The sequence below is a fragment of the Asprobacillus argus genome (genome assembly GCF_032248395.1).
In the GTDB taxonomy this organism is placed as follows: domain Bacteria; phylum Bacteroidota; class Bacteroidia; order Flavobacteriales; family Flavobacteriaceae; genus Polaribacter; species Polaribacter argus.
Genome location: NZ_JAVTTO010000004.1, coordinates 230,685 through 346,027, shown reverse-complemented (window position 1 = coordinate 346,027; position 115,343 = coordinate 230,685). Strand labels below are relative to the sequence as shown.

Below are 115,343 nucleotides of genomic sequence, written 5' to 3'. Positions count from 1 at the left end.
ACTTATCGCAAATATGAAGGAGACAATGTACAATGCCCAAGGTGTTGGTTTAGCAGCTCCTCAAATTGGAAAGGCTATTCGTTTGTTTCTAATAGATGCATCTCCGTTTGCCGAAGATGAAGAGCTAACAAAAGAAGAGCAAGACTCTTTAAAAGATTTCAATAAAGTATTTATCAATGCTCAAATTATTGAAGAGGAAGGTAATGAATGGGCTTTTAACGAAGGATGTTTAAGTATTCCCGAAGTAAGAGAAGATGTTTTTAGACAAGAAAAGGTAACTATTAAATATCAAGATGAAAATTTTGATACGCACACCGAAACATTAACTGGATTAGCAGCACGTGTTTTTCAGCATGAATATGATCATATAGAAGGTATCTTGTTTACCGATAAACTATCCTCATTAAAAAAGAGAATCATTAAAAAGAAATTAGAAAATATATCAAAAGGAAAAATAAACGCAGGATATAGAATGCGTTTTCCAAAACTTAAAAAAAGATAAATGGAATTTAGTAAAATTATAGCCGTAACTGGAAAACCAGGGTTATTTCAAGTAGTATCTCAAACGAAAACTGGATTGGTTGTTGACTCGTTAGTGGATAAAAAAAGGTTTCCTATAACCTCTACACAAAATGTTAGCTTGTTGGAAAACATAGCGATCTATACCTATGAAGAAGAGGTACCTTTATTGAACATTTTTAAAACGATGTACGAAAAAGAGGAAGGCAAAGAGACAATAAGTCACAAAGAAAGCAGCAATACATTAACTTCTTATTTTGCTGAAATTCTACCTGATTATGACGATGAGCGTGTATATACTTCTAACATTAAAAAAGTGATTCAATGGTATAATATTATGGTGAAAGCAGGAATTGATTTTTCTACGATTGAAGTTACTGAAGAAGAAAACACAGAAGAAGTATAAATGAATTCTAGAGCACAGCAGTTACAAGCATTCGATCGTTTGTTAGATATCATGGATGACCTTCGGGAGAAATGTCCGTGGGATAGAAAACAAACGCTAGAATCTTTGCGTCATCTTACTATTGAAGAGACGTATGAATTAGCTGATGCTATCTTAGATAATGATCTTAATGAGATCAAAAAAGAGTTGGGTGATGTACTCCTTCATATTATTTTTTATGCAAAGATAGGTTCAGAAAAGAAAGCTTTTGACATTGCAGATGTGGCCAATGCTATTTCTGATAAATTAGTAGATCGACATCCACATATTTATGGGGATGTTGTTGTCGAAAACGAGAAAGAAGTGCAACAAAATTGGGAAAAACTGAAGCTTAAGGAAGGGAAAAAATCTGTTTTAGAAGGAGTTCCAAAGAGCTTACCTGCTATCGTAAAAGCGAATAGGATTCAAGACAAAGTTGCTGGAGTTGGTTTCGATTGGGAAGAACCACGTCAAGTTTGGGAAAAGGTTCAGGAGGAGTTATCTGAGCTGAACACCGAAATTGAACATGGAGATCAAGAAAAAATAGCTTCCGAGTTTGGAGATGTATTATTTTCTATGGTAAATTATGCTCGTTTCATCAATGTGAATCCAGAAAATGCGCTGGAGAAAACAAATAAGAAGTTTATTAAAAGATTTCAATACTTGGAGGAAGCAGCTAAAAAAGAAGGTAAGGCATTATCTGACATGTCTTTGACAGAAATGGATGTTTTCTGGAACGAATCTAAAAAGCACTTCCGTTAATGAATGTGCTTTTTGTCATAAATGGAAATGAACCTTATGTTTCTCAGCAAGCTCAAATAGAGCTTATTTCGGGATTACAGAAAAAAGGAGTATCCATTTTGGTTATTGGAAATATCTTTGGTGAGGTAGAGGCTAATTTCAAATCCTTACGACTTCCTTTCTTACGAGTATTCCCTGAAAAAAGAATCGATAGAAATTATATTAAAACGTTCAAAAAAATACTTACAGAACATAGTATAGAGCTCGTACATTTTATTGATGGGAAGTCCAGTAGAAGTGGTTTGATCGCCTTGAAAGGTACTACTATAAAAGTAGTGAACTACTTTGGCTCTACAAGCTTACATTGGTATGACCCTAGCTCTTATTTAACATATTTGCATCCAAGAATAGATGCTATTATTGGAAACAGCAATCATGTTTATTCGCATGTAAAAAATCAATTATTTGGTAAAAACAAAGGGAAAGCCGTTCGTATTTTTAAAGGATACAGTTCGAAATGGTTTGATAAAGTAGAACCTTTTGATTATTCAGAATTGAACATCCCAAAAGATGCCATTAAAGTATGTTTCGTAGGAAATCACAGAAAGGTGAAGGGAACACGCTACTTTTTAGAATCTTCCTATCATTTGTCTTCTAAAAAAGAAATTCATCTTATTGTTATCGGAGAGGATACTGATAAATATCCTCTGAATAAGATTACAAAGAAGAGCCCCATTTCGGAAAGGATTCATATTCTTGGCATCAGAAACGACGTTGTTTCATTATTAAAGGGTTGCGATATCTATGTACAAACGTCCCTAAATGAAGGGTTCGGAAGAGCTATAAGTGAAGCTATGTCTGTGGGAAAACCAATTATTATGACAGATGCCGGAGGATGTACAGAACTAGTAGATGAGCAAAGTGGCATTATCACTCCTTTGAAAGACTCAAGGAGTATTGCCAAGGCCATCTCTAAATTAGCTGATGATGATACCTTAAGAATGACTATGGGGGAAAAAGCTAAAGAGCGTATTGACTCCGTATACCATATCGACAATACAGTCAATGACACTTTAAATCTTTACAGTAGATTGCTCAAAAAATAAGAGTTCTCATTTTTCTTTTTACCTTTAGCTGTACAATCACAAATTCAAAACCCAATGAAAAAACGAATTACAGCGCTATTTGTAAGTATGATCGTGGCAACGGTATTCATAACTTCCTGCAATACTAAACACGGAGAAAAACACGAACATTCGCATCATTCAGAAAAAAAATTCGATAACGTCGAACATGCTAATGTAGAAAATGCCATTAAAGATTATGTAGAAGGTATTTATTTAGTAGACTCTACTCGTATTGAACGAAGTGTAGATTCTACCATGAGGAAAATTGGATATTGGTATCACCCTAAAAAGAAGGAATACGTAGATAACTTACCTATGACCTATACACAGTTAGTAAGCTTAGCTGCTCGTTGGAATAAGGATGGTAAACGTGCAGATGAATCATCTCCGAAAAAAATCGAGATCTATGATATTAATAGTAAATCTGCCTCTGCAAAATTGACTGCAGCTTGGGGTATCGATTATTTTCACTTGAGCAAAGTAAATGGTCAATGGAAAATTATGAATGTATTATGGCAGAGTATCCCAGAACCTGAAGAATAATGTGGGAAAAACAGCTTGAATTATATGATGAAATAGCTTCTATGGCCGGTATAGAAAGAAAAGGTAAAACCATGCCTTATACTTCTTCCAATGGTTATATGTTCTCATTATTAAATAAGGATTCTCAATTCGGAATTAGACTTTCGAAAGAAGACACTAAAACCTTTTTAGAAGCCTATCCAAATTGCGGTGAATTCCGATCTCATGGTGCTAAAATGAGAGAGTATGTTTTCATTCCAGCTGATTTGCTAGTTTCGAATAAAAAATTAGTGACTTCTTACCTAAAAAAGGGTCTCACCTATGTAAATACTTTAAAACCTAAATAAAAATCAACTAATGATATGAATACAGAAAAAATTTTAGAATTTATAACGGAAAAAACTTTAGAATATGGCCCAAAGTTAATTGGAGCTATCCTCGTATGGATCATAGGGTCTTGGATTATAAAGGTTATCACCAAAAGTTTTACAAAGCTCTTAACGAAAAGAAATACGGATGTATCGTTGCGACCTTTTTTAAGAAGTCTGGTGAACATGCTTTTAAAAGTAATGCTTGTTATTAGCGTACTGGGAATGCTAGGTATAGAAATGACCTCTTTCATTGCCATCTTAGGTGCCGCAGGTTTGGCTGTTGGTATGGCCTTATCAGGAACGCTACAGAACTTTGCTGGTGGCGTAATGCTCTTAATTTTTAAACCTTTTAAGGTAGGTGATCTAATCGAGGCGCAAGGTCATAAAGGAATTGTACATGAAATACAAATTTTCAACACAATTTTAAAAACACCAGATAACAGAACGATTATCATTCCAAATGGAGGGCTATCGAATGGTTCTATGGTTAACTTCTCTAATGGAGATATGGTGATGATTGAATGGACCTTTGGTATTGCCTATGGTGATAGTTCTGACAAAGCTAAGGAAGTTCTTTCAAGACTTATGAAAGAAGATAATAGATTACTTAATGAGCCTCAACCACCTGTGCTGGTGCTTTCTGAACTAGCAGATAGTTCTGTAAACTTTACGATGAGAGGATGGATAAAAACTAGCGACTATTGGGGATCTTATTTTGACATGAACGAAAATGTGTACAACACGTTTGATAAGGAAGGGTTGAGTATTCCATTTCCACAAATGGATGTACATATGCATAAACAATCATAAAAGATGAAAAAGGACACTTATATTTGGTCGGCAGTTCTACTATTCATTTTTTATCTATTTATTTCAGGCATTCCATTGGTTGTATATAACGCAGCCTCTACAATCATATCAATGGTTGGTGGTGCTTTAGCTGGAATAGCCATTTATTATCTTATTAAATCATTAAAAAAGAATGACGAATTTTCCATGTTTGCCTCACTGGCTCCAGGGTTTGCAGCAATTATAATCGGTATTATTTTCGTTTATAATTTTTTACAAAAAGAAACTCGATTGCTTAAAAATGAAGGGGTTATAACCACAGCAATTATTACAGATGGATCCTCTATGGAAAGTAGAAGAGGTGGTGTATACACTATCCAAGTTGCCTTCAAAAATGAGAAAGGGGTAAAGCTTTCCAAAAAAACAACAATTGGAGAGAATTCCTATAAAAAAATAGGTATTGGTCAAGAAATATCGATTATTTACTATCCAAAGAATCCTGCGATACTTACAGCGATTTTGACAGAAGAGGATATCTCTAATTATATTTATTCGAAAAGCTTGAAAATTGATATCAAAGCGATAGAAAAAGTACACTCCATGAAACATGACGAGATTTCTAGTTATTTAGATCCTACGTCAAGTCTTTGGTCTTATACTGGAGATTCTGATTACGGAAAAGGTTGGGAGAACCCAACAGCGGGGGAAATTATTTATAAAAACGGAGATCAAATAATTTACGTCAAGCGTAATCTTTCTGGAATTTACAAATGGAAATCTGACTTAAGATCAAATGGCTTTAAACAATTAAAAAAAGAAGTAACTCCTACAGATAATGGAGACACTTTTTCGGTAGTTACAAATACATCGTACGAAAAAGAAAATGCACAAGTACTAATTAGAGAAGTGTTAGAAAATGACTTGCAAACCATGATCCTTTCATATACCACAAATTAATTTTTTAACACAATACGGTTTCTTTTGGTAACAAAAATGGCTTACATTAGTCTTAGAGGTAAGTAAACTATTAAAACCATGAAATCTTTAAGACTAATTTTTCTAGCAGTACTGCTGGGTACTTCTGCATTTTTTAGCTATAAAATATACGAACAAGAAAAGCTCAATCAGGCGTTAACAGACGATCTGATTGAGCTTTCTGATATTAAATATGGACTCTTCAATGTAGATGAGTGGAAGAGTGTTTTTGCAGATGTTATCGCTACAAAAATGAACGATTTCAATATCGAAAACACCGATGAAGAAGCCCTTAAAAAAGAGATTTCAGCTTTTTTAGAGAAGGCTATTGACGGTTTTCAAAAGCGTTATACCGAAAGTTCTGGCGGTGGCATTTCTGGATTCTTTAAAAAGAGTATTTCTTCCATGACTGGAATCTTCGATCAGGTTAAAAAAGATATTCCGCTTTTTACCGATCAGATTTACGAGTTTTTAACTGGAGACAATAGCCAGGTCATGCTAAAGCAGTATTTAGAATCTCAATTAGACGCTTATACTAAAGATACTTTTCTAGCGACGGATTATACTGTAATGAATCATATCATAAAAAAGCATGAAGGTACAGATAAGGTAGATACAACAACTATTATTGAGGGTAAGATTACAGAAAATAATGCTAGCAAAGACATCTACAATTATGCAATCTTAGCAATGTTTGTAATTGCAGTTTTAATGCTTTTCTTTTTTAAAGAGAAGAATAATGCTGAATTCATGCTCTTTACTTTTTATGCCCTACTTTTATTAGGGTTAGGCGTTTTCTTGCCTATGATCGCAATTGATGCACGGATTTCTGAGTTGAATTTTCCTTTCTTAGGTGAATCGATCCAGTTTAAAGATCAAGTGCTATTTTATAAAAGCAAAAGTATTATGGAAGTGGTAGAATTAATGATGGCGCAGAATCGTATGGACCTTTTCTTCGTAGGAGGACTTGTTTTCTTATTCAGTATACTATTCCCGCTATCAAAGTTGATAGCCTCAACAATCTATACTTTTAGTGAGCAAATGAAAAAGAACAAGATCATTAATTTTCTGGTATTTAAAACCGGAAAATGGTCCATGGCTGATGTTTTTGTTATTGCCATGTTTATGGCATATTTAGGTTTTGACGGACTCATAACAGAGCAGCTAAATCAGTTGCAAACACTAACCAAATCGACCGCAGTATTAACAACTAACAACTCTGGACTCCTATTTGGTTTCTACGCTTTTACTGGCTTTGTCCTGTTTAGTTTATTCCTCACTCAAAAAATTAAGAAAACCTAAATATTAAGCAGACTTATAACCAGATAGTACATGTCGTCTTGCTTCGTGAGTACATTCTTTGCTTTAGTCTTTCGAATATTCCAATAAATCACCTGGTTGACAATCTAGCGCCTCACAGATAAGCGCCAGTGTACTAAAGCGAATAGCTTTCGCTTTTCCAGTTTTCAGAATAGATAGATTCGCCAATGTTAATCCAACCTTACCTGAAAGCTCGTTTAATGACATCTTTCGTTTTGCCATCATTACATCTAAGTTTACAACAATTCCCATAGCTATATTGTTAATTCGTTTTCCGTTTGCATCTCAATTCCCTTTTTAAAAACTACCCAAATCATAAAAAGTATCCCTCCAAAAAATACAAATTCCTCACCACCACTAATGTATTCAAATAATGTGTTTAGTTCAACGCCCTTATCAGCAATCCATTCGCTATATTTTACGGCTATTGCAGCAAATAAGCCAATAGTAAAAGCTACGAAACTCATCTTTTTAATTAGGCTTGCAATAGTTTCGCTAAAGGGTTGTTCAATATTTGTTCTTGAAAACAATTTAATTACACTAAAGAATAAATAGGCCTTTAGTCCAGATATAATAATAATAAATGCACCCATAAATGTATAATATGTTATATCAAAATTGTACAAATCAGAAAGATTCAATCCTAAATAAAGGTTTCCAGCTCCTTCCGAGTTTCCAAAAAGACTCACACAGAATGAATATAATATGGCACCTGTTTTAGCACATAACGCAATGAATATTATTGCAGCGATAATATTCATTGCAAGTATAATTTTTTTTGTTTTCTTGGTTTTCATCAATATCTATTTAAAGTTACATGACAAAAATACGATAAATATTTATTGAAAAACAATAAATTAATATTTATTTTCAATAATTTTCTATTATAAAATGATATTAGTTGTTCTTTAAAAAAAATTCTTAACATAAAAAAGCCCCTATAAGGAGCTTTTATTCAATTCTTTAAGCAAACATCTACTTTAGGTTTCCTCTAAACCATACTCTCCTGATAACGACCTAACAATTTTCCTATCTGATCTAAATTTTGTTAGAAACAATGCAAAATCCATTAGTAAGTCTTTGTTTGAATGTCTAAACAGTCTTTCTTGAGAACGCTTTGAACGTGAATAATTCGCTAAAAATCGTTTTCTCCAATCTGATTCATATTCTAGCAGACAATCTAAATTATCATTCTCTAATGACTTATCAATGGCTTTACTGGCCATTAATCCAGCTTCAAAAATAAACTTATACCCCTCACCAACAATCGGGTTTACTTGGGAAACACTATCGCCAACACATACCAAATTATGAAGTACAAATTTGTCTAAAACGGGAGTTATCGGAATACTACCTCCTTCTACTTTTTCATTATCCTTAACTACTAATTTTTTAATATGAGGTAGTTTAAGAATTTCGTTTAATCGATGCTTTAGTTCTTTAACAACTTTTTCATCAAAAGTTCCAAATCCAATAATAGCTCTATTGTCTTTAAGCGGAAAGATCCATCCATAACCTCCTTGATACACCTTTCCAATTAAAAGATGTCCTTCTTTGGGATCTCCAGTGTACTTAACATTATACTCTACTCCTGTTCCTAGGTCTACTTTCGGATCTCGTAATCCAACTTTCTTGCTAATTACTCCATTGGTACCAGTTGCGTCTATAAATATTTTACCGAAGTATTCATTACCCTTACTATCTGTAACTGAGGTAAATTGTCCTTGCTCGTCTTTGTTAATGCCTTTTATATTAACGTTAAGTAGTGTGGTTACATAGGCATTGTCAATGGCATCTAAAAGTTCTTCATGTACTTTCTTTTTGTCTAAAATATAGGCATCTACGTTTACCTTTCTCACCATAAGTTTAGATCGAAAAGTAACACGATCTATTTTTTGAGCAACTACATTTTCGGTAAGATCAAAATCCTTCAAATTAATAAAGCTTCCCAGTGTATTAAAAGAAAAATCCAAAAGATTACTTCTCCTGTCTAAAACAAGTATTTTACGTTTAGCTTTCCCAAGTTCTCTAGCCAAGATTAATCCAGCCGTTCCACCGCCAACAATAACAACATCAAAAGTATTCATATACGTAAACAATTAGCCACCAATTTAAGCTATTTATCCGTAAAACTATATTAGCTTTTTGGCATTCTTGGCCTTTGTATTTGTTAGGGCTATATCTATCACTTCATGCATATCTATAACGTAGTGGAATTTCAATCCTTTCAAATAACTCTCTTTGATTTCCAGAATATCTTTCTCGTTATCTGCACACAAAATAATCTCTTTGATGTTTGCTCGTTTTGCAGCTAGGATTTTCTCTTTGATTCCCCCTACTGGTAATACCTTGCCTCTCAATGTAATCTCTCCTGTCATGGCCAACTTGTTTTTTACTTTTTTCTGCGTGAACACAGATACTAACGAAGTTAACATGGTGATACCAGCGCTTGGTCCATCTTTCGGAGTAGCTCCTTCGGGTACATGAATGTGCACATTATATTTTTCTAATATCTCAGGATCAATCCCAAAATCATCAGCATTTGCCTTAATATACTCCATAGCAATGGTTGCCGATTCTTTCATCACTTTTCCTAAGTTTCCAGTAATGGTCAATCCGCCTTTCCCTTTTGATAAAATTGATTCTATAAACAGAATATCTCCACCTACACTCGTCCAGGCCAATCCTGTAACTACTCCAGCTACACCATTGTTTTCATACTTATCTCGTTCCAAACGAGCGGGGCCTAAAATGGTTTCAATATCTTCGGTAGTGACTGCCACATTATACTCTTCTTCTAAAGCAATAGATTTAGCTGCATAACGCACCACTTTTGCAATTTGTTTTTCTAAACCACGAACTCCCGATTCTCTAGTATATCCTTCTACCACCTTTTCAATCTGCGCTTTCCCAAGCTTTAGATGTTCTTTTGTAAGACCGTGTTCCTTTAATTGCTTTGGCAATAAGTGTCTTTTGGCTATTTCAATCTTTTCTTCAATCGTATATCCTGTCACATTGATGATCTCCATACGATCTCTAAGTGCCCATGGAATTTGCCCTAAGTTATTTGCAGTTGCAATAAATAAAACTTTAGAAAGGTCAAAACCTACTTCCAAGTAATTATCATAAAACTCTGTATTTTGTTCAGGATCCAATACTTCTAACATTGCCGAAGATGGGTCTCCTTGATGACTTTGTCCTAATTTATCAATCTCATCTAATACAAAAACAGGGTTCGATGTTCCAGCTTTTTTCAAATTCTGAATCAAGCGACCTGGCATGGCTCCAATATAGGTTTTACGGTGCCCTCTAATTTCTGCTTCATCTCTCAATCCTCCTAAAGACATACGAACATACTTTCGTCCTAAAGATTCTGCAACGGATTTCCCTAAAGAGGTCTTCCCTACTCCTGGAGGTCCATATAAACAGATAATTGGAGATTTCATATCTCCTTTTAGCTTCAACACAGCTAAATGTTCTATAATACGTTCTTTTACCTTTTCCAACCCAAAATGATCTCTATCCAAGATCTTCACAGCTCTTTTTAGATTAAATTTATCCTCAGAATACTCACCCCATGGCAATTCCAACATGAGCTCTAGATAGTTACGTTGTACTCCGTACTCTGCCATTTGCGGATTCATTCTTCTTAAACGTGCCAGTTCTTTATCAAAAACTTCTCCAACTTCTTTCGTCCATTTCTTGGTTTTAGATTTCAAGCGTATCTCTTCCAACTCCTCGTCATTAGAAACACCACCTAACTCTTCTTGAATCGTTTTAAGTTGTTGATTTAAATAGTACTCACGCTGTTGTTGATCAAGATCAGAACGTGTTTTAGATTGGATATCGTTCTTAAGTTGTAATTTCTGAAGTTCCTTGTTTAAGTTTTTTAACACTAGTAAAGCCCGCTCTTTTAAATTGTCTTTTTCTAAAAGTACTTGCTTTTGCATGACGCTTAGATCCATATTTGATGAAATAAAATTCACCAAAAACGAATTACTTTGAATGTTTTTAATTGCAAATGAAGCTTCAGATGGCAACATTGGATTTTCCTTGATCACTTCCAATGCCTGATCTCTTACAGAATCAATTACCGCATTCAACTCTTTTAGATCTCCAACTTCATTATCTTCTAATGCTTCTTTAACATTCGCTTTTAAATAGGGCTGTTCTTGTATGATCGACTCAATCTCAAAACGCTTCTTACCTTGAATAATTACGGTTGTATTACCATCAGGCATCTTAAGCACTCGTAAGATCTGTGCAACCACTCCAGTTTGATATATATCATCTGATCCTGGTACTTCGACCTCCTCATTTCTCTGTGCTACTACACCTATAATCTTATCTCCTTTATTAGCATCTGTAATCAATTCAATCGATTTATCTCTACCTGCGGTAATCGGAATTACAACACCTGGAAATAAAACCGTATTTCTCAAAGGAAGGATTGGAAGTACGGCCGGTACTTCCTCTTTATTTATTAATTCTTCGTCTTCTGGCGTCATTAAAGGAATCAATTCAGAATCCTCATTCAACATATTGTGTAGCGACAAAGTGTCTAAAGTCGTAATCTTTGGTTTACTCATGTTCTTTATATCTGTCATTATGACACTGATTCTCTTTTCAATAAGTACAATCAGCCATCATGTTTTAGCTTTAAAATTTTGATAATCAGCACTTTAAATTAATTAATGCTTGATATTCATATATATAAAGTCAATTCTTATGCCAATACATTACAATTATTAATATTTGATTGCTGCTTTAAAATCTCCTACTTTCGTTAAGCGTAATTTTAATTTGACAATTTGAACTTAGATCAACTTCAATTCTTACAACTAGATCTAAATGGATTAAAGACCTTGGTTAGTTGGGCTCGATTAGAAGGATGGAACCCTGGACCTTTTGATGCCGATGTATTTTACCAAACAGACCCTGATGGATTTTACGGTTACTTCTTAAAAGGCGAACTCATAGGTGGAGGATCTATTGTTTCGTATGATGGTCTTTTTGGATTCATGGGTTTCTTTATCGTAAAACCCGAGTATAGGTCTCAGGGAATTGGCAAATTATTATGGTATCAAAGAAGAAATAAATTGCTTTCGCGTTTACAACCAAACGCGGCCATCGGAATGGATGGCGTTATAGCTATGCAACCATTCTATCAAAAAGGAGGTTTTGAGATTGCCTTTAGAGATGAACGTTATGAAAGAAAAGGAGCTTCATTCAAGAGTAATCCATGTATTTCCAATATCGACAAGTCCGATGTGAGCAAAATTCTGTCATACGATATACAATGTTTTGGAGTTTCTAGGTCTAAGTTTCTTCAGTCATGGCTATTTATGCCTGAATCTCATACTTTTAAATATGTTAAAAGTGGTGAATTAAAAGGTTTTGCAATCATCCGAAAAGCAAGTACAGGATATAAAATATGTCCGTTGTTTGCGGATAATCTCACCATTGCTGAAGCACTATATCAAGCTTGTTTAAATGTTGCTGTAAATGAGCCTGTATATATTGATGTCCCGGTGATTAACAAAGAAGCAATTGACCTTATTCGTAAGTATCAAGCTACCTACGTCTTTGAGTGTGCGAGAATGTATTATGGAGAGTCTCCAAAAATGGAAATCAATAAGGTTTTTGGTATCACAACCTTTGAACTGGGCTAAGCCAATTCATTTACTTTTTTGATTTTAAACAACTTCTACAAAAAAAGTATACTTTTAATACAATAAACTGTCACAAATTAAAATGTCCTTTGTCTCTAGTATAGAATTCATTTATTGGAAGCTAATAATCAACATACCAACCAACTGTTAGAACGCTGTAAAAAATCTGATCATAATGCTCAGATGCAAATTTACAAGGCTTATTATAGAGCAATGTATAATTCTGCATTTAGAATTTTGAAAAATGAATTTGAGGCAGAAGATATCATGCAAGAAGCGTTCTTAACGGCTTTCACTAAACTGGATTCTTATAAAGGTGAAGTAGCTTTTGGAGCCTGGTTAAAGAGAATTGTAATCAATAAAAGTTTAACCCAGTTAAAAAAGAATACGAAATACCAAGAGGTCAAAATGGAAGTGATTCCGAATTATGACATCGTGGAAGAAACGATAGATTACTCATCACTAAAAGCCTCTGAAGTAATTGAGAAAATAAACGGTTTGAAAGATAATTATAGGTTGGTACTGAATTTACATTTAATAGAAGGGTTTGATTATGAAGAAATATGCCAAATATTGAACTATACCAATGAAAATGTGAGAACGACGATCTCGAGAGCCAAGAAAAAACTAAAACAAGTCTTATTGCAAGACACGACTAATACACAAGTATATGGAAGATAAATTACATAACTTTTTTAATGAACATGAGTTTGATGTTCATGAACCTCGCTCAGGTCATTTGGATCGATTTGAGAAAAGACTTCAAGGGGTACAACCCAAGAAGAAACTATCTTGGAAATGGATGAGCGTAGCCGCATCGGTAATTTTACTCATAGGTTTTGGCCTGGGTAATATGACCAACAAAGAAGTTGGGCTACCCTCTATCTCTCCAAAAATGGCCGAAGTTCAAACCTATTTTATAAATACTATTGACAAAGAGATCAGAGAGATTGAACAAAATAGAACATTACAAACTGAAGATCTTATTGAGCAAGCACTCGATGATTTAGAAGAACTAGAAGACAATTATAAGCTTTTTGTGCAAGAATTGGAGAAAAATGGTCAGCAACGAAAAATCATCAATGCCATGATCAACAATTACCAACAGCGTTTGGAAATACTGCAAAAAACATTAGAGCAAATTGAATTAATCAAGAACCCTCAAAACATAAACGATGAAATATATATATAAGCTAACCCTTCTTTTATTATTAGTTCCCTTGGTGAGCTTTGGAAATAATGATAAAAAGAAACACGAAAAAAGCAAAAAGATCAATAAAAAGTATACTGTAAATACGGATGCTAAAGTATCTATAAACAATAGGTACGGTACTATTAAAGTGAATACTTGGGACAAAAACACTGTAGAAATTGACGTTACTATCACGGTTAAAGGAAATGATTTGGACGATGTTGAGGACAAGCTTGCAGAAATAGACGTTGAATTTTCAGCTACCTCAAGTCTAGTTGAAGCCAAAACATTTTTAGGTAATAAAAAGAATTGGAAATGGTGGGGAAAAAATAAAAAGATCAATTACCAAATAGATTACTTAGTGCGTATGCCAGTTTCTAACGATGTAAGTCTTGCCAATGATTACGGAAGTATTTCTTTAGATGAAATAAATGGAAATGCAAACATTAACTGTGACTATGGAAAAATTACTATCGGAGACCTAAGAGGCAGTGTAAGCAAGATTAATTTAGATTATTGTGGTGGTTCTACCATAAACTCCATGAACGATGGTAGTGTGAATGTAGATTATTCTAAAATAACTATTGATTCGGCTAAAAAAGTAAATGTGAACACAGATTATTCAACAGTGAAGTTTGAAAAGTTAACAGATCTCAGTTTCAATGCAGATTATGGAAGCATATATGCCGGAGAAGTTAATAATGTAAGCGGTAATGGAGATTATACAGGCCTAAAGTTTGGCACAGTTAATAATAGTCTAAAAGTAAAAGCGGACTACGGATATATCAAAATATACAAGTTGGCAAATGGATTTGATTTTGTAGATATCGATAGCGAATATGCTGGTATAAAAATAGGGACATCTACATCTAACAACTTTAGCTTTGTTATAGATCTTCAATACGCAAGTTTTAAACAAAGAAACAGCCCAAATGTGGAGTTGTTTAAAAGCATCTCTAAATCTTCTAAGAAATATTACGAAGGCGTTTATGGAAAAGGGAAATCGAACTCTAAAGTTACTATTAAATCAGAATTCGGAAGCGTGACTTTCGACGAAAATTAAACACAACAATCAAATTAAAACATAGAAATCATGAATAAAAAATTATTTTTAACAAGCATCATCTTAACACTCGCTTTATCTGTAAATGCCCAAAGCTGGTGGAAAAACAAGAGAGTTAAAGGAAATGGTAATGTGGTTACAGAGACAAGATCTACTTCAGATTATAACGGTATTAGCGTAGGAGGCTCTTTTGATGTAATCTTAGTAAAAGGTAAAGAGGGTAAAATCACCTTAAAAGGAGAAGAAAACATTTTACCTTATGTAGAAACTGAAATAAAAGGAAATAACTTAAAGATCCAATACAAGAAAAATGTAAACATTAAGACTACCAGAAGATTAACTGTAACTGTTACTTTTGAAGATATTGAGAAGTTATCTTTAGGAGGGTCTGGAAATATATCAAGTAGTGATTTAATTAAAGCGAACGATTTAAAAGTTAGCATCGGAGGATCTGGAAACATTGAAGCTGAAGTAGATGCTGAAAACCTAAAAGCATCTATTGCAGGATCTGGAAACATTAGATTAACTGGAAATGCTGATGAATTAAAATGCTCAATTGCTGGATCAGGAGATATTAAAGCTTATGGATTACAAACGGATACAACTAGAGCATCTATTGCTGGATCTGGAAGTGTACGTGTAAGTGTAAAAACTAGAATTAAAGCTTCGATCGCAGGATCTGGAAGTGTATACTATAAAGGGAAACCTGCCTATGTTGATTCGAACTCAGCAGGTTCTGGAAGCGTAGTGAGTAAGAACTAAGCCCCCAATTCATTGTATAAAAAGCCTTGAGAATTCTCAAGGCTTTTTTTAATATTAATAATTTCTGTATTGTTTTGTTTCTTCGAATACATGTTCTAGTATTTTTTGCTCCTGATCATCAAAATCAATTCCCCGTCGCTTCATAACCACTTCTGCAACTTCAAATACTTTTTTAGGCAGATAATTTGTAAATCCTGATGCACCGCCCCAACTAAACGAAGGAATAAAGTTCCTAGGAAAACCGCTTCCAAATATATTGGCACTTACACCTATAACAGTTCCTGTATTGAACATGGTGTTAATTCCACATTTAGAATGATCTCCCATGATCAATCCACAAAATTGCAACCCCGTTCTTGCAAATCTACCTGTTTCATAGCTCCATAGTTTTACTTCGGCATAATTATTTTTCAAGTTAGAATTGTTAGTATCTGCACCCAAGTTACACCACTCACCAAGTACAGAGTTTCCTAAGAACCCGTCGTGTCCTTTGTTAGAATAGCCAAACAGAACCGAGTTGTTTACCTCTCCTCCTACTTTGCAATACGGTCCTAACGTGGTAGCTCCATATATTTTAGCTCCTAATTTTAACACAGCATGATCGCACATAGCAAAAGGTCCTCTAACAGCACACCCTTCCATAACTTCGGCATCTTTTCCTATGTATATAGGGCCACTCGAAGCATTTAAAGTGGAAAAAAGAACCGTTGCTCCTTCTTCTATAAAAATGTTTTCTTTGTTTACAACTTGCACACCTTCAGGAATAGGTTGTGATTTTCTTCCTTCGGTTAGCAAATCAAAATCTGCTTCAATAGCCTTATCATTCAGTGAAAATATATCCCACGTATGCTTTATTTGAATAATTTCTTCTTCAAATTCAATGTGACTATAAGCATCAAAATCAATCTCTTCTTGCGTATCTTTCGAATAAAAAGCAATAACCTCATCTCCTTTAAAAATAGCTTCATTAGCCGATAAAGCTTTCACCTTTTCAACAAGGGATCTAGTAGGTAAAAAAGAACCATTAATTAAAACGTTCTCTTCCATTTCTACCATAGGAAATTTCTCTTCTAAATATTCTTCTGTGATGGTAGTTGTTGTTAAACCAAGCTGCCTTTCCCATTTCTCTCGAATGGTTAAAATTCCTACTCGCACGTCAGCAACAGGCCTTGTATATGTAAACGGTAATAGGGCATTTCTAACATTACCGTCAAATAAGATATAGTTCATGATAATAATTTTCAGATGAAAATACAGTACACACAAACTTAACTTAAAAAAAGAACATAAAAAAGCGACCTAATGGTCGCTTTATCTATTTACTTAAGTACATTTTACGTTTAGAATACAAATCGTAAAACTCATCGTCTTTTAAACTATCTATGAAAAGAATGCTCTCTCCTGTACTTTTCATTTCAGGTCCTAATGTTTTATCAACATTTGGAAACTTATTAAAGGAGAATACTGGTTGTTTAATGGCATAACCATCTAGTTGGGGATTAAAATCAAAATCTGTTACTTTTTTCTCTCCCAGCATTACTTTAGTAGCGTAATTCACATATGGTTCTTTATAGGCTTTCGCTATGAACGGAACAGTTCTAGACGCTCTTGGATTTGCTTCAATGATGTATACTATATCATCTTTAATGGCAAATTGAATATTAATCAGACCAACAGTGTTCAATGATTTTGCTATCGAATTTGTATGATCGATAATTTGCTGCATCACTAAGTCTCCAAGATTAAACGCTGGTAAGGTAGCATTTGAATCTCCTGAGTGAATTCCACAAGGTTCTATGTGCTCCATAATTCCAATAATATAGACATTTTCACCATCGCAAATCGCATCCGCTTCAGCTTCAATAGCTCCATCTAAATAGTGATCTAGTAATAGCTTGTTATTTGGAATCTTTCGCAGAAGATCAACTACATGTTCAACTAACTCATCCTTGTTAATCACAATTTTCATTCCTTGTCCTCCTAATACATAAGAAGGTCTAACCAAAATTGGAAAATCTAACTCATCTGCTAAGGCCAAAGCTTCATCGGCCGTTTCCGCAACACCAAATTCTGGGTATGGAATATTATTTTCTTTAAGTAAGGTAGAGAAGCTTCCTCTATCTTCTGCTAAATCCAAAGACTTATATGTTGTTCCAATAATCTTTATACCATATCGATCTAGCTTTTCTGCTAGTTTCAGTGCTGTTTGACCTCCTAGTTGAACAATAACTCCTTCTGGTTTTTCATGCTGAATAATGTCGTAGATATGTTCCCAGAAAACAGGCTCAAAGTATAACTTATCTGCTGTATCAAAGTCCGTCGAAACAGTTTCTGGATTACAGTTGATCATAATCGTTTCATAACCACATTCTGCCGCAGCTAAAACACCATGTACACAACAATAATCAAACTCAATTCCCTGCCCAATTCTGTTGGGTCCCGAACCTAAAACAATAATCTTCTTTTTATCAGAGACTACACTTTCATTCTCAACTTTAACCTCTCCTTCTTTGGTCTGTATTTCACTCTCAAAGGTAGAATAGTAATACGGTGTTTTCGCAGTAAACTCTGCCGCACATGTATCTACTAATTTATAGACTCTTTGTATTTTAAACTCCTCTCTTTTCTTATATACCTGACTTTCTAAACATTTAAGCATATGAGCAATCTGTCTATCTCCGTATCCCTTTTGTTTCGCTTCCAACAATAGCTCTCTTTGTATGGTGTCTATGCTATATTTAGAAATTTCTTTCTCTAATTGAAATAACTCCTCATATTGTTTTAGATACCACATGTCAATTTTCGTGATATCATAGATCTGACTTAAGGGAATACCCATAGCAATGGCATCGTAGATCACAAATACTCGGTCCCAGGATGCATAGGTTAATTTCTCTATAATCTGGTTATAGTCTTTATATCCTTTTCCGTCTGCACCTAACCCATTTCTTTTAATTTCCAAAGATTGAGTTGCTTTGTGCAATGCCTCTTGGAAGGAACGACCAATACCCATTACCTCCCCTACAGCTTTCATTTGTAAACCTAAGGTTCTGTCACTTCCTTCGAATTTATCAAAGTTCCAACGAGGTATTTTAACGATTACATAATCCAGGGTTGGTTCGAACAATGCAGAAGTTGATTTTGTAATTTGATTATCTAGCTCATCTAATGTATATCCTATAGCCAACTTGGTTGCAACTTTTGCAATTGGATATCCCGTTGCTTTACTCGCTAAAGCCGATGAACGGGATACACGTGGATTAATCTCAATAGCAATAATATCTTCCTTTTCATCAGGAGATACGGCAAACTGAACATTACACCCTCCTTCAAAATCACCAATACTACGCATCATTTTTATAGACATATCTCGCATTTTCTGATATGTTTTGTCGGATAGTGTCATGGCGGGTGCCACCGTAATAGAATCTCCAGTATGAATTCCCATTGGATCCATATTCTCAATAGAACAAATAATTACAACATTATCGTTCTTATCTCTCAACAATTCCAATTCATATTCTTTCCAGCCCATCATCGCTTTATCGATCATTACCTCATGAATCGGTGAGATTTCCAATCCTCGGCGAAGATGCTCTTCAAAATCATTTTCATTATATACGATGGCTGCACCAGCCCCTCCAAGTGTATAAGAAGCCCTGATACATAATGGAAAACCAAATTCTTGCGCTATTTCTTTTCCTTTTAAAAATGAAGTTGCTGTAGCTTGAGGAGCCATCGGAACACCAATCTTGCCCATCAATTCTCTAAATTGCTCTCTATCTTCTGTAATATTGATGGCATTAATATCTACTCCTATTTGCTTTACACCAAAGTCATTCCAGATTCCTTTTTCATCTGCTTCTATACAAAGGTTTAAAGCAGTTTGTCCTCCCATTGTAGGCAGAACAGCATCTATTTGCGGATGTTCCTCTAGTATTTTTATAATGGATTTAGTAGTAAGAGGAAGAAGATATACATGATCGGCCATAGACGGGTCCGTCATGATGGTTGCCGGATTAGAATTAATAAGAATAGTTTCTATTCCGTCTTCTCTTAATGAACGTAAAGACTGCGATCCTGAGTAGTCAAATTCGCAAGCCTGTCCAATAACGATTGGTCCTGAACCAATAATTAAAATGGATTTTAAGTCTTCTCTTTTAGGCATCTTAAGGTATTCTTTTGTTTGGGTTTGTAAAAATAATTACTGTATGGGTATAAAAAAAGGTGTTACTTAAAAAAGCAACACCTTTATTATTAACAATTGTTAATCATTATTTCTTATGTCTTGATTCTGATGAAACAGATAATTTCTTTCTTCCTTTTGCTCTTCTACGAGCTAACACTTTTCTACCATTAGCAGAAGCCATTCTATCCCTGAAACCATGCTTGTTTCTTCTCTTTCTTTTCGATGGTTGATAAGTTCTTTTCGGCATTACCTATATTTTTAAAAGTCTTCTTATTATTTCTTATCGCTTAATGATTTAACCTCATTTAAAGCGATTGCAAATATACAACTGTTTTTATTTTTGACAAATACAATTTAAAAAAAAATTGAATTATTTTTTATTCCATAGAAACAAACGGTTTTTTTGCCTTTTTTGTTTGTGAGAACACGCAGAGTTCTTACTTTTGCTCAAACCTAAAAGAACCATGAACAACACCAAATACGTTTTCGTTACTGGAGGCGTAACTTCATCGCTAGGAAAGGGAATTATTGCAGCTTCTTTAGCAAAATTGTTACAAACAAGAGGATATTCTGTAACGATTCAGAAACTAGACCCATATATTAACATTGATCCCGGAACTTTAAATCCATATGAACATGGCGAATGTTATGTTACTGATGATGGTGCTGAAACTGATTTAGATCTTGGACATTACGAGCGTTTTTTAAACATCCCTACTTCGCAGGCAAATAATGTAACTACGGGGCGAATTTACCAGTCTGTTATTAATAAGGAGCGTAAAGGTGAATTCTTAGGAAAGACGGTGCAAGTAATTCCGCATATTACAGATGAGATTAAACATCGCATCCAAATTTTGGGGAATACTGGTGATTTTGATATTGTTATTACCGAGATTGGCGGAACTGTTGGTGATATTGAATCTTTACCGTACGTTGAATCCGTACGTCAACTGTTATGGGAATTAGGTGAAGAAAATGCTATTGTTATTCACCTAACGTTAGTTCCATATTTAGCTGCTGCTGGTGAGTTAAAGACAAAACCAACACAACACTCTGTAAAGATGTTAATGCAGAGCGGAGTAAATCCAGATATTTTAGTATGTAGAACCGAACATCAGATCTCTGACAATATTAAAAAGAAGTTAGCCTTGTTTTGTAATGTAAAGAAAGAAGATGTTATACAGTCTATAGATGCGGAGACCATTTATGATGTACCCAACCTCATGTTTGATGAAGGTTTGGATAAGGTTGTTCTGAAAAAATTACAATTATCTTCCGATAAAAAACCTGAACTCGCTTCTTGGAATAGTTTTTTAGCAAAACATAAAAACCCTACTTCTACTATAGAAATAGGATTGATTGGAAAGTATGTAGAGTTACACGATTCTTATAAGTCTATTACCGAAGCACTTATCCATGCAGGAGCGACCAACGAAACAAAAGTGAAAGTGCGTTGGATACATTCAGAAGAATTGTCTCCAGAGAATGCTGGGAACATGTTAGAAGGCTTAAATGGAATTTTAGTGGCTCCTGGTTTTGGTGATCGTGGAATTGAAGGAAAAATCAAAGCCGTTCAATTTGCTCGTGAGAAGGGTATTCCTTTCTTTGGAATTTGTTTAGGAATGCAAATGGCGGTTATCGAATTTTCTAGAACCATTTTAGGTTTAGAACATGCGAATTCTACCGAAATGGATGCTACTACTCAAGACCCAGTTATCAGCTTAATGGAAGCACAAAAGAATGTTACCGATAAGGGAGGTACTATGCGTTTAGGAGCTTGGGACTGTAAAATTTCTAAGCACTCTAAAGTATACGATGCATACCAACAAGAAATGATCAGTGAACGACACAGACATCGTTACGAATTTAATAATGACTATTTAGAACAACTTTCTGCTGCTGGAATGCAAACAACAGGAATCAATCCAAAGACAGGTTTGGTGGAGATCATTGAATTACCTGAGCATCCTTGGTTTGTAGGAGTACAATATCATCCAGAATATAAGAGTACGGTACTAAACCCGCATCCTTTATTTATTGATTTTGTAAAAGCTTCATTAGCTCATTCTAAGAAATAAATTACGTTCTTGAATTAAAATCAGGATAAAGCGGAACACTATTTGAACTACTTATATGCATAAAATTAATATGTGTATTCATATTAAAAAGCAAGCATTTTTACTACATTTGTCGCTCTTTTTCGATGACAGAAAGAGACAAAATGACAAATTGACATTTTAACAAACACATGGAACAAAAAAAATTCGACCTTAATTCCTTTATTGGAATGTTGCTATTGGGAGCTATTCTATTATGGTATTTTAATACTCAAACACCCGAAGTAGAGCCCACAGAAACGAATACAGAAGTTGCCAAAGATTCTGTAAAACCGGCAACAGAAAATATTAGCACACCTACTTTTAAAAACGATTCAGTAAAAAGATCGTCCTTACAGAACCAGCTCGGAGCTTTTGCTCAAAGTGCAATTAATGGAAAAGAGGGGGAAACGACCATTGAAAATGATCTTTTAAAACTAAGAATTAGTAATAAAGGAGGTCAGATCATCGAGGCATTAATCAAAGGATATAAAACCTATGATTCTTTACCACTATATATGATCAAGGATAAGAATGCGTCCTTCAACATTAATTTTGGAACAACCGATAATAGGATCTTAAATACAAAAGACTTATTCTTCGAACCTTCACTTACAAAGAACGGAGAAAACCAGGTGCTTTCTATGAAACTAAAAGTTTCCGATACGCAGTTTTTAGAGTATCGTTACGAAATGAAGCCCGATAACTACATGGTTGGTTTCGCAGTTCGATCTCAAGGTTTAGGTACTATAATCAACTCATCGAACCCAATCAATTTAGATTGGTCTTTAAAGGGGTATAGACATGAAAAGAGTTTGCGTACAGAAAATACGATGTACTCTTACTACTATTATAAGGCAGACAATGAGGTAGATTATTTAAACCAAGACACGAACGATGTTGTGAATGCTGTAAATTGGGTAGCCTATAAACAACATTTCTTTTCTTCTATTTTACTTTCAGACACTCCATTCAAGAATGCAGCAATGGCCTCTGAAAACTTAGTAAAAGATGAAGCAATCGATTCTGTTTTTACTAAAAAATTTACGTTAAAAACGCCACTAGAATTAGCAAATGGTGAACTTAACTATAACATGAACTGGTACTATGGTGTTACTGATTATAAAACCTTAGAAACGTATAAGGGCACTGATCTTAGCGAAATTGCAGATCTAGGTTGGGGTATCTTTGGTACTATAAACCGTTGGATATTTGTTCCAATTTTTGGTTTGTTAGAAGGCCTACTAGGTAATTATGGGTTGATCATTATTTTAATGACGATTGTTGTTAGAATCTTAATGTCGCCATTAGTATATAAATCTTATTTATCAAGCGCAAAAATGAAGGTGATCAGACCTGAGTTAATGGAGATCAATAAGAAATATCCGGGTAAAGAGAATGCAATGAAGCGTCAACAAGAAACCATGGCCGTCCAGCGGAAAGCAGGGGTAAGTATGATGTCTGGTTGTATTCCAGCATTATTGCAGATGCCAGTTTTCTTTGCTTTATTTAAGTTTTTCCCTTCCAATTTAGCATTAAGAGGGCAAAGTTTCTTATGGGCAGATGATTTATCATCATACGATACGGTCTTTAACTTACCTTTTGATATTCCTTTCTATGGAAGTCACGTAAGTTTATTTCCAATCTTGGCTTCTGTGGCAATCTTCTTTTATATGAAGATGAATCAAAGTCAGCAGGCAAATATGCAAGCACCGACCCAAGAAGGTATGCCAGATATGAGTAAATTAATGAAGTATATGATCTACTTCTCTCCTATTATGATGTTGTTCTTCTTTAACAACTATGCAAGTAGTTTAAGTTTGTATTACTTCATCTCTAACTTATTAACGATCACAATCATGTTAGTGATCAAGAATTATGTGATCGATGAGAAGAAGATTATTGCTCAAATAGAAGAAAACAAAAAACGTCCTGAAAAGAAGAAAAGCAAATTTAGACAACGTTTAGATGATGCTATGAAACAAGCACAGGATCAACAAAGTCAGAAAAGAAAGTAACCTGTTCTATATTGATGACTTAGTTCTTTCTTGAAATTAACTATCTATACAAAACCTCACTTTATGTGGGGTTTTGTGTTTTAAGCATGTTATATATTCAGATAATTCAATGGCTTTTTTTCCCGTTCAACAAGTATAATTCCGTTTGACACATTAAAATATAGCTATTAGGTGCAGAAATACTTATTTTAGCGTAACCATTGTTTATTGAAAATTTGAAAGTTTATAATTATAGGTATGACCGTATTAAAACCTCTTATTTATTTTTCTTTGTTTGATCATCCATTAACGGAAGATGAAGTATTTAAATACTCCGAAGTCCAGGATAAAAATCAACTGCGAGAAGATATCGATGCCCTTATTCGAAAAGGAATTATCAAACGAGATGGTAATTTTCTTTTGTTTGAAAAAGATCATCAACACATTCTCAGAAGAGTTATGGGAAATAAGGAAGCAGAAGCGATTATGCCTAGAGCAGAAAAAACTGCTAGGTTTATTTCCAAATTTCCATTTATTAAAGGTGTTGCCATTTCAGGATCCTTATCAAAAGGATATTTTGACTCTGAAAGTGATTTTGATTTTTTCGTTATCACAAAGGCAAAACGAGTTTGGATTACCAGAACATTGATTGCTCTTTATAAACGTCTTTTCTTATTAAATTCTCATAAAGAGTTTTGTGTAAACTATTATGTGAGCACTGAAACGTTAGAAATTGAAGAAAAAAATAGATTTACTGCTACCGAGATTGTCACAGTGATTCCAGTATATGGAACGGATATTTTTTCAGAATTTTATAACCAGAACAAATGGGTTACTGCATTTTTTCCAAATGTGGATTTAAAAAATGGCTTACAAGGCACTGCACCCAAAAAGCAGTATTTTGGAACCAAATGTGTAGAATTTTTACTTGATAACTATTTAGGGCAACTGATCAATTATACGTGTATGAAGGTGATTACGAGAAAATGGTCAAAACGATATAAATCAAAAGTTAACAGTCCTTATAAATCTAAAAAAGAAATCTCAAAGCATCATCCCGAGAATTTCCAGGAAAAAGTAATCAATAAATTAAACACAAAATATAAATCTTGTAAAGAGTTGTATGATATTTATATTCCTGTAGAGCATGTCTGATATCTTATTCTCACATTCATATTATTACAAATTAGATTCAAAACAATGGAGAAATAAAACACCTTACCCTCCATTAGGGACCATTTATGCAGCTTCATACATGCGCTCTAACGGGTATGAGGTTGAGCTATTTGATACGAATCTAAGAGATAGCCCAAATGAAATATCTCTTTCTTTAAAAGAGCAAAAACCTAAGTTTCTAGTCATTTATGATGATGGGTTTAATTATCTAACAAAGATGTGCCTGACTAATATGCGTGAGGCTGCATTTGAAATGATTAAGATCGCTAAAGAACAAGGTTGTTTTGTAATTTGTTCTAGTTCAGATTCAACCGATCATTACGAAAAATACTTACACGCAGGAGCAGATGTGATTCTGCAAGGAGAAGGAGAACTTACATTAAAAGAGGTTATAACTGCTGTAAATGGTGGTGTAGGTTTATCTGAAATATTGGGTATTGTCTATAGACAAGAAGAAGAGGTCATAAAAAACCCGAAAAGACCGGTTATTAGGGACTTAGATATACTACCAATACCAGCATGGGATCTCATAGATATGGATGCTTATAAGAAAGTATGGGCGTCTGGAAACAATGAATTCACGCTAAATATTGCTACAACCAGAGGATGCCCCTATAAATGTAATTGGTGCGCAAAGCCCATTTATGGTAATCGATATAACTCGCATTCTGCAGAATATATTACGAAACAAATTCAATTCTTATCAGAAACCTATGGTGTTAATCGTTTCTGGATGTGCGATGATATTTTTGGGTTGAAACCAAAATGGGTACAAAGTTTTAATTCAGAACTTAAAAAAAGAAAACTATCCATTCGATACTATATTCAAAGTAGAGCCGACTTACTCTTAAAAGAAGATACTATAGATGCTTTGGCTGAAAGTGGTTTAGAAGAAGTTTGGATAGGCGCTGAAAGTGGTTCTCAAAAAATATTGGATGCCATGGACAAAGGAACCACCATCTCTCAAATTTATGAAGCCACTAAATTATTGAAAGAAAAATCCGTTCGAATTGCGTTTTTTATACAATTTGGATATCTCGACGAAACGAAAGAAGACATTTATAAAACTATTGGGATGATTAAAGAACTTGTTCCGGACAATATTGGTGTTTCTGTTTCTTACCCGTTACCAGGTACGAAGTTTTATGATAAAGTAAAGGACGATCTTATAGCAAAAGCCAACTGGACAGATTCCGATGATCTGGCAATGATGTTCCAAGGGACTTTTAATGCTAAATTCTATAAAAAGTTGCATAGGTACGTACATAAAGAATTTAGAAAAAGTCAAGCCATCTATTTTCTAAAAAAGACACTTAAAAGGCCTTCCTTTCTAAATATTCAACGTATACGAACTATGGCACTTTATTTTTATTATGCTCCTACCCTTATTATTGATCGGTGGGTTCTGAAAAAAATGCAGCAATATAATGAGTCATGATTTTGATATAGCAGCTGCCTCCTATGATGATGTTTTCACAAATTCAAAAATTGGAAAAGCTCAAAGAGATCAGGTACACAGGTATTTAGATAAAGTATTGGCATCTGAAAATAGTATGCGGATTTTAGAATTAAATGCGGGTACTGGTGAAGATGCATACCACATGAGTTCTAGTGGTCATCAGGTACTAGCAACAGACATCTCAAAAGAGATGATTGTTATATGTAAAAAGAAGTATCCAAATACCAAAATTGTATTTCAGCAGCTTGATATTTCTAGTATTACCAGGAATACATTCGATCAACCTTTTGACCTTGTTTTTTCAAACTTTGGAGGTTTTAATTGCCTCTCTAAGGAAGCGCTGACTTCTTTTTTTAAAACAGCACCCCATCTTCTTTCCGAAAAAGGGAAGCTTATATGCGTTGTAATGCCAAAATGCACGCTTTGGGAGCGCATCTATTTTACTCTAAAAGGAGATCGTAAAAAAGCAATGAGGAGAAATTCAGGCTCTTGTATTTTAGCGAATGTAGATGGAGTCGTTGTAAAGACCTGGTATTTCAATCCATCCGATATCATTAATAGTAAGATCAACCTGAGTGTATCAAAAGTTAAACCTATTGGATTATGGGTACCTCCTTCCTATTTGGAGCATTCTTTTATAGGAAGAAAGAGTATTTTAAGTATCTTGAGACTGTTAGATTATTTGTGTAACTGGTCGTTTTTGTCCAAATATGCTGATCATTATTATATTGAACTTGAAAAGATTGTAAAGACTAAATGAGTATTGTATTGACACATGGATATTATCTTTTCGAAGATGAAAAGGAGCAAAAGATCATGAAGCCTTACGCTCCGCTGGGTTTGTTATATGTTTCAGCATACCTACACCAACATCATGTTCAAAATCATGTATTTGATAGTACCTTTTACTCTTACCAGGAACAACTTGAATATATAGAACAAAAACAACCCAAAGTTGTTGCGATATATACCAATTTGATGACGAAACTAAATGTTGTAAAACTGGTAGATATCTTAGTAACAGATGAAAAATTTGGGTTTCCTAAAATAGTTTTAGGAGGTCCAGACATTACCTATAATCTAGAAAATTATTTAGAATTAAAAGTTCATTTCTTGATTATTGGGGAAGGAGAAGAGACTATGCTCGAGCTTTATAATGCAATTATCAATAATCTTCCAGTTCACGATATTCCAGGAATTGCTTATTTAGAAAACGGCAATGTTACAAAAACAACAGCCCGAATAAAGATAAAAGATTTATCAGAATTACCTGTACCTAATAGAGCCGCTATTCCTATTGAAAAATACTTAGATGTTTGGAAGCAACATCATGGACAGAGTTCTATGACCGTGAGTACACAAAGAGGTTGCCCATATACCTGCAAATGGTGTAGCACAGCTGTATATGGCCAAAGTTATAGACGTCGGCCAGCAAAATTAGTTGCGGAAGAGTTAAAAATGCTTAAAGAAACCTACAGTCCAGATTCTATTTGGTTTGTAGATGATGTATTTACCGTAAGTCACAAATGGATCAAAAGCTTTCATGAGGAAGTGATTAAGCAAAACGCACGTATTCCTTTTGAATGTATTACTCGAGCTGAGCGATTAAATGATGAGATTTTAGAACTATTAAAAGAAGCAGGATGCTACAGAATTTGGATTGGTGCAGAAAGTGGTTCACAAAAGATCATCGACGCCATGGATAGACGTGTGGATGTGGATGTCGTTAAAACGGCCATTCAAAAAACCAATGCATTAGATATTGAAACCGGAACATTTATCATGTTAGGCTATCCAAAAGAAGATGAAAGTGATATCAAAAAAACGGTTCAATATTTAAAAGATGCGGATCCAACTCATTTTACTATTACTGTTGCCTATCCTATAAAAGGTACCTCATTATATAATGAAGTTGAAGATAAGATTATCGAGAAACCCTCTTGGAAAAATTCTACAGATAGAGACATCGACTTTAGCAGAACATATAAAAGAAATTACTATGACTATGCTGTTCGGTATGTAATTAACGAAGTCAATGGTCATAAGGAAAAGCTAAAAGGAAATCGTCTGAAATCCTTAAAATTAAGAACAAAGTCTATTATTGCTCAAACCGGAATGAGATTGTTACGATAGTTTTATGAAGGACTTAAAAAACATATCTGTAACGGTTGTAATTCCCACGTATAAAAGAACTAAAAACCTACTGCGTCTTTTAGAAAGTATTTCTTCGCAAACATTGATTCCTAATGAGATCATTGTAGTTGCCGCAGGATATGACGAGTATGTACTAAAAGAAAGCTTATCAATATTTGAATTACCGATTAAACTAATATTTAGCCAACCTTCAGTGTGTCATCAACGAAATACAGGAATCTTTTTAGCATCTTCTAAATTTATTCAACTATGCGATGATGATATTGTTCTTCCAAAAAACTATATTGAGAAATTAGCCTCTTATTTATTTGAGCATGAGGATGTAAAAATTGTTTCTGGATTGGAAACCATACAAAGTGCTCAACACAACTGGCTGCCATTCAATCAAGATATTTCATTTTTAGGATTGCTATATAAGTATATTTTTGGGTTATCTGTTTGGTCAGATCTTAGTCAAAAAACTTCGAAAAACATTCTTTTTAAAAAACTCACATCTCATTATTTACGCAAAGGCAATACAATTAGTAAAGCAGGTTGGCCAATTCTTTGTGATTTTTCTGATAGCACAGTACAAGCTTCCATTTATGGTTTAGGGTGTGCCATGTTCCATGGAAAAACACTCAAAGAAACTCCATATAATGAACGACTTGGGCAACATGGGATAGGAGATAATTACGACCTGGCCATAAGAATTAACAAAGAAACAAGTGCTATTCATATTTTAAAAGATGTTTGCTACAAACATTATAAAACGACAAGTAACAGATTGGCTTCTTCAAAACAATATTACAATAGAACTAAAGCACTATTGCATTGTGTGCGAAAGCTTCCTATTTTTGGTTTCTCATCTAAACTTTATTTTCTCTGGTCATTGTTAGGGAATGGATTATATTTTCTTGTTAAACTCAGGTTTCGTCATTTTTACAAAAATTTACGTATTATGGGTTATGCTTTAATATCTATACTATTTACTAAAAAGCGTGCATATTGAAATCATTTCTAACTAAAATAGCTTTATTAATTCCTAAGAATAAGAGAAAGAAATTGCCCTTTGTATTTGGGATCTCTCTTTTGAACTCTATTTTGGATTTTATTTCAATAGCCTTATTAGCTCCATATTTGTTGTTATTATTTGATGCTAATGAGAGTATTAAATTCTTATCGGATACTTTTTCTATTCAAGTAACAACTACACACATTATTTGGAGTCTACTCTTTTTAGTATTTTTCTATGCGTTAAAAAATTTTATACAAACTAGGATCATCTTTAAACAATCAAAGTTTGTTTATAGCATTGCTTCAGATATCTCTGAACAGTTAATGAAAAACTATTTTTCAGGAAGTTATATTGAGCAAGTGCAACAAGACAAAGGAAGTATATTAAGAGATTTTCAACAATTACCAATGCTATTCGGAACATACATTTTACTTTCCTTATACTATATAATATCGGAAGCCTTTATTGTTTTTGTTTTTATTCTATTGGGTTTTTACTTTCAACCTTTAGCAACACTTTTTTCAATATCATTTATCCTACTAACAGCATTTATCATATTAAAGATCAGGAACAAAAAAGTAACTTCTTTGAACAATGAAATTTCTCAAACCTATAAGGAATCGTTAAATCAAATTATGAATGCTTTCAATGGTTTTCTGCAAATTAAAAGTGCAAAATCTGAACAAGCCTTTGAAGATAAATTTAAACGTTCTAATGGCAAGCATAACGAGCAACTCTCATTATTAAGCATCTATAAACAATCAAATATCAGATATTTTGAAACCTTTGCCATTGTGGTGATCGCTATCATTATTCTATATGTTCAGGTTAATGGTATGGAGTTTATCAACATGTTTATCCTTTCGTTTTTAATTAGCTCTATTATTAAATTTATTCCATCTTTTAATAAAATTGTAAATTCAGTTATAGACATAAGATCAAATAGATATACTGTAGATATTTTATCTGGTTATAATCTGTATCCAAATAAAGAAAACTCCTCGAAAACACCTCATTTCTTAAAAAGTATACGTCTTCAGGACGTATCGTTTAGTTACGATAAGAACACACCGGTTATTGATAATCTTTCAATGGAAATCTCAAAAGGAAATTTTGTTGCCATAACAGGTCCTTCTGGCATTGGCAAGACAACATTACTCCATTTGTGTACAGGAGTACTTGCTCCGACAAAAGGAAATGTTCTAATAGATTCACAAATCGTAGAGAATACAGCATTCTTTGATTTTGTTTCGATCGTTCCTCAACAACCTTTTCTATTTAAAGGAACTCTTTTGGAGAACATAGTTATGAAGAAAAGTACAGACATAGATACTTCTTTCATTTTTAAATTGCTAGAGGTTTTTGATTTAAACCAGTGGTTCAAGGGGTTAGAAAAGGGCCTAGATACAGAGCTCATGTTAGATTCCAAAACAATTTCTGGAGGTCAAAAGCAACGCATAGCACTTATTAGAGCGTTGTATCAGAAGCCGAATTTGTTATTGCTAGACGAAGCGACAAATCAGCTAGATACAGCTTTAGAAATAAAAGTACTGGAATATTTAAAGGAGTTAGTAGAGAAAGAATCCTTAACAATTATAGCCGTTTCACATAATAAGGCTTTACTAGATGTAGCTACCATACATCTCGATCTAAAGAACAATTAAAACATGGACGGTAAACTACTATTCATTACTCCTCTTTTTCCTTCGTCAAAGGATGAAGACACCATTGTTCCTTTCATTTTTCAATTTACAGAGCAGTTTTCTCAAAAATATCCTTCTATAGAAATACACATTCTTGCCATAAACTACCCTTTAGAAAAAGGCATATACATGATCAACAATAGTACGATATATGCAATGGGTGGTGGGTTTAACAAAGGTCTATTTTCGTTCGTCAGATTTTTTAAAAGCCTGAGAAAAGCCTTAAGCCTTTATAAAAAGCATAGATACACTGGAGTACTTTCATTTTGGTATGGAACATCAGCGATCATTGGTAATATTTTGAAATCGCGTTTTAAAGTTACACATAAAACTTGGTTGCAAGGTCAAGACGTAAAACGAAACAACTGGTATCTAAAGTGGCTCGCTCCCAAAGGTGAAAACCTTATAACAATTAGTAAAAATCAGCAGCGGTTACTATTTGAAAATCATCGAATACATACCAATCATATTGCGAACGTGTGTGTTGATGAAAACGATTTTCCCGAATTAAATAAAGAGAGTCGTACAATAGATATTATAGGCGTAGGGAATTTAGGTCCTATAAAAAACTATTCAAAATTCATTGACGTTATTTCCCAAGTTCACAAAAAGATCCCTGAGTTAAAAGTTGTTATTTGTGGAGATGGGGAAGAAAAAGAAGAGCTTCAAAAAAAAATAAATACGTTATCACTGCATAACACTATTGAACTATTAGGATACGTCTCAAATCGAAAAGTAAAAGAACTGTTGAATACTACATCTGTATTTCTACATACCTCCATTTTTGAAGGAAACCCTATGGTATTGCAAGAAGCATTATTTAGTGGCTGTAATGTTGTAAGTACATTCAATATTGAAGAAGAATCAAATGCTATACAACATTTTTATTGTGCAAATGAGACAGCAGCGCTAAGTGAAAAGACTATAGAGCTTTTAACAAATCCGCTAGTAACGACCTCCAGAGTTCATCATTTCAAAATGGAGGATACGATAAAAACAATTCATGCGCTTCTTTCAGATAACACCTTAAAAGCTTCGTAAATATCAGTTGCTATTGCTTCAAAAGATAATTTATTTTTAAACTGAACGGCTACTTTTTCCTGCATCGAACTTATGTCCGTTTTTGAAGCTTCAGATAACTTCTGTACCAGTTCATTCTTATTTCCTGGAGAAAACAGAAAAGCACAAGTTCCATTCTTCGTCATAAATTCATGAGATGGGATTCTGCTAATTATAGGAATGCACTTGCAAGCCATAGACTCCAAAAGTGCATAACCACTACCTTCGTAATGTGATCCAATAATAAAAAACTGATGCTTTTGGTATATAGCCTCCATCTTATCTTTATCAACCTGACCAAGCAATGTGACCTTATCTAGTAATAATTTCGAACTTTCAATTCTATTTGACACATTCTCCAACAATTTACCCTCACTATATACCATGGTAAGAGAAGCTTCCGGGCTAGATCTCAAGTGTTCTTCGAAAGCATCCAGAATGGTCAATGGATCTTTATTATTATCTAGTCTTCCCACCCACAAATAACTTTGATCAACTTTAATCCTAGGATCTGCTACGGAAAAATCCGTAGACCCTTCCATGCATTCAAATATTTTATCTTCTCCAAAAATATCATTTGCTACCCAATCCTGAGCATTTTTCTTACCTGTGAATATGTAACCATCAATAAACGAATCTGCCCATCTATATAAATACTTTTTAAAGCCTTTGGGCGAGGCAGCAAATCCGTGTGCTTGTACAATAATTATGGAATCGTCCTTTAATTTTTTTCTCAAGAAAAAGCTATACAGGCCATATCGCAAACCATGAATCAAAATGTAATCTGGTGCTATTCCAGCAACTTGAGCATGAAAACTATTAGGGATTGAAAATTTCTTCAATACCCTACCTTTTCTAGCAATAAATGTTACATCATTGATTTTCGTTGTGCTATCCTCTTTCGCTTGAAATATTGAAGTAACTCTGGCTTTTTTAGACATTGGGAATAAGTACCCAAAATTGGCGTTAAACCGGGCAATAATTTTCTGCACACCCTCGTCAGTAAAAAAATGATAGTTTACATCTAAAAAAGATTTCATGTTTTGCGAGTTAATATATACGATATTTCAAAAAAATATACTTATCTGTGCGCCATCTTCGAAGATCTAATTTTGCCATAAAACAGAATATAACCATAGCACAGTAGTACCAAAATAAACGCCGTTTTAAATCCAAAATGATCGGTCAATTTTCCATATAGCGGTGGAATAATAGCTCCTCCAACAATCATGGTACATAAAATACCTGAAGCTTGCGGTTTTAATTCGTCTAATCCATCAATAGCCAACGTAAAGATAGTTGGGAACATAATCGAATTAAATAATCCCACAGCTAGGATACTCCACATGGCAACAAATCCTGTCGTAGACATGGAGATTATCACCATAAGCAATGCACCAATAGCGAAGGCACTTAATACTTTTGATGGTTTTAGTATTCTAGTCAAATAAGCACCTATAAACCTACCTATCATGGCTCCACTCCAGTAAAAAGTAACAAAAGCTCCAACAATGGCCAGGTTACTAATATCTGCCACAGATTTTCCAAGAATGGTTTCCGAAATACTTCGCATCATCTCACTGTTCTTTATAGCGTCTGCCAATCCCATTTTATCAAAATAGTTCACCAGGTAACTACCAATTGCTACTTCTGCACCCACGTATACGAATATTCCAACAGCCCCCATCATCAACGAACGGTTTTTTAATAGTGTTCCATACCCGCCTTTAGGTGCTTTTTGTAATAGCTTTGGAAGTTTTACAAATAAAAATAATGACGCCAATACCACAATAAACCCTGCGATTCCTAAGAATGGACTTTGCACCGCGGACGCCTCAGAAGTATAATATGCTTCTTTAGCTGGTTCGTTTAATATTTCGATCTCTTCCGTTGACAATACTTTATCACTCAGGATCAACATAGCTCCAACAGCTGGAGCAACAGCAGTTCCTAATGAATTAAACGCTTGAGCTAAATTCAAACGACTAGATGCTCCTTCTTCTGACCCTAAAGCAGCCACATAAGGATTAGCAGCTACTTGCAATATGGTCATACCGCTGGCTAAGACAAATACCGCTAAGAGGAAAACAATATAAACTCTTGACTCTGCTGCGGGATAAAACAATAAACAACCTGCAGCCATAACCATCAAGCCCAAAATGATTCCTCTTTTGTATCCTATTTTGGATAAAATAAGTCCTGCCGGTATCGACAACAAAAAATAGGCTCCAAAAAATGATAATTGAATTAATCCCGATTGAAAATTAGTAAGTTCAAAAACCTCTTTTAATCTTGGAATTAACGGATCTACCAACACGGTAATAAATCCCCAAAGAAAAAACAATGAGGTAATAAAAATAAATGCCGTTTTAAGTGATTTATTTTGTTGGGTCATAATTAGGCTTTGTTATAGAAATCTGATTTGTAGTTTTTATTTTCTTTGTCTTTATATAAGTTATAACTGAACCACTCATGAATGGAGTATGCACCATATTCTCCTTGCTTGTTCACCGCAATATATCCTACCTGGAAATTCTTATAATTCCTATTTGGTTTGTTCACAATTCTTCCAATAGCTTCTTCACAAGCTTGCTGAGGCGTTTTCCCTTGTCTCATTAACTCAACAATTAAAAAACTTCCAACAGTTTTGAGTACCTCTTCACCAAGACCAGTTGCAGTGGCACCACCAATTTCATTATCAATGAATAATCCGGAGCCAATGATTGGGGAGTCTCCTACTCTACCTGCCATTTTATACGCCAGACCACTTGTGGTACATGCTCCAGAAATATTACCATCTTTATCGATTGCTAACATTCCAATGGTATCGTGATTTTCTATATTGATAATGGGTTTGTATTCTGATTTTACCTTCCATTTTTCCCAAGCCTTTTTCGATGCTTCGGTCAGCAGATCTTCTCTTTGAAAACCTTGCGAAACGGCGAACTGCTCAGCACCCTTTCCCGCAAGTAGGACATGTGGTGTTTCCTCCATCACTTTTCTAGCTACAGAGATCACATGCATAATATTTTGAACACAAACTACCGCTCCGTAATTGCCTTTATCATTCATAATACAAGCATCTAAGGTTACGTTTCCATCTCTATCAGGTAATCCTCCTTTACCAACAGATTGTCCTTTTTCATTCGCCTCTTCAATTCTACAGCCTTGTTCTACCGCGTCCAATGCGGTTCCTCCTTTGCTTAATACAGCCGCCGCGGCTTCCACAGCATTAGGAGTATTCCAAGTGGCAATTACTAATGGTCGTACAGCATTCTTTGCGGTGGTTACAACAACACTTGAACCTTCTTCTTTACAAGCTACTAATGAGTTTCCAACGGTTATAGCTACTCCGGTGAGCGATGCATTTTTTAAAAACTTTCTACGTTTCATTCCTACTTTATTTGAATTTCATCGATAAAGATCCAAGATCTTCCATCGTGTTTATATCCTAAATGCCATTCAGGTAATTTTCCTAATTTTTTGGCTACCACTTTAATATATCTCGAATTAATTGTTTGTCGAGTTTTCACTGTTTGAATCATCACCTCATCCGTATTCTGGGGTTTCGGCGATTTCCAGTCCTCAATCTTTTGAAATCTTTTCCCATCTAAAGAATGATAAATTTCAACATTTGTTGGTAAGAATATCCAACTTCGTTGATCTCGTAAGAAGTTAACTTCAACCGAAGACATTTTTTTACTTTTCCCCAGATCTACAATAGCCACAACATCTTCATCCCAGTATCCTTGCCAAGTTCCTGTTCTAAAATCTTCTGTTCCAACTATTCCATCTATCAAAGCATTATCTCCTCCTGCATTGTATTGATTCGCATATTTTGTTTTTAAATCGATCTTAACGTTTGGATCGATCTTGTAAAAAGTTGTCGTGATGACAGCACTCTTTTTATCGTCCTTGCTAGCATAAGTTTTCAATATTGACTTTTCTGAAATCTCAAAAGGCTGTTCATATTTTATATAATCATTTCCAAGGGTGTAATAAATTTCAGACTCCTTAGATACGGATTGCAATGTCACTTTTGTACTACCTTTGAATGCAATATCTCCATTAGCAATGAACGGAGCGGGAACGATCTGATGTTCTTTTATTTCAGTAACTGGGATATGTTTATCCTTTGTTGCCCAACCTGTAGGTTTATCTGTCATTTCAAATGCTAAATTCACCCCATTTATAATATCGTCATGATTCAGATATGAATATGGATATTTCTTCCCATTCAGCTTAACAGACTTGATGTATTTGTTGCTTTCTGACACAGAGTCTGCTAAAATCGTAAATGCATTTCCATTTTCTAGGTTAATCGTTGCTTTTTTGAATAGTGGCGTTCCAATAATGTATTGATTTGAAGCAGGAGTCACCGAGTAAAAACCTAGTGAGCTAAGCACATACCAGGCGCTCATTTGACCACAATCTTCATTTCCAGAAATACCATCGGGTGTGTCCTTATATAACTCGGTTAAAATCTGGTGTACTTTCTCTTGGGTTTTATGTGGTTTGTTCACGAAATTGTACATATAGGCCATATGATGGCTTGGCTCATTTCCATGCGCATACTGACCTATCAATCCAGTAATGTCTGCTTGGTTCCTACCTGAGGTTTCCTTCTTTGCTCCAAACAATTTATCCAATTGTGATTCTAATTGTTCCTTTCCTCCCATCAGTTTCATCAATCCAGAAATATCTTGAGGCGCATAAAAACTATATTGCCACGAATTTGCCTCAGTGTAATTAAAGTTTACTTCATAAGGATCAAAAGGAGCAAACCATGAATTTCTAAATCTACCTCTCATGAACATACTCTCCGGATCATAGCTATTCTTATAATATTGCCCTCTTTCTAAAAAGGTTTTATAATCTTCTTCTTTCCCTAAGGATTTTGCCATTTGCGCGATACTCCAATCGTCATACGCATATTCTAATGTTTTAGATACAGATTCTGATTCTTTTTCTACAGGGATATAACCAAACTCTTTATAAAATTTCAAACCTAATTTATCTTGGTTTGCAGAATGTTTCATTGCTTCAAAAGCCTTGTTAACATCATAATCCTTGATACCTTTTAAATAGGCATCGGCTATTACAGGAACCGCATGATATCCAATCATACAGCCTGTATAATTAGCGGAAAGATCCCAAATCGGCATAATGCCTCCTTCTTTATATTTAGCGATAAAGGTTTTGATAAAATGGTTCGTTCGTTCTTGCTCAATGATCGTGTATAAGGGGTGTGCCGCTCGATAGGTATCCCATAATGAAAACACCGTATAATATTGATAGTCTTTAGCTTGATGTACCTTGAGATCCATTCCTCGATATCTTCCATCTACATCGCTATACACATTAGGTGCAATCATAGTGTGGTATAATGATGTATAAAAGTTTGTTTTATATACTTCGTTATCACTCTCTACAATAATCTTTTCTAACTGTTTTTCCCATACTCCTTGCACCTCCGTTTTAAGTTCTTCAAAAGACTTGTCTCCTATTTCCAGTTGCCAATTGTGTAAAGCACCATCTTCATCCACGGCTGAAATCCCTATTGTTACTTCTAAAATATTTCCAGTAGATGCATCAAACTCAAAAGCTGCTTTTACATTTTCACCCTCTTTGTTATCATCTAAGAAAGTGACTTTAGTATATGGTTTTGAGAAGATCATATCGTAATACAATCGTTGATCTTGCGCCCAGGCTTTGGAGTGCCTATATCCATAGATCTGCGTATTTGATTCTAAAACAATTTTGGCATCGAGTACTTCATCACGATGCACTAAATCCAAAATTACTATTTGCTTTGCTCCTTCCTGAAAAGTATACTTGTGTTTTCCACTTCTTTCTGAAACGGTCAACTCAACTTCTGTCTTGGTATCGTCTAAAAAAACTTTGTAATAGCCTGGTTCAGCAACTTCATTCTCATGAGAAAAATGAGATCTATATCCTTTTTTTCCATCAGCTCCATTGTTGAATACAACTTCGTTCGTTGGCATCAATAAAATATCCCCATAATCCGAGACTCCTGTTCCACTTAGGTGTGTATGCGAAAATCCATACATATGACTATCCGAATAATGATATCCTGAACATCCATCCCAACCATCTAATCTGGTATCAGGACTTAGCTGCATCATTCCGAAAGGTCTTGTCGCGCCTGGATACGTATGTCCATGCCCTCCAGTTCCTATAAATGGATCAACATAGCTAATTAGTGGCTTACTTTTTTCCGCTTTAGAGACAGGTAGTTTACAGCTGCTAAGAAATAGTAGTACTGCAAAAATCAGAAATTGATATGACTTCATTGAAAGGCTTTGCTTACATTTATGGTCCTAAGATACTAAAAATGACACGCAGAACCCTTCTAAAATTGTTTATCCTTTTTTTATTAGCAAGCTGTTCAGAAAAACCGATTCCACAACAATCAAACATTATCCCAGCACCCTTAGAACAGGTCATGGCGAAAGGTCATTTTATATTGGATGGTAGTGTAAATTTAGTTTCTGAAAACAAACTGAGTCTCGTCTCAAATTACTTTGAATCTTATTTGAAAAATACATATAAGCTGATGTTTTCCAATACAAAAGAAGATAAGAGTATTTACTTTCAAATTAACAACAGCATCGAAAACGAGGAAGGGTACACACTTACTGTAACTCCGCTGAAAATTCTGATCGAGTCAAAGACTGAAAAAGGTGCTTTTTATGCCGTGCAAAGCTTGCTTCAACTAATGCCTGCCAAAACAAAAGAGAAGTCTATCACTATTCCATGTACAAAAATTAAAGACGAACCTCGATTTACATATAGGGGTATGCACTTAGATGTGGGGCGTCATATGTATCCAGTGGATTTTATCAAAAAATATATTGATTTAATGGCTATGCTAAAAATGAACACATTCCACTGGCATTTAACAGAGGATCAAGGATGGCGTATAGAGATCAAAAAATATCCAAAACTGCAAGAAGTTGCAGCATATAGAAAAGAAACATTGTTAGGTCATTATAGTGATCAACCACATCAGTTTGATGGGAAACCCTATGGGGGTTATTATACACAAGAAGAGATCAAAGATATTATAGCATACGCGCAACAAAGACAAGTTACCATTATTCCTGAAATAGAGATGCCTGGCCATTCTCAAGCCGCTATTGCCGCATATCCTGAGCTAGGTTGTACCAATAAAAAAGTAGCGGTAGCTACCAAATGGGGTGTTTTTGAAGAAGTATATTGCCCAAAAGAATCAACTTTCAAATTTTTGGAAGATGTTATTGATGAAGTAGTTGCATTGTTTCCTGGAAAATATATACATATTGGAGGGGATGAAGCTCCAAAAACACGTTGGAAGAATTGTAACCATTGTCAGCAACTTATTCAAAAGGAAAATCTTAAAGATGAACATGGTTTACAGAGCTACTTTATTCAGCGTATGGAAAAGTACATCAACTCAAAAGGAAAACAGATTATCGGTTGGGATGAGATCTTAGAAGGGGGCCTAGCTCCTAATGCTACTGTTATGTCCTGGAGAGGAGTTAACGGTGCAGTACAAGCTGCTAAAGAGGGACATGATGTAATTTTGACTCCCACTTCACATTGTTATTTTGATTATTACCAATCCGATGGCGAAAATGAACCATTAGCTATTGGAGGGTTCTTGCCGTTAGAAAAGGTGTATTCCTTTAACCCGATTCCAGAAGAACTGAATGATAGTGAATCAAAACATGTTCTAGGAGCACAGGGAAATGTCTGGACCGAATACATGCCTAACGAAAAAAAGGTTGAATATATGGCCTTTCCAAGAGCGGTTGCACTAAGTGAAGTTGTTTGGTCATCTCCTAAGAATATGGATTATGCAGATTTCACTAGACGTTTAGAAAGTTTTCAAAAAAGATTAGATCTTTTGAATGTAAATTATGCCAATCATCTGTATGAAATATCAGGAACAACCAAGAGTATAGAAGGAAAAATGTACTATGAACTGAATACGACTTCAAAAGACAGTCCTATCTATTACAGCACAGATAGTTTACCGCCAGCAAGGTTATACAATGGACCTATTCCCATAACTGCTTCGATGATAATAAAAGCGGTTGTAAAAGGAAAAAACAATGAAGATTTAAGTCAAGTATTCGAACAAAGAATAAACGCTCACAAGGCATTTGGGAAAAATGTTTTGCTGAGTAAAGAACCACATAAAACGTATAGTGCTGGAGGAAAAGAAGCTTTAATAAATGGTGTTTCAGGCAGCGACAAACGATATGGGGATAAAGAATGGCTTGGTTTTTCAGGTGAAGATGTTGTTATTATGATCGATCTTGGAGAATTCAAAACGATAAACTCGGTAGCCACAAGATTTCATAATGGCAATGGACAATGGATCTATGCTCCGAAAAAGATCAACCTTTATTTTGATATGGGTAATGGTAAAGAAATTTCTTTTGACAATTTTTTTAAACCTAACGACTCTTTACTTGTGAACTTTAAGGTGAACTTAACTAATATACGAGCAAGAAGATTACGAATTACCGTGCCTAATTATGGTGAAATTCCAGCGGGGAAGCAGGGAGCTGGACATAAAGCCTGGACTTTTATTGATGAGATCATAATTGAATAAGTATGCTTGTAGAAATTTGTACCAATTCATATCAGTCAGCCGTCATTGCACAAAAAGCAGGAGCTCATCGTATTGAATTATGTGCTGAGTTAGCTGTGGGAGGTGTTACTCCTTCTTATGGGCTTATCAAAAAAGTTGTTGAAACTCTTTCCATTCCTGTATTTGTATTGATTAGGCCAAGAAGCGGTGATTTCACCTACTCAAACGAAGAGTTTCGGATCATGAAAGAGAATATTACGCTTTGCAAAGAATTAGGCTGTGCCGGTATTGTTTCAGGGGTTTTACATGTTGACAATACTATTGATCTGGAAAGAACAAAAAAACTAGTTGAACATTCAAAACCTATGCAATTCACATTTCACAGAGCTTTTGATTGGGTTAAGAATCCTTTAGAGTCTGCTAAACAATTGGAAAAAGCAGGTGTTCATAGAGTACTTACTTCTGGTCAGGAAACATCTGCCGAAAAAGGTCTTTCTCTATTGAAAGAATTACAAAGTAGCACATCATTAACGATTCTTCCAGGAGGAGGAATCAACATACAGAACGCAACATTGTTTAGGGAGAGTGGTTTTGCTGAAATTCATTTATCGGCTTCCAAGCAGGTACAAACTATAACCACTCCAAAAATCTCTATGAACAGTCCCAAATTATTAAGTGATACCTCACTCACCCATTCCGATGCAGAGAATATTGAAAAAATTCTAAATATTGTAACCAATGCCTAATCGATTTTATGTGCTTTTGGGAGTACTTTTCATTCTGGGTTGCCAACCAAAAGAGCAATTGCCAATTGTTCAAAAAATTAATTCTAATTGGTTTTTCAAATCAAAAAACACAACTGATTGGCGCTCTGCAACAGTTCCGGGAAATGTATTTACAGATTTGTTAGATCATAATTTGATTGAAGATCCTTTTATAAAAACCAATGAAGAAAAAGTACAGTGGGTTTCTGATTCGTCTTGGGTGTATAAAACTACATTTAACGTTGATAAAAAAACGCTACAGAAAAAACACATCGAACTTAATTTTGAAGGTTTAGACACCTATGCAAAAGTATATTTAAATGACCGTTTAATTCTATCATTCAAGAATGCTTTTAGAAAGTATGTAGTTCCCGTAAAATCAATTTTAAAAAGAGAGAATGAGTTGCGAGTACAATTCGAAAGCACCTCTATTACTGAAGAAAGTGAAAAGAAAAAACTAGGCTACGAACTTCCAGAAGGTCATCGAATTTTTACCCGTAAAGCACAATTTCAATATGGTTGGGATTGGGGGCCAAAATTAAATACTTCTGGAATTTGGAAAGAGATTTCTTTAAAGGCTTGGGATGATACTCTAATTAAAGAGGTTTACTTACAACAAACCAATTATTCAGAAGAAAAAGCTGAATTTTTTGCTGATATAAAAATAGAAAGCTCATTAAAGAAAAGTGCTAAAATTCAGATAGAAATAAATGATACCATTTATAAAAAAGAAATCGGCTTGCAAGGAAAAACTTTTGATTATGCTATTCCTATAAAAATAAAAAACCCAAAATTTTGGTGGCCACATAATTTAGGAGAACCTTATTTATACGATGTTTATATTAAACTTGTAGTTGATGGTAAAATTGTAGACAAGAAGAGATTAAAACACGGCATTAGAGATATTGAATTAATGGCAGAAAAAGACTCTATTGGAGAATCCTTCTACTTTAAAATAAATAATGTTCCAGTATATGCTAAAGGAGCAAACTACATTCCTCAAAACAGTTTTCAGAATAAAGTGACTGATGCACATTATGAAAAATTATTAAGTGATGTTGTGGATGCGAATATGAATATGCTGAGAGTTTGGGGTGGTGGCATCTATGAGAATGATATTTTCTATGATCTATGTGATGAAAAGGGGATTTTAGTTTGGCAAGATTTTATGTTCGCCTGTGCTATGTATCCTGGTGATACTAATTTCTTAGAGAATGTAAAAGAAGAAGCTACTCAACAAGTAAAACGATTACGAAATCATGCAAGTGTTGCATTGTGGGCTGGAAATAATGAAAATTCCGAAGGGTGGCATCGTTGGGGATGGCAAAGTGGAAGGTCTGAAGCAGAAAAAAATGAAATTTGGAGGAATTACCTAAAAGTCTTTGATAGCATTCTTCCAAATACCGTAAAGAATTTTAGTCAGACTCCCTACTGGGAAAGCTCTCCGAAATATGGCAGAGGAAATACATTATACAAAACCGAAGGAGATGCACATGACTGGTGGGTTTGGCACGATGGCTATCCTTTTGAGCACTTTGAAAAGAACGTACCTCGTTTTATGAGTGAATTTGGGTTTCAGTCCTTTCCAAGTTTCGAAACTCTAAATTATATTAATCAAGAGGATTCGGTTAACATTCATATGGATGCCATACAATCCCATCAGAAACATAGTCGCGGCTTCCAATTGATTCGTGAATATATGGAACGAGATTATCCTGTTCCAACAAAAGATGAAGATTATGTATATATGAGTCAATTAGTACAAGCAAGAGGGATCACTAAAGGAATCGAAGCTCACAGAAGAGCAAAACCCTATAACATGGGAACTCTGTATTGGCAACTAAATGACTGCTGGCCTGCTATCTCATGGTCTAGTATTGACTATTTTGGGAATTGGAAAGCCTTGCATTACAAGGCTAAAAAGAGTTTTGACAATCTTTTAATTTCATCGCATAGAAAAGACAACGTCGTATCTACACATATTATAAATGACTCTCTAGAATCCTATTCGGATACTTTGTCCATTCGTATTATTGATTTTGAAGGGCGGTCACTGTGGTTATATAAAGAGCATATTACTATTGATTCAAATGTGAGTAAAAAGGTTTTTGAACTATCCTTGGACTCTTTACAGTTTAATAAGAGTAACGCAGTTATGAAGACTTCTTTCAAAAAGAAGTATTCCAATTTTTATTTTTCTGCTCCGAAACATTTAGCATTACCAATTAGTGCATTTTCAACCAATATTTTGAAAACTCGTGATGGGTTTAACATTTCAATTTTTGGATTTAATTTACTTAAAGATGTGTTTATTATACCCAATGTTGAAGGAACATTGTCTGATAATTTTTTCGATGTTCTACCAGGAGAACGTAAGACTGTTTTCTTTAGAACCAATGTCGATTCTTTAACCACAAAAAATCTCAGAATAAAACATTTAAACGCCTTTGGTTTTGGAAAAAAGTAAGGACTCTAAAAAACCCAACCCGTATCCAAAAAATTGGGTTAGCGAAGTAACCACACTCAAAAAACCAACCCTAATACTTTTATTTTCCACTGTGGCGTCAGCAAAAATAGCTGTTAAGTATACTGCGAAAAAAGCGATTAGATACCAATGCCCAAAAAATAACAGTAGTATAGACAGGTCGAATCCAAGTGCAAAAAGGCTTGGAAACCAATAGGTTAATTTTCTAGTTTCAGGATACTTTCTATTTAATATCGGTCTTGCTGTTCCAAAGGCAAAAGTTTGCTTAAAGAAACTTCCTATAGTATTTCTTCTCTTATGATACACAAATGCTTTTGCTATTAATTGTGTTTCGAAACCTGCCTCCCACATTCTAAATGTAAAGTCGATATCTTCTCCAGCACGCATATCGGAAAATCCATTTGTTCTTTGAAATGCCGTCTTCGAAATTCCCATATTAAAACTTCTCGGTTGAAACTTCCCTACCCCCTTTTTCTTACCACGTATTCCTCCCGTGGTTAGCAATGAGGTCATGGCATAATTGATAGCTTTTTGTAGTGGTGTAAAGTCTTTATGCGCTGCATCCGGTCCGCCGAATCCATCTGTAAACTTTTCCTCTAACTGGGAAGAGACTACACTCATATAGTGTTCTGGAAGTATCACATCAGAATCCAAAATAATAAAATAATTGCCTTTAGCTCTTTCCATGCCATAATTACGACTTGCTCCGGGGCCAGAATTTTCTTTGAAGAAATACTGCAATGACAACTTGCTTTTATATTTTTCTACAATATGTTGGCATGTCTCGGAAGATCCATCTTCAACAATAACTACTTCAAAATTAAGAGTAGCTTCTTGCCTGATAAGACTATACAGTAGTTCCTCAATCTCTTGAGGGCGATTATACACAGGTATGATTATGGAGAAATTCAATTTCAAGTAGGAAAAGTACAAAAATGCATGCAAACAAAAAACGCAAACCTTACGGTTTGCGTTTTTATATTTATTCTAAGTAATAAGTTACTCTTTTACTATTTTATAGCTTCCCAAGTTATTTCCAACTTTTACTTTTACAATATACATTCCACTTGACAAACTAGATAAATCTAAGTTTCCACTAGAAAGATTAGGGCGTCTAGAGTAGATTTCCTGTCCCATTACATTATAAATGGTAATTCGATCTACTTTATCGGGAGAACTAAAAGATAATTGATCTTTTACTGCTCTAGGGAACAATACAAAATTATCAATAGTATTTCTCACAACACCTAAAGTACTTCCTGTAATCTGGAAATTATCAATAAATAGGTCATTATCTTCATTCGAAGTATCAGAGAAAGCATATAATGCAAACTTCACATTCGCTCCGTAACCAGAAAGTACTATTTCCGTAACAGCCTGACCAGTATTACTAATTGAACTACCAGAATCCCATCTTGCCAATTCTGTCCATGTTGTACCATCCTGAGTAACTAATAACGCTAAATAATCATCAGCTCCCAAAGTGGCCGCATTAGAGTTGTTATATTCAGTTAACGCTAAATCAAAATTTAAATAGTATGTGCTTCCACTTAAATCATAGGAAGGTGAAATTAAGTATTCATCTGTTCCCGTTCCATAAATATTAACTCTTGCCGATTCTCCATTCGAACTACCAGTATCATTTCCAAAATCATCTTGAGCCCAGCTCGATGTACTACCTGAAGGTGACATAAATGCTCCTGATGCTTCCGACCATCCATCACCTGGAAACGCTGTAAAGTCATTTAAATTATCTGGTACTATTGGAGTTTGGAAACTTAATGGACCAACCCAATCACTAAAATCACCACCTGTACAATCTGCTCTTACATAAAATTCATACGCTGTATCTGCAGTTAACCCTGTAACATTTGCTGTAGTAGCATTTGCAGCTGTGCCTGCTCCGCCTGGAGTACCAGTACCTGCAGCCTGAACAACATATTCCCATGCTGTTTCCGAACCTCCTGCGTCCCAACTGATATCAGCAGAAGTTCCTGTTAGGTTACCTGCCATTAAATTAGATGGGTTTGGACATGTTGGAGCTTCTTTTACCTCAACGTCATCAATGGCTACGTCATCATAAAAATCTGTTCCATTGTTTTCATCTACTATAAACCTAATTTGGATAGGTCCTGTGATCGTTAATCCAGATAGATCAACTGTTTTTTGTTCCCAATCTGCTGTGTTTGTATTACTAGTAAATACGCCTATATTCCACGTAGCTCCATCATATACATCTACGGAAAAATCTACATTTGTATTTCCTTCGTTATTACTTAATAAGTAAAAAGTCAGTGTTGGAGTGGTTAATCCACTTACATCAATAAGAGGTGTTTGCAAAGTAGTTCCAGTGCTATGTCCACCAGAATCATCTACCCACGCAAAGTATCCTCCAGAGGCAGAAGTATTTCCAATGGTTCCATTGTTTCCAATATGTTCACCTGAAGCAGAATTGTCAAAATTCCAGTCTTCAGAACCACTCATAGACCAACATGTGGGAATACTTCCAGCATTCTCAAAATCTTGAGAATAAGGTGCAGTCTCAGCGGTACACTCTGTCATAAAGTTAAATGGACCTACCCAGTCACTATAATCTCCACCAGTACAATCCGCTCTTACATAAAATTCATAAGCAGTATTCGCGGTTAACGAACTTACACTTGTAGGGTTAGAAGCTGTTGCCGTACCTGCTCCACCAGGCACTCCTGTTCCTGCAGCTTGCACTACATATTCCCAAGCTGTTTCTGAACCACCATTAGTCCACCCAATATCAACTGTAGTGTCTGTAACACTGCTTGCAGTTAAAGCAGTTGGTTTTGAACATGATGGAGCTTCTTTTATTTGGACATCGTCAATAGCAACATCGTCATAAAAATCTGTTCCATTATTTTCATCTACTATAAATCTAACTTTAATTGGACCTGAAATGGTAAGTCCAGAGAGATCTACTATTTTTTCTTCCCAATCAGCTGTATTGGTATTACTTGTAAACACATCTGCATTCCATGATGCTCCATCATAGACATCTACAGAAAAATCTACATTCGTATTTCCTTCATTATGACTTAGCAAGTAAAATGTCAACGTTGGTGTCGTTAAACCGCTTACATCAACAAATGGTGTTTCTAAAGTAGTTCCTGTATTATGATCTCCAGAATCATCTACCCAGGCAAAATAACCTCCAGAAGAAGATGTATTACCTATAGTACCATTATTTCCTAGGTGGTTTCCTGAAAAAGAATCACTGAAATTCCAATCCTCAGATCCGCTCATGGTCCAACAATTAGGAATATCTCCAGCATTCTCAAAGTCTTGAGAATAAGGAGCCATTAACGCGTCACAATCTGTTCTAAAATTAAAGGGACCTACCCAATTACTGTAGTCTCCACCCGTACAGTCTGCTCTTACATAAAATTCATATGCTGTATTTGCAGTTAATGATCCTACACTTGTAGGATTCGCCGCAGTAGCTGTTCCTGCTCCAGCAGGTGTTCCTGTTCCTTCAGCTTGAACTACATATTCCCAAGCGGTTTCTGTATTCCCAACTGTCCATCCAATATCAACAGAATTATTTGTGATATTGGTTGCTGTTAAAGCTGATGGGTCAGGACAAGTAGGTGTTTCTTCGACAAGTACATCATCTAATGACAAGCTAGCTCCATCTGTTCCCGAATAATTGAAAAGTACTTTCACATCACTTTTTCCTACATAAGATGATAAGTCTACGATTCTTTCAAACCATACAAAATTATCATCTGTACTATCAAATTCTGTTTCGTCCGTTTCAGTAAATACTTGCGTAACGGTTGTTCCATCATCTATACTTACAGTAAAATTATAATTATCATTAGGAGAAACACTCCAATGGTAACTAGCATTCCACCAAAAAATAAGTCTAGGGTTCGTTGCCGACGTTAAATCAAAAGATGGACTCGTCAATGTTTCATCTTGTGCACCTAAAGCAGCGTCATATTCAACAAGACCATAATTCGAACCTGTATGTGCTGCAGAAGCAGTCGTACCTACTTTCCAGGTCTCACTTGCATTCACCTGGGTCACCGTCCAACCAGCTGGGAAAGAGGTGCCGCTTTCAAATCCTTCAGTAAGATATTGACTATATCCTATGGAAGAGAAAAGTAAGGTGAATAATAAAGTTAAAAATGTAATTTTTTTCATAAACATTTGGTTTAAAGTTAAGTTATGATGCAAAATACATTTTTTTATGCAACCTTCACTAAATCATTGAAAAAAAGTAACTAAACACTCTTATTTTTGTCCTTAAACCAAAAAAAGCAAGTATGAATAATATTATTCATACTTGCTTTTATGTTTTTTTAAGAAATCTCTAACTAGTCCTCATCTACAAATTTATCCATTACGGCTTCACTTACTCCCATATTGGAGAATCCTCCATCATGGAATAAATTCTGAAGTGTAACTTTTTTTGTAAGATCAGAGAATAAAGAGATCGTATAATCTGCACATTCTAATGCTGTGGCATTTCCTAATGGAGACATTTTCTCTGCATACGCTAGGAATCCATCGAATCCTTTTACACCACTTCCTGCAGTCGTTGGAGTTGGTGATTGAGAAATCGTATTTACACGTACTTTTTGATCTCTTCCAAAGAAATACCCAAAGCTTCGCGCTATACTTTCTAAATACGCTTTGTTATCTGCCATATCGTTATAATCAGGAAATACACGTTGTGCAGCCATATAGGTCAACGCTACAATACTTCCCCACTCGCTCATGGCTTGTTTATTGTATAATACGTTCATGACTTTATGAAAAGAGACCGCAGAAACATCCCATCCTTTTGTAGTAAAATCGTATTTCGAATCTGTATAATGACGACCTTTACGAACGTTTACAGACATTCCTATAGAATGCAATACGAAATCAATTTTACCACCAAGGATCTCCATCGATTTTTCAACTAGGTTGGTTAAATCCTCCATAGATGTTGCATCCGCTGGGATGATTTCAGAACCAGTTTTTGCCGCTAGGTCTTGAATCCCTCCCATTCTCATGGCTATTGGTGCATTCGTTAAGACAAACTCTGCTCCTTCTTCATGAGCTCTTTCAGCTGTTTTCCACGCAATAGAATTTTCATCTAAAGCTCCGAAAATGATTCCTTTTTTTCCTTTTAATAAATTATAAGACATAAATGTTGTTTTTTGTTAGTCTTTAGTTGTTGTATTTGTAGCTGCAAATATAGTTCTTAATTTAATAACTCTTTTGCATGCGTGATTGCCGAATCAGAAATGTTCTTACCGCTTAGCATCTCTGCAATCTCCACAATTCGTTCGTCTGATGAAAGTTGTTTTAAACGTGTGGTAGTGGTTCCGTTTACCTCTTCTTTAAACACTTTGTAATGTTGACTTCCTTTCGCGGCTATTTGCGGTAAATGAGTAATGGTAATTACTTGCATTTGCCTACTCATTTGCTGCATAATATGCGCCATTTTGTTTGAGATCTCTCCTGAAACACCCGTATCAATCTCATCAAAAATAATGGTAGGTAATTTAGTGTGTTCGGATAATACTTTTTTAATGGCCAGCATAATTCTGGAAAGTTCACCTCCAGAAGCCACTTTCTTTAATGCTCCGAAACTTCCTCCTTTATTTGCTGAAAACAGAAATGATAAACGATCCTTTCCATTTGCAAAATACTCGTTAGACATTTCTACTTCTATTGAAAATCTCGCATGTTGCATTCCAAGATCACCTAGTAAACTTTCCAATGTTGAAATAAGTTTAGGAAGTTCTTTTTTTCTTGCGTCAGATATTTCTTTGGCAATACGATCTATATGTTGTTGAATTTTCTGTATCTCCTGCTCTTTTGCTAGTATTATTTCTTCCCCACCTTCAACCTGAGCTACCTTTTCTGATAATTCTTCCAGTATGCGAATTAATTCAATATTTGAATTTACATAATGCTTCTTTTGTAAGCTATATAACAATTGTAATCTATCATTGAGTTGCTCCGCTTCATAGGGATCGAAATCAACCGCTTCATTAGCATGTTCTAACTCAGAAACAATATCATCCAATTCAATTTTAACACTGGATATTCTATCAGAAAGCTCCCGATACTCTTTTGAGTATCCGGCTATTTTTGTCAATTTTTGTTCTAGTATATATAATAAATTCTGAACGCCAATATCCTCATTACTAGTAATCTGCAAGGCCTCGGCTAAACTTGCTTTTATCTCTTCAACATTATTAACTTTATCCAACTTTTCCTCCAACGCTTCTTGCTCATCAGCCTCAATGTTAGCAGCATTTAACTCTTCGTATAAATGTAGATTATAATCGTACTGTTGGTTTGCTTCTCTTTGTTTGTTAACCAATGAAGACAACTCAGATTGTAACGTATTGTACTTTTTAAGTTCTATCTTATATTGATGTACCCTAGTTTGATTTTTAGCCAATGCATCAATTACTTCGAGCTGAAAGTCATTATCAGAAAGCTGTAAGGTTTGATGTTGTGAATGTATATCTATCAATTTTGATCGTAATTCAGATAATACCGATAGTGTTACTGGAGTATCATTTACAAAAGCTCTTGATTTTCCTGAGGGTAGTATCTCTCTTCTAATGATCGTATGGTCTTCATAATCCAGATCTACCTCTTCAAAAAACGTTTTCAGTCCATAATCTTTAATCAACAATTGAGTTTCTACGATACATTTCTTCGACATGTCTTTTAACGTAGTAGAATCTGCACGATTTCCTAAAACTAATCCTAGTGCTCCTAACAGAATAGATTTACCCGCTCCTGTCTCTCCAGTAATAATGGATAGGCCAGAGGAAAAGTCTATAGACAATTCATCTATTAAAGCATAGTTTTGTATGGATAGTGAGCTTAGCAAGGCGTTATTTTAAAAATTAAAATTAATTAATTTTTCGCCACTTACTATTATTATTGGGTGAGATTTTTTGCAAAACTTGAAGCAGGCGTTGTTTACTACGTGTAGCGGGTCCGTCAGAGTATAAATTAACAATTTCATCGGCTTTTGCATCAAAAAATACACGAATCAGAAAGTTACTTATGGTTTTATTAAACAAGCCTTGCATAGATATAAGATTGTTCTCAACAATCTGCTTGGCATTCTTGTCATTATCAGACATCTTATCGAGTCCATTCCGATGATAATTATAGGCCACTGTTCTGAACTGATTCAGTTTGGCGGATAACAAATTATCTATTAACATAAATCTATTTTGCTTTCCTACTTGATTGGCCCACGCTACCTGACCACTTTGCTGAGCTTGTAACATTACATTCTCTGCTTCTTTATAATACTTCTGCCCTCCTTTTAGCGCAAATGTATCGGCATCGGCTCCCAAGATCGTATAGGCATAAAAAGCAATAGTAGAGACCAAGTTAGAATCAAACCTTGTGGGGTTAAAAATAAACTGGTCAAATTCATTGTACCTGAATGTAAAATCGTCGTCTTTAATATTTAATATCGGAGACGCATATGAGGTTCCGTATACTGGTCTAGTTGATTGTACCTGAATACTGGCTTCAAATCGATTGGATTCCCATGACGTAACAATAATCGTCATTGCACAGTTAATTCTCTCTTGAGGTTTTACACTTTTATCGGTCCATTTCTTCTGGTTTAAAAACTCAGAAATGGATTTCTCTAAGGTTTTAAATATTTGCTTGTTGGATCCTGGAATCTGATCTGAATTGACTGTCACTAAACAATTTAATTCTTGTCCATAAGAGCATATAACAGCGCCGAGAAAAAAAGAGATAAAAAGAAGCTTACGCATGTATCCTTTGTATTATTTCGTTCAGAATATCCTTTGCAACTTCATCTTTCGACTTTAGTTCAAAAGGAGTTACTTTTTGATTACTATCTATAAAAGTAACTTTATTTGTGTTAGTGGCAAAACCTGCACCTTTATCATTTAAAGAATTCAGAACGATCCCATCTAAATTTTTTCGTGTCAGTTTAGATTTTGCATTTTCCAACTCATTCTCAGTTTCTAAGGCAAACCCTACTAAGAATTGATCTTTTTTTATAGCTCCTAAAGAAGCTAAAATATCTTTTGTTGGTTCTAACGCTATCTCTAACGAAGCATCTTTCTTTTTTATTTTCTGACTAGCAACATTTTTTGGTTTGTAATCAGCTACAGCTGCCGATAATATGGCTATATCCATATTCTCAAAATGATCGTGAGCTGCTTTATACATTTCTTCTGCCGATGAAACAGGAATAATATTTACGGAAGAATGTTGCAATTTTTGGCTAGTTGGCCCCGTCACCAAGAATACTTCTGCTCCCAGATTGGCAGCATTTTCCGCCAAAGCGAATCCCATTTTTCCACTTGAATGATTTCCAATGAACCTAACAGGATCAATAGCTTCATACGTTGGACCAGCAGTTAACAATAACTTTTTCCCTTTTAAGGGCAATTTGGAGGCAATATCAGCCTCAATAAAAGTTACAATATCTTCAGGTTCTGCCATTCGGCCCTCTCCTACCAAACCGCTTGCTAATTCTCCGCTGGTAGCAGGAATCATTGTATTTCCAAATTCTTGTAACTTGGCTAAACTCTCTAACGTAGATGGATGTTTGTACATATCCAAATCCATGGCTGGAGCAAAAAACACAGGGCATTTTGCCGATAGGTAGGTCGCCAACAACAAGTTATCACAGGTACCGTGTGTCATTTTAGACAGTGTATTCGCTGTTGCTGGAGCAATAACAAAGATGTCTGCCCATAAACCTAACTCAACATGATTATTCCACAATTCATTTTCTTCTTCTTTGTCATAAAAAGTAGATTGAACCGGATTCTTAGAAAGTGTAGAAAGTGTAAGTGGTGTGATAAAATCTTTTGAAGCAGGAGTCATTACAACTTTAACTTCTGCTCCAGATTTTATAAATAAACGGACTAAGTTCGCCGTTTTATAAGCGGCAATTCCGGCAGTAACGCCCAGAAGAATCTTTTTACCGCTTAGAACAGACATTACTCAGCGTCTGGAGTTCTATGATAAACTCTATTTTCTAACCATTCTTCAACAGCAATTGCCGTTGGTTTTGGTAATTTTTCGTAAAATTTAGAAACTTCTATTTGCTCTTTATTCTCAAATACCTCCTCTAAACTATCATTATAAGTAGCAAACTCATCTAACTTATCTATTAATTCTTTCTTTAGGTCTGAATTAATTTGTGTCGCTCTTTTCGCAATAATTGAAATCGCTTCGTAGATGTTTTCCGTTGGCGCTTCTATAGATTCCTTATTATAGGTAATCGTAGAAATAGAAGCATTTGTTTCTTTATAATTCATTATTAACTCTTTTTTACTAACTTCTTTTGTTCGGACTGTAAATTAGCGAACATTTTTTTTGATTCTTTTAAAAACTTCGTTTTAGGAAATGTTTTTATCAATTTGTCATATGCTTTAATGGCATCCTTAATTCTTCCTTCTTTCTTTCTTTCCGAACTCTTTATTGCCAAATCATGATATGCTTTTAATTTATAATAAAAAGCTTCTTCTTTATATTCAGTTCCTAAAAAATCGGCAAGCAAATTATCCATAGCCACAACTGTAGCTTTATAATTCCTAAAGTCATATTCAGCAGTCTTATAATACGTTTTGGCTATTTCAAAAGCTTTCTTCTCTAACTGCAATCTAATTTCTTGGTAATGTTTATTCGCCTCCGCCAATCTGGTAGAATTAGGATACTCATTGATGAATTGTTGAAACGCCCCTAAGGCTTTATACGTATCTGTTGGATCCGTACTATAGGTCGGAGATGATAACTTATAACTATACGCCGATAAATACGCCGCCTCTTCTTTTTTAGAACTTGACGGATAGTTATTGGTAAACCTGTCAAAATAATATCCAGACAAGGTATAATTCTTAAGATTGAAATTAGATTGAGCTACCATGTACTGAATTCTTTCCATTTGTGGCTTCCCTCTATACGTCGGTGTTACCTTTTCAAACAATCGCAAAGCTTTTTTAAAATCCTTCGCTTCGTACAACTTAACAGCCAATTTATATTGATCAAGAATGGTTCCTTTATTCAATACTCTCTGGTATTCTCCGCATGATACCATGATCATACTAACAACCAATAAAAAAATAAAATTTTTAATTTTTTGCATCGGGCAAAATTACTAATTAATTATGGATAAATAAAACGATTTAACGCACAGTTCATTGTGCACTGCAATTAATAGCAAAACAAGGACATATCCCCTTAAAAACTTGCTAAATCTTTGTTAATGTTAAATTTCGGCTCCAGGAAGTGTAATTAGCTGCTTCACATCGTTGTCAAATAGATACAATCCTCCTTTATCATCTCCAATCAAATTGATCTTATCTAAGATGTTTCTGGCTAAGGCCTCTTCTTCTATTTGTTCTGACACATACCACTGTAAAAAGTTATGTGTAGCATAATCCTTTTCTTGCAAGGTAATATCTACCAGATCATTGATCGATTTCGACACTTTTACTTCGTGGTCGAATAAATTTTGAAACATTTCTTTAAAAGATCCAAAAGAAACTGGAGGTGCTGCCAATTCTGATACTTTCGCATGACCACCTCTTTCATTGATAAATTTGACCAATTTAAGCATGTGCTGTCTTTCTTCGTCTGAATGCGCATACATAAACGTAGCGACTCCTTCAAAGCCTAGTGTTTCGGCCCAGGATGCCATGGCTAAATATACTTGAGAAGATTCTGCTTCAACAGTTACTTGTACATTCAAGGCATCTTCTATTCTTTTGGTCAACATAAATTTTAAATTAAAAGTTCGCTACAAAATTAGCAATTTCTTTTTGAAGTTTTACAGAAGCTTTTACTAAAGGTAAACGCACTTCGTTTCGACAAATAGAGAAGTCATTCAACATCGATTTTATTCCTGCCGGATTTCCTTCAGCAAAGATCATATCAATGCTATCTGCCATTTTATAATGAAGGTCGTATGCCGCTCTATTCTCACCGTTTAAACCTAATTGTATCATTATTGAAAAGTCTTTAGGTAAACCCTGTCCGATAACACTGATCACTCCTGCTCCACCTGCCAGTACCATAGGGAGCGCAATCATGTCATCACCCGAAATGACTAAAAAGTCTTTTGGTTTATGTTGAATGATCTTCATTGCCTGCACAGTATCTCCAGCCGCTTCTTTTACTGCAATAATGTTATCAAAATCATAGGCCAAGCGAACCGTTGTTTCCGGCAGCATATTAGAAGACGTTCTTCCCGGTACGTTATATACGATGATGTCCTTCTCTGTAGATTCGGCGATCGCTTTAAAATGCTGATATATTCCTTCTTGAGTTGGCTTATTATAGTAAGGAGAAACGGAAAGTATCGCATCAAAATGAGACAGATCCGTCGTTTTAATCTCTTCTACTACAGCAGCTGTATTATTCCCTCCAATACCAAGTACTAAGGGTAATCTACCATTATTGACGGCAACGATCTTGTTCTTAACGGCTTCTTTTTCTTCTTTATTTAAAGTGGCAGGTTCTCCTGTAGTGCCCAACACCACCAAATAATTAATACCATTATCGATCTGGAAATTCACTAGACGTTCTAAACCGTCAAAATCGACAGATTTATCTTCATTAAAAGGGGTCACCAGTGCAACACCTGTACCTACAAATTTATTCATGGTAAGCTTCTTAGATTTATTTCTGTAAAATTACTCTTTTTTGAACAGGTATGTGCATTAAAAAGTGTGAGGATTTATGATTTTTACAAATTCATCTCGTTTGTTAAAATTTACAAACTATCCATCCATTCTATTTAGTATTACTAAGTATTTCTTTACTTCGTTCAGGTAAGCGTCCATGTCTTTCCCCTCAGTTTTCACTTCCATATCGAACAAACGCGAATCCACTTCAGCATATCCTACTTTGAATGTGGCTTTAGACAATAATGTTACATACTCTGCATACAAATGTTTTTGGTCAAAAAAAGTGATCAACAGGTCAAACTCAGTATCTAAAAATGCTTGCAAACTACTGTCTGTTATGTTTCCTTTCCAATCAAAATCGTTTTCAGAAAAATGTTTATATGAAGATTCATTGTCCTTGCTAAAGGCTCTGAAACTGTAAATTTTGGGATTTCTTACATCAAAAGTATTGGTAACCAATTGTTGTAAATCTACATTTTGAGAAATGGTCTCCAGACCTAAGATCCCGACGGTTGTGACCTTTTGATGAACCGGTTTTTTCTTTACTTCCGGCTCCTTTAACAACGACTGGTATCTTTTTTCTAGAAAACGCTTTTTTATTTTTCTAAACTTCATCAACTAATTAATCAAAAATGTATCTTAGCACAAGACAAATGTAACTAAACACTTTTGTATTTTATGAAAAAAATACTCTTCTCCTTTCTACTTGTTTCTTTCTTCCTTTCTTGTAAAGATGTTGCCTATAAAAACACGAAGATCGTTGGAAAAACAAGTCAAATCGACAGTACAACAGTAGCCGACTCAACCTATATTAAGGTCATTGAACCTTATAAAGAGAAAATGATCAAAGAAATTAACACCGTGCTTACCTATACTCCAATAGATTTGGTTCGGACTGATGGTAACAGGCAAAGTACATTGGGTAATCTATTGGCTGATTTAGCCTATACAAGAGCGAACCCTTTGTTTAAAAAGGAAACAGGAAAGGACATTGATTTTGCACTGTTTAATTATGGAGGCATACGTTCAGGTATCTTTACCGGTGACGTAACGAATAGAAACGCTTTCCAGCTTATGCCTTTTGAAAATATGTTGGTCGTGGTAGAGTTATCTGCAGAAAAAGTTCAGGAGTTGGTCAATTACTTTACTAATGGTAACAGGGCGCATCCACTATCAAAGCAAGTCCAACTAACGATCCGTCAAAATGGGCATACTCTGAAAATTCATGGGAAGCCTTTTGACAAATCTAAAACCTACTATGTGCTAACCAGCGATTACTTGCAATCTGGAGGAGATCGTATGGATTTCTTTAAAGATCCAGTTAAACTTTACAAATTAGATTACAAAGTGCGCGATGCTATTATAGATTATTTTAAAAGTGTGGATACGTTAACCTCAACATTAGATAACCGTGTAATTCTTAAGTGATGGATAGAAGAAAATTTATTAAAAACTCAGCTGCGGCATCATTGGTAACATTGGGAGGTTTATCCTTACCTTCTTTCACCTCTAAGAAGCAGAAACACATTACCATTTTACATACCAATGATACGCATAGTCAGGTAGAACCTTTCGAGAAAAATCATCATAGAAATCCAAATAAAGGAGGTGTTGCCAGAAGAGCTACATTGATTGAGGGTATTAGAAGAGAAAATCCAAACACTTTATTATTAGATGCTGGAGATATTTTTCAAGGCACTCCGTATTTCAATTATTTTGGAGGAGAACTGGAATTCAAATTAATGAGTATGTTGAAGTATGATGTAGCAACCATTGGAAATCATGACTTTGATAATGGAATAGACGGTCTATACAAACAACTCCCACATGCTAAGTTCGATTTTGTTTCTGCCAATTATGACTTTAAAAATACTGTTCTAGATACCCATGTAAAACCCTATAAGATCTTAAAGCGAGATGTTATTAAAATTGGAATCTTCGGATTAGGTGTAGCCTTAAAAGGTCTGGTTGGAGAAAAGCTCTATAAGGAAACTAAATACTTAGATCCTATCGGGGTGTCACAAGATATGACCCGAATTTTAAAAGATGAGGAACACTGCGACCTTATTATTTGCCTATCCCATTTAGGCTATTTTTACAGAAGAAATCCAAGCAGAATATCAGATCTTAATTTGGCAAAAGCTACCAAAAATATTGATCTTATTATTGGTGGACATACACATACTTTCTTACCAAAACCTACAGTTGTAAAAAATAGTGAAGGAGAAAACATGCTGGTTAATCAGGTGGGCGCATATGGGATCAATCTAGGTAGAATTGACTTCTATTTTGATGAAGTGAATGAAAAAACTGCTAACGGAAAAACAATTTTAGTGTAAGTTTATTTCAGCTTTTCGTCTAAATCATCAGAAATAAACAAAGAGTACTGATGAAGAAATATTTTCCATTGATTTTAAAGCTTGCTGCTGCCATCATTATGTTGCAAACCTTGTTCTTCAAGTTTTCAGGAGCACAGCAAAGTATAGATCTATTCACGGAAATTGCTGGAGAGAATCAAGCGTATATGAGAATAGGAACCGGGGTTATAGAGCTTATCGCTTCTATATTGCTATTTATACCTAAAAGAACATGGTTAGGTGCTTTATTAGCCTTAGGAACCATGACCGGAGCTATCTTATCTCATATTTCCATTCTGGGAATCATTCACAATAACGATGGCGGTGCCTTATTTATTGGCGCAGTGATTACCTTCCTAGCCAGTTTAATTTTATTAATACTAAACAGAAAGGATATACCTTTTCTTGGGGGAAAGTTATAAGTTATTATTTGCTAACTATCTATGAAATGGCTTTAGAATTCTAAAGTCATTTTTTTTATGTAGTTTTAAGTATCATTGCTCTACAAATTAGGTATTGTGCAATGATATATGTGATCATAATAGAAATTCCCAGCAACTCTGTCGAATAATAAAACTTATTAATAGCTAAAATGCTGTCAGAAGCTATAAACGTGAGCGCTCCTAAAAATAGCCAACCATTTTCTACAGAGCGTTTACCTGTATAGATAACGAAAGTAATCACTCCAAAAATAGAAATTACTATACCGTATGCGATAACCGGGATCAGTAGCTCACCAAGTCCGGAATAGATCGTGTAAATTAATCCTCCTAGCAAAGCAACAAAAGGTAAAGAATGTAACAATATCTTAGGAATGGAAACTTGATTTAAAAACTTAGACGACACAGTAATTAGTAAGACATGTGCCAGTAGAAACGAAGCCAATCCATAGATAAAGAATTGATCCTGAAACAACAATAGTACATCTCCCCAAAACGCAAAAAATAGGGCTGAAACATACCAGAAATTAGGTTTTTTAACCGATACCAAATACAAGGTGACCAATGATGTTGCTATCAGTGGTTTTGCGATCATTTCTACTTCTTTGTTGTGTGTTATAATCGCATATATATCCGTAGCAGCTACCAATAGAAAGAAAGTTGAAGCTACAATTTTTTTAGTTGATTTCATGATTATAGTTTTATTAGTTCTCAACCCGTTTGCCGATAATGTAGTTACACTCCGCTAACGTGTAATACTCGAACTGATATTCTCCGGTTCGTTAGTAGTCTTGCCGTCATCCCGACCATAATGGAGGGATTTCAAAGATTTCTCCATTCCGCTTTGCTCCACTCGAAATGACAAATTTTATATATCGTCAATTAATCATTTCAATAAATTCTTGCTCGGAAATAATAGTTACTCCTAAATCTTCTGCCTTGGTCTTCTTACTAGGCCCCATATTGTCTCCGGCCACCACATAATTCGTTTTTTTAGAGATGGATGAACTCACTTTACCTCCATTATCTTCTATGGCCTTCTTCAGCTCATTTCTACTCATCTGATGAAACACTCCAGATACTACAAACACATTCCCATTTAGTTTATCGGTTTGATTTTCCAAACTCTCTGCAGAAACTTCCAACTGCACTCCGTATGATTTCAATCTATTCACCAATCGAATATTTCCTAAGTCATTAGAAAATTCTACGATGCTTTCCGCAATTCGATCTCCAATCTCATCTACCGTAACCAGCGTTTCGAAATCAGCAGCCATAAGGTTGTCCATAGATTTAAAATGCTTAGCCAATTTCTTGGCTACTGTTTCACCCACAAATCGAATTCCTAACGCAAACAATACTTTCTCAAATGGAATTTGTTTTGACTGTTCTATTCCATCGATCATGTTTTGAGCAGACTTTTCGGCCATACGCTCCAAAGGAATTACCTGCTCAACTTTCAGATCGTATAGATCTGCATAGCTCTCAATCAATCCCTCTTTACGCAATAGATCTACTGTCTCCCCTCCAAGCCCATCAATATCCATCGCTTTTCTGCTGATAAAATGTTGAATACGCCCTGTAATCTGCGGTGCACATCCGTAGGTATTCGGACAGTAATGTTTCGCATCTCCTTCCGTTCGAATCAGTTCCGTTTGACACTCAGGGCAATGTGTTGCATACACCGTAGGCTCGGAATCTTCAGGTCTTTTGGATAGATCTACTGCAATGATTTTTGGAATGATCTCTCCTCCTTTTTCTACAAACACTGTATCTCGCTCTCGAATATCTAGTTTTTCAATCTGATCTGCATTGTGCAAAGAAGCGCGCTTCACAATCGTCCCTGCCAATTGTACGGGTTCTAAATTGGCTACTGGTGTAATGGCTCCTGTTCTTCCAACTTGATAGGTAATTTCATTTAAAACTGTAGAAACCTGTTCTGCCTTAAACTTGTAGGCAATCGCCCAACGCGGTGACTTGGAAGTATAGCCCAACTCTTCTTGTTGTTGTAGATTATTGACCTTAATAACTACACCATCCGTTTCATAGGGAAGGTCATGACGTTTTATATCCCAAGTATTTACAAACTCAAAAACTTCGTCAATGGTTTTAGCCAAGATAATGGTATCGGGTATCTTGAAACCAGCATTTCTGGCTGCTTTTAAACTGTCGTAGTGTGTTGTATATTTTCGTTCATCAGTAACTACCTGATATAACAAACAATCTAAAGGTCGTTTTGCAACTTCTGCACTATCTTGTAACTTTAAACTTCCACTTGCTGTGTTTCTTGGGTTTCGATAGGCTTCTTCGCCATTTGCTAGTCGCTCTTCATTCATTTTTTGAAAACCGTCTAATGGTAAGATGATCTCACCACGCATTTCAAAATCATTGACAAAATCGGTTTGTAAAGTCAATGGTAACGATCGAATGGTTCTAATATTAGTAGTCACATCATCTCCCTGGAATCCATCTCCTCTAGTTACAGCCTTAACAAAAGTTCCATTCTCATACGTCAGATTGATAGAGGCACCATCATATTTTAATTCGCAAGTGTATTCAATATCATCCGAACCCAGCATTTTCTGAATGCGCTTTTCCCAGTCCAATAAATCTTCTTTAGAATACGAATTATCTAAAGAATACATCCTGTTCTTGTGAACTAATGTTTCAAAGTTCTTGGTGATACCTCCTCCTACTCTTTGGGTAGGTGAATTGGCATCGTAAAGTTGCGGGTTTTCTTCTTCTAACTTCTCCAATTCTTTGAGTTTGATATCGAACTCATAATCGGAAATTGTCGGATTGTCTAGTACGTAATAGTTGTGGTTATGCTGACGTAACTCATCTCTGAGCGCCTGTATCTTTTGTTCTATATCCATTCTAATCTCTCTTCGTACCTCTTAAAACACTCACTCCCTTTGGAAATGGATTTCCTGAAGCTCTTCTAAAAGAAACCACTTGCCCTACGTGCCATAAAGCATCCGAAATGGGGCCATTTATCTGATTCCAAAAAGGGTATTCGCTTGTTTTATCTCCTCTTTTAAATACAATCTTATATTCTGATAGATCCTTGCTTTTCTTAAAAATAGCACTCGCTTTTCGTATATTTTCTAAGGTTTTCTTTCTTTTTTCCGCATAGGTCATTTTAGGTTGAGGCTTCTCATTTGGAACTTTTAAAGCTGAATTTAAAACAACCTGGGATAGCCCTAAAATATGATCAATGGTCTCTTCCGCTGTTCTAGCTTCCTTACTAGGCTTATAACTTAAATCTTCAGCTCTTAGTTGATAGGTAGCCCAGTAGTATCTGAAACCAAGTCCGTCTATCATTCTGCTCACCACCGTTCCGGCATTGTATTCTTTTGGTGCGTCTGGAATTTTGTAATAATGGTCTTGTTCGTCTTGTGCATTCATTTGTAGACTAATTGATAAAACTAGCACGAGTGTAAAAATAGATTTCATTTCATTGATTTAGTAGGCTAAAAATACAGAAAATAAATAAGGCATTACACAAAACAAATGTGAAAAAAATGAACTTACGGGATAAGAATATATGCCTATTTATGAATATATTAATACACATTCTATAGATTGTTTATTACATTTACCTGTAACACAAAATGATCCTTTTGAGAAAAATAGTACTTTCCATTTTTAAGGTATATCTATTTACATGGTTGTTTGCCTTTCTTTTTTTCTCTTATAATGTCTATTCGAGCTCGACTTCTTGGAGTAAAATTTTCGCTTCTTTTTTTGAAATAGCATTCTCTTTAGGCGGACTTATAACCGTGCATATTATATTCTTATTTTTTTTCGTGTTCTTTTTAATCTTTAGGTATTTTGTATCTGTATATAAAAAAAGAGGGATAAAAATTGCTTTAATTCGATTTACAATACGGTTTTTACTACCTACCCTATTAATTGTTTTTTCATTTACATATATTATTAGTAAAAACAATCAGGAAGATTATACTTATGCATGGAATTATGCTGCAGAAAATACCTCTGAGAAATCCAAAAAATCTTTTTTAGTTGATGAAAAAATAAGAGGTATGAGTGTTTATCAGATTGGAAGAAATAGAAATGTAAACATTTCTGAATTGATCAAAACGAATATAGAATGGGTTGCTGTTATTCCTTACTTCTATCAAAAGGATGAAAACACAAAGAACATTAATACTCCAAAAGAAGTAGGAATTTGGTCCAAGAGGGATTCTAGTTTCATTAGAGATATTAAAAAACTACATCAGAAAGAGTTATATGTTATGATAAAGCCGCATTTATGGATGTCATCAGGGTGGCGTTCTAATATTCATTTTAAAAATTCTGAAGACTGGGATTCTTGGTTTTCAGATTATAGAAAAATCATGATGCATTATGCTTATATGGCAGAAGAAACAAATACAGAACTCCTTTGTATAGGTACAGAACTTCGAAATGCTTTACAGGAACAACCGAACCAATGGCTGCAATTATTAAAAGAAATTAGAGCCATCTATACTGGGAAAATAACATATGCTGCCAATTGGGACGACTCTTTAGATTTCCCAGCTTTTTGGACCGCACTAGATTATATTGGGATTCAAGCGTATTTTCCATTGACCAAAAACAAAAACCCAAATCTACAGGATATTAAAAAAGGATGGAATCCACATATCGAAAAATTAAAAACGCTTTCCGAAAAGTATAGCAAGCCCATACTCTTTACTGAAGTTGGGTACAGAGATGATCTTTCTGCTACCATAAAGCCATGGGAATGGGAAAGTTCATTTAAAAGGCTCTACAAAAAGAAATCGGATAGAACGCAACAACTGGCATACGAAGCACTGTTTGAGGAACTTTGGGATAAGCCTTGGTTTGCGGGGGTGTTTCCTTGGGAGTGGACTAGTTCTGATTTTCCCATCTACAAGAAACCTGCGCAAAACACCATTACAATTTGGTACAACAAATAAAAGCCCGAAACAATACGTTCCGGGCTTTATATATTTTACAATACTATACTATTAATAGTAGGTATATCTTCTCACTTTAGCAATGTGTTTTGCCAAACGCATTACTTGATGTGAATATCCGTATTCATTATCATACCATACATAGATTACGATCGTGCTTCCATCTGTAATCGTTGCTTTACTATCGAAAATAGAGGGGGCTGTAGAACCGATGATATCAGATGACACCAATTCATTATCTAGTGAGTATTGAATTTGCTCTACTAATTCACCTTCCAAAGCATTGTGCTTCATGATGGCATTTAATGAATCTGTAGTAACCTGACTATGTAACTGTAAGCTTAATACTGCTAATGAACCATTGGGTACTGGTACACGAATTGCATTCGAAGTTAACTTTCCTTCTAAGGCTGGCAATGCTTTTGCAACTGCTTTTCCTGCTCCTGTTTCTGTAATTACCATGTTCAATGCAGCCGCTCTACCTCTTCTGTATTTCTTGTGCATATTATCTACCAAGTTCTGGTCATTCGTATATGCATGAATCGTTTCTAAATGTCCTTTAATGATCCCGTAGTTATCTTCTAATACTTTTAATACTGGAGTAATGGCATTTGTAGTACACGAAGCCGCTGAGAAAATATCTACTGTATCCGGATCATGATCTTTATGATTTACTCCATGTACAATATTTGGCACACCTTTTCCAGGAGCCGTTAGCAATACTTTGCTTGCTCCTTTTGCCTGTAAATGTCTTCCTAAAGCTTCTTTATCTCTAAATGCTCCTGTATTATCAATAATTAAGGCATCTTCAATTCCGTATGCCGTATAATCAATATCTTCTGGTGCGTTTGCAGAGATCATAGTTACCGTAGTACCATTAATGATCAATGCATTGTTTTCTGCATCTACTTGAACTGTTCCTAAGAAATCTCCATGTACCGAATCTATACTCAACAATGAAGCTCTCTTTTCTAATACCGTTTGATTAATCTCTCCACGAGTAACTACAGCTCTTAATCGTAATTGAGAACCTTTACCCATTTTAGACATCAACTCTCTTGCTAATAATCGTCCAATTCTCCCAAAACCATATAGTACAACATCTTTTGGCTGAATGTCCTGTGCTTCAGTAACATCTTTTAATTGTCTCTTAACAAAATCTATTTTGTCTTTACAACCATCAACGTCTAAATGACATTCGTAGGCTAATTTTCCAATATCCAATTTTGACGATGGTAAATTTACTTGCTGAATTGCTTTTGCAATTTCTAAAGCGTCATGAATCGTAATTGGTTTTGCTACAAATTCCTTTGCATAATCAATCAAGTTTAGCACTTCACTGGCTCTTTTATCAACCAATTGATTTCTAAATAATACGAGCTCGATAGATTTATCGTACCAAAGATCATTTACAATGTTTATAAACTCAACAGTAGCTCTTCTAGTTAAAGCCTGTTCAGCAACTTCTTTTTCGTAATTTGTTATTTGTGACATAGTTGTGTGTAACTAAAAAGTTAAATTTTGCTGCAAAAGTATTAATTTCAAACGATTTCGTAAACCTTTTTGCAATAAAAAAACCTCGATCAAAATCGAGGCTGTTTTAATTTAAAAATTCTTTATTTATCTAAACCTAAAACGTTCTTTTTCTCCATCTAAATTGATCATCTCAATAACAATAGAATATCTACTTTTACGAACCTGATCTAAAATTCGAACAGCTTCTGAAGCATTCGACACTTTTTTGTCATTAATCTTCGTAATAACAAAATCTTTTAAACTGTTTTCTTCATCTCTACTGCTGGTTGCATATATTTTTGCTCCTCCACGAATATCAAATTTCTTTAGTTCTTTCTTTGTCAAATTCTTTAACTGCCATCCAAAAGAGTTAGATGTAAATATATCTCTTTTACTCAATTTTACTTTCTTCGTCAACGACCTTCCCTCTCTATCTACAGTAACATCCACAAACTCTCCTGGCCTTTTTGCTGTCAATTGACCTGTTAGCTCAGAAAATTTGGTAATCTTAACATTGTTAATCATTTTAATAACATCTCCTTGCTGCAATCCAGATTTTCTCGCTTCGCTTTCGCTATCTAAAGATCCAATTTTAACTCCAGAGATACTCGTATCTCTAATATCTACACTAATTCCTAAGATTGCTTCTTGAACGCTTCCAAACTCCAAAATATCGTCAATAATTTTTTTAGCAATATTCGAAGGAACCGCAAAAGAGTATCCTACATAAGATCCCGTTCTAGAAGATATTGCCGTATTGATCCCAATTAACTCTCCTCTTGTATTTACCAAAGCTCCTCCACTATTCCCAGGGTTAACCGCAGCATCTGTCTGAATAAATGCATCTACATTCGAATTTCCTTGCAGATCTCTTCCCTTTGCACTAATAATTCCTGCTGTAACCGTTGAATTCAAGTTGTATGGATTTCCAACAGCTAACACCCACTCTCCTATCTTGGCATTATCAGAATCTGCAAAAGGAATATAAGGCAACTTCTCATCAGCATCTATTTTTAGCAGGGCAATATCATTCTTCTGATCAGTCCCAATTAATTCAGCTTTATATTTCTTTCTATTATTTAAGGTGATCTCTAAATCCGTTGCATTATCAATTACATGATTATTGGTCACGATATAACCATCAGAAGACACAATCACTCCGCTACCCGTACCCACCTGCTCGTACTTCCTTGGTCCATTAAACAAATCGTTCCAAGAACTAATTCCAGATTTTACAGCAGTATTCTTAACGTGGACTACAGAGTTCACTGTTTTCTCTGCAGCTATTGTAAAGTCTAATGCGTTCGCATCCGTATTTGTATCTAAAGCATTTGTGAAATTCGACTGAATCGTTGGTATGGGACTTTGAATGGTCCTTTCAATTACAGTTGGTTGATCAAAAAAAAGTTTATATCCACCTAATGTCATCATCCCTCCAACAATAGCAATTCCTAATAATCCTATTACTTTTTTCATTTCTTAAAATTTTTATATACTCAAAGTTACACATTTTAACATTTCTATCAAGCTTGTTAACTTCGCCTTAACTCATTTTAACCCTGTTTTAACAGAAATAAATTGCCCTACTTTTTTGTATCTTTGCCAGCTATGATTCTCAACTTTTACAAATATCAAGGAGCAGGAAATGATTTCATTTTTCTAGACAATAGAAACGGCACCTTTCCTAAAGAGAACAAAGAGCTGATCGTGCATCTTTGTGATCGTCATTTTGGTATTGGGGCTGATGGCCTTATTTTAATTGAAAATCATTCTGAAACTGATTTTAAAATGGTCTATTTTAATGCAGATAGCAGCCAAACCATGTGTGGGAATGGAGCAAGATGTGCTGTTGCTTTCGCGAAAAAGTTAGGCATTATCAATGAATCAGCCAATTTTACAGCGTATGATGGACCACATTACGCAGAAGTGAATGATGATGGAACTATTTCTCTGGAAATGATTGATGTTGACCAAATAGATGTTTTAGAAGATCATGTATTTACTAATACGGGAACGTTGCATCATATTGAGGTTGTTAATAATCTTGAGAATTATCCTGTTGTAGAGTTAGGGCGAAAAATAAGAAATGAAGTTTACGGGGCTGAAGGAAGTAATGTGAATTTTATCGAGCAGACAAATGCGAACACATTTCTTATAAGGACATACGAACGCGGTGTTGAAGATGAAACATTAGCCTGTGGGACTGGAGTTACCGCTGCGGCAATTGCTGCACATAAAATTGGAAAAACAACTGATACTGTGGTGAATCTACATGCCATTGGAGGGAATTTACAAGTCAGTTTTGATGTCACTGATGGAATCTACAAAAACGTTGTCTTAACAGGTCCTGCTCAATTTGTTTTTCAAGGTACTTTTAACGTCTCATGATGCTATTAACAGGAAAACGTATTGCACTCCGAGCTCTAGAGCCAGAAGATCTCACTTTTTTATTCGAAATGGAGAATGATGAACGCTTTTGGCAAGTGAGTAATACGCACGTTCCTTTTTCTAAATATCTTTTAAAGAACTACATAGAGCAATCTCATCAAGATATTTATCAGGCAAAACAGCTGCGATTGGTCATTGAAGTACAATCCTCTGAAAAAGCTGTTGGGATGATTGATCTTTTTGATTTTGAACCTCGGCACAAAAGAGCAGGCATAGGTATATTAATTCATCCTGAACATCAACAAAAAGGATATGCCTCAGAGGCATTAGCGTTACTTGTATCCTACTGTTTTCAGCATTTGGAACTGCATCAGCTATATGCAAACATTACTTCAAACAATGATGCTAGTATTGCATTATTTGAGAAACACTTATTTAAAAAAATTGGCGTAAAAAAGGATTGGGCATTTTATAACAATACATTTACAGACGAAATTTTATATCAACGTATTCATGATTAAAAAGATCATTATTGGTGCATCAGCTATACTTCTTATTATAGCTGGTATTATAGGGTTTAATTATTATAAAACCATTTTTGGAGAAAGTGTCACTAAGAATGGAGCTATCTTTGTGCGCACTGGAAGTACTTTAGAAGAGCTTACTTCTAGCTTGACCGATTTTTTGCCCGAAGCGCATGATTTTGACTGGGTTGCAGAAAAGAAGAAATTCACAAAACCAAAAGCTGGGAAGTATCAACTAACCAAAGGAATGTCATTAAATGATCTCGTTAATCTGCTGAGAAGCGGAAATCAAGTTCCCGTTTCCGTCTCCTTTAACAATCAGGATACCCTGGAAAAACTAGCTGGAAGAATTGCTCAGCAAATCGAAGCGGATTCCACGGCTCTTGTCACTGCCATGTTAGATCCGATATTCCTGGAAAAGAATAAACTCACAAAAGCCTCAGCATTAGGCATGTATATACCAAATACCTACCATTTTTACTGGAACACTTCTGCTGAAGGTTTTCGTAACAAAATGAAGAAGGAGTTCGTAAAATTCTGGACCAGAGAACGTGTAGCCAAAGCAAAAAAAATAGGCTTAAAAAGAGATGAGGTGCTTACCATGGCATCTATTGTGCAAAAAGAAACTGCCCAAGTATCTGAACGCCCAACTGTTGCAGGTTTGTACATGAACAGATTCAATAAAGGTTGGCCATTACAAGCTGACCCTGCCATTATTTATATATTGAAACAACAACACGGACAGGATTATGTTGTTAAAAGAGTACTTTACAAAGATCTTGAGATCAAATCTCCTTATAATACCTATTTGAATCGTGGCTTACCACCTACTTTAATTGCCATGCCAGATATCTCATCCATTGATGCGGTATTGAATTATGAAAAGCACAATTATTTTTACATGTGCGTGAATGTCGATAAAATAGGGTTTCATGCTTTTGCAAGCGACTTATATGAGCATGGCAAAAATGCAAGAAAATATCAACGCTGGTTGGATAAGCAAGGAATACGTCGTTAATGAAAAAAGAGGTATTCATATTTTTTCTTTTTTATGTTGTTATGGCAACAGCACAAGAACCCTCATCTTTCTGGACAAAATCTGATACATTAAATAAACCTAGGAGAAACGCTGTCGTTATTTCTGAAAGCATTTTAGGAGCGGGTGCTTTACTTGCTTTGGATAGACTTTGGTACGCAGATTTTCCTAGATCCAGTTTTCATTTTACGAATGACAATAATCAATGGAAACAGATGGACAAAGTAGGTCATATTATGACCTCATATTATGTAGGTAAAATAGGAATGGAGTTCTTAGATTGGTCGGGTGTTCGTGAAAAAGATCAATTGTTGTATGGAGCGACTCTAGGTTTCTCCTTTTTAACAGCTATAGAGGTTTTGGACGGATTTTCGAGCGAATGGGGCGCTTCCTGGGGAGATATCGCGGCTAATGCTGCAGGAACCGGACTACTTATTGGACAGGAATTATTGTGGAAAGAACAACGAATCACAATGAAATATTCTTTTCATCAAACATCTTATGCTAAATTGCGCCCAAACACGCTAGGTGAAAATTTCCTACAACAAACCCTAAAGGATTATAATGGTCAGACGTATTGGCTATCTGCCAATATATGGTCCTTTAACAAAGAAGGAACATTTCCAAAATGGTTAAATATAGCTTTTGGATATGGAGCTGAAGGTATGTTGTATGGTGAAAACCTACCAACGAATATGTTTCAACAAGACCCATATCGACAATTTTACTTGAGTTTAGATGTAGATCTGACCAAGATTAAGACGAAATCAAAATTCTTAAAATCTGTCTTTTCTGTTATTAACTTCATAAAGATTCCTGCTCCCACCCTAGAATTTCGCACTAAAGGTGGTATAAAATTTCATTATCTGTATTTTTAAAAAGTTTAAAACAACTGATATTCAGTGTTTTAAAAAATATATTGTATCTTTGCACCCGCAAAACAGAAAGATTTAATTTATCAGAAAGTTTATCATTTTACTATTCGTTTTTGTACTCTGTGTAGGGGCAATGTCTATTCCAACAACTACAGAAGTTGTAAAGGAAGATACTACTGTTGTTTTTCCAGTAGAAAGTAGTATTGAGATTCCATTTTTACAAAATGATTTTGTTGCGTTTAAAGAGGCTTTAGCATTTAAAGAATCGCAAGGAAAATACAGGGTGGTCAATACACTTGGGTATTTAGGTAAATATCAATTTGGAAAAACTACCTTAGAACGTTTTAGAATCTACAATACAGATGGTTTTTTAAGAAACCCTGAATTACAAGAAAGTGCTTTCTTAGCCTATTGTAAAGTAAATAAGTGGATCCTACGAAAAGATATTAGACGTAGCGTTGGTAAAGTTATTAATGGTACTGAAATTACCGAATCAGGTATTTTAGCAGCAGCTCATTTAAGTGGTGCAGGAAATGTAAAGAAATATTTACGCTCTGGCGGTCAGCACAATCTTTCGGATGCGTATGGTGCTTCTATCTCCTTATATATGAAAAAGTTTGCTGGTTTTGACGTTTCTGAGGTAGAAGCTAATAGAAAAGCTAGGGTTTAAAAAACTTTAAGAATCACTCCTTTTAAATCTTCTTGATTTACAAATCCTGTAAATCTTGAATCTTCAGAGTAATCTCTATTATCTCCTAAAACAAAGAACTTTCCATTTGGAACTATTACTGGTCCAAAGTAGTCTTTATTCCAAGGTTTCTTGAATTTCTCAAGAATGATATCGTCTACATAGTCTATGCTATCCATTCTTCGGTTAAGACCATAATTACGAATGATAGGGTCACTTTCCTTAATAAACAGATAGTGTAAGCTATCAGAAACCCTAAGAACTTCCAAATCTTCATTTAACAAATTATCACTCCTTAAGCGATTCATGTTTTCTGTGGAAATTTCATAACTATACTTTAATTCCAGGCTATTATCAAGGTTCTTTCCATTTCTAAATAAAACCCCTCCAATTATTTGAATTGTATCATTTTCTCTACCAACTAATCGAAATACTTTTTCATACTTTCCAAAAAAAGAATCTTCATAATTAAAAACAATGAAATCAAAAATTTTTGGAGTAGCCAGATTAGACGAAATTGCACGATCACCCATCTTGATTCCTGGATCGTTCGCCGTTGAAGGGTTAGAGTAAAACACTAACCAGCCGGTAGGGTACAAAATGAAAAAATAAAAAGCGCCAATAATTGTAATAATTCCTAGTAACCTGATTATTTTCTTTTTCATACTTAATCAATACTATTTATGAATAATAAAGATAGCAGGCCTTTTATGAAGATCGGGCTGTTGTTGCTTCCATTCCTTAGCTGTATAGGTTCTTATATACTCTGAAGGCAAGCTAATATCTACCGCAATACATATACGCGTACCTGGAGTAAGCACAGCTTTGAGATCGGAAAACATCTTCTCATTCCGGTAAGGTGTCTCTATAAATATTTGAGATTGATCCTTTTCTTTAGATAATCTTTCCAACTCTTTGATCGCTTTTTTTCGATCTAACTTATCTATTGGTAAGTATCCATTAAACGCAAAATTTTGACCATTCATTCCTGAGGCCATTAATGCCATCAAAATAGAGGAAGGTCCTACTAAAGGAACTACTTGTATCCCTTTTTCATGTGCTAGCTTTACAATAGTCGCCCCTGGATCGGCTACTGCCGGCACACCTGCTTCAGAAAGTAACCCAACATTAATCCCTTGATCACATGCATTTAAGTAGGTACGTGTTTCTAGTTCCTCAGCATATTTATCGAGTAGCATGATCTGTAGATCGGGTTGCGATTTTTTAGGAGTGATCTTCTTAATAAATCTTCTTGCTGATTTTTCATTCTCGACAATATAATAATCAATTTGCTCGATCATTTTTCGAACAGAATAAGGCATTACCTCTAAAGGTTCTGTTTCTCCAAGTGTCGTTGGTATCAAGTATAATTTACCCTTCATCTTCCAAATGTACTTTAATTATTTCACATGCCTCATCCAGCATCGTGTATACATTTTCGAAGCCTCGATCTCCTCCATAGTATGGATCTGGCACTTCTCTATCCTGCCCCACATGTGACTCATTCAAGATCATTTTCACTTTAGCATTATCTTCTTCTGTTCTTGCTAAGGATAAAATATTATAGTAATTACTCTGATCCATAGCATAAATATGATCAAACTCATCGAAGTCTTCTATGGTAAATTTTCGTGCTCTTTGATCTGTAAGATCTATATGATACTTCCTAGCTACTTGAATAGATCTAGGGTCGGGTAATTCTCCTACGTGATATGCTGCTGTTCCTGCCGAATCAACAAAAACTTTGGATGCATCTACTTTAGATTTTAAAATACCCTCTGCTAATGGAGAACGACAAATATTCCCCAAGCAAACCATTAGTACTTTTTTCATGAGTTGAAGTTTAGAACGTTAACTTCTTCGTAAGGTCTTCTACATACTTCCTAAACTGTTTATCTGTTTCTGTCAGATTATCAACAGTTTTACAAGCGTGCAATACGGTAGCATGATCTCTCTGTCCAATTTGTGAACCTATACTTGCTAATGACGTCTTCGTCATTCTTTTAGCAAAATACATCGCCAATTGCCTTGCTTGTACAATATGTCTTTTTCTTGTTTTTGATTGTAGTGTTACTACATCCATATCAAAGTATTTTGATACCACTTTTTGGATGTAATCTATAGACACTTCTTTCTTCGTATTCTTAACAAACTTATCTACAATTTGTTTTGCCAATTCTAAAGAGAATTCTTTTCTATTGAACGATGCTTGAGCAATCATAGAAATAATAACTCCTTCTAGTTCACGAACATTAGATTTAATATTCTTTGCTATATATTCTACGATCTCATCTTCCATCTCTACGCCATCTCTAAACAACTTGTTTTGTAGGATAGAAATTCTTGTCTCGTAATCCGGCGCCTGTAATTCAGCAGATAGCCCCCATTTAAAACGAGATAGTAAACGTTGTTCAATATCTTGCATATCTACAGGTGCTTTATCCGAAGTTAAAATTACCTGCTTACCATTTTGATGTAAGTGATTAAATATATGGAAGAATACATCTTGTGTTCCTGCTTTACCTGATAAGAATTGCACATCATCAATTACCAGCACGTCGATCATTTGATAGAAATGAATAAAGTCATTTCTGGTATTCGATTTTACTGAATCGATAAATTGCTGTGTAAATTTCTCAGAAGAGATATACAATACGGTTTTTTCAGGGTACTTATCTTTGATCTCTACACCAATGGCATGCGCTAAATGTGTTTTTCCTAAACCAACACCACCATAAATTAATAGTGGATTAAAAGAAGTTCCTCCTGGTTTATTTGCAACTGCCATCCCAGCAGATCTTGCCAACCTATTTGAATCTCCTTCAACAAAATTCTTGAAATTGTAATTCGGATTTAATTGAGATTCAATTCTCACTTTTTGTAACCCTGGAATCACGAATGGATTTCTCAATTCTCGTTTATCTACCTCTAAAGAAACAGCTACTTTTTGCGGTTTCAAAGGATCTCTATTCGAGCTTGGGATTTTTACGATCTGAGGTCGGTTACTACTATACGTATTTTCCATACGTACATCGTAAATTAATTTAGCGTCATTTCCTAATTCTCTTACCAACGCTACACGTAATAATTTAATGTAATGTTCCTCTAACCATTCGTAAAAGAATTTACTCGGAACTTGTATGGTTAATGCCTCTCCAGATAACTTAATTGGCTTAATAGGTTCGAACCAAGTTTTATAAGCTTGCGGCTTAATATTGTCCTTTATAAAAGACAGGCACTCGTTCCAAACTGATTGAGCAGTTTTAGTCATTTAGGTATATCGAAAATTAGTTGTTAGACGGTAATTTGTTACTCTTTGTTCCCTCTCTTAAATAGCTTTACAAATGTGTGAATAAATTTTAGTATAAAAAAATGAAATCGCTATTGATTATTAATTATTTTTTCCGTAACCTAAGGCATCAAAATGTTTAAAAAAATTGATCCAATTTTCAACAAAAGCTAGAATTCGATATGGCGAGACAGATCAAATGGGTGTCGTTTATCACGGAAATTATGCACAATATTTCGAAATAGCCAGAACCGAATGGTTGCGTACCTTGGGTATTACATACAAAGATATGGAGAACGAAGGAGTTATGCTACCAGTTATCTCATTGTCTTTTAAATTCTTGGATTCAGCAAAATATGATGATATCATCACGATTAATATCAGTATTAAAAAACCTCCTGTAGTAAAAATTGAGTTTGACTATGAAATCTTAAATGAGGGTGGAAAGTTATTAACAACTGGGAATTCAGTTTTGGCCTTCATGAATATGAAAACAGGAAAGCCCATGAAGTGCCCTGATTATATTTCTGACAGGTTAGTTTTCTAATTCTTTTATAGCTACTCGATATAGGTTTTCAAAGGTACTAAAAACCGTCTCCGCATCTTTTTTTCTGACACTTATTATATAAGTACAATCCTCTTCTAATCGTTGCTGGATAATCTTGAGATTTTTCTCCTTAATAATACGCATCACTTTGTTCATCATATCATATTGAAAAGATATCTGATATTGAACATCTATGGTCTTGTCTCTGATATCTGAAACTTCCAATGCCAATTGTGCTGAATTCCTGTATGCATTTATGAGTCCTCCTACCCCTAATTTCGTTCCTCCAAAATAACGTACAGATACAATTAAAATATTGGTTACATCATACGATTGTATTTGTCCATAGATTGGCATTCCTGCTGAGTTACTTGGTTCTCCGTCGTCATTTGCTCTAAAACGGATCTGCTCCACCCCTAGTTGCCAAGCATAGCAAAAATGTCGAGCTGAATGATGCTTCTTTTTCAAACTATCTAAAGCTGCCTTAATATCATCTTCATTATGTACAGGAAAAGCATATCCATAGAACTTACTATTTCTATCTTTAAATAGTGTTTCTTCAGATGGTACTTCAATGGTTCTATATGTATCTTTATTATCCATATAATACTACTAAGAATATACTAACAATTGCAATCCCTATTCCAGCCCAATTTTTCTTGATCAGTTTTTCTTTAAAGATGAGCAATCCAAAAAGTGTGGTTAATATAACAACACTTACATTGTTAATTGTAAAAACAGTAGAACTTTCAAAGCCTTCTGTCTTCAAGGCTTTTAATAGAAACTCAATGGAGTAATAATTAGGTATTCCTAAAGCGATTCCTCCAAGAATATTTTTAAATTGAAACTTGAACTTTCCTTGAGACGCCTGCAGCATTAATAACATGCACCCTAACACAGATGCAAAAATAAAGATGGTAGCAGAGAAGATAGGCACACCTCCATCCGGCACTAATCTCGTTTCAACATATTTTAAGGTGGTATCCAAAACTCCAGAACCAATAAAAAGTAGCAATGGAAAAATCAAATTCTTCTTTTTTAATGGCTCAGAATCACTTTTAGAGGCAGACAAGTAAACCGCTACTAAGGCTAGTAGTATTCCAATAACCTTTAAATACCCAACGGCTTCATTATAAACAATCACTCCAAAAACAACCGGGATGATTACCGACATTTTATTGGCTACTGAAGCCACAGATAAACCATTCTTTTGGGCCGTTGCTGCCATCAAATTAAACACTATGATAAAGATGACACTCAAACTTAAAGCCCCAAAAAACCAAGGTTGGCTAGGGATTTGTGATACTTCTAACGACAGATCGGATGAAATAAAGCCAATTAAAAAAGCGACAAAATAGTTTATCGTAATTGCCTGTAAAGTATGTATCTTAAAGACGTTGAACAGCTTGAATATGACAAACAAGCAACTAGAGATTAAGATACTTATCACTAAGTGATCCATATTAAAATTCTATTCTTTTTAGTAAATTGACAATGTCTTCAGTTTCCGGGTCAATATGCCAAACGTTTTTCCCTAACTCTTTGGCTGCATCCGTATTTTCTTTGGTATCATCAATAAAGATCGTTTCAGATGCAACGAGATTATTTTCTCTTAAAACAAACTCATAAATGTCCTTATCTGGTTTTCTTAAATTGATCTCATGAGATAGATAGAATTTTTCAAAATAACTCATAAACTCAGTATACAACCCCTCTCCCCAATCCTTCTTAATCCAGGAAATATGTAAGTCATTCGTATTACTCAACAAGAACAGTCTATACTTTTTGGAGGCTGCTAACTCTTTTAAAAACTCTAACCTATGTAATGGAAAATCTTTTAAGATAGCGTTCCATGCATCGATAAATTCTTCTCTTGAAATTTGAGGGTACATTTTAGTAACCGTTTGCACAAAAGCATCGGTTGAGATCATTCCCATCTCATACTCAAAACATAGATCTCGCATCTCATCTGTAAATTCTGTTACCCCTAATTTTGCAAGTTCCTCAGCAGTTGCTTTTTTATCTAGATTGATAAATACATCCCCGTAATCAAAAACAATGTTCTTAATCATTTCTATACCTTTTTAAAACATCGAGTAAAATTCTTTCTTCCGAAATCTTTTTTGCAGAAAGAATAGGAGCTTTAATTCCTTCCTTAAATAATACATCCCCTATAAAAACATTCGCTTCATCCCATAAATTACCGTCTATGAAAGTTTGCAACGTTACAGTCCCGCCTTCAACAATAACGGATTGGATTCTATGAGCGTATAACGCAGCAACAATTTGCTTGGGTACATCTTTTGAAAAATCGATCTTTTCAAAGATCACATTCTCCTCATTTTCTTTATCTTTCTCTGTCACCACTATAGTTAACACAGATCCGTCAAACACGTGAAGTTCATTAGAAAGTTTCAGTTCCTTATCGATTACAATTCTTATTGGATTTTCACCAGTCCAATCTCGTATAGTCAGCTTGGGGTCATCCGCTTTTACCGTATTTGTCCCAACTAAAATTGCATGTTCTTCTCCTCTCCATTTATGAACTAATTGTCTGGATTTCTCATTGGTGATCCAAACTGGTTTTTGGTCATTTCTATGTAAAGGAGCTATAAAACCGTCCTTTGTTTCAGCCCACTTTAAGATAATGAATGGTCTTTTTTTATTTTGATTCGTAAAAAATCGTCTATGGTGTTGTAAGCACTCTTCTTCTAAGATGCCAACAGTCACATTACAACCTGCATTCTTTAATCGTTCGATACTTTTCCCCGCAACAAGCTCATTAGTATCAACACAACCAATTACTACATCTGGTATTTGATGTTCAACAATAAGGTCAGCACAAGGTGGTGTCTTTCCAAAATGCGAGCAAGGTTCTAGCGTTACATATAAAGTAGATTCTTTAAGAAGAGTTGGATCTTTCACAGAGTTAATAGCATTTACCTCAGCATGATTCCCTCCATAAGGGCTCGTATATCCTTCTCCGATAATTTTATAATCGTGAACAATTACAGCTCCTACCGATGGATTTGGCCTTGCTGTTCCAATTCCATTTGCAGCTAACTCCAAACAACGTCTTATATACTTTTCGTGCTGCAAGGCTTATTTGATTTTAATCTCTTGAACCGTGTTTACGGGAAATGTCTTTGAAATCCCTAACGTTCTAAAGTATAGATTTCCAACATAGCGAACCTTAATAGATTTATTCAAAAAAGAATCTACCAATCCTCCTAGAATACCATTTTTATTATTCTCAAAAACTCTTTTAATAGGAATCTCTACGATCATAGGAATAGCGAACTCTTTTCTGGCTGGAATTTTAAAAGGTTCTGAAGATACTTTAGCCAATTTAGCACCATTTACCCACACCTGAATACTATCTGTATAGAATTTCCCACCTATATCGTTTGGGTTTTTAAAAAAAGCATCTGCTCCCAATGTAATTGTCTTTTTACTTAGGTCTATAATCTTTACATTATCAACCTTTACAAAAACAGGTTTTTTGGTTACAGCACAACTTGCCAATACGAGTAAAGATGTAATTAAAATAAACGCTTTCTTCATGGTTTTTTTTATTAAAAATAGCTAAATTGCTCTTACAAAAGTACACTATATAAATGACATCTGAGACCTATCTTATCAGAGAAATTGAGCAAAAAGACAATGCACAAATTGCAGCCGTTATCAGAGATGTTCTCATTGAAATGGGAGTTCCTAAAGTAGGCACCGCATACGAAGACAAAGCTTTAGACATCATGTATGAAACATATAACAAAAAAAATGCCATGTATTTTGTTATTGAACACGATGGAAAGATAATTGGGGGTGGCGGTGTTTCGCAACTAGATAATTTTGAAGGTAATACCTGTGAGTTACAGAAAATGTATTTCTTACCAAAAGCCCGCGGAAAAGGTCTGGGAGCACAAATGATCGAAAAGTGTTTGACAAAAGCGAAGGAATTTGGTTTTGAACAATGTTATTTGGAAACCATGCCTTATATGAAAGCGGCTAAAAAATTGTATCAGCGAAATGGATTTGATTTTATAGATGGCCCTATGGGAGATACTGGCCATTATTCTTGTAATGTTTGGATGATTAGAAAGCTATGATGTTAAAAACATACAAACAGCATTTTAAAACATCTTTATCCAGTTTATATCCTGATGCGGAAATCGATTCTTTTTTCTTTTTATTGATTGAGGAGTATTTAGGTTTACAACGGATTGACATTAGTCTTCAACCCAACTTTGAAATTGATAGTAGCCAACAGAACAAATTAGATGGTGCCTTACAAAGACTGCAAAAAGAAGAACCAGTTCAGTACATTTTAAGGAAAACCGAGTTTTATGGATTACCGTTACTAGTGAATACACACACCTTAATTCCGAGGCCAGAAACAGAAGAACTCGTAGAATGGATACTAAATGACTTAACATCGAATTCTATACAAGATTCTTTAGAAATATTAGACGTCGGAACTGGGAGTGGATGTATTCCAATATCTATCGGTAAAAACAATGCTAGTACCAACATATCAGCTATTGACATTTCTTCCAAAGCTCTGGAAGTTGCAAAGAAAAATGCAAGGCTTAATGAAGTATCTATAGATTTTATTCAGACTGATATTCTAAAGACAAACCAACTTCCTAAAAAGTATGATCTCATTGTTTCGAATCCGCCGTATGTTAGAGAATTGGAGAAAATAGAAATCAAAAAAAATGTACTTGAGAATGAACCTCATGTAGCTTTATTTGTAAAAGACAACAATCCTCTTCTTTTTTACCATAAAATAGCTGATCTAGCCAAAGAAGCACTAAAAAAGGAAGGAGCATTGTATTTTGAGATCAATCAGTATTTAGGAAAAGAAACCGTAGCTTTACTTCAAACAAAAGGATTCAAAAAAGTAACATTGCGAAAAGATCTATTTGGTAATGACCGGATGGTCAAAGCTCAATTATAACCTATCGTATATATTATGAAGATCATAGACCTTTCAAAACCCATTCAATACAACAAGACCGATCCATGGTTTATGAAAGTAAAAATTAAACATAAATCACATAAAAAAGGTGGTTTATTAGTACGTTTGTTCGGATTGCCGAAAAAACTCTTTCCAAAAGGGTTTGAAGGATGGGCGGATGACACCATCAAAAAAATGGGAGTACATTCAACTACACATATAGATGCTCCTTGGCACTACTCACCTACTGTGGCTGGGGAGAAAGCTAAAACTATTGATGAGATTCCCTTAGAATGGTGCTATGGAGAAGGTTTAGTGATTGATATGAAGCATAAAGAAGATTTTGACGCTATTACCGTTGCCGATATTGAAACATTTTTAGAACAGCAACAACTTTCGTTAAAACCAGGAATGATCGTACTCATTAAAACGGGTCGTGATGTCTTTAATGGCACAAAGGAATTTCCGCATAAAGGAACTGGAATGAGTGCAGCCGCAACAGAATGGTTGATCGATCAAGGCATTAAAGTGATGGGCATAGACTCTTGGGGTTGGGATCTTCCTTTAAAACACTTAGTTAAGAAAGCAAAAGAAACGAATAACGCTGAGTTATTTTGGGAAGCACATTTAGTTGGGGCACGCAAAGAATATTGTCATATGGAGCAATTGGTCAATTTGGATGCACTTCCATACAGCGGGTTCAAAGTAGCAGTCTTCCCTTTAAAAATTGTAGGCGCCTCTGCTGCTCCAGCAAGAGTTGTAGCCATATTAGATCAATAAAATATATGTCATGAAAAAATTTATTCTCCTTCTTTTTTTGAGTCCATTATTAAGCCATGCTCAAATGAAAGACTATTCAAAGAAAGTCCAATCGATAGATAACACTATAGAAACGCTGTATTCTGTAATTTCAGGAGATAAGGGAGTTGTTAGAGATTGGGAGTTGTTTAAATACTTATTTCATAAGGATGCTAAGTTAATTCCATCAGGAACTAATCAGCAAGGTAAAACAGGTGTTCGTTTTATGAGCCCTGACGAATACATCAATACTTCTGGAAAATGGTTGTATGAAAACGGTTTTCATGAAAAGGAAATTGGCAGAACCACAGAACGATTTGGGAATATTGCCCATGTCTTTTCTAGCTATGAATCTTTCAGAACTAAGACTGACGAGAAACCTTTTATGAGAGGAATTAATAGTATTCAGCTACTTTATGATGGTAACCGTTGGTGGATCTTAAATGTCTATTGGATGGCTGAAAATCCAAAAAATCAAATTCCAAAGAAATATTTGAATAAAAAATAAGGTCAGAATACGTATTTTTACACAATTAAAGATCAAATAATTAGTTATATAATTCCAAAACCATATCACTTGAAAGCAAAAAAATTACTTCTTTTCGTAGCTATAACCTGTATTACTGCATTCTCATATGGGCAGTCCAAATCTACCTATGAATTTGAGAATGTTCAAAAAAATGAACAAAGTCTTGGTAAAGATTGTACACTAATTATTGATAAAAAAGAAAATATCTATACGTTTTCTTTTAAAAGTGTTAATGGAAAAAGTAACTTTCAAGTAGCTTTTAAATTGCGAGGTAATACAGCATTTGTAATAGGTGACGATGCTCCAAAACCAACACAATATAACGTTGTTAGTGACCTAGATAGTAAAGGAAGTATTTTATTTGTGCCTAAACAAAATAGCAATAACGCCTTCGCGTATTCCTTTACAGGCTCCAATTAGGAACACAACTCATCATCGATTTTGTGAAGATAAAAACGCACTCTGAACTTTTGTGTAAGTTTGCCATATGATTAAAGAGTTACAACTCCGCGTAAATTTAATTGAAGAGCGCAAGGAAGATATCCTATTATATAAAGCTGCCAAGCAACTGGGTATTACAATAGATGAGATAACAGGTATTAAAGTACTTCGAAAGTCTATTGACGCAAGAAAAAAGGACATCGTCTTTAATTATAAAGTAGCTGTTTACATAAATGAAAGTGTTCCACAAAAATCGGACTATACATTTGAGTATAAAGATGTATCCAAAAGCAAAGAAGTTCATATTGTCGGTTTTGGTCCAGCAGGCATGTACGCTGCACTTCGTTGTATTGAATTAGGCTTTAAACCCATAGTTCTTGAACGCGGTAAAAATGTACAAGATCGCAGGCGTGATTTGAGAGCCATCAATCAAGAGCATTTTGTAAATGAAGATTCTAATTATTGTTTTGGAGAAGGTGGCGCAGGAACCTACTCTGATGGGAAATTATATACCCGTAGTTTAAAGAGAGGCGATGTACGCCGTATTTTCGAAAACCTAGTCTTTCACGGAGCAACAGAGCAAATATTGATCGATGCACATCCACATATTGGCACAAACAAATTACCAAAGATCATTCAGAATATTCGAGAAACCATTTTACAGTTCGGTGGAGAAATTCATTTTGAATCGCGAGTTACAGATTTTGTTGTTAAGAATAATAAATTAGTAGCTATACGGCTTCAGAATAATATTGAGATGGATGTACGCGCACTTATATTAGCTACTGGTCATTCCGCCAGAGACATCTATGAGCTATTGCATAAGAAAGAAATTGCACTAAAGGCTAAATCATTTGCTATGGGTGTCCGAGTTGAACATCCGCAAAATATTATAGATAACATACAATATCATTGCAGTGGAGAACGTGATGAATTGTTGCCTGCGGCTGCCTATAGTTTAGTACATCAAGTACAAAACAGAGGCGTGTATTCATTCTGTATGTGTCCAGGTGGATTTATAGTACCCGCTGCTACAGCTAACGGAGAAGTTGTGGTGAATGGGATGTCTCCCTCCAGAAGAAATAATAAGTTTGCAAATTCGGGAATCGTTGTTGAAATCAATGTGGATAAAGACATTCCTAAATATGATCAATTTGGGCCACTAAAAGGGCTTGAATATCAGAAAAATCTCGAACGATTGGCGTTTACCTCAGGAGGAAGAACGCAAGCAGCACCGGCGCAACGGTTAGTAGATTTTGTTGAAGGTAAATTATCGTCAGCGCTAAATGAAACCTCGTATCAACCAGGATTAAATTCCGCTCCTCTACACTCGTTGTTACCCAAACTTATTGGAGGTAGACTTCGTAAAGGTTTTGCTGCATTTGGAAGAAAAATGCATGGATACTACACAAACGAAGCTAATATTGTAGGCGTTGAATCGCGCACATCATCTCCAGTAAATATTCCAAGAAAAGAAAATCTTGAACATCCCGAAATCGAAGGTCTATTCCCGTGCGGTGAAGGTGGTGGTTACGCAGGAGGAATTATATCGGCTGCAATGGATGGAGAACGATGTGCAGAGGCCGTCATCTCAAAACTCTCCTAAGTTTTTTGCAAATCCCTAACATAAAATGTATTTTCACTTTTAGATAGCTTTTGCTCATATAGAATGCGTACCATAAAGTTAAACACTTCTTATAAGTTTCAATTCTTAATTGCCCTGGCCATTAGTTTATGGCTGGTTGTCTTCTTAATTCTAATCGCTCCATTTGATGTTGCTGAACTTCCTTTTTGGATTCGTGTGGAAATACTACCCTTGTATGGACTTATTTCTTTTATAAGCTATAGCCTACTTATTCCCATTCAACATTGGGTATATAAAACTATTGGAAAATGGAACTTGTTATTGGAGGTCAGCTTTATTCTGGTTTTTAATACATTGACTTTCATCGGAAGCTATATGTACTACAAGTCCTCCATTATTAATGGTGAATACTCTTTTGCCAAATTTGCTTTGGAAGTATATACTCCTATTTTGATCATTTTGTTATTTATTTTAGTGCTAGCTAGATGGTTCGTAAATACGAAAATGCCAAATAAAGAACATCCTAAGATTATTTTGACCGGAGAGAATAAACGTGATTTTCTTCAGATTCAACTAGAGCATCTCGTCGCTGTTTCTAGTGCAGACAACTATGTTGAGATACACTATATCAAAGAGAATGCGATCAAAAAAAAATTATTGAGAAACACACTTAAAAATATTCAAAATCAAGAGCCTTCATTACAAAAAGTACATCGTTCTCACTTGATTAACCTATTTCATTTTAAAGAATGGAAAAACACCAACACGATTTTGGTGCACGAAATAGAGATTCCGGTTTCTAAAAATTATAGACAAGCGATATTGGCTATTGATTTTTCATCCCTAAAAACGTATGATTAACCCCTAAGCTAGTAAAATAAGGTAATTAACACATTTGCATGTATACTTTTGAATTGTATAATTTTAAAAAAAACAAGATCATGCGTACATCATTTATTCTTACAATTACACTTTTATTAAATGTTACTATTGGCTTTTCACAAACTCAAGAGAAAGAAGCTTCGCTACTTTTAGAAAAATTCATTTCCAATAATGTGACCGTTGGTGCTGTCGCTGGATATTCGGTAGACGGTGAAATTAAATGGCAATCTGCAGTTGGCTATTCCGATAAAAAGAATCGTACTCCTTTTAACGTAAATACAATTACAAGAGTTGCTTCTGTAGTTAAACTTTTTACAGCGGTTGCCGTTATGCAACTTATTGAACAAGGGTTAATAGATCTTAACGATCCCATTCAAAAATATGTCCCTGACTTTCCTAAAAGTAAATTCGGGACGATTACGATAAAACAATTATTAAATCATACTTCAGGAATTGGCGGTTATAAAAGCGGTAAAGAAGCTGAGACTAAAAAAGAATACCCAACTTTAGCAGATGCTATGAACGTTTTCAAAGATCGTAAACTACTATTTAGACCAGGAAGTCAATACAGCTATTCAACGTATGGATATGTGCTTCTGGGTGTGCTCATAGAAAGAGTTTCAGAGACCACATACAAAGAGTACATACAAACAAATATTTTGGATAAAGCAGGCATGAAGCATACAGCTATAGAGAAATTCGGCGTTCAAGTACCAAATAAGAGTCTTCTATACCATCGAAACAGAAAAGGAAAAATTAAAAAGGCCGCTAACAACAACTTAAGCAATAGAATTCCAGGAGGTGGCTTCTATACTACATTGGGAGATATGTTCAAGTTTGGAGATGCTATCATAAATAATCAACTGATCAATAAAAATACATTATCATCTATGTTCGAAAACAATGGTCTAAAAAAAGGAGGGAACGCCCATGGCATTGGTTGGTTTATGTATGCACAAAATCCCAATAATTCAGCTGTTATTGGTCATAGCGGAGAACAAACAGGTTGTTCTGCGCAACTCATGATTGTTCCTAAAAGTAAAACCGTAGTAATGGTCATGGTAAACACTTCTGGATCATGGAAAGAAGCGATTACACTGGCGGCTAATCTGATTGGTATTTCAGAAAAATCTAGAAAATAGCAACGTTTCTTTTTGTACATAATACGAGACATTTCTTGTACATTTGTGTATAAGAAATGTATCATTAAATATGACAAAAGACCGACATCAACACTGGGAGCATGTGTACGAAACTAAAACTCCTGAACAAGTAAGTTGGACCCAAAAAGTTCCAAGGACATCATTAGATTTTATTAATGCAACCCAACTACCTAAAAATGCAAGTATTATTGATATTGGCGGAGGTGACAGTAATCTAGTAGATTTTTTGCTTGAGGAAGGATATACCAACATCACCGTTTTAGACATTTCAGGCAAAGCACTAGAACGTGCCAAAGAACGCTTAGGAGAAAAAGCCAAGATCGTACAATGGATCGTTAGTGACATAACCCATTTCAAACCAACCATGCAATACGATATCTGGCATGACAGAGCGGTTTTTCATTTCTTGACAAAACCTGAAGAAATAGAAGCCTATGTTTCACTTGCCAATAACCATGTGAATTCCAATATGGTTATCGGTACTTTTTCCGAAAGTGGACCTTTAAAGTGTAGTGGTCTAGAAATTACTCAGTATTCAGAAGCATCAATGAGCTCTAGATTTCAAGAGAAATTTGATAGAATTAAGTGTTTGGAAGAAACACATAAAACCCCATTCAATACTACTCAAAACTTTGTTTTTTGTAGTTTTAAAAGGAAATAACTTTTCTCTAAATGGAATTTCTAACTAAAGTCCTTAAATATCTTTTTGAAATACGAGTAGAGATTTTGAATCTACTATTATTACTCTCACTATCTTTTGTCATTATCAAAATGATCAGAAAGAGAAATATACGACTTCTTGTTGCTGGACTGCTTACCTTATTTATTTCATTACAACTGATTTCTTTATACTTTGTTCAAACATTCATAGGATATCAATTTTATGTGCATTTTAATGTACGAGACATCACAGGAATGATGAGTATATACACTTCACAAATCATATTGTTGTTATTCATCTTTTCTATACTCTTGTTAATGCTATACCATTCTAAACAACTAGCATTTAGTATAAAGAAGTTTTTGTTAAAGAAGTTCCAATGGAGTGGTATATTCTATTCCAAAAAAATACACCTACTCTTTATCGTTCTTCTTGTATCAGCTTCTGGGTATTTTATGACACTTGAAAAAGGTATTATAGGGACTAGTATTGAATTAATGTCAATGTTGGATGCTAAAGAAGAAAATATTCAGGAAACTCTAAATAACTTAGGTTTTAAAGAATATACATTTCCTAACAACTTGAAGGCTGAAAAAGGCAAGAACATTATTGTGCTTTCATTGGAGTCCTTAGAGAAAGGATATTTAGACGGACGATTATCTCATCTTACCCCTAACCTTAATGCCTTAAAAAAGGAGTGGAACTATTATGATATGACGCCATCTAAGGGAAGCGAATGGACAAGTGGTTCTTTGTATACATCTCTTACAGGGTTACCTGCTTATTTCGGAGTTCAGGGGAATTCCATTTTTCAAAAAGCCTTTCATTCAAATATTACAGGTATTAGTCATATTTTAGAAAAAGCTGGATATGAAATGACATATATCTCCTCTTCTGAAGCAGAATTTTCAGGAGTCCAGGAGCTCTTACATACATTTCAAATTGATAATATTGTTGATCAATTCTCTCATGGAAAAGGTTTTAGAGATAAAGATGTTTTTGAAGCTGCCAAGAAACGGATTAAATCTTATGATACGCAACAAACTCCTTTCATGCTTTTCATATCAACAGTGGATACGCATTTCCCCAACGGTATTTACGATGATCGCATGGAGAAATATATTTCACCAAAAGAAAATGATCTCCAATTTATGGTAGCTGCTTTAGATTATCTGGTTGGCGATTTCATAGCCTATCTTAAAAGAGAAAACCTACTATCGAATACAGTTATATATATCTATCCAGATCATTTAAAGATGGGGAGCCCAATTTCTTTTGATGATATTGGTGCTCGAAGCCTTTATGTATTAACGAATGCCAAAAAAGAGGATCTTAAAAACACAGACAGCCTTTATCAAATAGATATTCCGAATATTGTTTTAGATGGAGCAAATATCAAACATAATGGAGTTTTCCTAACAGATCATATTTCAGGAGATAAAAATCAATTCATAAAAGATCATCTTCAGGGATTAATATCATTAAACACTTCTGGAATCTCTAGATTTAATGCGAAAACACATATTCCTTTATCTATAAGTAAGAATTATGATGTATACAAACAGGACACACTAAGGTACATCGCACATGCCGGAGGCAAGATTGACGATCGCACCTATACAAATTCATTAGAAGCCTTAGATCTTAACTATAAAAAGGGGTTTAGATTGTTCGAATTAGATATTATTAAAACTTCAGATAATAAGTTTGTTGCGGCTCATGATTGGGATTTTTGGGCGGAAATAACAAATTTTAAGGGCCAAACGCCAGTTACTCAAGCAACGTTTTTAAAGTATCCTATTAGAGGAACCTACACGCCTATGAGCATGAGTCGTATCAACCAATGGTTCGAGGAACATCCTGATGCTATTTTAGTGACAGATAAAGTCAATGACCCTATAGCCTTTTCAAAGCAATTTGTGGACAAAAACAGGTTAATGATGGAGCTGTTCGATTGGCAATCCATTGAAAACGCTATCAAAGCTGGAATTAAATCACCAATCGTAGCACAACACGTTTTGGAGAATATTTCTGGAAATAAGGTCGGAAAACTAAAAAAAGCAGGGGTTTTCAATGTAGCCGTTTCCAGAACTTTTATCGAGAAAAATATAACTCTTTTAAAAGAACTAAAAGCCTCCAATATAAAAGTCTATGCATACCATCTAAACTTTGATTCCAGTAAGGATGAAGAATATGTTGTGAAATATGAAATGGATGCCATTTATGGAATCTATGCGGATACTTGGAATTTTTCTAAGGAATAGCAACATACAACAAATGCTAAAACGAACAATTCTTGTACATTTGCACCTATGCGTATAGATATTATTTCTGCAGCACCAGATTTACTCAAAAGTCCTTTTAATCATTCAATTATTAAAAGAGCTAAAGAGAAAGGTTTAGCTGAAATACACATTCATGACCTAAGGTCCTTTGGCCTAGGAAACTATCGTCAAATTGACGATACTCAATTTGGAGGAGGCGCCGGTATGGTGCTCATGATAGAACCTATTGCAAACTGCATTGAGCAATTGCAAGCTGAGCGTACTTATGATGAAATCATCTATATGACTCCAGATGCCAAAACATTGACGCAAAGCGTATCTAATACGCTTTCTTTAAAAGAGAACATCTTAATTTTAACAGGACACTATAAAGGCGTAGATCAACGTATCAGAGATAAATATATAACTAGAGAAATCTCTATTGGTGATTATGTTTTGACAGGAGGCGAGTTAGCTGCAGCCGTTTTATGCGATAGTATAATTCGTTTAATACCAGGAGTGATAGGCGACGAAACATCTGCTTTAACAGATTCGTTCCAAGACAATTTATTATCTCCTCCGGTATACACCAGACCTTCAGATTATAAAGGGATGAAAGTTCCTGACATTTTACTTTCGGGGAATTTTCCTAAAATAGAGGATTGGCGAAGCGAGCAAGCATATAAAAGAACACAACAAATAAGACCTGATTTGTTAGATGAATAGGATAAAAACCTTTTTACACAAACACCCCGCTTTGAGTTGGGTATTAGGTTTTCAAGCCTTCCGTTTTCTATTGCTACCTTTTATGGGTTTAATGCCACAAGATGCCTATTACTATTTTTATGGGCAGCATCTATCATTATCCTATTTCGATCATCCAGGAATGATTGGATATATACTTCGGTTATTTAGCGAGATTTTTGGACAGTCCGTTTTCGTTGTAAAGTTTACAGATTTTGTAATCACTTCCTTAACAATATATAGCTTTTATACGTTAGCTTCTTATTTCCTATCTGAACAAAAGCTAAAAAGGGCTCTAGTATTGATTAGCTCAACTATTTTTATCTCTATACTTTCTTTCAACTCCACTCCTGATGTTCCACTACTACTGTTTTGGACGTTGAGTGTCATTTGCTTATACAAGGCAATCTTTGAGAACAAAAAGATCTTTTGGGTTTTAGCTGGGGTAGCTATGGGACTTTCTTTTAATAGTAAGTACACTGCCATTCTACTTCAATTTGGGTTGTTAGCTTTTTTAGTTTTTTCTAACAAATATCGCAAACTGCTAATATCGCCATGGACATGGTTGTGTTTGATCATTTCAGTCGCGGTTACTTTTCCAGTATGGTGGTGGAACTACCAAAATGAATTTGCTTCTTTTGCATTTCAATCATCAAACAGGACTAGTTCTATTTCAAAATTTCAAATCAAACCTAAATTGTTCTTTGGAGCTTTAGGTCATCAATTATTCTTGTTACTGCCCATACTATTTTGGATATTCATTGTATTTATATTTAAATATGTGAAACGTGCAGTCGTAAAGTTTAAACTACCACAATCCAAAACACTATTCCTATTAGCTTTCTTTATTCCAACCTTTGTAGGGTTCTTTGCATTAACTCCAATCTATTGGGTTAAGCTGAACTGGATGATGCCATCCTATATTACAGGCATTATTTTAGCCGGTATGTTTGTAACTAAGAAGCAGTTAAAAGCACAGGTTATCATATCCGTTGTTTTTCATGTTGCATTAAGTCTGCAGGTACTGTTTTATCTTGTTCCAATTAAAAGTGATGACACATGGGTAGGATGGGAAGAATTGGCAGCAGAAACTACAAAACTGAAAGAAGTATATCCCAATACATTTGTCTTTTCTAACGATAGCTATAAAACCTCCGCTGCATTGAATTTTTATTTAAGTGATAAAGTATATGCACAAAATATTATTGGCTTAAACGCATTGCACTTTGATTATCTAAAAGATGATCTATCTACATTAAACGGAAAAGACGCTATTTATATAGACTCCGATAAACGATTTCGAAATCCAGACAAAAAGGGAGAAGTTGATCCTGTCTTACAAGGTTATTTTGAAAATATTATAGAATTAAGCCCTATTATCATTAAACGTAACAACAAAGAGATCAGGAAGTTTTGGGTATTTTATTGTAAGAATTATCAGAATAAAAAATAATCAATAAAGATTTCTTTTAAAAAAAATAATTCCTAAATTTGCCCTCGCAAAATTAACCTCTGACGAAAATCGTGAATGTTAGTTTTTTAAACCATAAATTTTAAAAAATGGAATCTTTAGTAAAATTTGTTCAAGACGAATTTGTAACAAAAAAAGACTTTGCAGAATTCGTAGCTGGTGATACAATCACTGTGTACTACGAAATTAAAGAAGGAAATAAAACTCGTACTCAGTTTTTTAGAGGAGTTGTAATCCAAAAAAGAGGAAGTGGTTCTTCAGAAACTTTTACGATCAGAAAAATGTCTGGTACTATTGGAGTAGAAAGAATCTTTCCTGTGAACTTACCTTCAATTCAGAAAATTGAGATCAATAAGAAAGGTAAAGTACGTAGAGCGCGTATCTACTACTTCAGAAACTTAACAGGTAAGAAAGCTAGAATTAAAGAGAGAAGAGACTAGTTCTAAGCGGTTCTTAATAATATTAAAAAAGGCATTGTATAATTACAATGCCTTTTTTAATTAACAAATGTTAATAAGTACTGTTTGTATAATGTTCATTTAAAACTCTTTAAAAAATTTGCGTAATTGAAAAACCCATATATATTTGGAACATGAATACGGAGAAAGCGATTAGATTTTCGTAAGGAGAGACAAAAGTTTTTGAAGTAATCTAATAAAGATATGTTCTTTATTTGTTGGTGAAAGTTGTCTTGATTAACGTTTGTAGTTAGCTGCATGAGTTAATTTAAAATGATAGAGCGGCGCAAGTCGATTAATAGTTTTAAATGTATAATTATTTAATTATGCGGTAAGACAAAAAGAAGCCAACAGAAACATGGAAAAACCAAGAAGCGCAAGCAGAAAGGTAAAATAAATGTTTCGAACGGGATGTAAAGCTCCGAAAGCGCAAGCAGAAAGAACTAAACATTGCGGAAGTGCGGAAATGTCAGGATGCGCAAGTAGAAAGTCAAGGAAACACTTCGAAAAGAGACATGAAAAATCATGAAACGCAAGTAGATTGAAAAGACATGTTTCGAACGGGATGTAGAACTCCGAAAGCGCAAGCAGAAAGAACCAAACATCGCGGAAGTACGGAAACGTCAGGATACGCAAGTAGAGAGACATGGAAACACTTCGAAAAGAGGCATGAAAAATCATGAAACGCAAGTAGATTGAAAAGACATGTTTCGAACGGGATGTAAAGCTCCGAAAGCGCAAGCAGAAAGAACCGAACATCGCGGAAGTACGGAAACGTCAGGATACGCAAGTAGAGGGACATGGAAATACTTCTAAAAGAGACATGAAAAATCATGAAACGCAAGTAGATTGAAAAGACATGTTTCGAACGGGATGTGAAGCTCTGAAAGCGAAAGCAAAAAGAAACTAAACATCGCGGAAGTGCGGAAACGTCAAGATACGCAAGTAGAAAGGCAGGAAAACACTTCGAAAAGAGACATGAAAAATCATGAAACGCAAGTAGATTGAAAAGACATGTTTCGACTGAAGTAGTCACTTAATAGTTTCTTTGTTTGAAAGAAACATAGGATGAAAATCTTATTTGAATTGTAGCAATGCAAAACAGTATTTAAAACTATTTCAAAGAAGCCATATCACAGTAATTTATTACTTGATATGGCTTTTATATTTCCAAAAATTGTACACTTTTTTATCCTAAAAATAATCCTAAAAATCCTAAGAAAAATTTACGTATAATTCGTAAATTCGCACTGCCTTGGAAAAGCATCTCGTATGCTTCTTTCTTTAACATTTAATAACTCACAGATACTATGTCGCAGAAATCCACCATATTTTATACTATCACCGATGAAGCACCAGCTTTAGCAACACAATCACTCTTACCAATCATTGAAGCTTTCACAAAAACTTCCAATGTTGAAGTTGCTACAAAAGATATTTCATTGGCTGCTAGAATTTTAGCTAACCTTTCAGAATACCTTCCAAAAGAGCAACAGGTAGAAGACGCTTTAGCATTTTTGGGCGATTTGGCAAAAAAACCTGAAGCTAATATTATCAAACTACCAAATATCAGTGCTTCTGTTCCACAATTGAAAGCAGCAATTTCTGAGTTACAGAACTTGGGATATAGCCTTCCAAATTATCCGGATACTGTATCTAGTGAAGAAGATAAAAAAGTATTAAGTCTATACAATAAGGTAAAAGGTTCTGCAGTAAATCCAGTGTTAAGAGAAGGAAATTCCGATAGAAGAGCCCCTAAAGCGGTAAAGAATTATGCAAAGAAGAATCCACATTCAATGGGAGCTTGGTCTTCTGATTCTAAAACACATGTATCTACTATGGATGTTGGAGATTTTGCCCATAATGAACAATCTGTTACTATTACAGATCCAACAAGTGTTCGCATCGTTCATGAAGATAAACAAGGTAATGCAACAACCTTAAAAGAAGGTATTTCTCTCTTACAAGACGAAATTATTGATGCATCAGTGATGTCGAAAAAAGCATTAATTAGCTTTTTAGATGCTCAAGTACAAGATGCTAAAGACAAAGACATTCTGTTTTCATTGCACATGAAAGCTACCATGATGAAAGTATCTGACCCGATTATTTTTGGTCATGCAGTAAAAGTATTTTTTAAAGACCTTATTGCAAAGCATGAAGATACGTTTAACGAAATCGGATTTAATCCAAATAATGGCTTTGGTAACCTTATTGCTAATCTTGACAAATTAGATGCTGCTAAAAAAGAAGCCATTTTAGATGATATCAACGAAGTATATGCTGCAAATCCAGATCTTGCTATGGTCAATTCTGATTTGGGTATTACCAATTTACATGTCCCTTCAGACGTAATTATCGATGCTTCTATGCCCGCAATGATCCGTACATCTGGACAAATGTGGAATGCGGAAGGAAAACAACAGGATACAAAAGCTGTTATTCCAGATAGCTCCTATGCCTCTATTTATCAGGCAACTATTGATTTTTGCAAAAAGAATGGCGCCTTTGATCCGTCTACAATGGGTACAGTACCGAATGTAGGTTTAATGGCTCAAAAGGCAGAAGAGTATGGGTCACATGATAAAACATTTGAAATTGCTTCAGATGGTGTAGTAAAAGTAATCGATGGTAATGGAAATGAGTTAATGAAGCATACTGTGGAAACAGGAGATATTTGGAGAATGTGTCAGGTAAAGGATGCTCCTATTCAGGATTGGATCAAACTAGCTGTTTCTAGAGCTCGCGCAACACAAACACCTGCTGTATTCTGGTTAAACGAAAATAGAGCCCATGATGCCGAGTTAATCAAAAAAGTACATCAGTATCTTCCAAATCACAACACAGCGGGGTTAGATATCAAAATCTTATCTCCAGAAAAAGCAACTGAATTTACGTTGAATAGAATTAAAGAAGGAAAAGACACCATTTCTGTAACTGGAAATGTATTAAGAGACTACTTGACAGACCTTTTCCCTATTTTAGAATTGGGAACTTCTGCTAAAATGCTCTCTATTGTTCCATTGATGAATGGTGGTGGATTGTTTGAAACTGGTGCCGGAGGATCTGCTCCAAAACATGTACAACAATTTGTAAAGGAAAATCATTTACGTTGGGATTCTTTGGGTGAATTTTTAGCACTGGCAGTATCTTTAGAACACTTAGGAGAAGTTTCAGGAAATCCAAAAGCTAAAATTTTAGGAGAAACATTAGACAACGCCACTGACAAGTTCCTAGAAAACAGCAAATCACCATCGAGAAAAGTGAATGAATTAGATAACAGAGGAAGTCACTTCTATCTTGCTATGTATTGGGCACAGGAATTAGCAAATCAAAACGATGATAATGCGTTAAAAATCGCATTTACTCCTATAGCGGAGGCATTTGCTGCTAATGAAGCAACCATAGTGGACGAATTGAACGATATCCAGGGAAGTCCGGTAGATATAAAAGGATATTATCATCCAAATCAAGCATTGGCTTCTCAGGCAATGAGACCTAGTCAAACACTTAATGCAATTTTGGAAAACATATAGCATCGTAAACAACAATAATGAAAGAGTGCCCACAGCACTCTTTTTTTATGGATTTATTTTTACATTTGAGCAATGGACTTTATTAAAACCACAGAGCACGATTCCAATTATGACCATTTAGAGAATATGGGGATTTCTGATTTATTAATAAACATTAATAAAGAAGATCAAATTGTGGCTTTTGCGGTACAAAAAAGTTTGCATCAAATAGAAAGCCTTACAAAACAGGTAGTAGACAAATTACGTACAGGAGGTCGACTTTTTTATTTAGGCGCTGGTACCAGCGGACGATTAGGCATCTTGGATGCTTCAGAATGTCCTCCTACTTTCGGTGTTCCTAATGGATTGGTAATTGGGCTTATCGCTGGCGGAGATACAGCCATTAGAAAAGCTGTTGAGTTTGCTGAAGATTCAACAACCCAAGGGTGGAAGGATCTACAGCAACATGCTATTTCTGACAAAGATATCGTCATAGGAATTGCAGCTTCAGGCACTACTCCATATGTACTAGCAGCGCTCAAAGATTGTAATACCCACAATATTGTTACCGGATGTATAACTTGTAATGAAGGGAGTCCTTTAAGTAAAGAGGCTACATTTCCAATTGAAGTTGTCGTTGGACCCGAGTTTGTAACGGGTAGTTCACGAATGAAAGCTGGAACTGCACAAAAATTGGTCCTAAATATGATTACCACTGCGACCATGATTCGCTTAGGAAAAATCAAAGGAAATAAAATGGTAGACATGCAACTCTCTAATGACAAATTGGTTCATAGAGGTATTACCATGTTAGTTAATGAACTACAAATCGACCAAGAAACTGCTGCGCGTTTACTGGAAAAACATGGATCAGTGCGTACTGCGATAAAAAATTATTCAAATGGCAACTAACAAAAGACAACTAGAGAAAGGCCTAAAATATCTGGGTTTTTTAGTCTTACTTTTTATTGCATCACCAATTGCATTAAGCCTTTCCTACAAAGCATTAAGTATCTACAACGAGGGGCAACAATATGCTATTGCTATGTTTTTTTTAATACTTTCTTGCCTACTCGTCATTTTTACTGTTTTCTTTGCATTCAAAACATTTAAAACTATCTTAAATGCAATTTTCGATTCTAAATAACCTTGGCAAAGAATAGATTACATAAGATCTTACATTGGGAACATTGGCCATTATTGATGTTTTATATTCCCAACATTCCATATGCATTATTTCATGGTATCAAAGAATGGAATTTAGTCTTTTACACTGCTGTTAATCCAGGAATTAAAAACTCTGGAATTGGCTCGGAATCAAAGTACGAAACCTTGCAAATGCTTCCGCAGAAATTTATTCCGAAATCTGTATTACACAAAGCTGGAACCGAAACTACAGAGACCTTTACCAATTTAAAAAATCAACACATACAATTTCCTGTAATTGCGAAACCAGATGTAGGGTTTAGAGGCCTATTAGTCAAAAAAATAGATACCCAAGATGCATTATCCTCCTACTTAGATAGTTATGATATCGATATAATTATTCAAGAGTTTCTCACTCATGATAACGAATGTGGTATCTTTTACTATAGACATCCTAATGAAGAAAAGGGTACTGTTACCTCAATTACACTAAAGGAGTTTTGTCACGTTATTGGTGATGGAACCTCTTCCATTGAAACCTTAATTTTGAGCGATGAAAGGGCAAAGTTATACTTACATTTGATTAAGGAAAATCAAACCGTAAATCTAGAAAAAGTACCTAAAAAGGGGGAAATAGTGAAACTATCTAGTATTGGAAATCATTCGAAAGGAACAAGGTTCATTAATGGAAATCATCTAATTACACCAGAATTACATTACTCTTTTGATCAACTTAACCATCAAGTAGAAGGATGGTATTATGGCAGAGTCGATGTAAAATATGATAGCCTAGAAAAATTGTATCAAGGGGAGTTCAAAATCTTAGAATTGAATGGTATTCTTGCCGAACCCACACATATTTATGATGTTAGTAAAACCACCTATTTCGGTGCCCTTAAAATAATTCGAAAGCACTGGAAGCAATTGTATAGAATTGCCGTTTATAATCATAAAACGCAAAAAGTTCCTTATAGAAAAATGTTTCCTTTTATTCGAGAAATGCTCGCATTAAAAGCCTATTCAAATCGAGTAAAGAAGATGGCTAAAATTTAACTGGCCAATACTTTTTTAGGAGTGGTAGGGTTGTAACCAAAATCATTATCTGGTAATTCTAATCCAAGTTGATTTACTAAAAATCCTATGCTCGAAAAATGATGAATCGCATGACTATGTGCTTGACATAATGCACTTTCTAACGTATACTTCATTGTTACCTTCCCTAAGCCTAAATCGTCAGTTACATTGATGACCATACCAAAATCTTCGGTCCTTAACTGATGTAGTCTTTCAATAACTTGATTGAAATATTCAATTCCCACTTCGGTATGTTGTTCGGCCAACACATTTCTTTCACGCTTAGAAAAATCGACATCTTTTGTTTCCAGCCCATTGAAAATACAACTAAAGACATCTAAAATATGTCTCATATGTGCCCCAATACTAGAATGATACGGAGGAGAAGATGTATCGCTATATTGCTCATCTGACATCGCATTTAACAATTTAATTCCTCTCTGTAAATTCTTCTCAATTGCGTTGATCATAAAACTATCTGGATTTAGAATGCATAAAATTAAACTTTATTTTCAATTATGCCAGAAACTACACGTTAAATAGAGTCGTAAAAACATGGAATAGTTAACTAAAAAAGCAAGAAAAATATTTTTTGGCACGCTCTTTGGAAATTTCAATACAAATGCGGAAGCCGAAAAGCGAAAAGAGTAGGCAATATTTTAAAACCTAATATTATGAAGAAAGGAATACTTTTATTAGCGGGATTACTGTTATTGACAGTAAACACAGAAGCGAAAAGCACTGAAAATCCAGTGAAGAAAATTGGGTTTTCAACCAAATACTACAATTCGGTTAGTTTTGTAGAAAGAGGAATTCAATTTGATGTTTTTTTAAATGGTGATTTTGATTTTGAAGCCATACGCAGAAATTACAGATACAACAATCGAAGAAACAGACATAGTAGAATCAGAATTTCTAGAGATTACAAAGGAAGAATCAATAAAGTTGGAAATGTATCTATTAGGTATGATCATCGAGGAAACGTACGAAGAATCGGATCCATATTTATTCAATATAGAAGAGGAAGGCTATCAAATGTTGGAAATCTAAAGGTGAGATATAACCGATGGGGGGATCCAAGGTTTTATGGAGAAGTAAAGTACCAATACTCTTATAGTCCAGGATTTGTTTATGATTATAATGATGTGTACTTCTATAGAAATGAGTTTAGAAATAACTATAGATTATATAAACAAGATGCTAATTTCTATTACTATAGAGCAAACAGAAGTGCAAAAGTTTCGAGAAACAAGCTTTTGAAACGAAGAAAACAAACAGTGGTTAAAAAGAAACCTGTAAAGAGAGTTGTTAAGAAAGCAAAACGAAGATCGAAAAGAAGTTAAATAAAAAACCGAGCCATTGGCTCGGTTTTTTTATCTAATTAGTTTTTTATACTTAATACGTTTTGGCATTAGATCGCCTCCTAAACGTTTCTTCTTATTTTCCTCATAATCCGAGAAAGATCCTTCAAAGAAATACACCTGACTATCGCCTTCAAAGGCTAAGATATGTGTGCATATACGGTCTAAGAACCATCTATCGTGACTAATTACTACAGCACAACCTGCAAAGTTTTCTAAACCTTCCTCTAGCGCACGTAGCGTATTCACATCCAAATCATTGGTAGGCTCATCTAACAGTAACACATTTCCTTCTTCTTTTAAGGTCATGGCTAAATGCAATCTATTGCGTTCTCCTCCAGATAAGGTATCTACCTTTTTATTCTGTTCACTTCCTGAAAAGTTAAAACGACTTAAATAGGCTCTTGAATTTACTTGCTTCCCTCCCATCATCACCAAATCTTGTCCATCCGAAAAGTTTTCCCAGATCGATTTTTGAGGATCAATATTCGAATGAGATTGGTCTACATAAGCGATCTTAGCCGTTTCTCCTACATGAAAAGTACCTTTATCAGCATTTTCCTCACCCATGATCATTTTAAAGATCGTGGTCTTTCCGGCACCATTAGGTCCAATGATTCCAACAATACCTGCTTGGGGAAGATTAAATGCTAAATCTTCATATAATAGTTTATCGCCATAAGCCTTAGAAACACCCGAAGCTTCAATTACATTAGTTCCCAAACGAGGTCCATTCGGAATAAAGATTTCCAGCTTTTCTTCTTGCTGTCTCTGATCTTGACTCATTAACTTTTCATAACTTTTCAAACGTGCCTTTTGTTTGGTTTGCCTTCCTTTAGCTCCCTGACGTACCCATTCCAACTCACGTTCTAATGTTTTCTGACGTTTGGAAGCTGTCTTGCTTTCCTGTGCTAATCGTTTTGACTTCTGGTCTAACCAGGAAGAGTAGTTCCCTTTCCAAGGAATTCCCTCTCCTCTATCTAATTCTAAAATCCAACCTGCTACATTATCTAAGAAATAACGGTCGTGCGTTACAGCGATTACGGTTCCTTTATATTGTGCCAAATGGTGTTCTAACCAATGTACAGATTCTGCATCTAAGTGGTTCGTAGGCTCATCTAATAATAAGATCTCTGGCTCTTGCAATAGCAATCTACATAAAGCTACTCTTCTTTTCTCACCTCCAGAAAGCACTCCAATCTTCTTATCAGGCTCAGGAGTTCTTAGAGCATCCATAGCAATTTCTAGCTTGGTATCTAATTCCCAGGCATTCGAAGCATCGATCTTGTCTTGTAGATCCGCCTGCTGCGCCATCAACTTCTCCATCTTATCAGGATCAGAATACACTTCTTCTAGGCCAAACATATCGTTGATCTTGTTATACTCATCTAAAATTGCCACTGTTTCGGCCACTCCTTCTTTTACTACTTCGATCACTGTTTTTTCTGGATCCAACTTTGGTTCTTGTTCTAGATAGCCTACATTATATCCTGGAGAAAAAACAACATCTCCCTGAAAATTCTTTTCTACACCTGCAATGATCTTTAATAAGGTAGATTTACCCGATCCATTTAAACCCAGGATACCGATTTTTGCCCCATAAAAGAAGCTTAAATAAATATCTTTTAAAACTTGTTTGTTTGTACTTTGATAGGTCTTACTCACTCCCGACATGGAGAAAATAACCTTTTTATCGTCTGACATATATTACTTGAAAAATTAAAGTTGAAATTATACTCTTCCTTTTAAGGCATTAAATACCCATGCAATGGCGAAGAAACCAATACCTACTGCTGCGAATCCCCATCCTGCAACTTCATCATATCTAAACGCTCCTAATCCAATAAGCGCAAACCCTACAAATATCATGATAAAGGTTGCCCATCCTAAAACTGTGTTTTTATTCATCTACATTAAATTTAAACTATAAAATTACCTTAAAATTGGTCATTTCACATAACTATTGCCCACAAATATCGTTCTTTTATTTGAAATTTTTTTTGTCATTTATGTTTACGCTATTTTTGGCGTAACATTTGTGGTAAAACAAACGTCTTTTATATAGATGAATAGATTACTAACCATACTCGCCATATTCTTTTGCAGCATAACCATGTATGCCAATGATGGCGTGTACTTTGATAATACACCTTTTCACTTTACCAAAGCGCAACGTATTAATAAATACACAACTCGTATTCCCTTTAAGCTAGTAGATCGTTTAATAGTCATAGAAGGAGAGTTAAAAGGTAAAAAAGGAAACTTTATTTTTGATACCGGTTCGGAAAAACTATTGATCAATAAAGTGCATTTTTCAAACCTTATCTTGCATGATGATAAGATCAGTACTACTTCTGGAGTCTTAGATTATGTTGATAATCCTATTCAAAAAAGAATTCAGAATTTTTCACTCAAGAGTCTTTCATTATATAATAAGACATCAGATCTTATTGATCTTTCACATATAGAGAGTTCAAAGAAGATCAAGATTCTGGGTATACTAGGGTATAATATCTTAAAAGATTATGAGGTCTTTGTAGACCTCTACCTGAATCAAATTACTCTTACGAAGACAGATAAAAAAGGAAATACATTGGGAAAGAACATTTATTTAGAGAAAATAGTGGATAGTATTTCTTTTCGTTTAAAAAAACACGCCATTATCCTAGATGGATTCATCAATAAGCGGAAAGCTGTTTTTGCGTTGGATTCAGGTGCTGAGTTTAGTCAAATCAACAATCGTATTCATAAAAAAGCACTAAAGGCGTTTTACCCAAAAGACAGAATTATCTTAAAGGGGGCAAGTAATAAGAAGCTAGAAGTAATATCAGGGAATCTATATAGGGTTCAATTGAGTAAAACTGTTTATTTTGGTCCTATGAAAACCATCTTAACTGGGTTCCTAAATATCAATAAAGCGTTTGGCACCAGGTTAGATGGTGTTTTGGGCCATGATTTTTTTGCTCAGAAAAGGGCTATCATTAATTATAAAAAGCAAAAAATATACTTTATCAATTATCCTTTTATTAGAAAATGAAATTAAGAATCTTACATATCATCATTTTCATTTGTTCGTTATCGATGTCTTCGATGCACGGACAAAAAGATACTATTAAAGGGTATCAAATCGATGGAGATTATATTGTTTTTCGATTCAATAAAAGTGATTATATAAAGGCCACGAATGACCATACAGAAGAAAGAATTGACTTTAAAGACCTGAATATTAAAGAAGTTTTTGTGGCTGGAAGCTTTAACGACTGGTCCAGAAATCAATGGAAAATGAAACAAGTATCTGAAAACATCTATGAGTTACGAAAGAAGCTTTCAGATTTAAATGAGTTTACACCAGAATTTAAATTCGTAGTCAATGAGAAATATTGGGCGGAGCCTACAGAGGAAGCTCAAAATATTACTGCGGCTAAATCGTATGACGGTATTGATTATTACACGTATAACTTTAAAATATTGCTGGCGTACCCATCTAAAAAAGGAAACTACACCTTTAGGTTACCAGGGTATAACCGCGCAAAAAAGGTGATTCTAAGCGGTTCATTTAACAAATGGGACGAAGACGATTTTAAAATGAATAGAACAGAAAACGGATGGGAATTGACACTGCAGTTAAAACCCAGTTATTATGAATACAAGTTTATCGTCGATGGCGAATGGATGGAGGATCCCGAAAACAAAAATAAAGCCATCAATGAATTTGGAGGTTTCAATTCATGTATTGACATAAAAAAGAATGTCTCTTTTATTTTAGAAAAATTCAAAGACGCAAAAAGCGTGATTCTTACCGGTTCTTTTAATGATTGGGATGAAACTTTATGCCCTATGAAAAAGACAGCCAAAGGATGGATATATACGATACAATTATCTGCTGGAAAGCATCACTATAAATATATCATTGATGGAAAATGGGTTATCGATCCTGATAATTCTGTAAAAGAATATGATCTGGAAGGAAACATCAATTCTGTCAAAATGGTAAAGTAGTATTACAAACTTGCCGCTAATCTACATCCCTGATCTATTGCTCTTTTGGCATCTAGTTCTGCCGCAATATCAGCGCCACCAATAACGTGTACTTTTTTACCTGCTAATTCTAAAGGCTCTAGTAGTTCCTTAAACGGTGTTTGTCCAGCACAAATAACAATAGTATCAACCGCTAACACCTTTTGTTCATCATTCTGGATATAATGTAAACCTTCATCATCAATTTTTGAATATTTCACCTCGTTGATGAACTGCACATTTTTCTTTTTCAAGTTGGCTCTATGAATCCATCCAGTAGTTTTCCCTAAGTTTCCACCGAACTTTCCTTTACTTCTTTTAAACATGAAAATTTCTCTAGGCGAAGGATTAAATACAGGTTTCATACCAGCAATTCCACCTCTCGATTCAATGCTTTTATCTATACCCCACTCTTTGAGCCATTCATCAATATTCTGCGAAGTAGACTCACCTTCATGACTTAAATATTCTGACACGTCAAAGCCTATTCCTCCAGCACCAATTACAGCCACTCGACGTCCTACGGGCTTTTTATGTTTTAATACATCTAAATAGCTTAAGACCTTTGGATGTTCTACACCTTCTATTTTTGGAGTTCTGGGTTTTATTCCTGTAGCCAGAATTACCTCATCAACATCTACTTTCGAAAGATCATCTGCTGTAACTCTTGTGTTGATTTTAACATCAACATTATGTAATTCAATCTGCTTCTTGAAATAACGAATGGTTTCATAGAATTCCTCTTTCCCCGGAATCTGCTTTGCTATATTAAACTGCCCTCCAACTTCCTTATCTGCATCGTACAGCGTAACCGTATGTCCTCGCCGTGCAGCGATGGTCGCTGCTGCCAATCCTGCAGGTCCAGCTCCTACTACTGCTATCTTCTTTGGATTATCTGTGCGATCGTAGTTAAACTCTGTTTCATGACAAGCTCTAGGATTCACCAAACAACTAGCCACTTTTTGTTTAAATACATGATCTAAACAAGCTTGATTGCAGGCAATACATGTATTGATCTCGTCATCCCTTTCTTCAGCGGCCTTATTTACCCAGTCTGGGTCTGCCAAAAAAGGTCTGGCCATAGAAATCATATCAGCATGACCTTCAGCCAACACTTTTTCTGCCGTTTCAGGCATATTAATTCGATTTGATGTAATAAGAGGAATGGATACTTCTTCCTTCATTTTTTGTGTCACCCAAGTGAAAGCAGCCCGAGGAACAGACGTTGCAATCGTTGGTATTCTAGCTTCGTGCCAACCAATTCCAGTATTGATAATGGTAGCTCCAGCCTTTTCAATTTCCTTAGCCAATTGCACTACTTCTTCCCAGGTGCTTCCTTTTTCAATTAGGTCTAGCATGGACAATCGATAAATAATGATAAAATCCTCACCTACCGCTTCTCTTACAGATTTTACCAAAGCAATCGGTAAACGCATTCTGTTTTCATACGTTCCTCCCCACTCATCTTTTCTTTTATTGGTATGCTCCGTAATAAATTGATTGATTAAATACCCCTCCGAACCCATGATCTCCACACCATCATAGCCAGCTACTTTGGAAAGTTTCGCACAGTTTACAAAATCTCGAATCGTTCTTCTAATTCCAGATTTTGTCAATCTAAAAGGTTTAAAAGGGTTTATAGGTGCTTTGATCTTAGAAGGTGCAACATTAAAAGGATGATACCCATAACGACCAGCATGTAAGATCTGCATACATATTTTCCCTCCTTCATCATGCACAGCCTTTGTAATTTTTTGATGATGTCTCGCATGTTTTTTAGTCGACATTCTTGCCGAAAAAGGTCCTGTCCACCCTTGAATATTTGGAGCAATACCTCCAGTAACGATTAAACCAACACCTCCTTTTGCTCGCTCTGCATAATAGGTCGCAATGCGTTCTAAGCCATTTTTCTCTTCTTCTAATCCCGTATGCATAGACCCCATTAATATTCTGTTTTTCAATGTGGTAAACCCTAGGTCGAGCGGTTCAAAAATGTGCTTGTATTTCATATTTCACTAACTTAATTACTATGCATGCATAACATATTGCAAGATATGCTTATTTATTCAACAAAAAAAACTAGAAGAGCACTCTTCTAGTTTCTTAATTCAAATTATAGTCATTATTAATATAAATATCCCATTTTTCCTTGTTGATAGTCTCTTAATGCTTCCATAATCTCAGTCTGTGTATTCATCACATATGGTCCCCAAGAAGTAACTTTTTCATCAATCGGTTCACCCGATAGAATTAATAAAGTGCTTTCCTTTGAAGCCTTAAACTGGATTGCATTACCATCTTGATTGAAAGTTACCATCTGGGTAGCTCCTTTTTTTAGATTGACTTCATCATTCACCAATACTTCTCCATCTAACAAATACACCAAAGATTTATGATCTTTTGGAATGTCTATACTCATTGTTCCACTTGCCAAAGTTTTGGCGGTATATACATTTACAGAAGTCTGTGTTTTAATCAATCCTTTCTTTCCTTGTTGCTCACCTGCCACTATCTTTAACGCTATTGTATCATCATCATTACTAACCATAGGTATGTCTTCACTTTTCACATGTTGATATGCTGGTGGTATCATCTTGTCCTTCGCTGGCAGATTCAACCAAAGCTGGATTCCCTCAAGATCTCCTCCTTTTTGTACAAACTCTTTGGTCGGTCCTTCTGCATGAATTACTCCTCTTCCCGCCGTAGTCCATTGTACATCCCCAGCTTTTACGATCATTTCATTTCCTAACGAGTCACGATGTAACTGTTCTCCTTTAAACAATAATGTGATCGGTTCAAATCCTCTGTGAGGATGTGGTCCCAAATCGAATGGGTTATTAAATTCACTTATAGCATAGGGTCCATAATGATGCAATAACAAAAATGGATCCACTTGCTCTATACCCTGCGTTGGAATAGGCTGTCTTAATCGTATAGGTCCCATGTTCACTAATGGACTTCCTACTTTATGTTCGATTGATTTAAGTACTCTTTTTTTATTTTCCATGGAAAATATTTTTATAAATTTTTTTTATCTAATTTTATCTAATAAACTGCTCAAAGTCTTTGCTTCTTCCGTAGTCAAATTCTCTAAAAAATCAAGTTTAATATTCTTATCTATATCTGCTAATAACTCGAGTCCTTTTTCGGTAATAGAAATATATACTACTCTTCTATCATGTTCGCAACGGACGCGTGCTATAAAACCTTTATCACAAAGCTTATCCATTAATCGAGTAGCGTTTGGTGCTCTTTCGATCATTCTATCTTTAATAAGTTGAACTTTAATCGGCTCTCCTGCTCCTCTTAAAATTCTTAAAATATTGTACTGTTGAGGTGAAATACCATAGGGTTTAAAAAAATCATTCTCATGACTACTGATCCAATTAGCCGTATACTTGATATTAATGATCGCTTTGATCTTATCATTGTCAAATTTAGATTGTATGTCCTTAGATATATCTCCCATAGCCTTAACCTCTAAGTTTCAGGTCTTTCATTATATTATTAAAAACATCTGAAGTTGGTGTTAAATACACTTCTTCATTTACAAACAAGGTTGGGTATTTTAATTGTCCATCGTACAACTCTCGGGTGTGCTCTTTTGCCTTTTCATCTTTAGCGAGATCCATATAATCAAAAGGAACTTCCGCCATTCTTAAAAAATTTTTAAAAGCTACCGTATGTGCATGTCCCTGCTTTCCATACAATGTTATCTTCATTTTTTTTCTCCTTTCCGATTACAAAGTTACAAAAAATATAAATATATTCCAAGGGATATATTTCCAATGTAAAACAATGAGTTAAACCCTTATTTAAATGACTCCTGCATAATTAATTCCAGTTAAATAGTGCATATCTCTATCAAATGTTGATAGATCTGCATGATTAAACTTAGAAATATCGTCATAGCCGCAAGATCTTGCTACTACCTTAATAAGGTTATTCGTCGCTTCGAAGTAATTATGTAGTTGCTTTGCAGATGACTGAATAATCAATCTGCTTCTTAAAGATTCTTTTTGTGTAGCAATTCCTACTGGGCAATTATTTGTTCCACATGCTCTCATTCCCAAACAACCAATGGCTTGTAATGCCGAATTAGAAACTGCAATGGCATCCGCCCCCAACATCATGGCCTTAGCAAAATCCTCTGCAATTCTCAAACCTCCCGTGATGACCAAGGTAACGTCAGTAGCACCTACTTTATCTAAATACTTGCGCGCTCTTGCCAGAGCAGGTATTGTGGGAATATTGATATTATCTCTCAAAATTGTTGGTGCCGATCCTGTTCCTCCTCCTCGTCCATCCAATATGATATAATCTACACCCACATCCAATGCGAACTGGATATCTTTTTCAAGGTGACTAGCAGCAATCTTGAAACCAATTGGAATTCCACCTGTTCTTTCTCTAACTTTTTCCGAAAAGTCTTTAAAATCCTGAACTGTATGAAAGTTGGGGTTTGCCGCTGGAGAGATCGCTGCTTCTCCCTTCTTTAAACCTCTAACCTTTGCAATTTCCTCGCTTACTTTATTACCCGGTAAATGTCCTCCAGTTCCAGTCTTAGCACCCTGCCCTCCTTTAAAATGAAAGGCTTGAACATTGTCTAACTTATCCCATGAGAATCCAAATTGAGCCGAAGCTAACTCGTAAAAATATCTAGAATTACTTTCTTGCTCTTGTGGAAGCATTCCTCCTTCTCCAGAACAAATTCCTGTACCCGCCATTTGTGCTCCTTTAGATAGCGCTATTTTTGCCTCTCTTGATAATGCGCCAAAACTCATGTCACTTACGAATAGTGGAATATCTAATTCTAAAGGCTTTTTGGCTTTAGGCCCAATAACCACTTTAGTAGCAACTTCTTCATGATCTAGTAAAGGTCTCGTTGCCAACTGTGCCGGTAAAAACTGAATATCATTCCATTTAGGCAAGGTATTCCTATCTACTCCCATTGAAGCAGAGAATCCATGATGACCGATATTCTTTAAACCGTTCTTTGCTAGCTCTTTTATATAACCAGTATACGGTTCTGTATCTTCAGGATGCGTATCGGCATAGGTTCCAAGATATTCATCTCTATGAAAAGGTTGTGGGTGTTGTTCCTCAAAAGCAGCTATTTCGTCTTCATCAACCAATAGGCTATCCCCTTCAATATATTCCTGGAATTTATGTAATTGTTCATCATTATTATACTCACTTATTCCAGTATCATAACGGTAATCCCAACCATGTACTCCACATATTAAATTTTGACCATCAATATGTCCATCAGATAAGAGTGCTCCCCTATGATGACACCTTCCATACAATACAGAAATTCCTGATTCATGTTTGATAATTACCAGGTCGGTATTTTTAACTAATGCGTACGTTGGTTCTTTTGCAATAAGGTCAGACACTTTTGCAATTTCAATTAAGTTTGTTGACATGGAAGTTGTTTTAAATGTATAAGTTAGTCTTTCTGTCGAAAAAATAAAAACGCAATTACAATTTTGTGATTACCTAACAATATCTTAAGCTTTTATAGAAAGGGCTTTTGAAGGACATCGATGTACTTGTGCTGCAATACGATCTGAGTTAGCAGCATCCATATCCACCCAAGGTTTTCTTCTTGGATCAAAAACGGGTAACAATTCTTTCCAACATTTTTTTGAATGCGTACACATATGTGGTTGCCAAACTACGGTAACCTCTCCATTGGTATACTCTTTAACTATGGGTTTCTTATTTTCCATACTATTTAGATTTTACTTTCGAATATTTGGACAGCATTCTTAAGAGTTTCGTTAAGTTCACTATCAACAATTTTACCTTCTTTAAAGTTATCAAAAAAACCTGGTAGTGAAAAATTTGCAACGACATCCGCACCCATATGCGGAAATGAGGCATTTGCAGATGCTAATACAGAAGCTCCTCCTCGACCTCCAGGTGACGTTGCCATCAAGAGCATTGGTTTTTTATTAAAAATAACGCGATCAATTCTAGATAACCAATCGAATGTATTCTTAAAAGCCGCAGCATACGATCCATTATGCTCCGCTAAAGAAACAATATATCCATCATAGGTTTTTAATTTTTCAGATAACTGCACCATGTTTTCCGGGAACCCATTTTGTTCATCATCAATACTATATAGTTGAGCTTGATAATCTCTCATATCAACAACTTCAAAAGAAGTATTGTCCAACAGGGTCGAAGCATACGACACCAACTGCTTATTTATTGAGGTACTGCTTGTACTTCCAGCAAAGGCTACTATTTTTTTCATATCAATATGGTTTAAGAAGTTTGTAGTATGATTTTTTTACGAAAAAGATAAGAAGTTGTCAAAAACAAAAATGCTAGAAGTGCAAATAATTGTTCTCCGTCACTAATCATCACGTGGGCAAAAAATGCCAATACTACATTAAAGAAGAAACCTGCATAGGCCCACTCCTTTAATGTGGTAAATTTCGGGTACCACAGCACAATTAACCCTAGTATCTTGGCAACCGCCAATGGGTATACTAAATACGTAGGATATCCCATATTTTCAAAAGCGCCCTTTATCATTTCGGTTTGTGTTAAATACATACTAATAGAGAACAGCATGATTCCTGAAAACAAGGCCGTTGCTATGTAAAATATAATCTTGTTAGTTTTCATTTCTTTTGGTTTAATTATTTCTTGGGCAAAGCTACAAAAAATTATTTTATTTTCCAAGGAATATATTTCCATGTAATTAAATTAATTTTGTTTTATATCCACTATTTATTCATGGTAAACTTTTGTAAATTCGCTAAAATTTTCTGAATGGACATAAAGTTTAACAAAAACGAAGATCACAATAAACTTCTGGTTTCAGACCTTAGAAGAAGATTTGCCAAAGTGAAGCTAGGAGGCGGACAGAAGAATATTGACAAACATCACTCTAAAGGGAAACTTACAGCAAGAGAGCGTATTGACTACCTATTAGATTCAACATCTAAAAGTATTGAAATAGGAGCGTTCGCGGGAGATGAAATGTATCAGGAGCACGGTGGATGCCCTTCAGGAGGAGTTGTTGTTAAGATCGGATATGTACAAGAAAAACAATGTATTGTTGTTGCCAATGATGCTACCGTTAAAGCGGGGGCCTGGTTCCCTATTACAGGAAAGAAAAACTTGAGAGCTCAGGAAATCGCTATCGAAAACAAACTCCCTATTATCTACCTGGTGGATAGTGCAGGAGTATATTTGCCAATGCAAGACGAGATCTTTCCAGACAAAGAACATTTTGGAAGGATTTTCAGAAATAATGCGGTCATGAGCAGTATGGGAATTACGCAAATAGCAGCTGTTATGGGAAGTTGTGTTGCTGGCGGAGCCTATCTCCCCATTATGAGCGATGAAGCTCTCATTGTAGATAAAACAGGAAGTATTTTCCTAGCTGGAAGTTATTTAGTAAAAGCCGCTATTGGAGAAGCTATTGACAATGAAACTTTAGGCGGTGCTACTACACATTGTGAAATATCGGGTGTAACAGATTATAAGGCAAAAGATGATAAGGATGCTTTAGATACCATTAAAAACATTGTTTCAAAAATTGGAGATTTTGATAAAGCGGGTTTTAATAGAGTTGACGCCAAATTGCCAAAGGAAAACGAAAATGACATTTTTGGAATACTCCCTTCTGCACGTCATGAACAGTATGACATGCGAGAGATTATAAAACGTATTGTTGATAACTCTGAAATAGATGAATATAAGCAAGGGTATGGGCAAACTTTGATCACTGCGTATGCACGAATTGATGGTTGGGCCGTTGGAATCGTTGCGAATCAAAGAAAAATTGTAAAGACCAAAAAAGGAGAAATGCAATTTGGAGGAGTGATCTATTCTGATTCTGCAGATAAAGCTACTCGATTTATTGCAAACTGCAATCAGAAGAAGATTCCATTGGTTTTCTTACAAGATGTAACAGGTTTTATGGTTGGGAGCAAATCTGAGCACGGTGGTATTATCAAAGATGGTGCTAAAATGGTGAATGCTGTGAGCAATTCTGTTGTACCTAAGTTTACGATTGTTATTGGAAATTCATACGGTGCTGGAAATTACGCAATGTGTGGAAAGGCATATGACCCTCGGTTAATTGCAGCATGGCCAAGTGCCGAGCTTGCTGTGATGAGTGGAAACTCGGCAGCAAAGGTGTTACTGCAAATAGAGACGGCTTCATTAAAAAAGAAAGGCGAAGAAATCACTAAAGAAAAAGAAGCCGAATTATTTGACAAGATAAAATCTCGCTACGATAAACAAATATCACCGTACTATGCGGCGGCTAGAATTTGGACGGATGGCGTGATAGACCCATTAGATACACGTACATGGATCTCTATGGGGATAGAAGCAGCTAACCATGCTCCTCTAGGAAAAAAGTTTAATTTAGGCGTTATTCAAGTTTAATAATCAATTTATAATATAAAAGAGTACTTAGAAATGGGAAGAGCATTCGAATTTCGAAAAGCAAGGAAAATGAAGCGCTGGTCTGCCATGGCCAAAACGTTTACTAGAATCGGTAAAGACATTGTAATGGCCGTTAATGAAGGCGGACCAAATCCTGAAACTAATTCCAGATTAAGAGCAGTTATTCAAAATGCGAAAGCGGCGAATATGCCGAAAGACAATGTAGAGCGTGCTATTAAAAAAGCTTCGGATAAAGATACTGCGAACTATAAAGAAGTACTTTTTGAAGGGTATGCTCCTCATGGAGTTGCTATCCTTGTAGAGACTGCCACCAATAACAATAATAGAACAGTCGCTAATGTAAGAGCGGCGTTTAACAAATGTGATGGTAATTTAGGAACTTCTGGTTCTGTTGCTTTTATGTTCGACCATACTTGCAATTTTACCGTAAAAAAAGAAGACATCTCTATTGATATGGAGGAGCTAGAACTAGAGCTTATTGATTTTGAGGTGGAAGAAATATTTATAGATGAAGAGGGTGTTATCATTTATGCGCCTTTTGAACAATTTGGAGCTATTCAGTCATTCTTTGAAGAAAACAATGTAGAGATCATTTCATCTGGATTTGAAAGAATTCCTACTACAACCACGAAACTATCTGAAGACGCACAGGCGGATGTAGAAAAACTATTAGAGCGTTTGGAAGATGATGATGATGTTCAGAATGTATACCATTCTATGGAAATGTAGTATAAAAATGTACAAATAAGCAAAAAGTCGTGTTCTGCAGAACACGACTTTTTTGTTTAAACAATATGCTATAAAATTAATCCCCCAATTAATTATAGATATTAAATTCAATTAACACTACAAATATATTTATAAAAATCAAAGTAGATGGACTATAAATACAACTAATCTACTACAATCATAAAGTTTATTAATAAAACCTACTATATTTGTACATCAAACCAACACAAAGCTCCGTGAAAAGAAAAACGATCAAAAATCTTTTATTCTTCATTCTCATTTTATTCTATATCTCATTTTCTTTTTCTCAAGAGAAAATCATTCTAAATGGAGATGACTGGCATTACTATGACAAAGGCTATTTAGATACTGATTGGTACAAGGAACCCGTTAACTCCTCCTGGAAAATTGGAAAAACACCTATTGGTTATGGGGATAGGAAAGTGGTCACTAGTATTAATTATGGTAATGATAAAGAGAATAAACATATTACCAAGTACTTCAAAAAAGATATATACATTAAACGCGACTTTATTGCTTATGAATTTAAGATTCAATATGACGATGGTTTTGTTTTGTATGTAAATGGTGAAGAACTGTATCGAGAAAATATGCCCAATGGAAGTGTTACTAATGAAACACTTGCTGTTGTAAGAATTCAAGGAAGGGAAGAATCCGAATTCAAAATCAAAATATTTGAACCGAACATATTTAAAAAAGGCAAAAATACCATTAGCGTTGGTATTCATCAAAATAGAGCAAGTTCTAGCGATTGTATTTTCAGCCTAGATCTTTTTGGTCATACAAATCCTCAGATTCTTACCTTGTTAGTTGAAGATAAAAATGAATCTAATAAGATACTACAGCACGAAATAAAGAAGATCAATTCACGATTTGAACGAGAGAAGTTGAATATTCAAAATGAAAACCTTGCAAGCGCAAATTATAGTTTAAAATTCTTACTTTTTATAATAAGTTTTTTATTAATTCTTGCCTTAATAGGCTACTATTTCTTTGTAAATAATTTACGATCTAAAGAATCTAAATCACTTCAGGAGTTGACACAAATGAAAAGCCTTGTATTCGAAAAAGAAAAGGAAATGATGATCACCTCTACCAATCTCCTTCACAACAAGCAGTATTTTAAAGAAATCAAAGCAGATTTAAAAGGGCTAAAAACCGAAGATAAGGCTAGTGTAAAAAATATTATTAATCAAATCAATCTCGTTTTAGAAAGAGACGAAGAATGGAATCATTTAAAAGAGCATTTCAATACTGTTTTTGAAGGGTTTTATGATCGCCTTTTACAAAAGCATTCTACCTTAACCGAAACAGAATTAAGACATTGTATGTTTATTAAACTGCATATGCAAACAAAAGAAATTTCCAGGATATTATTAATAGACCCTAGATCCGTACAAACAGCGCGATACAGAATCAAAAAGAAAATGAATTTAGATGAAGATCAGGATCTTCGTGAGTATCTTCTAAATATTTAAAAAAAGCACCCGATTGGGTGCTTTTTTATTTAACCAAACTCAAAAGTCTTATAAACTCTGCCCTATACCCTTCTCTATCTTTCGATCGTCCTTTTTCTGATAGTTTTTTAATGTCCTTTATGGTTAAATTATTATCAAATTTGGATTTTCTCAACTTCATACCTAACATAGCCACTGAAGCAGCAAAATTCATATCCGCTGACGGTTTATCTAACACATTCTTCTTAACATGAATTAGCTCGATACTTTTTTTACCTGTTGGTTTTTTATACCTGAATTTTACGGTAAGAAGTTCATTTGGATGATTATAACTTGTTTTATTAATTGTGTACTTCAAATCTGGAAATTTCTTAGAGTATTTATTAAACTCCATATCTGAAGTAATAACTTCATAAAGAGCCGTTACAGAATGACCACTTCCCAACTCTCCTGCGTCTTTGGTATCATCTACAAAATCTTCATCATTTAATAGCCTGTTTTCATAACCTATTAACCTATAAGCTTTAACATTTTGAGGATTGAATTCTAACTGAATCTTGACATCTTTAGCAATAGTATGTAAAGTTCCTCCAAACTCTTTTCCAAATACCTTTTGTGCTTCTTGCATATTATCTATATAAGCGTGATTTCCATTTCCTTTATCTGCTAATATTTCTAATTTTGAATCTTTATAATTCCCATATCCAAATCCTAAGACAGATAAAAATATGTCTGTATCTCTTTTTTCAACAATCAATTTTTCCATATCCTCGTTTGAATAATCGCCTACATTAAAATCTCCATCTGTTGCCAGAATTACCCTATTATTACCACCTTTAATAAAGTTTTGTTGAGCAATCTTATATGCCAATTTTATACCTTCTCCTCCAGCTGTAGAACCGCCCGACTCTAAATCGTTTAATGCTTCTAATATTTTTATTTTCTTATTTCCGCTCGTAGATTCCAATACCACACCTGCTGCACCAGCATATACAACAATTGATACCTTATCTTTAGCTCTTAATTGATGAACTAATAATTTAAATGCTGATTTTAACAATGGTAATTTATTTTGATCGCTCATAGAACCGGATACATCAATCAAAAAAGTCAAATTAGATGCAGGTAAGTTGTCTTGAGGAATTGTTTTTCCTTGTAACCCTATTCTAAGTAATTTAGTCTTTTTATTCCAAGGAGTTTTTACAAATTCTGTGTAAATTGAAAATGGATGTTTACCTTTAGGCTCGGGATATTGGTAGTCGAAATAGTTAATCATCTCTTCTACCTTAACAGCATTTGGATCGATGCTTTGTCCATTATTTAGCATCCTTCTAATATTACTATATGAAGCTTTGTCAACATCAATAGAAAAAGTAGATAGGGGCCTGGAAATAGTTAATTCAAATTCATTTTCTACAATTTTTTCATATTCATCTGTATTTTCATATTCTAAAACATCTTCGCTCGTTTCTATTATAACTACCCCATTCTTACCCGCCTCGCCATACCTAGCAATAGCTACCGAATCTTTTAATACTTCTGAGGCAAATATATCAGCTTTTGCAAGCGCTTTCAATTTTCCATAATACGGTTCTTCATTCACAATTATTAACGGTTCGTTTGGACCTCTATTTCTAAGCTTAGAAACAACTTTTGACCGATTATTTGTTTTAACACCTGCCGTGTACCCATTCAGCACATTTCCGATATGCTGACTTCGAACCACAGAAGCCGAACCTGTTATAGCCTTTTTCGTATAAGTTCCGTATCCTAACACCACAACTTCGTCCAACACCTCTCCTCCTTCTTCCATTTTAACATTAATCGTAGATTTTACTCCTATTGTTTTTTCAACTGTTTTGTACCCTAGATAAGTAAAGACTAAAACGTCTCCAAGTTCTGCTCTAATAGCATACCTTCCATCAAAATCCGTTTGAACACCTTTGGTTGTACCTTTTACTAAAATACTAGCTCCAGGTAAACCTCCAGAATCATCTGAGACTTTTCCTGTTATTTCTTTTTTTTGCCCGTGAATTGACATTATTCCAAATAACATCAATAAAGTGATTGCTTTTTTAATCATAGTTGTAGTTTTTATAGTTTAGCACTAACCTACAATCACTATACAATTAAAAAAATGAAGAATGAGTAAACTGGGGTCTTTCGAAAGTTAACTCCCCATGCGCTTTAGGCATTAATTTTATGCAATGTCTTTTTTCGTTGAATCTTTTGAGTTTCCGTCTCTTCAAATTTCTTTATGAAAAAGATATTCTTAGGAATTTCATATTTCGTTAGATCTCGATATATGCTTTCCGAGGTTTTAGACGCTTCTCCCTCGACAACAAGTACCAGCTTTTCCCCTAAAGCTTGATCTTTGATTCCAGCCACGAAGAAACGATCATTTAAATAGGGAGCTATTTTCTTTTCTATTTCTTCTGGATGAAGTTTGATTCCGCCTGAATTAATCACATTGTCATAGCGCCCTTTCCAATCAAAGGTATCGTCAGAAATGATCTCAACTACATCATTGGTAATAATCTGCTCATTCGAAACGCTCGGTGCATCTATAATTAAGCAACCTCTACTATCTTTTGAAATAACTACGTCTTTAAGCGCTTTAAAAGAATCCCATTTTGAATGGTTTAATTTTTTGATTGCTACATGTGTACAGGTTTCCGTCATTCCATATGTTGCATATATCGATGTTGAAATAGATTGAAGTTCATTTTCCAATTTATGATCTACGGCACCACCTCCAACAATCAACTTCTTAACCGCACCAATAGCCTCTAATGAATTCTTTAATTGCAAAGGAATCATAGCTGAGAAGTCATATTCCCTATCTAAACCAGCCAATGGTTTAGAGCTTGATGGCACCACATCTAAATGCCAGCCCAGGTACATAGCCCGAACCAACATCATTTTTCCTGCTATATAATCGATCGGCAAACACAATAGCGCTTTAATTCCAGCTCCGAGTTCAAAGAAATCTCCCGTTACCCTTGCTGAATTGATCATATGCTCCTTTTGCAACTTGATCCATTTCGGTTTTCCTGTAGATCCTGAAGTTTTTATCGAGATTGTTTCGCTTTCAGAAAACCATTCTTGCAGAAATTCAGCCACCGGTTTAGACAGCACGTCAGCATATGCTAATAAAGTTTCTTCTGTTTGAAAGGAG

General features: G+C 35.0%; 108 protein-coding genes (2 of these 108 cut by a window edge). 59 read left to right on the top strand and 49 right to left on the bottom strand.

Going from position 1 to position 115,343, the window contains the following annotated elements; translation table 11 throughout:
• The 9 genes from def to RQM59_RS11810 form a co-directional block, all read left to right on the top strand.
• On the top strand, positions 1-502 hold the 3' portion of the coding sequence (def, locus tag RQM59_RS11850; RefSeq protein WP_349242330.1) for a peptide deformylase. Its footprint begins 86 nt before the window's first position; the window shows 502 of its 588 coding nt (coding positions 87-588); its start codon lies beyond the left edge, outside the window; its stop codon occupies positions 500-502.
• Positions 503-925 (top strand): DUF5606 family protein, encoded by a 423-nt coding sequence (locus RQM59_RS11845; RefSeq protein WP_349242329.1) that lies wholly within the window; start codon positions 503-505, stop codon positions 923-925.
• A complete protein-coding gene (gene mazG, locus RQM59_RS11840; RefSeq protein WP_349242328.1) occupies positions 926-1,705 on the top strand; it encodes a nucleoside triphosphate pyrophosphohydrolase in 780 nt (259 codons plus the stop codon).
• A complete protein-coding gene (locus tag RQM59_RS11835) occupies positions 1,705-2,790 on the top strand; it encodes a glycosyltransferase family 4 protein (RefSeq protein WP_349242327.1) in 1,086 nt (361 codons plus the stop codon). The genes mazG and RQM59_RS11835 overlap by 1 nt, the downstream gene beginning before the upstream one ends.
• A gap of 54 nt (positions 2,791-2,844) precedes the next feature.
• Complete coding sequence (locus RQM59_RS11830) at positions 2,845-3,354, top strand: nuclear transport factor 2 family protein (protein WP_349242326.1); 510 nt, start codon at positions 2,845-2,847, stop codon at positions 3,352-3,354.
• Positions 3,354-3,680 (top strand): hypothetical protein, encoded by a 327-nt coding sequence (locus RQM59_RS11825; RefSeq protein ID WP_349242325.1) that lies wholly within the window; start codon positions 3,354-3,356, stop codon positions 3,678-3,680. The genes RQM59_RS11830 and RQM59_RS11825 overlap by 1 nt, the downstream gene beginning before the upstream one ends.
• A 15-nt stretch (positions 3,681-3,695) precedes the next feature.
• Positions 3,696-4,514: a mechanosensitive ion channel family protein gene (locus tag RQM59_RS11820; RefSeq protein ID WP_349242324.1), complete on the top strand. Its 819-nt coding sequence runs from the start codon at positions 3,696-3,698 to the stop codon at positions 4,512-4,514.
• 3 nt (positions 4,515-4,517) lie between these two features.
• Complete coding sequence (locus tag RQM59_RS11815; RefSeq protein WP_349242323.1) at positions 4,518-5,450, top strand: hypothetical protein; 933 nt, start codon at positions 4,518-4,520, stop codon at positions 5,448-5,450.
• Positions 5,451-5,528: 78 nt separating this feature from the next.
• Positions 5,529-6,770: a paraquat-inducible protein A gene (locus RQM59_RS11810; protein WP_349242322.1), complete on the top strand. Its 1,242-nt coding sequence runs from the start codon at positions 5,529-5,531 to the stop codon at positions 6,768-6,770.
• A gap of 63 nt (positions 6,771-6,833) precedes the next feature.
• Here the strand turns inward: RQM59_RS11810 and RQM59_RS11805 are convergent, their stop codons facing one another.
• From RQM59_RS11805 to lon, 4 genes are all read right to left on the bottom strand, one after another.
• Positions 6,834-7,040 carry a helix-turn-helix domain-containing protein gene (locus tag RQM59_RS11805; RefSeq protein WP_349242321.1) on the bottom strand — a complete coding sequence of 69 codons (207 nt, stop codon included), beginning with the start codon at positions 7,038-7,040 and terminating at the stop codon, positions 6,834-6,836.
• Between the two features lie 2 nt (positions 7,041-7,042).
• The gene (locus RQM59_RS11800; protein WP_349242320.1) at positions 7,043-7,585 is read right to left on the bottom strand and encodes a DUF2975 domain-containing protein; all 543 of its coding nucleotides are present in this window, start codon (positions 7,583-7,585) and stop codon (positions 7,043-7,045) included.
• 183 nt (positions 7,586-7,768) lie between these two features.
• The gene (locus RQM59_RS11795) at positions 7,769-8,875 is read right to left on the bottom strand and encodes an NAD(P)/FAD-dependent oxidoreductase (protein WP_349242319.1); all 1,107 of its coding nucleotides are present in this window, start codon (positions 8,873-8,875) and stop codon (positions 7,769-7,771) included.
• Between the two features lie 45 nt (positions 8,876-8,920).
• Complete coding sequence (gene lon / locus RQM59_RS11790; protein WP_432208143.1) at positions 8,921-11,377, bottom strand: endopeptidase La; 2,457 nt, start codon at positions 11,375-11,377, stop codon at positions 8,921-8,923.
• Positions 11,378-11,599: 222 nt separating this feature from the next.
• On the opposite strand from lon, the gene RQM59_RS11785 reads away from it, so the two are divergent.
• The 5 genes from RQM59_RS11785 to RQM59_RS11765 all read left to right on the top strand — a co-directional run bounded on the left by RQM59_RS11785 (position 11,600) and on the right by RQM59_RS11765 (position 15,477).
• A complete protein-coding gene (locus RQM59_RS11785) occupies positions 11,600-12,460 on the top strand; it encodes a GNAT family N-acetyltransferase (protein WP_349242317.1) in 861 nt (286 codons plus the stop codon).
• Positions 12,461-12,574: 114 nt separating this feature from the next.
• On the top strand, positions 12,575-13,141 hold the full coding sequence (locus tag RQM59_RS11780; RefSeq protein WP_349242316.1) for an RNA polymerase sigma factor: 567 nt from the start codon (positions 12,575-12,577) through the stop codon (positions 13,139-13,141).
• Entirely contained in the window at positions 13,131-13,652 is a 522-nt protein-coding gene (locus tag RQM59_RS11775) for a hypothetical protein (protein ID WP_349242315.1), read from the top strand. The genes RQM59_RS11780 and RQM59_RS11775 overlap by 11 nt, the downstream gene beginning before the upstream one ends.
• On the top strand, positions 13,636-14,715 hold the full coding sequence (locus RQM59_RS11770) for a hypothetical protein (RefSeq protein ID WP_349242314.1): 1,080 nt from the start codon (positions 13,636-13,638) through the stop codon (positions 14,713-14,715). Before RQM59_RS11775 ends, RQM59_RS11770 begins: the two co-directional genes overlap by 17 nt.
• Before the next feature lie 30 nt (positions 14,716-14,745).
• The gene (locus tag RQM59_RS11765; protein WP_349242313.1) at positions 14,746-15,477 is read left to right on the top strand and encodes a head GIN domain-containing protein; all 732 of its coding nucleotides are present in this window, start codon (positions 14,746-14,748) and stop codon (positions 15,475-15,477) included.
• A gap of 54 nt (positions 15,478-15,531) precedes the next feature.
• On the opposite strand, the gene RQM59_RS11760 is transcribed toward RQM59_RS11765, so the two are convergent.
• The 3 genes from RQM59_RS11760 to rpmH all read right to left on the bottom strand — a co-directional run bounded on the left by RQM59_RS11760 (position 15,532) and on the right by rpmH (position 19,913).
• Entirely contained in the window at positions 15,532-16,707 is a 1,176-nt protein-coding gene (locus tag RQM59_RS11760; protein ID WP_349242312.1) for a GlmU family protein, read from the bottom strand.
• 85 nt (positions 16,708-16,792) lie between these two features.
• Entirely contained in the window at positions 16,793-19,645 is a 2,853-nt protein-coding gene (gene carB / locus RQM59_RS11755; protein WP_349242311.1) for a carbamoyl-phosphate synthase large subunit, read from the bottom strand.
• A 106-nt stretch (positions 19,646-19,751) separates the two neighbouring features.
• The gene (gene rpmH / locus RQM59_RS11750; RefSeq protein ID WP_349242310.1) at positions 19,752-19,913 is read right to left on the bottom strand and encodes a 50S ribosomal protein L34; all 162 of its coding nucleotides are present in this window, start codon (positions 19,911-19,913) and stop codon (positions 19,752-19,754) included.
• A 217-nt stretch (positions 19,914-20,130) separates the two neighbouring features.
• Here rpmH and pyrG point away from each other — a divergent pair, with 217 nt between their 5' ends.
• The 9 genes from pyrG to RQM59_RS11705 all read left to right on the top strand — a co-directional run bounded on the left by pyrG (position 20,131) and on the right by RQM59_RS11705 (position 32,289).
• Positions 20,131-21,744, top strand: coding sequence for a CTP synthase (gene pyrG / locus RQM59_RS11745; RefSeq protein WP_349242309.1), 1,614 nt, complete (start codon positions 20,131-20,133; stop codon positions 21,742-21,744).
• A gap of 170 nt (positions 21,745-21,914) precedes the next feature.
• Complete coding sequence (gene yidC / locus RQM59_RS11740) at positions 21,915-23,780, top strand: membrane protein insertase YidC (protein ID WP_349242308.1); 1,866 nt, start codon at positions 21,915-21,917, stop codon at positions 23,778-23,780.
• Positions 23,781-24,017: 237 nt separating this feature from the next.
• Positions 24,018-24,914: a nucleotidyltransferase domain-containing protein gene (locus RQM59_RS11735; RefSeq protein WP_349242307.1), complete on the top strand. Its 897-nt coding sequence runs from the start codon at positions 24,018-24,020 to the stop codon at positions 24,912-24,914.
• The gene (locus tag RQM59_RS11730; protein WP_349242306.1) at positions 24,907-26,373 is read left to right on the top strand and encodes a B12-binding domain-containing radical SAM protein; all 1,467 of its coding nucleotides are present in this window, start codon (positions 24,907-24,909) and stop codon (positions 26,371-26,373) included. The genes RQM59_RS11735 and RQM59_RS11730 overlap by 8 nt, the downstream gene beginning before the upstream one ends.
• Positions 26,363-27,154, top strand: coding sequence for a class I SAM-dependent methyltransferase (locus tag RQM59_RS11725; RefSeq protein WP_349242305.1), 792 nt, complete (start codon positions 26,363-26,365; stop codon positions 27,152-27,154). Before RQM59_RS11730 ends, RQM59_RS11725 begins: the two co-directional genes overlap by 11 nt.
• Positions 27,151-28,527 carry a B12-binding domain-containing radical SAM protein gene (locus RQM59_RS11720; protein ID WP_349242304.1) on the top strand — a complete coding sequence of 459 codons (1,377 nt, stop codon included), beginning with the start codon at positions 27,151-27,153 and terminating at the stop codon, positions 28,525-28,527. Before RQM59_RS11725 ends, RQM59_RS11720 begins: the two co-directional genes overlap by 4 nt.
• Before the next feature lie 4 nt (positions 28,528-28,531).
• On the top strand, positions 28,532-29,539 hold the full coding sequence (locus RQM59_RS11715; RefSeq protein WP_349242303.1) for a glycosyltransferase family A protein: 1,008 nt from the start codon (positions 28,532-28,534) through the stop codon (positions 29,537-29,539).
• Positions 29,536-31,209 (top strand): ATP-binding cassette domain-containing protein, encoded by a 1,674-nt coding sequence (locus RQM59_RS11710; RefSeq protein WP_349242302.1) that lies wholly within the window; start codon positions 29,536-29,538, stop codon positions 31,207-31,209. The genes RQM59_RS11715 and RQM59_RS11710 overlap by 4 nt, the downstream gene beginning before the upstream one ends.
• Positions 31,210-31,212: 3 nt before the next feature.
• Positions 31,213-32,289, top strand: a complete 1,077-nt coding sequence (locus tag RQM59_RS11705) for a glycosyltransferase (protein WP_349242301.1) — start codon at positions 31,213-31,215, stop codon at positions 32,287-32,289.
• Here the strand turns inward: RQM59_RS11705 and RQM59_RS11700 are convergent.
• The 4 genes from RQM59_RS11700 to RQM59_RS11685 are packed head-to-tail and all read right to left on the bottom strand — an operon-like array spanning position 32,250 to position 38,621.
• Positions 32,250-33,347 (bottom strand): glycosyltransferase family 4 protein, encoded by a 1,098-nt coding sequence (locus tag RQM59_RS11700; RefSeq protein WP_349242300.1) that lies wholly within the window; start codon positions 33,345-33,347, stop codon positions 32,250-32,252. The genes RQM59_RS11705 and RQM59_RS11700 overlap by 40 nt on opposite strands.
• A 41-nt stretch (positions 33,348-33,388) precedes the next feature.
• Positions 33,389-34,702 carry an L-fucose:H+ symporter permease gene (gene fucP / locus RQM59_RS11695; protein WP_349242299.1) on the bottom strand — a complete coding sequence of 438 codons (1,314 nt, stop codon included), beginning with the start codon at positions 34,700-34,702 and terminating at the stop codon, positions 33,389-33,391.
• A 2-nt stretch (positions 34,703-34,704) separates the two neighbouring features.
• The gene (locus RQM59_RS11690) at positions 34,705-35,700 is read right to left on the bottom strand and encodes a glycosylasparaginase (RefSeq protein ID WP_349242298.1); all 996 of its coding nucleotides are present in this window, start codon (positions 35,698-35,700) and stop codon (positions 34,705-34,707) included.
• Positions 35,701-35,702: 2 nt separating this feature from the next.
• Positions 35,703-38,621 carry a GH92 family glycosyl hydrolase gene (locus tag RQM59_RS11685; protein WP_349242297.1) on the bottom strand — a complete coding sequence of 973 codons (2,919 nt, stop codon included), beginning with the start codon at positions 38,619-38,621 and terminating at the stop codon, positions 35,703-35,705.
• Positions 38,622-38,662: 41 nt separating this feature from the next.
• Here RQM59_RS11685 and RQM59_RS11680 point away from each other — a divergent pair, with 41 nt between their 5' ends.
• The 3 genes from RQM59_RS11680 to RQM59_RS11670 are packed head-to-tail and all read left to right on the top strand — an operon-like array spanning position 38,663 to position 44,140.
• Entirely contained in the window at positions 38,663-40,930 is a 2,268-nt protein-coding gene (locus RQM59_RS11680) for a family 20 glycosylhydrolase (protein WP_349242296.1), read from the top strand.
• A gap of 2 nt (positions 40,931-40,932) precedes the next feature.
• On the top strand, positions 40,933-41,655 hold the full coding sequence (locus RQM59_RS11675) for a copper homeostasis protein CutC (protein ID WP_349242295.1): 723 nt from the start codon (positions 40,933-40,935) through the stop codon (positions 41,653-41,655).
• Positions 41,648-44,140, top strand: coding sequence for a beta-mannosidase (locus RQM59_RS11670; protein ID WP_349242294.1), 2,493 nt, complete (start codon positions 41,648-41,650; stop codon positions 44,138-44,140). The genes RQM59_RS11675 and RQM59_RS11670 overlap by 8 nt, the downstream gene beginning before the upstream one ends.
• On the opposite strand, the gene RQM59_RS11665 is transcribed toward RQM59_RS11670, so the two are convergent.
• The 11 genes from RQM59_RS11665 to RQM59_RS11615 form a co-directional block, all read right to left on the bottom strand.
• Positions 44,111-45,076, bottom strand: coding sequence for a glycosyltransferase family 2 protein (locus RQM59_RS11665; protein ID WP_349242293.1), 966 nt, complete (start codon positions 45,074-45,076; stop codon positions 44,111-44,113). The two genes, RQM59_RS11670 and RQM59_RS11665, sit on opposite strands and share 30 nt — an antisense overlap.
• 81 nt (positions 45,077-45,157) lie before the next feature.
• Positions 45,158-48,334: a fibronectin type III domain-containing protein gene (locus RQM59_RS11660; RefSeq protein ID WP_349242292.1), complete on the bottom strand. Its 3,177-nt coding sequence runs from the start codon at positions 48,332-48,334 to the stop codon at positions 45,158-45,160.
• Positions 48,335-48,507: 173 nt separating this feature from the next.
• On the bottom strand, positions 48,508-49,326 hold the full coding sequence (locus RQM59_RS11655; protein WP_349242291.1) for an enoyl-ACP reductase FabI: 819 nt from the start codon (positions 49,324-49,326) through the stop codon (positions 48,508-48,510).
• A 56-nt stretch (positions 49,327-49,382) separates the two neighbouring features.
• Complete coding sequence (gene recN / locus RQM59_RS11650) at positions 49,383-51,035, bottom strand: DNA repair protein RecN (RefSeq protein ID WP_349242290.1); 1,653 nt, start codon at positions 51,033-51,035, stop codon at positions 49,383-49,385.
• A gap of 22 nt (positions 51,036-51,057) precedes the next feature.
• Positions 51,058-51,948: a type IX secretion system protein PorD gene (gene porD / locus RQM59_RS11645; RefSeq protein WP_349242289.1), complete on the bottom strand. Its 891-nt coding sequence runs from the start codon at positions 51,946-51,948 to the stop codon at positions 51,058-51,060.
• Entirely contained in the window at positions 51,941-53,152 is a 1,212-nt protein-coding gene (coaBC, locus tag RQM59_RS11640) for a bifunctional phosphopantothenoylcysteine decarboxylase/phosphopantothenate--cysteine ligase CoaBC (RefSeq protein WP_349242288.1), read from the bottom strand. Before coaBC ends, porD begins: the two co-directional genes overlap by 8 nt.
• Positions 53,152-53,472 (bottom strand): DNA-directed RNA polymerase subunit omega, encoded by a 321-nt coding sequence (locus RQM59_RS11635; protein ID WP_349242287.1) that lies wholly within the window; start codon positions 53,470-53,472, stop codon positions 53,152-53,154. The genes coaBC and RQM59_RS11635 overlap by 1 nt, the downstream gene beginning before the upstream one ends.
• 2 nt (positions 53,473-53,474) lie before the next feature.
• Positions 53,475-54,299 carry an outer membrane protein assembly factor BamD gene (locus RQM59_RS11630; RefSeq protein ID WP_349242286.1) on the bottom strand — a complete coding sequence of 275 codons (825 nt, stop codon included), beginning with the start codon at positions 54,297-54,299 and terminating at the stop codon, positions 53,475-53,477.
• A gap of 123 nt (positions 54,300-54,422) precedes the next feature.
• Complete coding sequence (locus tag RQM59_RS11625) at positions 54,423-54,932, bottom strand: ferritin (protein ID WP_349242285.1); 510 nt, start codon at positions 54,930-54,932, stop codon at positions 54,423-54,425.
• Positions 54,933-54,942: 10 nt separating this feature from the next.
• Positions 54,943-55,818: a 4-hydroxy-tetrahydrodipicolinate synthase gene (dapA, locus tag RQM59_RS11620; RefSeq protein WP_349242284.1), complete on the bottom strand. Its 876-nt coding sequence runs from the start codon at positions 55,816-55,818 to the stop codon at positions 54,943-54,945.
• 117 nt (positions 55,819-55,935) lie between these two features.
• Positions 55,936-56,457: a DUF6913 domain-containing protein gene (locus RQM59_RS11615; RefSeq protein WP_349242283.1), complete on the bottom strand. Its 522-nt coding sequence runs from the start codon at positions 56,455-56,457 to the stop codon at positions 55,936-55,938.
• A 63-nt stretch (positions 56,458-56,520) separates the two neighbouring features.
• Between RQM59_RS11615 and RQM59_RS11610 the strand changes: the two genes are divergently transcribed.
• From RQM59_RS11610 to RQM59_RS11600, 3 genes are read left to right on the top strand one after another with little or no spacing between them, the layout of a single operon-like run.
• Entirely contained in the window at positions 56,521-57,270 is a 750-nt protein-coding gene (locus RQM59_RS11610; protein ID WP_349242282.1) for a 5'-nucleotidase C-terminal domain-containing protein, read from the top strand.
• A complete protein-coding gene (locus tag RQM59_RS11605; protein ID WP_349242281.1) occupies positions 57,270-58,181 on the top strand; it encodes a bifunctional metallophosphatase/5'-nucleotidase in 912 nt (303 codons plus the stop codon). Before RQM59_RS11610 ends, RQM59_RS11605 begins: the two co-directional genes overlap by 1 nt.
• Positions 58,182-58,231: 50 nt before the next feature.
• Positions 58,232-58,621 (top strand): DoxX family membrane protein, encoded by a 390-nt coding sequence (locus RQM59_RS11600; RefSeq protein WP_349242280.1) that lies wholly within the window; start codon positions 58,232-58,234, stop codon positions 58,619-58,621.
• A 55-nt stretch (positions 58,622-58,676) separates the two neighbouring features.
• On the opposite strand, the gene RQM59_RS11595 is transcribed toward RQM59_RS11600, so the two are convergent.
• The 3 genes from RQM59_RS11595 to RQM59_RS11585 all read right to left on the bottom strand — a co-directional run bounded on the left by RQM59_RS11595 (position 58,677) and on the right by RQM59_RS11585 (position 62,095).
• A complete protein-coding gene (locus tag RQM59_RS11595; protein WP_349242279.1) occupies positions 58,677-59,330 on the bottom strand; it encodes a lysoplasmalogenase in 654 nt (217 codons plus the stop codon).
• 187 nt (positions 59,331-59,517) lie between these two features.
• Positions 59,518-61,515 carry an NAD-dependent DNA ligase LigA gene (ligA, locus tag RQM59_RS11590; RefSeq protein WP_349242278.1) on the bottom strand — a complete coding sequence of 666 codons (1,998 nt, stop codon included), beginning with the start codon at positions 61,513-61,515 and terminating at the stop codon, positions 59,518-59,520.
• 1 nt (position 61,516) lies between these two features.
• The gene (locus RQM59_RS11585; RefSeq protein WP_349242277.1) at positions 61,517-62,095 is read right to left on the bottom strand and encodes a hypothetical protein; all 579 of its coding nucleotides are present in this window, start codon (positions 62,093-62,095) and stop codon (positions 61,517-61,519) included.
• A 167-nt stretch (positions 62,096-62,262) separates the two neighbouring features.
• Between RQM59_RS11585 and RQM59_RS11580 the strand changes: the two genes are divergently transcribed.
• Positions 62,263-63,585, top strand: coding sequence for a glycoside hydrolase family 113 (locus RQM59_RS11580; protein WP_349242276.1), 1,323 nt, complete (start codon positions 62,263-62,265; stop codon positions 63,583-63,585).
• A 51-nt stretch (positions 63,586-63,636) separates the two neighbouring features.
• Here RQM59_RS11580 and RQM59_RS11575 read toward each other — a convergent pair whose 3' ends face one another.
• Complete coding sequence (locus RQM59_RS11575; RefSeq protein ID WP_349242275.1) at positions 63,637-65,079, bottom strand: glyceraldehyde-3-phosphate dehydrogenase; 1,443 nt, start codon at positions 65,077-65,079, stop codon at positions 63,637-63,639.
• A gap of 126 nt (positions 65,080-65,205) precedes the next feature.
• Positions 65,206-66,576, bottom strand: coding sequence for a S1C family serine protease (locus RQM59_RS11570; protein ID WP_349242274.1), 1,371 nt, complete (start codon positions 66,574-66,576; stop codon positions 65,206-65,208).
• 132 nt (positions 66,577-66,708) lie between these two features.
• Between RQM59_RS11570 and dapF the strand changes: the two genes are divergently transcribed.
• From dapF to RQM59_RS11545, 5 genes are all read left to right on the top strand, one after another.
• A complete protein-coding gene (gene dapF / locus RQM59_RS11565; protein WP_349242273.1) occupies positions 66,709-67,488 on the top strand; it encodes a diaminopimelate epimerase in 780 nt (259 codons plus the stop codon).
• Entirely contained in the window at positions 67,485-68,009 is a 525-nt protein-coding gene (locus RQM59_RS11560) for a GNAT family N-acetyltransferase (protein ID WP_349242272.1), read from the top strand. The genes dapF and RQM59_RS11560 overlap by 4 nt, the downstream gene beginning before the upstream one ends.
• Complete coding sequence (gene mltG / locus RQM59_RS11555) at positions 68,002-69,030, top strand: endolytic transglycosylase MltG (protein WP_349242271.1); 1,029 nt, start codon at positions 68,002-68,004, stop codon at positions 69,028-69,030. Before RQM59_RS11560 ends, mltG begins: the two co-directional genes overlap by 8 nt.
• Positions 69,030-69,926, top strand: coding sequence for a DUF2279 domain-containing protein (locus RQM59_RS11550; RefSeq protein WP_349242270.1), 897 nt, complete (start codon positions 69,030-69,032; stop codon positions 69,924-69,926). The genes mltG and RQM59_RS11550 overlap by 1 nt, the downstream gene beginning before the upstream one ends.
• Positions 69,927-70,056: 130 nt before the next feature.
• Positions 70,057-70,593, top strand: a complete 537-nt coding sequence (locus RQM59_RS11545) for a peptidoglycan-binding protein LysM (RefSeq protein ID WP_349242269.1) — start codon at positions 70,057-70,059, stop codon at positions 70,591-70,593.
• On the opposite strand, the gene lepB is transcribed toward RQM59_RS11545, so the two are convergent.
• From lepB to dnaA, 4 genes are read right to left on the bottom strand one after another with little or no spacing between them, the layout of a single operon-like run.
• A complete protein-coding gene (gene lepB / locus RQM59_RS11540; protein ID WP_349242268.1) occupies positions 70,590-71,276 on the bottom strand; it encodes a signal peptidase I in 687 nt (228 codons plus the stop codon). The genes RQM59_RS11545 and lepB overlap by 4 nt on opposite strands.
• Positions 71,277-71,288: 12 nt before the next feature.
• Entirely contained in the window at positions 71,289-71,993 is a 705-nt protein-coding gene (locus RQM59_RS11535; RefSeq protein WP_349242267.1) for an SAM-dependent methyltransferase, read from the bottom strand.
• The gene (locus RQM59_RS11530; protein WP_349242266.1) at positions 71,983-72,444 is read right to left on the bottom strand and encodes a low molecular weight protein-tyrosine-phosphatase; all 462 of its coding nucleotides are present in this window, start codon (positions 72,442-72,444) and stop codon (positions 71,983-71,985) included. The genes RQM59_RS11535 and RQM59_RS11530 overlap by 11 nt, the downstream gene beginning before the upstream one ends.
• A 10-nt stretch (positions 72,445-72,454) precedes the next feature.
• Positions 72,455-73,882, bottom strand: a complete 1,428-nt coding sequence (gene dnaA, locus RQM59_RS11525; protein WP_349242265.1) for a chromosomal replication initiator protein DnaA — start codon at positions 73,880-73,882, stop codon at positions 72,455-72,457.
• Between the two features lie 166 nt (positions 73,883-74,048).
• Between dnaA and RQM59_RS11520 the strand changes: the two genes are divergently transcribed.
• Complete coding sequence (locus RQM59_RS11520; protein WP_349242264.1) at positions 74,049-74,447, top strand: acyl-CoA thioesterase; 399 nt, start codon at positions 74,049-74,051, stop codon at positions 74,445-74,447.
• Here RQM59_RS11520 and RQM59_RS11515 read toward each other — a convergent pair.
• Genes RQM59_RS11515 through RQM59_RS11495 form a run of 5 tightly spaced genes read right to left on the bottom strand, consistent with a single transcriptional unit; the run spans position 74,436 to position 78,011 of the window.
• Positions 74,436-75,050, bottom strand: a complete 615-nt coding sequence (locus RQM59_RS11515) for an IMPACT family protein (RefSeq protein WP_349242263.1) — start codon at positions 75,048-75,050, stop codon at positions 74,436-74,438. The two genes, RQM59_RS11520 and RQM59_RS11515, sit on opposite strands and share 12 nt — an antisense overlap.
• Positions 75,043-75,909 (bottom strand): EamA/RhaT family transporter, encoded by an 867-nt coding sequence (locus tag RQM59_RS11510; protein WP_349242262.1) that lies wholly within the window; start codon positions 75,907-75,909, stop codon positions 75,043-75,045. Before RQM59_RS11510 ends, RQM59_RS11515 begins: the two co-directional genes overlap by 8 nt.
• A gap of 1 nt (position 75,910) precedes the next feature.
• Positions 75,911-76,519 (bottom strand): HAD family hydrolase, encoded by a 609-nt coding sequence (locus tag RQM59_RS11505; protein ID WP_349242261.1) that lies wholly within the window; start codon positions 76,517-76,519, stop codon positions 75,911-75,913.
• On the bottom strand, positions 76,512-77,546 hold the full coding sequence (gene ribD, locus RQM59_RS11500; RefSeq protein WP_349242260.1) for a bifunctional diaminohydroxyphosphoribosylaminopyrimidine deaminase/5-amino-6-(5-phosphoribosylamino)uracil reductase RibD: 1,035 nt from the start codon (positions 77,544-77,546) through the stop codon (positions 76,512-76,514). The genes RQM59_RS11505 and ribD overlap by 8 nt, the downstream gene beginning before the upstream one ends.
• Before the next feature lie 3 nt (positions 77,547-77,549).
• Positions 77,550-78,011: an LEA type 2 family protein gene (locus tag RQM59_RS11495; RefSeq protein WP_349242259.1), complete on the bottom strand. Its 462-nt coding sequence runs from the start codon at positions 78,009-78,011 to the stop codon at positions 77,550-77,552.
• Between the two features lie 53 nt (positions 78,012-78,064).
• Here RQM59_RS11495 and RQM59_RS11490 point away from each other — a divergent pair, with 53 nt between their 5' ends.
• The 17 genes from RQM59_RS11490 (at position 78,065) to RQM59_RS11415 (ending at position 96,117) form a co-directional block, all read left to right on the top strand.
• On the top strand, positions 78,065-78,556 hold the full coding sequence (locus RQM59_RS11490; protein ID WP_349242258.1) for a GNAT family N-acetyltransferase: 492 nt from the start codon (positions 78,065-78,067) through the stop codon (positions 78,554-78,556).
• The gene (gene prmC / locus RQM59_RS11485) at positions 78,553-79,407 is read left to right on the top strand and encodes a peptide chain release factor N(5)-glutamine methyltransferase (protein ID WP_349242257.1); all 855 of its coding nucleotides are present in this window, start codon (positions 78,553-78,555) and stop codon (positions 79,405-79,407) included. Before RQM59_RS11490 ends, prmC begins: the two co-directional genes overlap by 4 nt.
• A 15-nt stretch (positions 79,408-79,422) precedes the next feature.
• Positions 79,423-80,187, top strand: coding sequence for a cyclase family protein (locus RQM59_RS11480; protein ID WP_349242256.1), 765 nt, complete (start codon positions 79,423-79,425; stop codon positions 80,185-80,187).
• A gap of 10 nt (positions 80,188-80,197) precedes the next feature.
• Entirely contained in the window at positions 80,198-80,713 is a 516-nt protein-coding gene (locus RQM59_RS11475) for a hypothetical protein (RefSeq protein ID WP_349242255.1), read from the top strand.
• Between the two features lie 69 nt (positions 80,714-80,782).
• Positions 80,783-81,154: a hypothetical protein gene (locus RQM59_RS11470; protein WP_349242254.1), complete on the top strand. Its 372-nt coding sequence runs from the start codon at positions 80,783-80,785 to the stop codon at positions 81,152-81,154.
• A 67-nt stretch (positions 81,155-81,221) separates the two neighbouring features.
• On the top strand, positions 81,222-82,781 hold the full coding sequence (locus RQM59_RS11465; RefSeq protein WP_349242253.1) for an NAD(P)/FAD-dependent oxidoreductase: 1,560 nt from the start codon (positions 81,222-81,224) through the stop codon (positions 82,779-82,781).
• A 63-nt stretch (positions 82,782-82,844) separates the two neighbouring features.
• The gene (locus RQM59_RS11460; RefSeq protein ID WP_349242252.1) at positions 82,845-83,621 is read left to right on the top strand and encodes a LytTR family transcriptional regulator DNA-binding domain-containing protein; all 777 of its coding nucleotides are present in this window, start codon (positions 82,845-82,847) and stop codon (positions 83,619-83,621) included.
• An 80-nt stretch (positions 83,622-83,701) separates the two neighbouring features.
• Positions 83,702-84,784: a serine hydrolase domain-containing protein gene (locus RQM59_RS11455; RefSeq protein ID WP_349242251.1), complete on the top strand. Its 1,083-nt coding sequence runs from the start codon at positions 83,702-83,704 to the stop codon at positions 84,782-84,784.
• Between the two features lie 70 nt (positions 84,785-84,854).
• The gene (locus RQM59_RS11450) at positions 84,855-85,466 is read left to right on the top strand and encodes a class I SAM-dependent methyltransferase (protein ID WP_349242250.1); all 612 of its coding nucleotides are present in this window, start codon (positions 84,855-84,857) and stop codon (positions 85,464-85,466) included.
• Between the two features lie 11 nt (positions 85,467-85,477).
• The gene (locus tag RQM59_RS11445; RefSeq protein WP_349242249.1) at positions 85,478-87,730 is read left to right on the top strand and encodes a sulfatase-like hydrolase/transferase; all 2,253 of its coding nucleotides are present in this window, start codon (positions 85,478-85,480) and stop codon (positions 87,728-87,730) included.
• Positions 87,731-87,778: 48 nt separating this feature from the next.
• A complete protein-coding gene (trmD, locus tag RQM59_RS11440) occupies positions 87,779-88,456 on the top strand; it encodes a tRNA (guanosine(37)-N1)-methyltransferase TrmD (protein WP_349242248.1) in 678 nt (225 codons plus the stop codon).
• Between the two features lie 31 nt (positions 88,457-88,487).
• Positions 88,488-89,927 carry a glycosyltransferase family 39 protein gene (locus RQM59_RS11435; protein WP_349242247.1) on the top strand — a complete coding sequence of 480 codons (1,440 nt, stop codon included), beginning with the start codon at positions 88,488-88,490 and terminating at the stop codon, positions 89,925-89,927.
• A 107-nt stretch (positions 89,928-90,034) separates the two neighbouring features.
• Complete coding sequence (rplS, locus tag RQM59_RS11430; RefSeq protein ID WP_349242246.1) at positions 90,035-90,385, top strand: 50S ribosomal protein L19; 351 nt, start codon at positions 90,035-90,037, stop codon at positions 90,383-90,385.
• Positions 90,386-91,713: 1,328 nt separating this feature from the next.
• On the top strand, positions 91,714-93,939 hold the full coding sequence (locus RQM59_RS11425) for an NADP-dependent isocitrate dehydrogenase (protein WP_349242245.1): 2,226 nt from the start codon (positions 91,714-91,716) through the stop codon (positions 93,937-93,939).
• Positions 93,940-94,011: 72 nt separating this feature from the next.
• Complete coding sequence (gene murQ, locus RQM59_RS11420; RefSeq protein WP_349242244.1) at positions 94,012-94,830, top strand: N-acetylmuramic acid 6-phosphate etherase; 819 nt, start codon at positions 94,012-94,014, stop codon at positions 94,828-94,830.
• Positions 94,820-95,065, top strand: coding sequence for a DUF6095 family protein (locus RQM59_RS14430; protein ID WP_432208142.1), 246 nt, complete (start codon positions 94,820-94,822; stop codon positions 95,063-95,065). The genes murQ and RQM59_RS14430 overlap by 11 nt, the downstream gene beginning before the upstream one ends.
• A 2-nt stretch (positions 95,066-95,067) precedes the next feature.
• Positions 95,068-96,117 (top strand): ATP-grasp domain-containing protein, encoded by a 1,050-nt coding sequence (locus RQM59_RS11415; protein WP_349242243.1) that lies wholly within the window; start codon positions 95,068-95,070, stop codon positions 96,115-96,117.
• On the opposite strand, the gene RQM59_RS11410 is transcribed toward RQM59_RS11415, so the two are convergent.
• Positions 96,114-96,608, bottom strand: coding sequence for a DinB family protein (locus tag RQM59_RS11410; protein WP_349242242.1), 495 nt, complete (start codon positions 96,606-96,608; stop codon positions 96,114-96,116). The genes RQM59_RS11415 and RQM59_RS11410 overlap by 4 nt on opposite strands.
• A gap of 204 nt (positions 96,609-96,812) precedes the next feature.
• Between RQM59_RS11410 and RQM59_RS11405 the strand changes: the two genes are divergently transcribed.
• Positions 96,813-97,481 carry a hypothetical protein gene (locus tag RQM59_RS11405; protein ID WP_349242241.1) on the top strand — a complete coding sequence of 223 codons (669 nt, stop codon included), beginning with the start codon at positions 96,813-96,815 and terminating at the stop codon, positions 97,479-97,481.
• A gap of 30 nt (positions 97,482-97,511) precedes the next feature.
• On the opposite strand, the gene ettA is transcribed toward RQM59_RS11405, so the two are convergent.
• Complete coding sequence (ettA, locus tag RQM59_RS11400; RefSeq protein WP_349242240.1) at positions 97,512-99,203, bottom strand: energy-dependent translational throttle protein EttA; 1,692 nt, start codon at positions 99,201-99,203, stop codon at positions 97,512-97,514.
• A 27-nt stretch (positions 99,204-99,230) separates the two neighbouring features.
• Positions 99,231-99,407, bottom strand: coding sequence for a CAL67264 family membrane protein (locus RQM59_RS11395; RefSeq protein WP_349242239.1), 177 nt, complete (start codon positions 99,405-99,407; stop codon positions 99,231-99,233).
• A 157-nt stretch (positions 99,408-99,564) separates the two neighbouring features.
• Between RQM59_RS11395 and RQM59_RS11390 the strand changes: the two genes are divergently transcribed.
• Both RQM59_RS11390 and RQM59_RS11385 read left to right on the top strand, forming a co-directional pair.
• Complete coding sequence (locus RQM59_RS11390; RefSeq protein ID WP_349242238.1) at positions 99,565-100,536, top strand: hypothetical protein; 972 nt, start codon at positions 99,565-99,567, stop codon at positions 100,534-100,536.
• The gene (locus RQM59_RS11385) at positions 100,533-101,498 is read left to right on the top strand and encodes an early set domain-containing protein (protein ID WP_349242237.1); all 966 of its coding nucleotides are present in this window, start codon (positions 100,533-100,535) and stop codon (positions 101,496-101,498) included. The genes RQM59_RS11390 and RQM59_RS11385 overlap by 4 nt, the downstream gene beginning before the upstream one ends.
• Before the next feature lie 2 nt (positions 101,499-101,500).
• Here the strand turns inward: RQM59_RS11385 and RQM59_RS11380 are convergent, their stop codons facing one another.
• The 8 genes from RQM59_RS11380 to RQM59_RS11345 all read right to left on the bottom strand — a co-directional run bounded on the left by RQM59_RS11380 (position 101,501) and on the right by RQM59_RS11345 (position 108,161).
• Complete coding sequence (locus tag RQM59_RS11380) at positions 101,501-103,525, bottom strand: oxidoreductase (protein WP_349242236.1); 2,025 nt, start codon at positions 103,523-103,525, stop codon at positions 101,501-101,503.
• 116 nt (positions 103,526-103,641) lie between these two features.
• Positions 103,642-104,523: a pirin family protein gene (locus RQM59_RS11375; RefSeq protein ID WP_349242235.1), complete on the bottom strand. Its 882-nt coding sequence runs from the start codon at positions 104,521-104,523 to the stop codon at positions 103,642-103,644.
• 24 nt (positions 104,524-104,547) lie between these two features.
• Positions 104,548-104,985, bottom strand: coding sequence for a MarR family winged helix-turn-helix transcriptional regulator (locus RQM59_RS11370; protein ID WP_349242234.1), 438 nt, complete (start codon positions 104,983-104,985; stop codon positions 104,548-104,550).
• Positions 104,986-104,989: 4 nt separating this feature from the next.
• On the bottom strand, positions 104,990-105,238 hold the full coding sequence (locus RQM59_RS11365) for a glutaredoxin family protein (RefSeq protein ID WP_349242233.1): 249 nt from the start codon (positions 105,236-105,238) through the stop codon (positions 104,990-104,992).
• 93 nt (positions 105,239-105,331) lie between these two features.
• Positions 105,332-106,945 (bottom strand): glutamate synthase-related protein, encoded by a 1,614-nt coding sequence (locus tag RQM59_RS11360; RefSeq protein ID WP_349242232.1) that lies wholly within the window; start codon positions 106,943-106,945, stop codon positions 105,332-105,334.
• Positions 106,946-107,029: 84 nt separating this feature from the next.
• Positions 107,030-107,251 carry a (4Fe-4S)-binding protein gene (locus RQM59_RS11355; RefSeq protein ID WP_349242231.1) on the bottom strand — a complete coding sequence of 74 codons (222 nt, stop codon included), beginning with the start codon at positions 107,249-107,251 and terminating at the stop codon, positions 107,030-107,032.
• 5 nt (positions 107,252-107,256) lie between these two features.
• A complete protein-coding gene (locus tag RQM59_RS11350; RefSeq protein ID WP_349242230.1) occupies positions 107,257-107,784 on the bottom strand; it encodes an NADPH-dependent FMN reductase in 528 nt (175 codons plus the stop codon).
• A gap of 11 nt (positions 107,785-107,795) precedes the next feature.
• Positions 107,796-108,161 carry a DoxX family protein gene (locus RQM59_RS11345; RefSeq protein ID WP_349242229.1) on the bottom strand — a complete coding sequence of 122 codons (366 nt, stop codon included), beginning with the start codon at positions 108,159-108,161 and terminating at the stop codon, positions 107,796-107,798.
• Between the two features lie 147 nt (positions 108,162-108,308).
• Between RQM59_RS11345 and RQM59_RS11340 the strand changes: the two genes are divergently transcribed.
• The 3 genes from RQM59_RS11340 (at position 108,309) to RQM59_RS11330 (ending at position 112,186) form a co-directional block, all read left to right on the top strand.
• On the top strand, positions 108,309-109,937 hold the full coding sequence (locus RQM59_RS11340; protein WP_349242228.1) for an acyl-CoA carboxylase subunit beta: 1,629 nt from the start codon (positions 108,309-108,311) through the stop codon (positions 109,935-109,937).
• A gap of 33 nt (positions 109,938-109,970) precedes the next feature.
• Entirely contained in the window at positions 109,971-110,687 is a 717-nt protein-coding gene (locus tag RQM59_RS11335) for a YebC/PmpR family DNA-binding transcriptional regulator (RefSeq protein ID WP_349242227.1), read from the top strand.
• 236 nt (positions 110,688-110,923) lie between these two features.
• Complete coding sequence (locus RQM59_RS11330) at positions 110,924-112,186, top strand: hypothetical protein (protein ID WP_349242226.1); 1,263 nt, start codon at positions 110,924-110,926, stop codon at positions 112,184-112,186.
• A 25-nt stretch (positions 112,187-112,211) separates the two neighbouring features.
• Here the strand turns inward: RQM59_RS11330 and RQM59_RS11325 are convergent, their stop codons facing one another.
• Both RQM59_RS11325 and RQM59_RS11320 read right to left on the bottom strand, forming a co-directional pair.
• Complete coding sequence (locus RQM59_RS11325) at positions 112,212-114,248, bottom strand: vWA domain-containing protein (RefSeq protein WP_349242225.1); 2,037 nt, start codon at positions 114,246-114,248, stop codon at positions 112,212-112,214.
• Between the two features lie 104 nt (positions 114,249-114,352).
• On the bottom strand, positions 114,353-115,343 hold the 3' portion of the coding sequence (locus RQM59_RS11320) for an AMP-binding protein (protein WP_349242224.1). The gene runs 44 nt beyond the window's last position; only the last 991 of its 1,035 coding nucleotides appear in the window; its start codon lies beyond the right edge, outside the window; the stop codon is at positions 114,353-114,355.

Excerpts from the sequence above, each read along its gene's own strand:
- lon (WP_432208143.1), bottom strand. The coding sequence starts at position 11,377 with ATGAGTAAACCAAAGATTACGACTTTAGACACTTTGTCGCTACACAAT.
- RQM59_RS11820 (WP_349242324.1), top strand. The coding sequence starts at position 3,696 with ATGAATACAGAAAAAATTTTAGAATTTATAACGGAAAAAACTTTAGAA.
- RQM59_RS11375 (WP_349242235.1), bottom strand. The coding sequence starts at position 104,523 with ATGGAAAATAAAAAAAGAGTACTTAAATCAATCGAACATAAAGTAGGA.
- RQM59_RS11495 (WP_349242259.1), bottom strand. The coding sequence starts at position 78,011 with ATGAAGAAAGCGTTTATTTTAATTACATCTTTACTCGTATTGGCAAGT.
- RQM59_RS11380 (WP_349242236.1), bottom strand. The coding sequence starts at position 103,525 with ATGAAATACAAGCACATTTTTGAACCGCTCGACCTAGGGTTTACCACA.
- rpmH (WP_349242310.1), bottom strand. The coding sequence starts at position 19,913 with ATGCCGAAAAGAACTTATCAACCATCGAAAAGAAAGAGAAGAAACAAG.
- RQM59_RS11815 (WP_349242323.1), top strand. The coding sequence starts at position 4,518 with ATGAAAAAGGACACTTATATTTGGTCGGCAGTTCTACTATTCATTTTT.
- RQM59_RS11385 (WP_349242237.1), top strand. The coding sequence starts at position 100,533 with ATGAAATTAAGAATCTTACATATCATCATTTTCATTTGTTCGTTATCG.
- RQM59_RS11560 (WP_349242272.1), top strand. The coding sequence starts at position 67,485 with ATGATGCTATTAACAGGAAAACGTATTGCACTCCGAGCTCTAGAGCCA.
- RQM59_RS14430 (WP_432208142.1), top strand. The coding sequence starts at position 94,820 with ATGGCAACTAACAAAAGACAACTAGAGAAAGGCCTAAAATATCTGGGT.
- RQM59_RS11830 (WP_349242326.1), top strand. The coding sequence starts at position 2,845 with ATGAAAAAACGAATTACAGCGCTATTTGTAAGTATGATCGTGGCAACG.
- prmC (WP_349242257.1), top strand. The coding sequence starts at position 78,553 with ATGATGTTAAAAACATACAAACAGCATTTTAAAACATCTTTATCCAGT.
- dnaA (WP_349242265.1), bottom strand. The coding sequence starts at position 73,882 with ATGACTAAAACTGCTCAATCAGTTTGGAACGAGTGCCTGTCTTTTATA.
- RQM59_RS11405 (WP_349242241.1), top strand. The coding sequence starts at position 96,813 with ATGAAGAAAGGAATACTTTTATTAGCGGGATTACTGTTATTGACAGTA.
- RQM59_RS11810 (WP_349242322.1), top strand. The coding sequence starts at position 5,529 with ATGAAATCTTTAAGACTAATTTTTCTAGCAGTACTGCTGGGTACTTCT.
- RQM59_RS11545 (WP_349242269.1), top strand. The coding sequence starts at position 70,057 with ATGTCTATTCCAACAACTACAGAAGTTGTAAAGGAAGATACTACTGTT.
- RQM59_RS11765 (WP_349242313.1), top strand. The coding sequence starts at position 14,746 with ATGAATAAAAAATTATTTTTAACAAGCATCATCTTAACACTCGCTTTA.
- RQM59_RS11390 (WP_349242238.1), top strand. The coding sequence starts at position 99,565 with ATGAATAGATTACTAACCATACTCGCCATATTCTTTTGCAGCATAACC.
- RQM59_RS11600 (WP_349242280.1), top strand. The coding sequence starts at position 58,232 with ATGAAGAAATATTTTCCATTGATTTTAAAGCTTGCTGCTGCCATCATT.
- fucP (WP_349242299.1), bottom strand. The coding sequence starts at position 34,702 with ATGACCCAACAAAATAAATCACTTAAAACGGCATTTATTTTTATTACC.
- RQM59_RS11530 (WP_349242266.1), bottom strand. The coding sequence starts at position 72,444 with ATGAAAAAAGTACTAATGGTTTGCTTGGGGAATATTTGTCGTTCTCCA.
- RQM59_RS11355 (WP_349242231.1), bottom strand. The coding sequence starts at position 107,251 with ATGGAAAATAAGAAACCCATAGTTAAAGAGTATACCAATGGAGAGGTT.
- RQM59_RS11585 (WP_349242277.1), bottom strand. The coding sequence starts at position 62,095 with ATGAAATCTATTTTTACACTCGTGCTAGTTTTATCAATTAGTCTACAA.
- RQM59_RS11690 (WP_349242298.1), bottom strand. The coding sequence starts at position 35,700 with ATGAAACGTAGAAAGTTTTTAAAAAATGCATCGCTCACCGGAGTAGCT.
- RQM59_RS11350 (WP_349242230.1), bottom strand. The coding sequence starts at position 107,784 with ATGAAAAAAATAGTAGCCTTTGCTGGAAGTACAAGCAGTACCTCAATA.
- RQM59_RS11465 (WP_349242253.1), top strand. The coding sequence starts at position 81,222 with ATGATTAAAGAGTTACAACTCCGCGTAAATTTAATTGAAGAGCGCAAG.
- RQM59_RS11720 (WP_349242304.1), top strand. The coding sequence starts at position 27,151 with ATGAGTATTGTATTGACACATGGATATTATCTTTTCGAAGATGAAAAG.
- RQM59_RS11410 (WP_349242242.1), bottom strand. The coding sequence starts at position 96,608 with ATGATCAACGCAATTGAGAAGAATTTACAGAGAGGAATTAAATTGTTA.
- lepB (WP_349242268.1), bottom strand. The coding sequence starts at position 71,276 with ATGAAAAAGAAAATAATCAGGTTACTAGGAATTATTACAATTATTGGC.
- RQM59_RS11505 (WP_349242261.1), bottom strand. The coding sequence starts at position 76,519 with ATGATTAAGAACATTGTTTTTGATTACGGGGATGTATTTATCAATCTA.
- RQM59_RS11845 (WP_349242329.1), top strand. The coding sequence starts at position 503 with ATGGAATTTAGTAAAATTATAGCCGTAACTGGAAAACCAGGGTTATTT.
- trmD (WP_349242248.1), top strand. The coding sequence starts at position 87,779 with ATGCGTATAGATATTATTTCTGCAGCACCAGATTTACTCAAAAGTCCT.
- RQM59_RS11550 (WP_349242270.1), top strand. The coding sequence starts at position 69,030 with ATGAAAAAAGAGGTATTCATATTTTTTCTTTTTTATGTTGTTATGGCA.
- RQM59_RS11365 (WP_349242233.1), bottom strand. The coding sequence starts at position 105,238 with ATGAAGATAACATTGTATGGAAAGCAGGGACATGCACATACGGTAGCT.
- RQM59_RS11825 (WP_349242325.1), top strand. The coding sequence starts at position 3,354 with ATGTGGGAAAAACAGCTTGAATTATATGATGAAATAGCTTCTATGGCC.
- RQM59_RS11610 (WP_349242282.1), top strand. The coding sequence starts at position 56,521 with ATGAAAAAAATACTCTTCTCCTTTCTACTTGTTTCTTTCTTCCTTTCT.
- RQM59_RS11775 (WP_349242315.1), top strand. The coding sequence starts at position 13,131 with ATGGAAGATAAATTACATAACTTTTTTAATGAACATGAGTTTGATGTT.
- RQM59_RS11675 (WP_349242295.1), top strand. The coding sequence starts at position 40,933 with ATGCTTGTAGAAATTTGTACCAATTCATATCAGTCAGCCGTCATTGCA.
- RQM59_RS11635 (WP_349242287.1), bottom strand. The coding sequence starts at position 53,472 with ATGAATTATAAAGAAACAAATGCTTCTATTTCTACGATTACCTATAAT.
- RQM59_RS11345 (WP_349242229.1), bottom strand. The coding sequence starts at position 108,161 with ATGAAAACTAACAAGATTATATTTTACATAGCAACGGCCTTGTTTTCA.
- RQM59_RS11395 (WP_349242239.1), bottom strand. The coding sequence starts at position 99,407 with ATGAATAAAAACACAGTTTTAGGATGGGCAACCTTTATCATGATATTT.
- RQM59_RS11630 (WP_349242286.1), bottom strand. The coding sequence starts at position 54,299 with ATGCAAAAAATTAAAAATTTTATTTTTTTATTGGTTGTTAGTATGATC.
- rplS (WP_349242246.1), top strand. The coding sequence starts at position 90,035 with ATGGAATCTTTAGTAAAATTTGTTCAAGACGAATTTGTAACAAAAAAA.
- murQ (WP_349242244.1), top strand. The coding sequence starts at position 94,012 with ATGGACTTTATTAAAACCACAGAGCACGATTCCAATTATGACCATTTA.
- RQM59_RS11480 (WP_349242256.1), top strand. The coding sequence starts at position 79,423 with ATGAAGATCATAGACCTTTCAAAACCCATTCAATACAACAAGACCGAT.
- RQM59_RS11340 (WP_349242228.1), top strand. The coding sequence starts at position 108,309 with ATGGACATAAAGTTTAACAAAAACGAAGATCACAATAAACTTCTGGTT.
- yidC (WP_349242308.1), top strand. The coding sequence starts at position 21,915 with ATGGAACAAAAAAAATTCGACCTTAATTCCTTTATTGGAATGTTGCTA.
- RQM59_RS11835 (WP_349242327.1), top strand. The coding sequence starts at position 1,705 with ATGAATGTGCTTTTTGTCATAAATGGAAATGAACCTTATGTTTCTCAG.
- RQM59_RS11535 (WP_349242267.1), bottom strand. The coding sequence starts at position 71,993 with ATGAAGGGTAAATTATACTTGATACCAACGACACTTGGAGAAACAGAA.
- RQM59_RS11800 (WP_349242320.1), bottom strand. The coding sequence starts at position 7,585 with ATGAAAACCAAGAAAACAAAAAAAATTATACTTGCAATGAATATTATC.
- RQM59_RS11605 (WP_349242281.1), top strand. The coding sequence starts at position 57,270 with ATGGATAGAAGAAAATTTATTAAAAACTCAGCTGCGGCATCATTGGTA.
- RQM59_RS11445 (WP_349242249.1), top strand. The coding sequence starts at position 85,478 with ATGGAATTTCTAACTAAAGTCCTTAAATATCTTTTTGAAATACGAGTA.
- RQM59_RS11570 (WP_349242274.1), bottom strand. The coding sequence starts at position 66,576 with ATGAAAAAAGTAATAGGATTATTAGGAATTGCTATTGTTGGAGGGATG.
- pyrG (WP_349242309.1), top strand. The coding sequence starts at position 20,131 with ATGAACAACACCAAATACGTTTTCGTTACTGGAGGCGTAACTTCATCG.
- RQM59_RS11455 (WP_349242251.1), top strand. The coding sequence starts at position 83,702 with ATGCGTACATCATTTATTCTTACAATTACACTTTTATTAAATGTTACT.
- dapA (WP_349242284.1), bottom strand. The coding sequence starts at position 55,818 with ATGAATAAATTTGTAGGTACAGGTGTTGCACTGGTGACCCCTTTTAAT.
- dapF (WP_349242273.1), top strand. The coding sequence starts at position 66,709 with ATGATTCTCAACTTTTACAAATATCAAGGAGCAGGAAATGATTTCATT.
- RQM59_RS11685 (WP_349242297.1), bottom strand. The coding sequence starts at position 38,621 with ATGAAGTCATATCAATTTCTGATTTTTGCAGTACTACTATTTCTTAGC.
- RQM59_RS11515 (WP_349242263.1), bottom strand. The coding sequence starts at position 75,050 with ATGGATAATAAAGATACATATAGAACCATTGAAGTACCATCTGAAGAA.
- RQM59_RS11510 (WP_349242262.1), bottom strand. The coding sequence starts at position 75,909 with ATGGATCACTTAGTGATAAGTATCTTAATCTCTAGTTGCTTGTTTGTC.
- RQM59_RS11425 (WP_349242245.1), top strand. The coding sequence starts at position 91,714 with ATGTCGCAGAAATCCACCATATTTTATACTATCACCGATGAAGCACCA.
- RQM59_RS11460 (WP_349242252.1), top strand. The coding sequence starts at position 82,845 with ATGCGTACCATAAAGTTAAACACTTCTTATAAGTTTCAATTCTTAATT.
- RQM59_RS11725 (WP_349242305.1), top strand. The coding sequence starts at position 26,363 with ATGAGTCATGATTTTGATATAGCAGCTGCCTCCTATGATGATGTTTTC.
- carB (WP_349242311.1), bottom strand. The coding sequence starts at position 19,645 with ATGCCTAAAAGAGAAGACTTAAAATCCATTTTAATTATTGGTTCAGGA.
- ettA (WP_349242240.1), bottom strand. The coding sequence starts at position 99,203 with ATGTCAGACGATAAAAAGGTTATTTTCTCCATGTCGGGAGTGAGTAAG.
- RQM59_RS11325 (WP_349242225.1), bottom strand. The coding sequence starts at position 114,248 with ATGATTAAAAAAGCAATCACTTTATTGATGTTATTTGGAATAATGTCA.
- RQM59_RS11670 (WP_349242294.1), top strand. The coding sequence starts at position 41,648 with ATGCCTAATCGATTTTATGTGCTTTTGGGAGTACTTTTCATTCTGGGT.
- RQM59_RS11575 (WP_349242275.1), bottom strand. The coding sequence starts at position 65,079 with ATGTCACAAATAACAAATTACGAAAAAGAAGTTGCTGAACAGGCTTTA.
- RQM59_RS11700 (WP_349242300.1), bottom strand. The coding sequence starts at position 33,347 with ATGAAATCTTTTTTAGATGTAAACTATCATTTTTTTACTGACGAGGGT.
- RQM59_RS11680 (WP_349242296.1), top strand. The coding sequence starts at position 38,663 with ATGACACGCAGAACCCTTCTAAAATTGTTTATCCTTTTTTTATTAGCA.
- RQM59_RS11730 (WP_349242306.1), top strand. The coding sequence starts at position 24,907 with ATGTCTGATATCTTATTCTCACATTCATATTATTACAAATTAGATTCA.
- RQM59_RS11770 (WP_349242314.1), top strand. The coding sequence starts at position 13,636 with ATGAAATATATATATAAGCTAACCCTTCTTTTATTATTAGTTCCCTTG.
- RQM59_RS11335 (WP_349242227.1), top strand. The coding sequence starts at position 109,971 with ATGGGAAGAGCATTCGAATTTCGAAAAGCAAGGAAAATGAAGCGCTGG.
- RQM59_RS11360 (WP_349242232.1), bottom strand. The coding sequence starts at position 106,945 with ATGTCAACAAACTTAATTGAAATTGCAAAAGTGTCTGACCTTATTGCA.
- RQM59_RS11760 (WP_349242312.1), bottom strand. The coding sequence starts at position 16,707 with ATGAACTATATCTTATTTGACGGTAATGTTAGAAATGCCCTATTACCG.
- mltG (WP_349242271.1), top strand. The coding sequence starts at position 68,002 with ATGATTAAAAAGATCATTATTGGTGCATCAGCTATACTTCTTATTATA.
- RQM59_RS11370 (WP_349242234.1), bottom strand. The coding sequence starts at position 104,985 with ATGGGAGATATATCTAAGGACATACAATCTAAATTTGACAATGATAAG.
- ligA (WP_349242278.1), bottom strand. The coding sequence starts at position 61,515 with ATGGATATAGAACAAAAGATACAGGCGCTCAGAGATGAGTTACGTCAG.
- RQM59_RS11595 (WP_349242279.1), bottom strand. The coding sequence starts at position 59,330 with ATGAAATCAACTAAAAAAATTGTAGCTTCAACTTTCTTTCTATTGGTA.
- porD (WP_349242289.1), bottom strand. The coding sequence starts at position 51,948 with ATGCGTAAGCTTCTTTTTATCTCTTTTTTTCTCGGCGCTGTTATATGC.
- RQM59_RS11795 (WP_349242319.1), bottom strand. The coding sequence starts at position 8,875 with ATGAATACTTTTGATGTTGTTATTGTTGGCGGTGGAACGGCTGGATTA.
- RQM59_RS11490 (WP_349242258.1), top strand. The coding sequence starts at position 78,065 with ATGACATCTGAGACCTATCTTATCAGAGAAATTGAGCAAAAAGACAAT.
- RQM59_RS11660 (WP_349242292.1), bottom strand. The coding sequence starts at position 48,334 with ATGAAAAAAATTACATTTTTAACTTTATTATTCACCTTACTTTTCTCT.
- RQM59_RS11625 (WP_349242285.1), bottom strand. The coding sequence starts at position 54,932 with ATGTTGACCAAAAGAATAGAAGATGCCTTGAATGTACAAGTAACTGTT.
- RQM59_RS11450 (WP_349242250.1), top strand. The coding sequence starts at position 84,855 with ATGACAAAAGACCGACATCAACACTGGGAGCATGTGTACGAAACTAAA.
- mazG (WP_349242328.1), top strand. The coding sequence starts at position 926 with ATGAATTCTAGAGCACAGCAGTTACAAGCATTCGATCGTTTGTTAGAT.
- coaBC (WP_349242288.1), bottom strand. The coding sequence starts at position 53,152 with ATGTCTGTTCTAAGCGGTAAAAAGATTCTTCTGGGCGTTACTGCCGGA.
- RQM59_RS11655 (WP_349242291.1), bottom strand. The coding sequence starts at position 49,326 with ATGTCTTATAATTTATTAAAAGGAAAAAAAGGAATCATTTTCGGAGCT.
- RQM59_RS11475 (WP_349242255.1), top strand. The coding sequence starts at position 80,198 with ATGAAAAAATTTATTCTCCTTCTTTTTTTGAGTCCATTATTAAGCCAT.
- RQM59_RS11715 (WP_349242303.1), top strand. The coding sequence starts at position 28,532 with ATGAAGGACTTAAAAAACATATCTGTAACGGTTGTAATTCCCACGTAT.
- RQM59_RS11735 (WP_349242307.1), top strand. The coding sequence starts at position 24,018 with ATGACCGTATTAAAACCTCTTATTTATTTTTCTTTGTTTGATCATCCA.
- RQM59_RS11615 (WP_349242283.1), bottom strand. The coding sequence starts at position 56,457 with ATGAAGTTTAGAAAAATAAAAAAGCGTTTTCTAGAAAAAAGATACCAG.
- RQM59_RS11705 (WP_349242301.1), top strand. The coding sequence starts at position 31,213 with ATGGACGGTAAACTACTATTCATTACTCCTCTTTTTCCTTCGTCAAAG.
- RQM59_RS11805 (WP_349242321.1), bottom strand. The coding sequence starts at position 7,040 with ATGGGAATTGTTGTAAACTTAGATGTAATGATGGCAAAACGAAAGATG.